Genomic DNA, 113,949 nt, shown 5'->3' on the forward strand with positions numbered 1-113,949 from the left:
CCAAATCGGTCGCGCATGAAAGCGACTTCGACACGAACATCGTTCGCACCGACCATATCCTCCAGTTCGCCGAGCGAATAGCGGATGGTCGTCACGTTGAACTGGTTGGTTTTGGCGAACAGTTGATGCAAACGCGGCAGATCACGAGGTTCCGCTTCCCGCACCTCAAGCTCGATTCCCAATCCTTCGAGATAGCTCATCCCTTGCGGCAGATCCGCAAGAGCCGCCTGTCGCGCCGCAGCCTGCGCATATTGGTCCGACTTGAGCGCATCCTCAGCCGTGAGCCTCGACTTTTCAAACCAGGGCAACCGATCGAGCAACCCCGCATAGGACGATGCGTCAGATGGCAACAACACGGCCTCGACCATGGGCAGCGCGGCGCGAACATGTGCGACTTCCGCCGGGTTGTCGTCGATGAAGACCAAAGAATCCAAGCCGATATTTAGATCGCGTGCGATGGTGATGAGGCCGTTGCTTTTATTCTGCCATCCTACCGCGAGCATCGAGAAATCGTGGCGCGAGAGCGGCATATCTGTGCGTGCTTCGAATAGCGCGTCCATCTCCGCAGGATTATTCTTGCTGCACAGCGCCAGTAAGATGCCTCGATCCTTCAGCGCCTTTACGCGGCGCTGGAAGGCGATGAACGCTTCGCCGGTGGAGTCGCCGCGATCTATGCCGATACCCCAAGGCCCCTCTTCACCCAGCACCCCGCCCCACAAGGTGTTGTCGGCATCAAGGACAAGACATTTGCGCGCGGCGCCGCTCATCGCGATGATATGCCGGGCGAAGACATTCCCCATTTCCGCCATCAGCTTTTCGGTCCAAGCAACCTTGGCGACGTGCATCATGCGAGCATCAAGCCCCTGGTCGCTGCCTATGCGCGCCAATGCGCCTGCAAGATCGAATATCTGGACGCGGGGGTGCTCCGCGGCGAAAGTCAGCAGGCTACAATTAAGGTCGTGATAGAATGCCTGCTCGCCATAGTCGTTGGCGGCATCCGCCACGCCCAGCGCTGGAAAAGGCGGCATCGGAAAATTACCGATCAGGAGCGTCGCCGTAGTCGCCGCCTCCGCAGAACCGATCCAGGCTCGTATCTCCTCGCTGATCTGCTCGCGCAACTGAAGTCTTTCGCCCGGAGAAAGGGCGGTTAGCGTACCAATTGCATCCGGCCGGAGTTGCTCAAGCGACAACAGCAGGACGATCATGTGCGGGTTGAAATGCTGGCAGACATCCGCCTGTAAATCCTGGAAATACTGCCCGAACCCGCCATAGCGGCATACCAGTTGAAAGCTTTCGCGCGCGCTGGCGAGTGACAGATACGGCTCCAGCAGTTCGCAGGTGACGTTGCCGAGAAGCGCGACGCGGATTGCCGCATCCTTATCCAATTCCCGTAACTGGCGATGAAAGGCGCGGTAATCTTTACCACGCAAAGCGCCCTCTTCTTCCCTTTGGCGGATTTCGCGACGTAACAGATCGAGGGATGATGCTGCGGAAAGCGAACTGTTCATTCTGCACCGGGCCTATGAACCAAGTTGAAGGACGATAGCGGACGCACCAGCTTTTTGAGAGCAGTGCGAAAGTCCTGTGGCGCAACCTTACCGGGCAAAGCACGTGGTTGCGCCATCTGGACACCCTCTCTTGCAACTGCGAAGAAACTATGCGGAAAAACCGCACGGCTGAGAAGTTAGGTACGAACACCTACGCAAGTCCGGCTACTGAATTTGCCGTCGACACCCGGTACGATGCCTACATGCGCAACAGCGATCGGGGCGATCTGCGGATGAAGATTTCGGTCATTATACCTACCCACAAGAGGCCCGAATTACTGAAGGACGCACTGCAAAGTGTAGCCAGGCAAAAGCTGCTTCCAGCGGAGGTTTGGGTGGTGGATGACGCCAGCGACCTGCGCACGCAGCAAGTAGTGAATATGTTTGCGGAGCAATTGCAGGTGCCGACGCAATATGTGAGGAACAACGTAGCGGTTGGCGCGTGCGGTTCGCGTAATCTTGGTGCATTTCTCAGCAGCGGCGATTGGCTCGCCTTCCTGGACGACGACGACCTGTGGCAGCCAGATTTTCTCTCAGAAACAGCCGCACGTGCGCAACGTAACGACGTCGACCTGGTGATGAGTGGATTGCAACGTCAGGAAAAAGGGCAGCCGGATACCGCACGTTTTACGCCTGACGACATGACGGGCGACACAGTGCTCCAATACCGGAGTTCCATGACCGGGAGCAACTTCCTGATCCGCGCCACTCGCTTTGCGGCCGTACGTGGGTTCGACCCTGCAATGACTGTCTTCAATGATTGGGACTTTCTCATCCGGCTCCTGCGTAACGGCACGCGCTATGCCGTTGTCCATGACCCGCTCGTCCTGTGGCGCGACCACGCAGGGGACCGGATCGCCACACCCACCGCCCGGCGCGCCGACGGCATCGACAAGTTCCTTGGCCGATATGGGCGCGAATTGCCTTCCTCCATGCGCCGGGAACTACGCACTACGGCTCTTGGCATACGCCGCAAATGCACCGCTCAACCTTATCGATATCTCGAACTCAGCGTTGCGCTCGCGTGGGCGCATGGGCCTGCCGCCGCACTTACGAAACTGATCGGGATGAAGCGGCCGCTTGCCCTGTCCTGAACCATCGCAGCCGGTCGAGGATCCCCGCAGATGAAAATAGCCTTCTTCGTCGCCGACTACCCCAACCCCTCGGAAACATTCGTTGCCCGCCAGATCGCCGGAATGCGCGCGCTCGGCCATGACGTTACTATCGTAGCAGGATGTCTGAAGGCGCCCATGGATGAGATCGAGCGCGAAGGCGTGAAGGTCCGACTGATTCGACAGGAGAGCACCGGAATCAGGGCGCTGACTCTCCGGCTACGTTGCGGGGTAATGGCTCTACTGAATTGGCGGCGCCTCGGCGCCATCATTCGAGGGCTGGCCATGCAGTCACTGATGCCCGCCGCAGACCTGCTCAGTTGCCCACTGCATCTCGGGTCGTATGACGCCATCGTCGCCCATTTCGGCCCGATGGGGGTACGCGCCGCGATCCTGCGACAGGCCGGTATGCTAGGCGGGCCGCTCGCCGTGATCTTTCATGGCAAGGATATGAGCGATCGCTGGACCTTGAAACGTTTCCTTCCTTCTTATCGCAACCTGTTCCGTTCCGCTGAATTGCTGCTCCCGATCAGCCGTCTCTGGCGCCAACGCCTTATTGATTGGGGTGCTCCCGTCGGCAAGATCAGAGTGCTGCGCATGGGTGTCGACCTCGGTCTGTTCGATCCCGTCCCGGACGACAAGCCGCTACAAAGACCACTGAGGGTGTTGAGCGTCGCGCGGCTCGTCGAGAAAAAAGGCCTGGCCTACGCTATCGAGGGCGTGAAACAGGCTGCGGCGGACATTGATTACCGGATAATCGGTTATGGCCCGCTGGAAGAGACCTTGACCGAACGATGCGCTGCGCCCGGCAACAATGTTCGGCTGTTGGGACGCAGATCCCATGCGGACGTGTTTGCAGAACTGCGTGCTACCGACATCTTCCTGTTGCCTTCAGTCACTGCTGAAGATGGCGACATGGAAGGCATTCCCGTAGCTCTGATGGAAGCCATGGCCATGGGCGTGCTCGTAGTCGCGACACGGCACAGCGGCATTCCCGAATTGATCGAGGACGAACTGGAAGGTCTGCTTGTCACCGAACGCGATGCCAACGCAATTGCCCATGCGCTCGACCGTATCGCTGATGGTGCCATCGACATAGCCGCCATGCGCCGGGCGGCGCGCGCCAAAGTCGAGCGGGAGTTTAACAATTCCCTGCTGGATCACGACCTGGAAGCGCTTCTCGCCACGCTGCAACCGGAAGCCGATCAGCCGCGTGCAGTAGCTGACTCCGCTGCTACACCCCGCTCGCTGCGGGCCTGAGCTATTCGGCCGGGATCAGCGGGCGGGGGCGATAACGGTCAAGTGCGTCATGCCCTATTCGATAGAATCGCGCTAGCATCGCGCGCCCATCTTCTGAAAACGCGTGGAAGGCCGTACTCAGGCCGTACGCCGTTACAATTCCCACGGCGAAGACGACGAGATCGTCTGCGCGATCCTGCGTGATCCAGATGATCCCCGCCGCAATGCCCCCCGCCGCCAGCGACGGCGCAAGCACGGCATAGAGATCGACAGGACGCACGCTCGTTCCGCGCGTACTCCAGCGGTAGAGGATCGGAATTCTCAGCCATTCGCTCGCGGCATAGGCTGCCGCGACGCCGGTAGCGCCCCACGGTAGTCCCGCAACCACGCTCCCAATGGTGAAGATCGCGCCCAGTACGCCCCAGTTCCGCATAGCGCGTGTATGCCCGGAGCTGATGAACAGCCAGCCTGTGGCGTTGGAAACCACCTGGATGCTTGCGGCGAGCGCCAACCAGAAGAATATCGGCGCTGCGCTCAACCACTGCTCGCCGAGCAGCAGCCCGATAATTTGTTGGCTACATGCCGCCGCGACGATTGCGCCCGGCACGGTGACGAACACCAGTGATCGGACGGCGGTAAGGAAAATTCTGCGATACCGCTCGGGTTCACCCAGAACCTTGGACAACGCCGGAAGGATCACGCGCGACAGGGGCTGATTGAGAGTCTGGAGCGGAAACATCATCAGTCGGTAGCTTCTGTCGTAAAGGCCGAGCTGCATCGCTCCCCACATCTTTGCGATCAGTACATTATCAAGATTGCGGCTAAGCTGATTGAGCAAGTTAAAGCCGGTGACATCGACTCCAAATCGAAGCAGGTCGCGCGAACTGCTCCACTGGATGTGCAGCGAAGGCCGCCACCCCGCCATGCGCCATGCGAGCACTGATCCTGCGATTGCTCCCACGAACGGCCCGAGCATCAACGCCCAATAGCTGCGCGTCGTCACCGCAAACACGATGGTGGCGATAAGTCCGGCCAAAGCCGTCACCATGTCCACGATGCTAAGCGCTCCGAACCGCATCTCCCGGTTGAGCAGCGCCACTTGCAGCAAGGTCACGCCCGTAGCCATGACCGTCAATCCGCTTGCCGCGATCACATAGCCGGGACGTACGTCGTCATAGAACCACGCGACCAGCGGACCCAGCGCGACGAAGAACATTGCTATCGCCGCAGAAGCGGCGACATTGAACCAGAAGACGGCATTGATCTGATCCTGAGAGAGGTTTGCGCGTTGGACGACCGCCTGCCCCAGTCCCAGCGACTGGAATATCAGGATAAAGCTCGCTACCGGCGCGACCATCGCGATCACACCATAATCGGTTGGCGTCAGGAGGCGCACGACCACCACGGTCGATGCCAGCATCGTCAGAATCTTAACGGCTTGCGACAGTCCCAGCAGTGTCGCGCCACGCGCTGCGGCATTGCCGAGGCTCGCGTGCTGCGTCCTACCCATTAGCCGGGTCCGGAAGCGGCTGCGTGATATTATTCTGCGCTCTTGCACGCGCATAGAAGTAGCCAAAACATGCCCACATTAGGGCCGTGGTCTTGATCGATAGCGATGCATTGCTGATCGGAAGGCACGCAACCAGGAAGATGGCCATGCCGTGCTTGAATCCCCGACCGCCACGATCCTCCCCGGTGTTCGTCAGTGTGACGATCACCCAAAGCGCCACCGCGATCGGCAACGACTGGTTTTGAATAAAATAAACTAGCCCAGCGTCTTCATTGCCAGTTCGGCTCGCGCCGATCGCGAAGAATCGCTCGATGCTGAGGCGTCCCAGGGCGTCTATGCCGTATCGAAGGCGTCCCGCGAAAGTGTCGCCCACTTCCCCTAACAACCCCAGCATTTTTGCCACTGCCAGCACTATCAGCGAGACGGGCAAATAGGTGACGCTGATCCAGCCTGGTAAACGGCGCGCCAACGGAACGATGGCAACCAACACCGCGCTGACGCCGAGCGCAAGTCGCCCGTCGCAGATGACGATCAGGATCAGGTTGGACGCGATCATCAGCGCACGCTGGCGGACACTCAACTGGTCCCACAATCCAATGAGAAACAGCGTAATCATGATCGTCCAGTTGCCCAGCGACACCGGTTCAAGGAACAACGATGATCCACGGTGCAGGCCGGAACCGGGAAACAGCAACCTGCCCTGCGGACGCTGCGCGCTGACAAACAAGTCGCCCCCCGCCCAGAAATCATCCGCCGAATATCCTCGCGAACTGATATAATATTTAGCAACTTTGAAGAACGATCCGAACCCCGCAGGGTCGACGCATTCCCAGATGCCGACCACCAGTACCGCTACCTGCAACCCTACGACTGTCCGGATGAACACCGTCTGCGAAAATTGCATACCCAGCATGATGAATGCGGGGATCAGCAGAACTTCGCCGAAACTCTTCGGATCGAATTGCTCCCGTATCGCCGCTGTTATGATCGCGGTCATGGCCAGCAACCAGATAACGATTATCCAGGGCGTGATGCCTCGGTCTGTGGAAGGCCTGCCCGCCGAATGGAACCCGATTCCGAGCGCAGCGACTGTCAGCGCGCCTTGCGCCAGGGCCGCCTTGCTGCCGTCGATGGGCATGATCGTCGCGTTCACCCACGCGAGAAACGGATTGAAGATCACTGTGCCGGCCAGCACCGCGGCGGCGGCGATCTGCAGATACTGATCGTTCGGCGCACGGCGCGGGACAGCAACACCGTCGAGCCGCTCAGGTCCGGCCCAGCGGAGCCGCTGCGCCGTCAGCATCTGCGCGTCAGGCACAGGCCGCCTCGATAAGATTTTTCGCCACCTGCGACCAGGAAGGGACATCCGAAGCCACGCGCGGCGCCAACGCTGCTCGCTCCAGTGCGCCCACGATCGTTTCGGGGCGTTCGGGGTCATAGCCGAAACGCAGACTGCCAGGCTCTACGGCAAATTGCGGACACACTGCGGGCAACCCGATCGCGCCGAATTGCAGCAGCTTGAGACTGGATTCGGCCAGATAGCCGGACGCCGCCTCCTTCTGATATGCGGCCAGACCGATATCGGCATGACGCAGATAGGGTAAAGTGCTGGCGAACGGCATTTCGGGATGTTGCACGACGTTATCGGGAAAGCTGTGCACGGGAACGCCGATCAAGTGAAAATGCCAGTCCGGCATATGTTCGGCCGCGATGCATACCGCATTCGGATCGAACAGCATCGAACCCGCCGAAACGATGTTGCGCGGTCGCTCATAAGGATTTTCGGTCGGGGCGCCGATCTGATCGCGATCTATTCCGTGCCTCAGCACGATCTTGGGCACATCGAAATTGTCGAAATGCGGAAGCATCGCCCGCGCGACGACCACCACGAGGTCGATCTCCTCCCGCGACTGTTCAAGCACTTGCTGCACGCGAGGATGGACCCCAGCGGTCGAGAGCAGATCGGCGGCCCGATAGACGAGCTTCGCATGGGGCGCCGCCGCCCTGACGCGCGGAATAAGCATCGGTGCGATACCGGACTCCACGATGATGACGTCCGACACCGAAGCCGCTTCGTCGAGCGCATCGCACCGGCTGCGCGCCCAAAGATCGAACAGATAGCCCGATTTGTCACCCAACAGCGGCACGCGCGTCGCATGCCAGTTGCCTCGCCATAGATAGGCGTAGACCCCATCGACGCTTTCCCAATGGTTGGCGCTCTGGTCGAGAAAAGTCCGGCTGTCGCCGCGCAGCCGCGAAAGCCAGCTATAGCCGACAGAGAAGAACCGGACCTCGTGCCCCTGCTCGGCCAGCGCCTTGGCTAGGAAGTGCGCGCTTGCCTTGCGTTTGGTGCGATAGTCATGCCGCGAGAGGATGAGCACGCGCGTTCCCGAGCGCGCTATGTCACCTTCCTGCCTTGAAACACCGGCTTCCGAGAACGACCCATTCTCTTCGTTGTCGACGGGATGAACGCGCGAATGTGCCGCTGCCGTCTTCATCAGGCGCGCAAGCCTTCATGTCGTGGCGGCGGGCTGCTCCTGCTGCTGCGCAGTCGAACGCCGCGCCGCGCATCATTGGCAACCTGCGCCAGGAAGGTGATGTTGCCGACGAGATAGCGGTGCGCCAATCGCCGCGGCTCCAGATACAGACGATAGGTCCACTCTAGCCGTGCCGCGCGCATCCACTCGGGCGCCCGAACGGCTGCCTCCGCAAGGAAATCGATCAGGCCGCCGACGCAGATGATCGGTATTCCAAGCGCCTTCACGTTGCGGTTCGCCCAAAGCTCCTGCTGCGGTTGCCCCATGCCGACGAGCACCAGATCGGGATCGGCCAGACGCACCCTCTCCTTCAGTAATTCCTCGTCCTGCGGGCCGAAGAAACCATGGTCCGCCCCCACGATCTGCAATTGCGGGTTGATCCGCTGCAACATCTGGCCAGCCCGCGCGGCGATGCCTGGCGCACTACCAATCAGGTAGACGCGCAACTTCGTGCGGAATTGCTGGAGGAAGAGCGGCACGAGATCCGTGCCATTGAGGTTCGCCGGAAACTTGCGACCGTAAAGCAGCTTGCTTGCAATATCGATCCCTGCCCCATCGTTGAGCACCAGCGCATCGTTCATCGCGCGGCTGAAGTCAGAATTTTTGCGCGCCACATTCACCGTATGCGCATTGCAGAACGCCACCACCTGAGGCGTGCCACGCTTCACGATATCGGCCATCTGCGTCAGCGCTACCGCAGCGTCCATGACCGGCACATCCACCCCGCCGAAGGAGCGTTGCCGTGTGCCCATGATCGTATCGTATAGCCCGTCAATCTGTTGCGACACGCCGCTCCAGCCGAACGACTGGAGCGTGGGCCGCAGCGCTTCGCCGTCGGGAGCCACCATCGCACCAGCCTTGTGCTGATCGAGAAAACGCTGCGGCGACGCCGGATCGTCGAATGTCTCCAGCATCCCGAAGCCCAGCCGCGCCCGTGTATACTGATGCGCGGCGATGTCGCTCAGTATCGGATATAATCCTGCCGACGCGGCCTCCACCGCCGCTATGCCGAAGCCCTCGTGAGACGCAGCGGACGCGTATACGCTGCTCTTAGAGATCAGGTTGGCGAGTTGGGCGTCGCTCGGTGAAGGCACGATCTCCACCGCACCATCCAGCCCTAGCTCCTGCGTGATCCGATGGAGCGCCTCGATATCCACACCCATCGGCTTGCCCGCGATCACCAGCCGCCATTCCGGATCAGCCTGATATACGCTGGCAAACCAGCGCAGCAGCTTCTCCGGCTCCTTGTTCGGCGCGATCCGTCCAAAGTTCAGGATATTCTTGGTGCCGCGCTGACCCAGTCCGGCAAATTTCTCGACATCGACGCCATTTTCGACCGTGACGAGCCGGTCGTCCGTGATCGTCGAAAACATCTGGTGATCGGATTGGCTGCACGCGATCACAGCCCGATACGCTTTCAGGCTGCGGCGCGTAACTTGATTGAAATAATGCCGCTTCAGCTTCGCCGCGTAGCTGGTGTGGAAAAAGCCGCCATGGGTGCTGAGCACGAGAGGCTTGCGATGAACCATAGTGGTGGCCGCCAGAAAGTCCGCGAAGAAGTCGACTCCATGCACATGCACGATATCGGCACCCTGAAGATGACGGAGAACTTGAGGGGCAAACGGGTAACGCTCGCTCCCTTTATAGGGGATGCGATCCACTTCGACTCCGTTCAGCACTTCATGCTTCGGCAGGCTTCGCTCCGGCTCGCCGAATATCTTGTCGAGCGTGAGGACACTCACCGAGTGCTGTGCGCTTTGCTCCCGTGCAAGGCAGCGGACATAATCCTCCATACCACCAACGCCAGGAAGATATTGTCGGGTGACGTGCAATATACGCATGAAATAATCTCGCAAATCTGCGTGATACCGACATTTACTTGAACATAAATGTCCCGAGCACTGCTGTCCCCGCCGTTCTTAGGCTATGTACTATTTCCTGAGTATCTGACACAGCGGTAAAGTCTCTACGTAATACTACCACAGCAGCATCCGCACCAAAGGTTGCGGCTGATGAACTCGCCGAATGACTTGCGTCCACAATGATGAGATCGAACTCGTCCACGAAATCGCGCAATGCCGAGTGCATCTGCATGGGCTCAAGTTTGGACCCTGACAGCTCCGTGGATGCAAGTGCCAGAGCCGCCATCGGCCCAGGCCGCACCAGGAGCGTCGGCTCCTCTCCGTTGCCCCCTCGCGCGGCACCGGCACCATGTGCGATGCCGAACAGGCGATGCTGAACGGGGTCGGTGGCATCACTATCGACCAGCAGCGTCCGCCATCCCGACTGCGCACTGGCGATCGCCACACTCGCGCTCAGCAAGGCCGTTTCCGGATCAGCGTCCGCACCGATCAGGACGACGATCTTCGGGCGATGTCCATCTTCCAGTCGTGCCGCCGCGATCATCGCCCGCAGGTTTCGGGCTGCCTGCCCCAGTGGATCGGTTGGTGACAGAGCAGCAACCAGATGCGGATCAAGTTCAGCCCATCGCTCCAGCTCACCGCCGCCTTGATAGGCACCCTGTGCGTCCCCGTCCGGATCATGCGGACGATCATCCAGATGTGGGTCGCGAGATATGTTGCGCAATGCGCTTTCGGACGATTTCAACCTCATGTCGTTGCTTCCCCCGTGGATTGCGGCCCGGTCATATGTGGCAGGGCGCGACGGATCTGGGCCGTTCCCAGCACTGGCGCTCCTGTGAGATGCACAAGGCTGGCAACGTTGCGGATGCGGGGCCGGCGCCACTCCAGCGCAACGGCGGTGGTGAGCGCCAGCATCAGGCCGAAAACGATTGCCAGCAACAATCGCAACACGACATTCGGGCTGTCCGGTAGAAGCGGCACCTCCGCCCGGTCGAGTTGCCGGATATTGGTCGCAGGCACGGTACTGCGCAGCCGCATCGAGGCGAGTTGCTGCGTCACCGAGTCATATTCGCGCCGCGCCGAGGCGGTGTCGCTTTCCAGCACCTCCAGCTTGCTACGGTCTGCGGCCTGCGCCAGCATCCGCCCGCGCTGGCTTGATAAAAGACCGCGGATTTGACCTTCGCGAGAGCTGGACGCCGCACTGGAAGCACTCAACATTCCTGTCGTCTTGGCGGTTTCGCTCGCCAGGCTCGCCTGCAACTGTGCGAGTTCCGCCTGTGCCGCTAGCATCTCGGGATGGGAACTACCCAGTTCGCCACGCATCTGCTGGACCGCCGCCGACTTTGCCGCGATCTGCGAGCGCAACCCTTGGATAACGCCCGACGTCTGAACCTCGGGCATTGCCGCTCCGCCGACGCTGGCGCGCGATCGGGCGTCTGCCGCTTGCGCCTCGGCATTGGACAGTTGTGAGGACAGTTCGCCAAGTCGCGTGCTTTCCGCGTCGATGGAGCCGGTGGAAATAATGCCCCGCGCCCGCTGGAAATCGGACAAGGCTTCCTGACTGGCGATCAATTTGGCGCGGACTTCGGCGATCCGTTTCTCGAACCAGTCGGCATAGGTCTTCGCGGGATCGGTGCTCATCCGCAGCCGTACATCGACATAGGCGTCGGCAAAGGCGTTGGCCATGGAAGCCGCCTTTTGCGGATCGGAGGATTTATATCCCAATGTAATGATGTTGTCCGCCGAATCTGCGCTGACGCCGAGGCCTGCCAACACCCGGCGAGCGACCCAGCCATTGAAGGTCTGCGCCCCCCCCGTGTCGCTCATCCAACGTTCTTTCATCGCCGGGTCTTTGTCGATCCCCAGCTTCTCAGCCACGCGGGCAGCAATCGCCTCGCTCTGAATGATCCTGGCCTCGGTCGCGATCACCGAACCTTCCCCTTTCGAGGTACCAGAGTCAGATGACACCGGATCGGGGGCACGGGAGTCGATCAACATGCTGGCGGTCGCGATATATGTGCGCGGGCTTGCGACGATCCAGATGATCGCCAGGGCAAGCACGCCCATGAATATTGCCGCTTCCAGTTTCCATCGGACGAGGACGGCGCGGATCAGGTCTGCAAGCTGCATCGCGTTCTACCTTCAGAGTGCCTGACCAAGACGCGATGTCTCGGGCAGAGGAATGACGTTGTCGTGGACCGTGTCGCGGCGGGCGGATTGCGTCAGAAGCAGCGCCAGGAAAAATTGCGGCGCGACGGTGTCGCGGAACGCATATTGATCGCTATCCCGCCCGATTAACGCCGGCCCGAACATCGTGATCGCCTGCTCCGCCTGACCGCTAGGCAGTTCGCGGCCCAGTTGCGTGGCGCTGACGGCGTCGAACATAGCCGCCGAACGCGCAACATGCGCAAGCGCGTGATGAAGCGCGACGTTCGAAGCGGAAAGCTGCCGGAAAAGCCGTGCGTCATCGTCGTTCAGCAGCGCCCAGTCATCGCTCGCCGCGATGACGCCGGACAGCGCCGCCGCCGATGTCACCTGATCCTGCCCGTTCCGCAGCGCGTGCAATCCTGCATGAGCACAGAATAGCCGCACATGATAAGGGGATCCGCAAGCCAAGCTGGCGATCAGTTCCTTGCTCGCGTCGTCGAAGGGCAAGCCAGCCTGCTCCGCCCCCACATCGATCATCTCCTCCACCGCAGCGGCACTGATGCGGCCGATTGGGATGGCAGTGAGATGGCGCCGTAAGGACGGATGATCGGTAATGAGATCGGCCAGATCGCCGCCGATGCCGACCAGCACCGCCTGCACCGGCATCCGCGCATCGGCCAACAGCTTGAGGAAACTAGCGAATTCCAGGCGGACCTCCCTACTTAGGATCCGGTCGAATTCGTCGAAGATGAAAATGAGCCGCCGCGTCGTGAATTCACCAAGGAATTCCACGCCCTCACGCGGCCCGAAGCCCGCGCCCAGGTCGCGCAGCTTCTCGCGGAACAGGATGTCGCGCCCCGCGGCAATGGCAGAACGCGGGATCGTCTCGAAGTACAGCTTCAGCAGTTCCGGAAAACTGTGATGCGGCTCGCAGGCCGTATAGAGCACGATCAATCCCTGTTGATCGGCATAGTCCGCGAACACCCGCACCAGCGACGTCTTGCCCGATCCCCGTGCACCGTAAATCAGTGCGTGCTGCTCGCGCAGAACAACAGAATTGAACAGCGCCTCAAGTTTATCGGCACGACCGTATAAATCTCTCCTATTTTCAACAGGTTGCGTACTATTGAAGTTTATAGTGACTCTACGACGGCGCGGGTCGGTAAGAGCATCGAAGCTGTTCCCGTGACGTATTCGCGGCGTGGCACGCGGCGGCGTCTGAACACGGGAAGATGCCTCTGGTTCACCCTCCACATGGGCAGCTTTCTGGATTGGAGCGGAAAGCGTCGGACGCGGCGCTGGCGCTGGCGCAAGCAGATGGGTCAGGCCACGCACAAGGCTTGACCAGAAGCCCCGCCGGCCTTTCTGAGCGGACACCACCATCAGAACAACTTCTCGTTGACATAATAGACGTCGCCAGCCTTGACCGGCGTATCCAGCGGCACCTTCTTCGTCGTCGTCGACCCCCGCGTAAGAGTCACGCGCTTCTGCGTCCCCGCCAGCGTTGGGCCGCCGGCGGAGGCAAGCGCTTGCCTCAACGTCATGCCGGACCGAAGCTCCACCTTGCCGGGCTTGTTGACCTGGCCGTAGACGAACAGCGGCTGTGCAGCAGGAACGAAAACGGAGTCGCCGGGTCGCAGTGCCTCGTCACTACCGTCCGCCATTTCATCGAGAACCACACGACGATCGGGCTGCCCCTTCCGCCGCAGGATCACATAGTCGGCGGCATCGCCCCGCGTACCGCCCGCTCTCGCCAGCAGCATCGCGACCGTCAACGGCCGGTCAATCGGATAGAGGCCAGGCTGCTGCAAGCTGCCGAACGCCGTGACCGAATTGCTGACGAAGCTCGTGATTTCGACGTTCACTATGGGATTGACGTAATAGCGCCCGCTCTTCAGCTTTTCGGCAATGACGCCTGCAAGCTGGTTTGCGGTATAGCCCTCCGCTTTCACATCGCCCAGCATCGGGAGCGTGATGCCGCCATCCTCTTTCACGCGCGTTTTCACGTCGATGGGATGTGCGCCGAAAACCGACACCTGCACTTCGTCATTTACACCCAGCATGTAGCTGGCAGGCGAAGCTTCCACGGCCGCAGCGACCGCCAGCGGAGACACGGAGGCGCCGAGCAGAAATGCTGCATATATTAGGCTCTTCATGATCGTTCTCCCATCACAAGCGCACGCCGATCTGTGCCGTGACCGACGCGGAGTCATATTCGTAGTAGGCGATGTTCGCGTTTCGCCGCTCGTATCGTGCCGATAGACCCGCCCGGATTTTCTCGTTCAATGCGCGTGTCACGCCCGCGTTGAAGGTCGAGGTGCGATCGAAGTCCCGGGGGAATGGCGTGTCCACCAACAACTCATCCCTGAAGTTGCGGCGATTCAGTTGTGCGCCGAGCTGAAATTCGGTTTCAGCACCTAATTGATACGCGGCGGTCAGTTGCCACCGGGTTTGGATCACGTAGGTCGATCCGGTATTCCCCTGGCTCGTTGCCGCCCGCGCCCCACGCAGATTGATGGACAGTGGAGGAGATGGCCGGAAGTTGATGCCCCCCTCGAATCCCACACCTGAGAAATCGTCCAGCCCGGCGGCACGCGGATCGACCCGGAAATAGTTTACGGCTGCACGGAAGCTCACGCGTGGCGCAACATTGCGCGTAAACAGCAGGCCATACCGCCATGTAGACGAGCGGTCGTCGATACCAAGGCGCGAGCGGAACTTCGGCCGGTCGAACCGTTCATATTCGACCATCGCGATTAGATCGCCGATGCTGGGGACGCGATAGCCTACGCCTGCACTGGCAAACTCATTGTGCAGGTTGAACAACTCGCGCGATTGGGCGGTGTTGATCGCGCGGCTGATACGGCCCGAGGCTGTGGGATATAGGCCCGCAGCCCTCCGACAGGCGACCGTCACTTCCAGATCGGTCTGACGCAAGGTGTTGCCAGCGACGAAGCCCTGATCCGATAGATTGGCCTGCGCCCAATTTACCGAAGCTCCCGGCCGAACCGTGCACGCGCCGGCGACTGCGACATTCACTTGTGCCGTCGCCTCGATCCGCTCCCGATTGAGGAACTTGTTCGTGCGATGCAGATCGTACCCCGCCATCCCCGTCAGCGTCAGTTGATGCTGTCCTGCGATCAAGCGCCGTACCGTGAAGTCGATCGTCGGCGTGAACCGCAGATCGTCACGGTCGTTAGGTGCACGGATCTTGCTGAGCTTCATGATATTGTCATCGTAGGTCGCCCGGACCGTAGGCCGGATCACGAGCAAGTCTGGCGGCTGATCCACTTCCTGCCCGATTGCGGGCGCGGATATTGCCGTCGCAAGCAACAGGACGGATGCCGTGACGCCATACCGACATGTCAGCGTCCTCCTGCCATGAAGCGTTCGAGTACGGCCATCTGCGGCTTGTGCTGTCCGCCCTCCGGCTGAATGTTCATTGGATATCGTTTCCACCACGGCCCCCCTGCCCAATATGCCCAGCCCATCCAGACATCCGATCCTTGCTCAACCTGCCGCAGCAGCGCATTGAGCGCCTCAAGGCAGTCGGCGTTCGAAGCTGCGCCGAACTCGCCCAGAAAACCGCGATATCTGTTCTTGCGCAGCCATTCGGTGGCGGGTCGGATGCGCGCGGCGGCGGTTGCTCCGTCCACGCACTGCTCCTTCGTTCCCATATTGTCGGAATCGAGATATTGATGGAGCTCGAACGCGAAGTTCTTGCCCGGATCGCGGAAGCCCGCGAACGCCGCTGCGTTCGAATTTGCGCCGCCCTTGGTCCAGCTATGCGCGCCAGTCCATGACGTGCCCGGCACCAGGATGAGATTGCGCGCGCCGGTATCGCGGATTGCCGCGACGGCACCATCCGCCATCTTGCGCCAAGTGGGCGCGGGAATGCCGTTCGGCTCGTTCATCAGGCCGAACGCGATCTTGCCTTGGCCCTTGTACCGTTCCGCCAACTGCCGCCAAAGCTCCGCGAAGCTGGCAGCACCATCAGGCATCTGGTCAAGTCGCTGGCCGTTGAATTTGCCATAGTTATGCACGTCCAGAACGATAGTTTGGAAGCCGCTCATCCCCGCCAGCGCCTTGTCCAGCCGCCGCATCTCGTCCGGCGCAAGCGGCTGCCCCATGACCGGCTGTACCCGCTCCCACAGGATCGGCACGCGGACGATCTTCATGCCGCTAGCTAGGAAGGGCGCGGCGACTTTCGCGTCGGGGTAGATGTAGTCCTTGCCGTACACGCCTGGCTTGCGTTTGGAATTGAACTCGCCGCTGGCGAGGTTCACGCCGCTCGCCGGACGCGCCTGTGCTGCGCCGGAGACCGCGCAGAGCAGCAGCGCGGCAAGAGGCGCATCGCGAAAAAGCAGACGGCCTGCGCTCATCGCAGCAATCCCTCCTGCCGGTACCAGTCCACCGTGCGCGCGAAACCTTCCGCAAGCCCAACCTTCGGCGCATAGCCAAGCAGCGACTGCGCGCGATCAATGGTGAAGGCGCGGTGGTGCTTGAAGAAAGTCAGCCGCCTGCGATGGAGCGGCGGCTCAATCTTCAACGGCGCGCACAACAGCTCGCACATATGCGCCGCTGCATTCACCGGCCCATAAGGCAGATGTCGTGTCGGCGCGGGCACGTTGAGCGTTTTGGCCGCCGTCGCCACATAATCGCGCAGGGGCAAGTGCTCGGCAGCGCCCACGATGAATGTCTGACCCGCAGCGCCGGGCTGCGTCATGGCGAGCATGAAGCCCTGCACCAGATCGTCAATGTAGACCGGGTGGAAGTGCGACTTGCCCGCGCCGACGTAGAAGAAAGTGCCCTTCTGCAACATGCTGAACATCTTCAGCATCCGCGTGTCGCCTGGGCCATAAATGCCGCACGGCCGCACGACGACGATCTCCATGCCCGGCTCGCGCATTGCTTCGCGGCACAGACGCTCCGCCTCCAGCTTGCTCTGCTGATAGGGGTCGCGCGGAGAGAAGGGTGCGCTTTCGTCCGCGACGCCGCTGCGCACATCGCCATGCACTCCGATGGACGAGCAATAGACGAACCGCCGCACGCCAGCCTCCCGCGCCGCCTTCAGCAGCAGCGCCGTACTGTCGCGGTTGACGCGCATAAATTCTTCGGGCGCGCCTTCGGTGCGATACATGGCGGCGATATGGAAGACGGTGTCTGCACCTTCTACCAGCGCCGAGATAGCTTCCGGATCGGTGAGCGCGCCGGTCAGCCATTCGCTCGCACGCTCCGCAACATCGTCCTCTGGCTCACGACGCGCGAGCGCTCGGACGGTGTAGCCGTCGGCTTTCAGGCGCTTGGCCAACGCGCCGCCGGTGAAGCCTGTAGCGCCGGTAATCGCGACGAGCGAGAGCGTCATGCCGCCACCCTGTCGAAGCGGGCGAGGACCGGATTGCCGAGCATCCGTGTGATCCCGACCGCGCGCATCGCGCTTTCCACAGGCGCGATCTTCGTGCCCGCCATGCGATGGAGGCCCATCGGAACGACGAATTGCTTGAACGTCCCCGCAGGACGAAAGCCATGGCGCGCAAACACGCGATTGATCTGCGACGGCCAGAAGCTGCGATAGGTGCGCGTATCCTTCTCAATCGCACGCTTCACCGGATAGGCGGGCAGCGCCAGCGCATTCAGACCCATCAACGTGGGATAATCGACGATGACATGGCGACGGGACACCCGACACAGTTCTGCGATCAGCACATGCCAGTGCGTCATATGCGCCAGCAGCCTGATGCTGGTCACAAGGTCGAAGCTGCGATCGTCGAACGGCGCGGCCAGCAACTCACCCTGCCGGAACTCAACCTGATTGCCCAACGGGCTGCGCGCGATCCGCTCTGCGCAGCAGTCATCGCTGCCCAGCACCGTCACTCGCCCGGCCGTGCGCAGCAGGCTCTCGACCAACTGACCATGCCCACCGCCGACATCGAGCGCCGACTGGATCGGATGCGTACCCGCTCGCAGCAGCGCCTCCAGCCCCTCATTCTGCACCTTCAGCAGATACGCGCCTGCATCCCCCGAGAACCGCCGGGCGTAGGCATCCGAGGATGTCTCGACATCCGGCCAGGTATAATCGAGCGCGATCATGCCGCATGCCTTTCGGAGCTCATCCACGGACACGGCGCAGTCGGCCGGTGCTCCCAGCGGAAGATGTGGAAATAGGGCACCGCCGGACGAACAGGCGATGTCCGCTGCTCGATCAGGTCGGCCACCTCGGCCGGAACGCCCTTGGCCGTGCGCCAGTGGGCGTCGTCGATCACGATCACACCGCTCGCACGGCAATTGATCACGCGGTCCATCCCCGCGGCGCTGCCCAGAACAGGCCGCCCGGTGCGCACGTCCCTTGTAAAGTCGCGCGTCGCGCCCAAGTCGCTGAGATGGCTGGGGTTGATCAGCATATCGTGCGGCCGGATGTGCACGATCGTGCGCAAGTCGTCGGACGCCACCAGGAAGTCGGCAGGGCCCACGGCGCGGCGCAGAGCGGCTTCCTGCTCGTCCCAGAGAGGATCGCTTGGATCGGACAGGTGCGCCAAGCTGCGCAGATCCGTCAAACCGTGCAGCAGTGCACTGGCCGTGTGGCGATAGCTGGAATTGACTAGCAGCGCCGTGACCCCGACGCCGAGGACGATTGCACCTGCACCGATGCCTGCCAGTTCGCTGGGCAATCCAAAGCCGCTTAGTACCCGCCTGCCTGCCGCCAGAGCCGCATCCGCCGGACGCGCTACGGCCAGCCCGAACAGGATCGCCACAAAAGGCATCGCATAATAAACGTAACGCCCCGCCTTCATCGCCGCGAAGGAATGCACGAGCAGCGCCACCGAAATCATGATGATCGACAGCAGCGCGAGGCTCCGGTCGCGTCGCAACGCCAATGCCGCAGCGACCGGCGTCAGGATCAGGATGAGCGGGATCTGGCGGTAAAATTCGCGCAGATAGAACAGGCGATCATATTGATGCTCCTGCGCCCATACGGATGCCGAGAGAAACTTCTGCATCATGGGCGGCAGGATCATGACGGCAAAGATGACGCATGAAACGGTTGTTATCAGAGCCAGCCAAGGCCGGCGCCGCACCATCGCCATGATCCATTGGAACCGCGCAGCGGCGAACCATAAAGCCAATGCAGCGGCCGCGATTGCGGTCGTCGGCTGGAGGTGAAGGCCCAGTAACAGCAGCGCCGCCGCGCCGGCGAGCCGCCATACCATCGCAGTGCCCGCTTGCGCCGCAGCGGCGTAAATCAGGATCGCCGCGCCAAGCACCAACAGGGCTTGCGGCGCATAGAAGCGGGTGAAATGGGCAACGTCGAGTGTGTAGCCAGACAGGGCGAGGGTCAGCGCGGCAATAATCGCCGCCGTGGTCCCCGCCCGGTTTTTCACCCACGCGAAAACCAGGGTGACGAGGCCTGCCGCCATAAGCGCAGTGGGAACCCTTGCGATCCATATGCTCGTGCTGCCGAACAGGTCGAACGCGGCCCCAATCAGCATCGTGAACAGGCGCGCCCGCGTATATTCGCCGTCCAGAATTGCGAAAGACCCGTTTTCGGCCCAGCTTCGGGCGGCGAACGTGGTGTAATATTCGTCCACGCGCACGGGCGTGGTGCCTATGGTGATCGTGTAGAGCGCAGCGGCGGCGAGAAAGAGCAAGGGCGTCTGGAGAGCGCCAACCGCCCACGTCGACGCTCTTCCCGGAACTGGAATTTGCATCTCCGTCGATACGGTCATTCCGACTTTCCCCAAAATTAGCCGAATCGCCATTGTGCGGCGCAGCATTATGCCGTCGTGAAGAAGATTGGCAGATCGTCGAAAGATAAGCACTAAGTAAGGTTACCTAAGTGCTTTACTTAGTATTAAATCTATCTCGACCCCGCTTCTATTTCAGCAATATTACGTAATAATTCTTGGGTCAGGGGGGCGATATGGGGGTAGATTTATCTATAGTTGTTCCCTCTTATAATGAGGAAGAGAATCTTCCACTTCTGGTCGCGCAGATTTCTAGTGCGCTACAATCCTATGTTGGCGAATATGAGGTTGTATTGGTCGACGATGGCAGCAGTGACTCGACTTTCACCGTTGCACAGCATCTTTCGAAAACCGATCGGCATCTGCGCGTCATCAGGTTTCGGCGGAACTATGGGCAGACCGCGGCGATGGCAGCGGGCATCCAGAATGCGCGTGGCGACATCATCGTCACTATGGACGGCGACTTGCAGAACGACCCTGCCGACGTCCTGCGACTCGTCGAACTAATCGACAGCGGCTATGACATAGCAACGGGATGGCGCCGTAAACGCAAGGACGGCGCGGCCCGCGTCTACATTTCCAAATGCGCCAACCGGATCATGGCGACGCTGATGGGCGTCGAAGTGCGCGACAGCGGTTGCTCGCTGAAAGCGTATCGTGCGCCGCTCATCAAGAACCTGCCGATGTACGGCGAGCTTCACAGGTTCATTCCCGCGATGTCCCGCCTTGCGGGCGCGCGCCTCGCGCAGATCGAAGTCAATCACCATCCGCGCCGCTTCGGCGTCTCGAAATATGGCTTCTCGCGCATCTACAAGGTGATGCTGGACATCATCTCGGTGCGGATGCTGCTCAGTTTCGTGCGCCGCCCCGCCGCATGGCACTCGCCAATGACTGGCATCGCCATGGCGCTCGGCTTTCTCGCGCTGGTCGCTGGCACTGCCGCCGAGCCACGGATTTCGCTGCCCTATCTGACGGTCGGCGTACTCTGGCTGTCGCTGGCGGCCATCCTCATCAGTTGGGGGGTCGTCGGGCAGCTTCTCGCTTCCTCGAATCCCCGTGTCTCAAACTATGCGACGCTCGGCGCCACTCTTTCGGCACGCGTCGCGCATCTACGGAGTGGCGAAGATGAACATGGCGACAGTAACCCAGCTTAAGCTTACGCCCCCGCTCGACCTATCCGTGATCATCCCGGTCACGGGCCGATATGATGCGCCCGAAACGCTCTATGCCAGCTATTCCAGGGCGTTGAAAAAGACTGGGCGCACCTATGAGATCATCTATGTTCTGGATGGTCCCTACCCGCTGATCTCGGCCATGGCCGAGCGGCTTGCCGAGGCAGGCGCGCCAGTCAAGGCAATCGGTTTTAATCGCGAGTTCGGCGAAGCGGCGTGCCTGCGTGAAGGGGCAAAGCGCGCAGTCGGCAACGCCGTCCTTTTCCTCCCCGCCTACTCGCAGATCGATCCGGATGCGATCCAGCAGGTCCTCGATCAACTCAGGACCGACGACATCGTCGTCGCCAGCCGCGATCGCAGGAACGACCGCCCCCTCAATCGCCTGCGCAGTTGGGGGTTCGAGATGGTCGCGCGTATCGCCGGATCGCGCTACGCCGATCCCGGCTGCGTCGTACGCGCTGTCCGCCGGCGCGTGCTGGACGAAGTGCCGATCCAGGACGAGCAACATCGATTCCTGCCGCTGATGGCTGAACTGCATGGCTTCCGCGTAGGCCAGGTGACCGTTCCGCAAGCGACCAGCGACGCCCGCCGTCCGCAGCATCGGCCCAGCATCTACCTGAACGTCGTATTGGACCTGTTCGCCGTCGCCTTCCTGTTGCGCTTCATCCAGAAGCCGTTCCGCTTCTTCGGCACGATTGGGGCGGTCTCCATCATCCTGAGCGTCCTGCTTGGTATCTATCTGCTGTATGAGCGGCAAGTGACCGGCGTGCCGATGTCGGATCGCCCGTTGCTGGTGCTCGACGCGCTGCTCGTCATCGTAGGCGTGCAGATCGCGGCCATCGGTTTGGTGGCGGAAATCGTGCTGTTCACGCGTAATGACGGGGGCAAGCACTATCACATCGACACCATAGTCGAGGAAGGCCAGCCCATTGCCTGACGTCGTCATCCTTGGCGGCGGCATACAGGGCATGAGCATGGCGCTGGCCGCCGTCGAGCATGGCATCCGCCCGATCATCGTCGAGCGGAAGACGCTTGGCTCCGGGGCGAGCGGAAACAGCTACGGCATCGTCCATGGCGGACTGCGCTATCTGCAGACGCTCAGCGTCGCGCGTTGGCACAAGTCGCGCCGCGCACAACGCTGGTTCACCGAACGCTTCCCCGATCAGGTGCGGCCGCTTCGCTGTGTGATGCCGCTGTATTCGGGGAAAGCACGCTCACCAATGGCCTTCGCGGCAGCGCGCGGCATGGAAAGCGCAATGGAAGCCATCCTCCACGCACCCGCCGCGCCCGCGCCCGCGGGCACCATGTCACGCGACCAGGTGCTGGACCTGTTCCGCGTTCCGGACAAGCACCTGATCGGCGGCGCCTATTGGCATGATCTGGAGCTATGCGACGCGGACGCAATATTGCAGCAGATGGCCACCCGTGCGCAGGCTGGCGGTGCGACGCTGCTGCTCAACCACGACGCTGAAGGGCTGCTTTGCGACTGCAAAGTGCGCGGGCTGATGCTGTACGATCATGCGGCGGACCGGAAGCGTAGTATGCACGCTGACATGGTTATCGACTGTCGCGGGGCGAATGCGGGTTATTGGTCGGGCAGCCTCAGTCGCGGCATTCCCGCGCCGACGAGCGCCACCCTCGCCTTCAACCTTCTGCTCGACATGCCGGGACCGCCGCCGGGCAATGCGATAGCGGTGTCCTGCGTCCCCGGTTCCGGTCGCAGCTATTTCCTACGGACGCAGCGCGGCCATGTCCTTGCAGGCACATTCTATCGCCCCTCCCCCGGTACGCGCGAGGCACGGCCGACGGAGAAGGATATCGAGCAGGCGCTGGAGGAACTCCGCGTATGCCTGCCGGACATCGCCTTCGCGCGCTCCATGGTGGTGGACGTGTCGGCGGGTCTATTGCCCGACAAGGACGGCACCGGGCAGCACATGGTTTCTTCGGACCGCCACCTCCAACCGCTTGGCCCCGGATATCACATCCTCCTCAGCAGTAAGCTGACCACCGCACCGCTGGCGAGCGAACACCTCGCGTCGAAGCTCTGGCCTGCGGGAGAAAAACACACACATATCGCAGGGGTTTTGCAAAGTGCCTGAGATCGCCATCGACGCGCATGTCCATCTGCACGATCCCGCCAACGCGATCACGCATGTCAAAGCTGCCTGCGCGCAATTATACGACACGCTTGGCCATATATCGACGGCCGTGCTGATGTTAGCGGAGCAGGCGGGGCACAACGTGTTCGGCGTGCTCCGCGACAGCCTGGAGCCCAGTGCGGAACCCGAAGCGCTGTGGCTCGGCAATCGCGCCGACCCCGCGCTGATCGTCGCGGGACGGCAGATCGTCAGCGCCGAGGGGCTGGAGATATTGGCGCTCGCCTGCATGGACAGTGTCGAGGACGGCCTGCCTGCCCGCGCGCTCGTTTCCCGCCTGCTGGCACAGGACGCCATTGTCGTCCTGCCATGGGGCGTCGGCAAATGGCTGGGCAAGAGAGGGCAGTTGGTCAGGGATCTTATCGCAACCTACCCCAAGGGCACGCTGTTCCTTGGCGACAATGGAGGCCGGCCTTCCTTCTGGCCGATGAGCGATGTCCCGCAGGCGCGCGTGCTTTCCGGGTCCGATCCGCTACCCCTGCCCGGCAGCGCCCGGCGTCTTGGCACTTTCGGAACGATGCTCTCCACCCGGTTGTCGCGCGATCATCCGCTCCGCGATCTGAAAGCCGCGCTGCGCAACCCTGCACAGCCCCTCGTCCCCTTCGGGCGCGCGGCCTCCCTCGCCCGCTTCAGCCGCGACCAGATTCGATTGAGACTGAAATGAAAATCCTCTTCATCGCTCCGCAACCTTTTTTCACGGAGCGGGGCACGCCGATCGCGGTCAAGCTGGCGGTGGAGGCCTTGAGCCGCTTCGGCCATGAAGTCGATCTGCTGACCTACCATGAGGGACTGGACGTCGATATTCCCCGCGTCCGCCATTATCGCATTTCCGCGCCGCCCGGCGTACGCAGCGTGCCCATCGGTTTCTCGCCCAAGAAACTGGTGTGCGACGCATGGCTGGCAGCCGCCGCACTAAAACGCGTGCGCTCCACGCGCTATGACGTTGTGCATGCCGTGGAGGAGGCAGTGTTCATCGCCCTGATGCTGCGGCCCTTCACGAAGGCCCGAATCATCTACGATGCGGACTCGATCATGAGTGACCAGATCGCGCAGAGATGGCCCAAGGCGCGCGCTATCAGCGCCATCGCCCGCGCGGCGGAAGGCTGGGCCTTTAAGCGCAGCGACATGGTGCTGGCCGTCTGCGCCGCCATCGCGCGCCACGCGCAGACGCATACGCCGCACGCAAACGTGCGGGTTCTGCCCGACGTCGCCTTTGCTCCGGTGGGCAGCGTCAACCCAGTCGAAGATCTGCGGCAATATATACCAGCCGGCCGACCGCTGGCGCTCTATGTCGGCAATCTGGAATCCTATCAGGGCTTCGACCTGCTGGTCGAGGCGCAGGCGCTTATCGCGCCAGAACAGCGGTGCGGGATCGTTGCCATCGGCGGCACCGAAGCCTCCATAGCATCCTATCGCGCCAAGGCGGCCGCCGCGGGAATAGAGCGGGACATCGTGTTCTTGGGACCCAGGCCGCTCGACAACCTCCACCAGTATCTGCAACAGGCCGATATATTGTGTTCGCCCCGGCGGGATGGCGTCAATACGCCGATGAAGGTCTACTCCTACATGGCGTCAGGCAAGGCGATCCTCGCCACCGACATCGAAAGCCACAGCCAGGTGCTGGACGTGGAAACTGCGCTGCTAGTAACACCGACCGCCGGAGCGATGGCCAAGGGGCTTGAGACGCTCCGCACACATGCGGTGCTGCGCTCTCTGCTTGGACAGGCTGCCGCGCGCCGTGCGAACACCGAATTCAGCCTTGCCGCCTTCGAAACGCGACTGAAGGATGCCTATCGCCTGCTCACGCCTCGCCCGCAGGAACCGCGCATCGGCCGGACGCTTCCCACTACCTAAAAAAATATCCGGCCGACGAGAGGTCTTTAATCCCGTGCCCTGCTAAGGCGATGATTTCCATTCAAATGCTGCAGGCTGTCACTCGCCAGACCCGCAGCAAAAGCGATCCGCAGTGCGTCGGATAGACTGCGCACGCCGAGCTTCGCCATCAGGTTGGCGCGGTGGATCTCCACCGTGCGTGGACTGATTTCCAGGTCATAGGCGATGAACTTGTTCGGCAATCCACGCGTAAGCGCATTCAGCACGTCGCGCTCCCGCTCGCTGAGCTTGGCGACCAGACGCCGTGCGTGCTGCTCGTCGGCTTCCTTGCCTTCGGTCACGTCTAGCCGCTTCAACGCGTCGCGCACTGCCTGCACCAAAGCATCGCGCTCCGGCGGCTTTTCCAGGAAGGTGACGGCTCCCGCACGCATCGCGGTGACGGCGCTGCCGACATCGCCATGCCCGGTGAACATGATGACCGGCATGTCCAGATCGAGTTCGCGGATGCGCTTCTGCACCTCAAGCCCGTCCATTTCGGGCATCCGCATGTCCAGCAGGACGCATCCGGCTTGGGCACGCGGCGCGGCGTTCACGAACGCCCGCCCGCTCTTCCAGCTTTTGACCGCGAAGCCATGGGATTCCAACAAGAAGGCGGTCGACGCTCTCACTTCTTCTTCATCATCGACAAGATGAACCAAATTATGCGGCATAGGATAATTCTCCAGCAAATCTGCAAAGGGTGAAGTTGAACCTCGTGCCGCCATGGCTGAGATCTTCCGCCCAAATTTTGCCGCCGTGCGCCTCGATTATCGTGCGACATATCGACAGGCCCAGACCGAGCCCGCCTTCTTTTCCGGCGCTTGTGAACGCCTGAAACAGCCTATCCCGTACTTCGGGCTTCAATCCGCCCGCATGGTCCTCGACGGAGATGCGAACGAATTCATCGTCCTGAAGCTGCGTCGATACGATGATCTCCCGACTGGCTCCCGCACCCGAACGCATCGCGTCGATCGCGTTGTTGATGAGGTTCACCAGCACCTGATGCACCTGCACCCGATCCACGAATACCGAACCGATGTCAGCCAAATCAAAAGCGACGCTCACGTCCGCCTGCTTCGCTGCCCCGGCGATAAGCGTACCTGCGCTCGTAACGATGCTGTTGCCGTCCTCGATCGCCAGCGTGGTCTCGCCGCGCGCGACGAACTCGCGGATATGGCCGATGATGCGCCCCGCGCGCACGGCCTCGGAAGAGGCGCGCTCCAATATCTTGTCCAGTTTCTGGATCTGCACGCCGTCCATGCTCTTCAACTGCGCACGGCAACCTTCGAGATAATTGGTCATCGCGGTCATCGGCTGATTGAGTTCATGCGCCAGCGTGGACGCCATGATGCCCATCGCGCCAAGTCGCGATCCATGTAGCACGTCCAGTTGCAGCGCCTCCATTTTGGAGCGCGTCTCCTCCTGCTCCGTCAGATCGCGCAGGAACGCCGCGTACCAGCGCCCGGCTTCCGTGTCGGCACTGCCCATCGTCGCTTCGACCGGGAAAAGTGATCCGTCGCGGCGCACGGCAATCAGACGCGCGGGCTTGCAGTCGGGGCTGCGGCTTCTCATGCGTAAATAGCGTTTTACACGGATATTCCATGGAAGCGCAAAAAGCAGATCGGGTGAGAGACCAACGACTTCCTGCTCGCTATAGCCGAACATCTGCTGGGCCTGCGCCGTGAACATTTGTATCCGGCCATTCTCATCGACCGCGACCATCGCCTCCGGCACAGCCGAGAGGATCGATCGGAACTGCATTTCCTGCGTGCGGACACGGCGGTATAATTCACGTTCCGAACTTACATCACGCAGGCTTATCCCAAAGCCGATAATGGCACCGCTCTCGTCCCCGATGCTGGTGATGCACATGTCCCCCGTGAACGACGACCCATCCGCCCTCGCACGCTTGCGCTCTTCGGCATGACGGCCCGTAAGCGCCGCCCATTTCAGATCCGTCGCTGGTTTGCCCGCCGCTTTGTCCTCAAGCGCGTAGAATATCCCTATATCTTGCTCCAGAGCGGCCGCTTCACTCCACCCGGTCAGCCTTTCGGCACCCTTGCTCCAGTGAACCACTGCACCATTGCGGTCGAGCATGCAGATCGCAAAGTCCGAGGCACTGTCGAGCAATCGCTCTAGGTCCTTAGTGGTGTGCGTCAGGCGCTGAACCTTCCATTCCGCCTGTCTGCGCAATGTCGAGGCGCGATAGGCAAGTCCAATGCAGATTGCGAGAAAGCCCATCAAGGAGGGGATCTGCAAATGCAGATCTTTGTCTCCTGCCAAAAAGGCTAGGTCGACAAGAAGAGAAAGCAGTCCGGCGATAAGAGCGGGCCGCAATCCACCATGAAGCAGGCTGACGATGATGGCAGCCGCATAGAAGACATGATGACCGCTTGGTCCCGACCAGGGAGTAAGGGCAACGCGAGTCATTGTGGCGAGCAATACTGCAGAGAACGGAACCACCATTCTCACCTTTCCCGGGCGGTTGGCGGCAGCATTTGTGTCGTCACCGGAAGCAAAGAAAAGAGCGATGAAGGCGTCGATCCATGCAGTTCTACCACCCGGTCGGTGCTGATCCGCTTTGGGTCGATTTCCTTTCAAGTAACGGGCATGACCGGCATTAAGGTACGATCCATGCAACTTGGGCATTTCGTCCATCAATCCCCCCACCTCGTCCGTGCCGCGCCTTCAAAATACCTATTTATTAAGCACTTAGAGATTGCCACGAAAAACTAGTATAAAAGGGCTAATGGAATTCCCTTATCGCTGCTATAACTTATGTATATTCGCGAAACGCAATTGTTGTTCAAGTTGGCAGCATGGTTTTGATTTTGCACGAAGATGCCGGAGCATGAAAATGCGGCCTTTGGTATTACTCCGTAGATTCCTTCTACCTCCCCTAATTGTCTCATGGGTTTGTCATCTTAAGTACAGTGCCAACGTCAGTCCAAAGGCGGAAGTAGAACTCAGTCCTTTACTCAAACTGGGCAGAGGCGTCGTGATCCTTCCTAGAGCCAAGATAAAGGCGAGCGAAGGTCCGATATCCATCGGCGCGAATACGATCGTCGGCGAAGGCGTCGTTATCGGAGGGCATGTGCATGGCGTGTTTATCGGTGAGCATTGCTCGATCGGAGAAAACGCGACGATCATGGGCGTAAACTATCGCTTCGACCGGCTCGACATTCCGATCCGCGAGCAGGGTCTTACGTCCAAAGGGCCGATCAGGATTGGGGACCGGGTCCATATCGGCGCCGGGGCAGTGGTGCTGGACGCTGCACAAATCGAGAGCGGGGCAACGGTAGCGCCACGTGCCGTGGTGTCGGGCCGAGTGCGGGCGCCGCAAGCCTCCGAAACCGAACGCGGCGCTTCCGATGACAAGCCTGCGCCGCTCAAACCGGAATCACGTGTCGAGCTTGGATCTGCCGAGTAGCTGCAACGTCGCGTTACGCCCCGCGCGCATGAACGGATAGAACAGACTCGCACGTGCGGGCGAGCGGAACAGCGTGGCGTTCAGCCGGTTCAGCCATCCCTTATTGCCGCTCAACATGCTCAGCATCTGTAGCGCATCTGCACCATGATAATACCGCCCACCGTAATGGAAGATCATGCCCTCATTGAGATCATATCCCAGCCGCTGCGCCGCTTGCACGGCTGCACCGCCCTGACGCGCATCTATCAGTTCCACCGCGCCGACACTTTCACGAAGACGCATGAACTTCACGTAAGTGCTGCAAAACGGGCATTCTCCGTCGTAGATGACGTAGGCCGCAGGTTCCGTATTCCTGTTCATGCAACGCTGGCTTTCGGCACTGTCACAGGCGCCACTTCTTTAGGTTGCAGCACGCCGAGATAGCGCAGCCCTGCCGTCCAGGGCACAAAGCAGAGATAGAGCGCTGTCCACTGCCAGAATGGCGCCGCGAACATGAAGTAGATGGACACATGCATGACCATCCCGATCGGCACATATATCCACTTCAGCCGCTGGATGAGGAGCGAGAGGAAGAACGTGCTCTGAAACGCCAATATCGCCCACTGTCCGAACAGCGCCAGCCAATAATGCTCGCTCATCGGCAAGCCGAGCGGCGCGCCCCAGCGCAGTCCGTCCATCGCCAGATAATATTGCAGCGTCAGTCCATTCGCCCAGTGATAGTCCCCGACTACAAGCTTCGCATAGCAGGCGGAGAGATACATGAGGCCGAAGAACCATTGCACCAGCAATATCGGCCATTTGGCTTCATGGCTGGTCGCGGCGAACTGCTCCTTCAGCGTCAACGGCCGCTTGCGCCTTTGCAACCAGGCATCGACCGAAAGCACCGCTCCCGCCGGTGACAGCGCCAGCAGGGCAAGCGCCACGATCATCACAGCCTCGGGGTGATGGATGTCGCCATGCGAGAGTGCCCATAGCTGGATCACGCCGGTGCCGATCGCAAACAGCGGCAGCGTCACGCGCGTTGCGAGTCCGACCAGCGCGGCAAAACCGAAGCCGATCGTCACAAGCTGAAGCATCTGCAACTCTGCGACGGAGAACTGGTGGCCGTACAGCAGGAACAGGATGACCTTGAAGAACGGCAGCGGCTGATACATTTCCGGCGGCAACTCGCCCAGCGTGGCAAGGCTCGACACGGTATAGCGCGGATCGAGCGTCATCAGCGCGACTTGCGTACCCACGGCAATGATCCGCAGGATGGCAAGGTCGGCCAATGGCGCTTCGGGGAACCAGTAACGACTCCAGCCCGACCCACGGCCCCGAGCTGAGAGCGATGCAGTATCGCCTGCGATAGCGCCGCTCACGGGCGCTGGCTTTCGAATTTGGTGCGCGGCAGCGTTGCCACTGTCCGCAGCGGAGCGTGCCTTGGCCCATCACGCGTGATGACCATCGGATAGTCGTCCACCTCCAGCGCGACCAGCGACGGATATTGCTTCGCTATGGTCGCCAGAAACCCCTGTATCTCGTGTGCGTGTCCCGCGCGCAGCGGGCGTGCGAAGCGACGCTCGAACCGCCAGAAATCGATATCGAGGTCCGCAGCCAGCACCGGATGCCGCACGCCGTCGGGCGTCACGGCATAGACCTTGTGCCCGACATCCAGCCGTTCGCCTTCATAATGCGCCTTCGCGTACATCGGATACCAGAGGAACGGGAAATAGCGGTCGGTATTGCCGAAGCTCGCGATCGCCTGCGCCACCAGCACGAGGGCGATCACCGCGGAATAGAAGATGTAGCGAAGCTGCCCCGACGAGACGTCCATACCTGTCCTCCCTCGCCAGATTGCTACTGCCTTCGCGGTCGTATTTCATCCGTAGGAGGGGCAAGGGAAATTACGTATGCAAAGGTGACTGGACGCCAGAGATTGCGCGAACGCTTCGGACGAAAATGAAACCTCGTGCAGGGCGGTGTGTTATCTGCTTCAGCAAGCGCGACGCTCTCGCAGCCAGGAAAACAGCCCACCGTGACCAGCCTTATTCCCTTCGATAACAGCTATGCCCGGCTGCCCGATCGCTTCTTCGTACATGTCGCGCCAGCGGTAGCGCCCGCGCCGACGTTAATACGCGTGAACCGCGCACTGGCGGATCAACTGGGACTTGATGCGGACTGGCTCGAAGGACCGGACGGATTGGATATGCTGTCCGGCAGGCAGGTCGTGCCGGGTTCCGATCCTCTCGCCATGGCCTATGCCGGGCACCAGTTCGGCAATTTCGTGCCGCAGCTTGGCGACGGGCGCGCGGTGTTGCTGGGTGAAGTGGTGGACCGTGACGGACGGCGCCGCGATATCCAGCTAAAGGGCGGCGGCCGCACACCCTTTTCCCGTGGCGGCGATGGACGGGCGGCGCTTGGCCCGGTGCTACGAGAATATGTCGTCAGCGAAGCGATGTTCGCGCTTGGCGTCCGCACTACTCGCGCTCTTGCGGCGGTTGCAACCGGTGAGCAGGTCTATCGCGAGACCGTGCTACCCGGCGCGGTTCTGACGCGCATCGCGGCCAGCCATATCCGCGTCGGCACCTTCCAGTATTTCGCGGCGCGGCAGGACATAGAAGCGCTGCAAACGCTTACCGATTACGTGATCGCGCGCCACTATCCGGAGGCGGCGCAGGCGGAGAACCCCGCGCGCGCCCTGTTGGACGCCGTCGTTGCCGCGCAGGCGGAACTCGTAGCAAGCTGGCTGCTCGTCGGCTTCATCCATGGAGTCATGAATACCGACAACTGCTCCATATCGGGCGAGACGATTGACTATGGCCCCTGCGCCTTCATGGACGCCTATGATCCCTCGACGGTGTTCAGTTCGATCGATCGGCAGGGCCGTTACGCTTATGGCAATCAGCCGCAGATCGCGCATTGGAACGTCACGCGCCTTGCCGAAACTCTTCTGCCGCTCCTCGCCGATGACGAGGATGCGGCGATCAAGATAGCCGAAGAGTCGCTCGGCAAATTCGCAGAGCAGTTTCAGAGCGCCTATCATTCGGGCCTGATGCGTAAGCTGGGCTTGGTCGCTTTCCGCGATGACGATCTCGATCTAGCCAACACACTACTGTCTGCGATGACGCAAAATAGCGTCGACTTCACCCTCTTCTTCCGCCGCCTCGCCGATGCGACCGAAGTCGGCAACGACGAACCCCTGCGCGGCCTGTTCGTCGATCCCACCGTCTGCGACCAGTGGCTAGCTCGATGGCGCGAACGATTGGCACAGGAGCCGGACAACCTCGACCGCCGCGACGCCATGCGCGCCGTCAATCCCGCCTATATACCCCGCAATCATCGTATCGAGGCGATGATAAGATCCGCTGTCGACGAAGGCGACTTCGCGCCGTTCGAGGAGCTTCTGGCTGTCCTTGCCCGCCCCTATGACGATCAGCCGGACATGACGCGTTACGCCGATCCGCCGCAGGCCCATGAGCGCGTGATGGCGACGTTCTGCGGCACCTGACAGATGGCCGTTACCGACATCGCCACGCGGACCTACGATCACAATTTCCGGCTCGACCCGATCGTCCGCAGCCTGCTCGATACCGATTTCTACAAGCTGCTGATGTTGCAGATGATCCGGCATCTGCACAGTGACGTCAGCGCAACCTTCTCCGTCATCAACCGCAGCAAGAGCGTGCGCCTCGCCGATATCATCGATGAGGGCGAACTGCGCGCGCAACTGGATCACGCCCGGAAGGTGCGGTTCGCGAAGAAGGAACTGATCTGGCTCGCAGGCAACAGCTTCTATGGCAAGACGCAGATGTTTTCGCCTGACTTCATTCGTTGGCTAGCCGACTTCCAGCTTCCTGAATACGACTTGCGCAAGAATGACGGTCAATATGAACTGCGTTTCGAAGGGCCGTGGACGCACACGACGATGTGGGAGATTCCCGCTCTTGCGATCATCAACGAACTAAAATCCCGCGCCGCGATGCGCGACAAGGGCCGGTTTGCGCTTGATGTCCTTTATGCACGCGCCAAGGCTCGATTATGGGAGAAGGTCGAGCGGCTGCGCGACTTGCCCAATCTTGCGCTCTCCGATTTTGGTACGCGGCGCAGGCACAGTTTCCTGTGGCAGCGCTGGTGCATCGAGGCGCTGAAGGAGGGCCTTGGCAGCCGCTTCATCGGCACCTCCAATGTCCTACTGGCGATGGATGCCGATCTGGAGGCAATCGGCACCAATGCGCACGAATTGCCAATGGTCGCCGCCGCCTTGTCTGATAGCGACGCCGAACTAGCCCAGGCGCCCTATCGCGTGCTGGAGGAATGGCAGCAGCACTATAATGGCAACCTGCTGATCGCACTGCCCGACGCCTACGGCACTACCGCATTCCTGAACGATGCGCCGGACTGGCTCGCCGACTGGACGGGCTTTCGTCCAGACAGTGCGCCACCCATTGAGGCGGGCGAGCAGATCATCCGCTGGTGGCGGGATCATGGCCGCGATCCGAAAAAGAAGCTCCTGATCTTCTCCGACGGCATGGACATTGATTCGATCGAGCATACTTATCGCTACTTCGATGGACGCGTACGAATGAGTTTTGGCTGGGGCACCAATCTCACCAATGATTTTCGCGCTTGCGACCCGGATGGCGACACAGGATTGGAGCCTATCTCCCTAGTCTGCAAGGTGACGCACGCAAACGGCCGTCCTGCGGTCAAGCTATCCGATAATCCCGCAAAAGCATCAGGGGATACGAAGGAAATCGAGCGCTATCTCCGCGTCTTCGGGTCGGCAGGCCGGACGGAAACAATCCTGCGCGTCTAAGAAACGACAGCCACGAAACCTCAAAAACATGACCCCGCCAGCATCGGGGGGAAGCTGACGGGGCCGTTTTTGCGCCGATGCCTGCGAGCGGGGGGGATGACAGTCGCATCAGCATTATGAGAACCAAGCGACCAACTTTTGGTTCCGAGAAAAACATCATATTTCAACGCGGCGTTGCGGCACCTTCGATATAGTCGATGCGGATGCGGACCCACGATCCGATCAGCGGCTTGCCCCCGATGCGCGGCGGCTTCACCAGGAATTGCCAGGCCGCCTGCCGCACCGCCCGCGCAAATCCGGACCCCATCGGTGACTCGCCAAGCTGCTGGCAATTCTCCACATGATAGTCATCGACGGTCTTGCACGCGACCAGCCCCCATCCGGTGCGCGGCGCGTTCGACGGCATATAGGTCGAGAGTTCGGCGTGAGTCGGACGGCGATACCAATCCGCATCGTAAAGCTGCTCACCCCCCGGCCCTTCGCCCGGTCCCGACACTGCGCCCCGATCCTTGCCCGTACCAATGTTCCCTGCGCCGCTCCCGCTATTCTCGCTCGTCCGCGTAGGCAACTTGCCGATGTCGGCGGCGGCAAGCTGGTCCTTGGTCAGCGTGATGAACGGGAAGTCTGGCGTCGGCGGCGTTTCGCTGGGCTTCACCTTGGGCGGCGTTACGGCTCGGGCGGCGGCGCCTTGGGGCGCCTTCCGCGCCTTTTCCGCTGTCTTCTCGCGCTGCTTCGTCGGAGCGGGCGGCCCCGGCGTCAGATCGAAAGTCACAGGCAGGCTGTCCTGTACCTTCTTTATGAACGGCGCAGGCGCGAGTTGCAGCAGCAGAAACAGGATGAGAAGATGGACGAGGATCGTCAGCAGCAACGGCACCGCATGCCGCAGCCGAGCGTTGTCCTGAGTATAACCGTAGCGGGAGAGCGAAGGGGGCATTGGCAGGCTGCCTAGACGCAGGCGAAAGGGACCGCAATCGGAGAGACGCGTTCGATATATCGTCGCGCTCCCCCTGAAGCGCGACGATCAGGACAGGCTAATGCTGCTTCATATCCATCGGCGCAGCGGCTCCGGCCTTCTGCACGATGGCGTCCACGATGATCCGGTCGCCATTGGAGAACAGGAACGTCAGCGGCACCTTGCCCTGTTGTACGGCCTCCGCATTGACGCCAAACAGCATCAGATGCTTGCCGCCCGGTGCGAACGCGACTTCGCCCTTCGCTGGAACAGGAACGGCGGAGATCGGCTGCATCGTCATCTTGCCATCCTTGGCGACGCTCTCGTGCATCTCCACGCGCAGCGCGCGGTCCGTCATCACGTCGCGCAATTCCACCGGCGTTTCGCCGCCATGCACGACGAAGTAACCAGCGGACGGCGTATCCTTGTTCGGGCTGATGCGTATCCACGCCTGATCGACATATAAGGGCGCGGGATCGGCGCAGGCGGCCAGCAGCATCGGCGCGCTTAGTACGGCCAGCACACTCACTAGCTTCGAAAATGGCGACATTAGCTGCTCGTTCCTTCCTGTCCCGTTTCCGGTCGCTACCGTAATCGCGCACTCTCTAATGCGCGTAGCTTCTTGTGCCAAGCGAAAGCCCCCCTATATCGCTTTTCGAGACGGTGCTTGTGCTGGCATGATGTGCAGGGCAAGGCCGCTAACCGCTGAACGTCTTGGGGTTAAAGAGGACATACATGGCTAAAGTTATCGGAATCGATCTGGGCACCACCAACAGCTGCGTAGCTGTGATGGAGGGCGGCAAGCCCAAGGTGATCGAAAATGCTGAAGGCGCGCGCACGACGCCGTCGATCGTCGCGTTCACGAAGGATGGCGAGCGGCTGATCGGCCAGCCTGCAAAGCGTCAGGCCGTTACCAATCCTGAAAACACCATCTTCGCCGTCAAGCGCCTGATAGGCCGTCGTTTCGACGATCCGCTGACCAAGAAGGATATGGAACTGGTTTCCTATGCCATCGCAAAGGGCAGCAATGGCGACGCGTGGGTGAAGGCCGGTGGCGAAGAATATTCGCCGTCGCAAATTTCCGCCTTCACGTTGCAGAAGATGAAGGAAACCGCCGAGAGCTATCTTGGCGAAACCGTGACGCAGGCGGTGATTACCGTTCCTGCATACTTCAACGATGCACAGCGTCAGGCGACCAAGGATGCAGGCCGCATCGCCGGTCTCGAAGTATTGCGCATCATAAACGAGCCGACTGCGGCGGCGCTGGCCTATGGCCTCGACAAGCAGGATGGCAAGACCATTGCGGTCTATGACCTTGGCGGCGGTACGTTCGACATCTCCGTGCTGGAAATCGGCGACGGCGTATTCGAGGTGAAGTCCACTAACGGCGACACCTTCCTTGGCGGCGAAGACTTCGACTCCAAGGTTGTGGAATTCCTGGCCGACGAGTTCAAGAAGCAGGAAGGTATCGACCTGCGCGGCGACAAGCTCGCCCTGCAGCGTTTGAAGGAAGCGGCCGAGAAGGCGAAGATCGAGCTGTCGTCGACCGCGACGACCGAAGTCAACCTGCCCTTCATCACCGCTGACCAGAACGGTCCGAAGCATCTTGTGAAGACGATCACGCGCGCCGATCTCGAAAAGCTGGTTGCGGATCTCATCAAGCGCACGTTGGAGCCTTGCAAGAAGGCACTTGCTGATGCTGGCGTTTCGGCCAGCGACATCAGCGAAGTCGTCCTTGTCGGTGGTATGACCCGCATGCCGCGGGTTCGCGAAGTCGTGAAGGACTTCTTCGGCAAGGAACCACACACCGGTGTGAACCCTGACGAAGTCGTGGCCATGGGCGCGGCCATTCAGGCTGGCGTGTTGCAGGGTGACGTCAAGGACGTGCTGCTGCTCGACGTGACGCCACTGTCGCTGGGCATCGAAACGCTGGGTGGCGTGTTCACCCGCATGATCGATCGCAACACGACGATCCCTGCCAAGAAGAGCCAGGTCTACTCGACGGCAGACGACAATCAGCAGGCAGTGACTATCCGCGTCTTCCAGGGCGAGCGTGAAATGGCGGCGGACAACAAGCTGCTGGGCCAGTTCGACCTCGTCGGCATCCCGCCCGCACCGCGGGGCGTGCCGCAGATCGAAGTCATCTTCGACATCGACGCTAATGGCCTCGTCAATGTGTCCGCCAAGGACAAGGGCACCGGCAAGGAGCAACAGATCAAGATCCAGGCTTCGGGTGGTCTGTCCGATGCCGACATCGATCAGATGGTCCGCGACGCCGAGCAGTTTGCCGAGGAAGACAAGAAGCGGCGCGAGGGTGCAGAGGCGAAGAACAACGCCGAAAGCCTGATCCACACGACCGAGCGTCAGCTAGAAGAGCATGGCGACAAGGTCGACGCGAGCCTGAAGTCGGAAATCGAAACGGCCGTTGCCGCCGCCAAGTCTGCGGTCGAAAGCAATGACATCGAAGCGATGAAGACCAAGGCGCAGGATCTGGCGACCATCGCCATGAAGCTGGGTCAGGCGATCTACGAGAAGGAGCAGGCGGCTGGGGCGTCGCCGGGTGCAGAGGCTGCATCGCAGGCGGACGACGGCGTCGTCGATGCCGAATTCTCCGAAGTAGACGAAGACAACAAGGCGTAAGCCGTGCACTTTACCCGACACTCCGGTATCGATCGGGGTGACGGGGAAGCGCATCCGGGGGCATTATGAGCACCGAAGTCGATTATTACGAGCTGCTGGAAGTCGAGCGTACTGCCGACGCTGCGACGCTCAAAAGCGCATATCGCAAGCTAGCGATGAAATATCACCCCGACAAAAACGCCGGCTGCACCGATAGCGAAGCCAAGTTCAAGGCAGTCAGCGAAGCCTATGGGGTGCTGAACGACCCACAGAAGCGCGCTGCTTACGATCGCTTTGGTCATGCCGCGTTCCAGAATGGCGGCCCGGGCGGTGGTTTCGGCGGGGGCGGCGGGGGCGGTTTCTCCGACCTTGGCGACATCTTCGAAACGATCTTCGGCCAGTCCGGATTCGGTGGCGGCGGGCGGCAAGCCAATCGGCGCGGCGCGGACCTGCGCTATGACCTCGAAATCGGCCTTGAAGACGCCTATCATGGCAAGGAAACCGAGATCGCGGTCGAAGTGTCCGCGCCTTGCGATACGTGCGATGGATCAGGCGCAAAACCCGGCACCGGGGCAAAAACCTGCGGAACCTGCAATGGGCACGGACAGGTCCGCGCGCAACAGGGATTCTTCGTTGTCGAACGTACCTGCCCGTCCTGCCACGGTGCAGGCAAGGTCATCGAAAGCCCGTGCGGCACCTGCCGGGGTGAAGGCCGTGTCGACAAGAAGAAGACGCTCTCCGTCAACATTCCGGCGGGAGTCGACGAAGGTACGCGTATCCGCCTGACCGGTGAGGGTGAGGCCGGACCACGCGGCGCGCCTCCGGGCGACCTGTACATCTTCCTGCACGTCAAACGCCACGCGATATTCGAGCGTGAAGGCACGACGCTGTTCTGCCGGGCGCCGGTCAGCTTCACGACGGCGGCCCTAGGCGGCACGATCGAAGTTCCTGGCCTCGACCGCGAGCGGCATGAAATCCGTATTCCGGCGGGCATCCAGTCTGGCAAGCAATTGCGTCAGCGCGGCGCGGGCATGCCGGTCCTGAACGGCAGGGGCCATGGCGATATTGTCGTTCAGATCGACGTCGAAACTCCCACGCGCCTCACGGCCAAGCAGAAGGACTTGCTCGAAGCCTTCCGCGAAACGGAAACTGGCGAGGAATGCCCGCAATCGACGGGATTTTTCAGCAAGCTGAAGGATATGCTGGGTTAATTGGGCGGCTGATTAGCGCATTGCGCTAGTCGCTTCCTGGCTACCCTTCCTATCCATTTGTTGGGAGATGCTGGGGAAACTTGGCGGCGTGCAGACCGGCGCGTTTAGTGAGGGCGCCCGCGCCTGACGTAATTCAAAGCTCGCACCCGCCTCACTCAACCCGATCCTCATAGGCCTGCAACGCCAGCGTCACGTCCGCATCCTTTTTATACCGCTTACGTAATGTCGCCAGCTTCGCGTCCGTTCCCGTACACAGGCTCCTGACATTCTCCGCGAGAAACGCCCGCCGCTCCGCGTCATAGGGTTCCTCGCCACGAAAGTGATCGCACCCGTCGCGCATCACCATGAAGTCAGTGACTTCATCGGGAAAAGGCATCGCCCCCTCCGCCTCGTTCGTCACGGCCTCATTCGCCGGCAGGTCGGGCACAGACGTCAGCGAAACCGCAGGCTCATCCACAACGGGCGCAGCAACATTCGCCACCGTCGCGTTTGGAACCGGCGCAGCGGCATTCACGGCCTCCGCCGTCGCAGGCGCTTCGGCACGGCGCTGTTCCGCAGGCGCGCGCGAGCATCCCGCTGTCAGCATCGCCAGCACCAAGCCCATGAGAGCCGCCCGCACCTTCACCCAATTTCCTTCCGCAGGCTCACGATCAAATCCGCAATGAGCGTCAGCCGTGGTGCTTCCTCGTCCAGTATCGCGTGGAATGCCGCTTTCCTGTAGCGGGCAACATCTTCTTCCGAAAGCGCGACCCCGACCGGCAGTGTAGAAAGTACGATGTCGATCAACCGCTCCGCCCCGTGCAGCCGTCCCCACAGATAATCATTCTCGCGATAGGCGCGGCTGAAGAACGCGCCGAAGTTGTTGAACTCCATGCCCCGCAGGGTCGCGGCGGCATCGGCGGGGCGGATCGCCGAGCAATCCTCGGGCGAAATCCGGTCGACCTTTACCGGATCATATTCGTCTAGCCCCTCACCCTGTAAAAGCGGCAAAGTCGCGATATCGTAAAATGGAAAACCGAGATAAGCGAGCAGCATCAGCCGCCGCTCCGCCTTGGGCAAGCTGGACAGTGCCTCCGACAGCATCGCCTCCGCAGCTTCATCGCACGCCCGCAAATCGCGCGCTTTGGATAATGCGGCCAGCACTTCGGCGGAGGAACCCAGAACATCGCCAGCCCGCTCGGCCATCACGCCCCGATAGAATTCCGCCGCTTCCCGCTCCTGATACAGCGCCAGCCCGCCATATATTGCGTCATGCATTGCCGTCAGCGCTTCGGGTGTGGCCTCGCTCTCCACCTCCAGCGTCCCTGCCAGCCGCCGGGCCAGAAATCGCAGCCGCCGCACGCGAAAGCTCAGGTCATGATCGCGGAAAAACGCGATCGCGCTGTCGCTGGCGCTTGCCCGTCCATCGCCGCCCAGTTGGTCGATACCCGCATCGTGCACATGGCCCCAGATCGCCATCCGCACCGCCTCGCGCAGCATCGGCGTCTCGTCCGGCCCCAGCGCCACCAACAGTTCCGTTATATCATCGACAATGCCCGACAGCTTCAGATGCCCATAAGCCGGGTAGGCAAACCCCGCACCGCTCGCTGCCCGCACCTGCGCCTTCGCCCGCCAGTTGGCGAGCCGCGCGGGCGTCGGCCGGTCGAGGAACAGGGTGCCGCCAAAGCTGCTCTCCACATCCTGCTCGATCTGCGGCCGCATCGCCTCCATGATCTGCCGCATCCGCCTGATCCGGCGCGATCGGTTCTCGATTGCTTCCAGATTGTCGCGGATAGGCTGCTCGCGCGGTATGTCGCTCATCGCGCCCAACACCGTCCGGAAGAATCCCGGCAGCGGCGGATGCTCCCCTTCGGACAGATGCTGCGGCTCGCCCCCGCGTGTCAGGCGGATGCTGCGGCTGTGCGGCTTGGGATCGATATAGACGAAGCGTCGGTCCACCTCCCGCCGAGAGGGCCGGTTACGCAGCGCCCCGATCGCCTGCGCGAACGGCGCGTTGGCCAGCACCGATCCGTCGATCAGCACTGCGTCCTCCGCTTTCCCCAGTGCGAACTGACGGGGCAAGGCGCGCTTCAGGAATGCGTCGCGTCCCGGCCATGCGCGATCGCGCTCCGCCAGCACATCGTCCAGTTCGCGCACCGTGAACGGCGGAAAAGCACCTGGAAAACTCGCCGTCGCCCGTGCCGCAAATGCCAGCTCCGCCGCATCGGCAAAATCCCGTTTCCCCCGTCCCCGTGCCGAAAAACCGATGGAAAGCCGATGTTCCGTCTCGATCACATGCGGCGGGCTATGCAGTGCGAGGCTCTGCGCATAGCCATCGAAATCTGTCACCGTCACGAACAGGTCCAGCGGATGTTCGGGCGGCAACAGTGGCGTTCCCGCAGGCGCACGCGCCATCGCTTCGAACGCGTCGAGCAGCATGTTGCTGAAGCCCGCACCCCCGAATGGTGGCTCGAACCAGCGCGAGCGGATGAAGCGGGACAGCTTCAGACGCACTTCCTCGCGGGTTTCCGGCGCCACGGTGCGCTCCACAGTATCACCCGGCCGACGCGCCGCCATCCATACCAGAGGCGAAGCCCAGAATTTCGAAAACCGCGCCGCGGGCCGCGCGTCGGGATCGAGCAGCCGGTCGATATCGGCATACTCCATCCACAGTTCGGTCAGCGGGTCGAGCGACTGTCCCGTCTCCACCGCCTGCGCCAGGAAGATGCCGTTGATCCCGCCTGCACTCGCCCCCGCGATGATGTCGGGCAGGATGCGCAGCCGTGTACCCGTCTCCGCTTCGATGGCCGCAATCAGCGAACGATAGACCGCCCGCGAGCTACCCAATGGATGGGCCTCTTCAACGCCGTCATGATAATCCCGACTTGCCCTCGCGAGGTGCCAGATTTCCTTAGTGATGCCATGCATGTAGATGGCGAGGCTGATCCCGCCATAGCAGACCAGCGCCAGCCGAAGTTCCTTCTCCCTCATCGCGCGAGCATTGCAAATGGCGGAGGCAATGTCACTTACGCCGTTTCTTTTCAGGCAAGCGCAAATTCCGCCCATATCGGCAAATGATCCGAAGCCTTTCGCGATGCCGCGCTCTCATGCACCCCGCAATCGCGCAGGGTCAGCCGCTCACAATACATGATCCGGTCAAGACTTGCGACCGGCCGCCGGGCATGAAAACTTCGCCCGCACGGCGCAAAGCTGTAATGCCGTCCGAAATCGGCAAGGCACCCCCGGTTCGCGCTCCATTCGTTAAGGTCACCCATCAACACCGTTGGCATCTTCGACCGTGCCCCCGCAGCATGGATCACCGCCGCCGCCTGCCGCCGCCGCCACAATCCCGACAGGTCGAGGTGCATGCCGAACAAACGCACCTGACTGGCCTTAGTCGCAACTTCCGCCATGATCGCCCCGCGCGGTTCCAGGCAGGGCAGATGCAGGACATCGTGGCACGGTACACTCACATCCTTGCGCACCAATATGGCATTGCCGTGCCAGCCCATGCTGTCCACATGCACGTCCAGCGGAACTGCCTTATAGGGGCTATGGCTTTCCAACAGGCGCGGGGGGATGGCGGCGAGGCGCGGCCCAAACCGCCGGTCCGCCTCCTGCAATGCAATCACATCGGCGTCGAGTTCCGCCAGCACTTCCAGGATACGCTCCGGGCTGCGGCGGCGGTCCGTCCCGATGGCTTTACGGATGTTGTAGCTGGCAACGCGAAATGAAGTTTGACCCATTGACCGCCAATGCCCCAGACGCCCCATTGTTTCCAGCATAGGTTATAAAGAAGCACTGGCGTTCCGCATATGTTCTGCTAAACGGAAGGAATAGTTGCACAGGAACCGGGATGGCCAAGGCAAAGCGCAAATTCGTCTGTCAGCAATGCGGCTCCATCTCGCCCCGTTGGCAGGGCCAATGCGATGATTGCGGCGAATGGAATAGCCTGTATGAGGAAGCCGGCGACACCGTTTTCGCGGCAAGGCATGACCTCCAGACCGGCGGCCGTGCTTTGCAGATGGTCGCGCTCGACAGTGCCATCGCGCTCCCCCCGCGCGCCAGTACCGGCATCACGGAATTCGACCGCGCATTGGGCGGTGGCCTTGTCACTGGATCGGCCACGCTAATCGGCGGCGATCCGGGCATCGGCAAGTCCACCCTGCTGTTGCAAGCCGCCGCTCGCATGGCGATGCGCGGCCTCGAGGTCGCGTACATCAGCGGCGAGGAAGCGGCTGATCAAGTCCGCCTGCGCGCCCAGCGCCTCGGCCTCGGCAGTGCGCCGGTGCAGCTCGCCAGCGCCACATCGGTGCGCGATATCCTGACGACGCTCGGCGACGGTCCGCCGCCCGCCCTGCTCGTCATCGACTCGATTCAAACCATGCACAGCGACCTTATCGAAGGTGCGCCCGGCACCGTCAGTCAGGTCCGCGCCTCCGCACAGGAACTCATCCGCTTCGCCAAGCAACGCGGCACCGCCGTCGTCCTTGTCGGTCACGTCACGAAGGACGGCAGCATCGCTGGCCCTCGCGTGCTCGAACATATGGTCGACACGGTGCTGAGCTTCGAGGGCGAGCGCAGCCATCAGTACCGCATCTTGCGCGCCATCAAGAATCGCTTTGGCGGCACGGACGAAATCGGTGTGTTCTCGATGGCCGAGGAGGGATTGGCGGAAGTCACCAACCCCTCCGCGCTGTTCCTCACGCATCGCGACGAATCCGTCACTGGCGCCACGGTCTTCCCGGCGCTGGAAGGCACGCGCCCCGTGTTGATCGAGATTCAAGCGCTCACCGTCCGCCTCGCCAGCGGCGCAACCCCGCGCCGCGCCGTGGTCGGCTGGGACAGCGGCCGCCTGGCGATGATCCTTGCCGTACTGGAGGCGCGCTGCGGCCTCAGTTTCTCGACCTGTGAAGTCTATCTCAACATCGCGGGCGGTTATCGCATATCCGATCCTGCCGCCGATCTCGCGGTCGCAGGCGCCCTCATCTCCGCCCTCGCCGAAAAGCCAGTACCTTCGGACGCCGTCCTGTTCGGCGAAGTCGCACTCTCCGGCGAAATTCGCCCCGTTTCTCACGCCCCAATGCGCCTGCGAGAAGCTGCGAAGCTGGGCTTCGAACGCGCGCTTGTGCCCGCGTCCGTGGCGGATGGCGCGAAGGGCATATCTGTCAGCGGCTACCGCACCCTCGCCCAATTCGTGGATCATATGCTCGGCCGGGGGTAGGAACCTTGCGGCAATGCGCGTAGCAGGCCGAAAACCAAGGGCCAACACCATGCCGTTCGCGCAATTCGACACCGACGCTTTCCTCCGCGATCACTGGCAGAAAAAGCCGCTGCTGATCCGGAACCCTTGGGGATCGTGGAGCAATCCGCTCGAACCCGATGAACTTGCCGGTCTCGCCTGCGAGGACGATGTCGAATCCCGGCTGATCCTGCAAAAGCGCACCGGCTGGAAACTCGAACATGGCCCCTTCGCTGAGTCCCGCTTCGCCAAATTGGGCAAGAAACCTTGGACGCTGTTGGTGCAGGCGGTCGATCATTACGCGCCAAACGTAGCCGCCCTCATCGACCCGTTCCGCTTCATACCGAACTGGCGCATCGATGACGTCATGGTGAGCTACGCCAGCGATGGCGGTGGCGTCGGCCCGCATTTCGATCAGTATGACGTGTTTCTGGTGCAGGGTTTGGGAAAACGCCGCTGGCAGATTGGCCCGCAATGCGACGCGACCACGCCACTACTGCCACATGACGATCTGCGGCTGCTCGCCAATTTCGAAGCGACCGACGAATGGATACTGGAACCCGGCGACATCCTCTACGTGCCCCCCGGCTTCGCGCATAATGGCGTCGCGGTCGGCAATGATTGCATGACCTACTCCATCGGATTCCGCGCCCCTTCGCGCAGCGAACTGATTGCGCAAGATTGCGACCATGTGCTTGAGAGCCTGGCCGAGGACGACCGATACGGCGATCCCGGCCTGCCCCTGCAGGACCATCCCGGCGAAATCTCCGAACCCGCCCTCGCACGCCTTCACGCGATGATTACCGCCACGCTGGCAGACCGCCACGCCTTCGCGCAATGGTTCGGTGAATACACCACCACGCCGAAATACCCCGAAAACAACGTCGACCAAAACCCTATGACCACGAGTGCACTACGCGCCCTACTCGCTGGAAATATCGAGATAATCCGTAACCCGGCCAGCCGCTTTTCGTTCATCCGGCGGGATGACGGCACCCTGACCCTCTTCGCCGACGGCCACTCCTTCATTTGCGACAAAGACACCGCTACGCTGGCCGAAACACTCTGCGCCCATGGCCCCATCCGCATCGATGCCTCGCTGACGCAGTCCGACGCAGCGATGACCTTGCTCGCCAGCCTGTTCACCCAAGGCAGCCTCGCCATTGAGGAGCCGGAATAGCCGCCTTACCCGACGGAAACCTCCCGCCATTCACCGGGCTTCAACGCATCGATCGTCCAGTCCCCGATCTGCCACCGCACCAGCCGCAACGTCGGCAGCTCCACTGCCGCTGTCATCCGTCGCACCTGCCGGTTGCGCCCCTCTCGGATCGTGAGGCGCAGCCAGCAATCGGGCACACTCTTGCGAAAGCGCACTGGCGGATCGCGCGGCCAAAGCTCCGGCGCGTCGATGCGCTCGACTTCCGCCGGCATGGTCATCCCGTCTTTCAAGCTCACGCCGCGCCGCAGCCGCTCCAGCGCCGCGTCCTGCGCATCGCCTTCCACCTGCACAAGATAGGTCTTCGGCATCTTGAACTTGGGCGACGCAATCCGCGTCTGCAACTTGCCATCGTCCGTCAGCAGCAACAGCCCCTCGCTATCGAGATCGAGCCGCCCCGCCGGATACACTTCAGGCACGTCGAGAATATCCGACAATGTGGGACGCGCCGTCTCCGTGCCGCGATCGGTGAATTGCGACAGCACGCCATAAGGCTTGTTCAATAGTATCAACCGCGCCATCGCCGCTTCCTAGTCTATCTGTCTTCACACTCGCTGCGACTCCCTCCGCCAAAAGCCACCGGAAGGGAAGCGACTTCGGCGCCCTTTGAACATAGGGATAAGAAAGTTGGACGCGCTCCTCTTCCCACGAGGGCGGCAACCTTCTAAGCCGTCGACAATGACCGCGCTCGATATCTTCGTATTCTTTCTGATCGGCGGCGGTGCAGTGTTCGGGCTGATTCGCGGCTTCGTCATGGAGACGCTTTCACTCATCGCCTGGGTGCTGGCGGTGTTCGCGATCCGCATGTTCCACGCGCCAGTTTCCGCGATCCTTACCGAATATGTCGGCACGCCCAGCGGCGCGGCGGCACTCGCGTTCGTGCTGGTATTCGGCGTCACCTTCACCATCGGTAAGCTGATCGCCCGCACCCTTGGCGAACGCACGCGCAAGTCGGTGCTCGGCCCGGTGGACCGCGTGCTCGGCGGGGGTTTCGGTGCGATCAAGGGGCTGATCGGCGCGACGCTGCTCTTCCTCGCCTTCACGCTGGTGTACGACACGATCTATGGTGGCGGCGCGCTTCGGCCGGACTGGCTGCGATCCTCCCGCACTTTCCCGCTTCTGGATGCCAGCGGTCGCGCGATCAGCGAGTTCCTGGAGGAACGCCGCGCCGCCGGAACCAAGGCAGAATGATGCCACGCACCTTCTATCGCGCAACCCGCGCCCCTACATTGGCGCCATGAGTGCCCCCCTTTATAACAACGACATCCTGCGGCTCGCCGTCAGCATTCCACACCACCAGCGCCTCGCTGACCCGGACGCCAGCGCCGAACGCCGCTCCGCCACCTGCGGTAGCCGTGTGACGGTGGATGTCAGGCTCGATCCGGAAGGCCGCGTCACCGATCTCGGCCTGGAAGTCCGCGCCTGCGCCTTGGGTCAGGCATCGGCATCACTGATGGCCGCGCACGCCATCGGGCAGGATGTGGAGACCCTCGCACAGGCCCGCGATAACCTTGCCGCTTATCTCACGGGTGCCAACGACAGCCTCGATTTCTGGCCGGGACTGCAAGTACTCGCTCCGGCCCGCGACTATCCGGCCCGACACGCCTCGATCCGCCTAAGCTTCGAAGCCATAGCCCAGGCTGCCGCCGACGCCGCAGCGGTATCGCACGCCTGATGGCCCCCGAAACCGTCAGCGCGACCGACATTCTCCTTACCGAAGGCGTGATCCTGCTGGGTGCGGGCGTCGCCTTCGTGATGCTGTTCCGCCGCTTCGGCCTGGGCGCAGTGCTGGGTTATCTCGTCGCCGGCGCGGTGGTCGGCCCGCAGGGGCTAAGGCTGGTGGGCGGTGGAGAATCGAAACTTGCCATCGCCGAGATCGGCATCGTCCTGCTGCTGTTCCTGGTCGGCCTCGAACTTAATCCGACGCGCCTCTGGCGCATGAAACGAGACATTTTCGGCCTTGGCCTGTTGCAGGTCATCGCCTGCGGCCTCGCGCTGACTTGCGTCATCCATGTTCTCGCGGGCTTTAGCTGGGGCGCGTCACTGGCGCTCGGCCTGCCTCTTGGCCTTTCATCTACGGCGCAGGTGCTGCCAAGCCTCAAGAGCAGCGGCCGCATAAACTCGCCTTTCGGGGAAAAAGCCTTCTCGATCCTGCTGTTTCAGGACCTCTCGATCGTTCCCCTCATCACTATCATTGCCGCCCTCTCCCGCAACCCCGCCGACGCAGGGGGGCCGCCGGGGTGGCAGATGGCGCTCGCAACCATAGCGGCTATCGCCGGACTGGTTCTGGCGGGGCGCTTCCTCCTGCGTCCACTGTTGCGCCTCGTCGGCAATTTGGGCGAGCGCGAATTGTTCGTCGCAGTCGGCCTTTTGACTGTCCTCGCCAGTGCCGCGTTGATGCACAGCCTGCACCTCTCGACGGCGCTCGGCGCGTTCGTGGCAGGTGTGATGCTCGCCGACTCGCCATACCGGCATGAAATCGAGGCCGATGTAGAGCCGTTCCGTACGATCCTGCTCGGCCTCTTCTTCCTTGCGGTCGGGATGGTGCTCGATCTTCACGCGGTCATCGCCAATCCGCTGTTCGTCATCGGCATCGCGGCGGCGCTGGTCGTCGTCAAGGCGACGATCATCACCGGTCTCGCCCGCGCGTTCGGCATCGACTGGCGGCAGGGGCTGGGCCTTGGCCTGTTGCTCAGCCAAGGCGGCGAATTCGGCTTCGTCCTGTTCGCGCAGGCGCAGAACTCGCTGCTGATCGCGCCCGAAGCAGCCAGCCTGTTCAGCGCCATCGTCACGCTGTCAATGGCGACCACTCCGTTCCTGATGCTGTTCGCCCGGCGCTTCGAAAACGCGAAGCTGAAAAGCGCCGACGGCCTTGCCGGCCCAGAAGACGCGCCGCAGGGTACGGCCATCGTCATCGGCTATGGACGTTTCGGTCAGACCGTAGCGCAAATCCTGATGGCGCGCGGTTGCGCCGTCACAATGATCGACAAAAAACCCTCGCAGATCGAAGTCAGCAGCCAGTTCGACATGAAAGTATATTATGGCGATGGCACCCGTATCGACTTGCTGCACCGTGCTGGAGCCGGACAGGCGCGCCTCCTCGCCTTTTGCATCGACGACCCCAATCTCGACGGAAAGGCGCTGGAGCCGATTCTCGAAGCTTTTCCCCAGGCAGCCGTGTTCGTCCGCGCCTTCGACCGACGGCAAGTGCTTCGCCTAAATGACCTCGATCTCGCAGGCGTTACGCGGGAAGTCTACGAATCGGCGATATGCATGGGCCTCAACGCCCTGGAATGCCTGGGTGTAAGTGAGGAGGAGCGCATGGAAATCGAGCGGCAGTATCGCGAGATCGACCAGCAGCGCATGGATCGGCAGGCGGCCGCTGGCAACCTGCTCGCTGGGCGAGGCATAATGTATAGCGCCGGGCATCGCGCGCACTTGATGCCCGGCCATGTCGCGGAAGATCCCGTCACATGATCGGACTGCTGGCGGCATTATCGGCGGCTTTGGCCATTGCGGCGGGGGCTTTCGGCGCACATGGCGCGTCGTCTCCACAGGCGGCGGAATGGCTGCGGACTGGCGGCATGTACCAACTCGTGCATGCCGTCGCGGCGCTGACCATCATGAGTTACGCACGCGGTCCTGCCGGGCTGTTGCTGGCAGGCGGCGCGATTTTTGGCGGCACCCTCTACATCATGGCGATTGGCGGTCCCAAGTGGCTCGGTGCGGTCACCCCAATCGGCGGAACGCTGCTGATCGCTGGTTGGCTATGGCTTGCTTGGACGCACTTCAGGGCCTGACCTCCGGCATTTATCGGAGCAATAGACGACGTTACCCCAGTCCCGCGCCCACTTCTTTCGCCAAGCGAAAGGACGATCGCATACAGGACATATCTTCGACGGCAAGTTCGCTTTGACAATGCCGTTCGGCATCAGCCGCGATCATCGTCCAGAAAGGCGGCCACATCGGTCAGATCGACATCCTTTGCCAGATACGTCTGGCCGATCCCACGCGCCAGAAGGAAGGGCAGCTTGCCCCCCGCCATCTTCTTGTCGTGCAACATGTGCCCGACAAGTTCCTCGCCCCCTGCCCGCACATGCGCCGTAGCAAGGTCATACGGAAGGCCAACCGCCTGCAAATGCGCCGCCACCCGATCGGCGTCGGCCCTATCGCACAAACCCTGCCGCGCAGAAAAACGGAATGCCAGCGCCATCCCTGCTGCAACGCCCTCGCCATGCAGCAGCGTGTCGGAAAATCCCGTGTCCGCTTCCAGCGCATGTCCGAAGGTATGGCCCAGGTTCAACAACGCCCGCCGCCCGGTCGTTTCCCGCTCGTCATCCGCAACGATTGCGGCCTTGGCGCGCACGCTCTTTTCGATTGCATAAGCCCGCGCAGCCCGGTCGCCAGCCAGCAGCGCCGCGCCGTTCGCTTCGCACCATGCGAAAAACACGGGATCATCGATCAGCCCGTATTTCACTACTTCGGCATATCCCGCCGCCACTTCACGCGCTGGCAAGCTGTCCAGCGTCGATGGATCGATCAGCACAAATGAAGGCTGATGAAACGCACCGATCAGGTTCTTGCCCGCCTTGCTGTTGATCGCGGTCTTGCCGCCGACCGAGCTGTCCACCTGCGCCAGCAGCGTCGTGGGCACCTGCACGAAGTTGCACCCCCGCTTCAGGATCGAGGCTGCGAACCCCACCAGATCGCCGATCACGCCGCCACCCAGTGCGACGATGTGATCCGTCCGCTCGACTTCCACCGACAGTAGCCGGTCAAGTAACTCCTCAAGGAATCGCCAGCTTTTCGTACCTTCACCGGAAGGCAGCACGATCGGCTCGACGGCGATTCCGGCGGCTACCAGACCGTCTTCAAGCCGAGTCAATTGCGCCGCCGCCACGTTGTCGTCCGTCACGACCACCAGCCGCCCGTTCCGTGCAAATCGCGCCAGATGAGTCCCGGCATCATCGAGCGCGCCTTCAGCGATCAGGATGTCATAGCTGCGTGATCCAAGCGCTACGGGGACGGTCGTCATATGTTCAATGCCTTCAAGATATTATCCACTGCAGCCTCGTGCGGCGCGGCGGCGCTGCGCACGTGAATCGGTGCGAGCGCGTACACGGGATTGCGGACGGCCGCGAGTTCGATAAGGACTTCGCGCGCATCGCGGCCCTTCAGCAGCGGCCTGCCTTCCCGCCGCGATACACGGTCGACGAGCACGTCGATCTCCGCGTCCAGCCACACGGCCGTGGCCGACGAGAGGATCAACGCGCGCGTATCCTCCTGCATGAAAGCACCGCCGCCTGTCGCAATGATCTTGGGCGCGCCGTCGATCAGGCGCGCGATCACACGGCGTTCGCCATCGCGAAAGTGCGCCTCGCCATAGCGCTCGAACATTTCGGTGATGGACATGCCTGCCGCTTCCTCGATGGCTTCGTCCGCATCGACGAACGGCAGCCCCAGGCGCGCCGCCAGCCTTCGTCCCACCGTCGATTTGCCGACACCCATCATGCCGACTAGGACGATGGGTTCCTGCCGTCGCCCTTTTGCTTGGCTCTGCTGGGCCGCATGAGTGGATTTGCTGTTTCGCTGCATTACGAGCGGGGCTATACAGCCACCCGTCCGGAAGGGCAAAAGCCCATTTCGAGGCGAAACGAACCCCGCCTTGCGCCATTTCTCTGGTCAAAGGGCATCCAGTCGCCCTAAGAAAGTGTCATGAAGATCAAACGCCAGAACAGCAGTTTCGAAAGCCGCACCCGGCGACGGAGCAGCCTGCCCATCGTGCCCATCATCCTCCTGATCGTCATCATCGGGCTGTTCTGGCTGATGTGGTCACGCGGCGGCGAGCAACCACAGGTGCGTGTGGAAAAAGCGATCCCCGCCGAGAAACTGGGTAAATAGGGCACGCCATTGTACCGTAAGGGTTTCCTGCTGATCGGCCTGCTCGCGGGCGGCGCGGCCTTGGCGCTGGCCGTACCCGTGCTTGATGCCGGATTTGCGCAGGAGACGCCCGAATCACTGCTGCCCCCCGGCTTTGGCGACACGCCACCTGCCGAACAGCCGCGCCCGGCCAGCCCTGGCGCACCACCGCCCTCGCCCTCTGCCCCGCCAGCCATGGTGCAGCCGCTCCCCACCGATCTGGCGATAGCGGACAACGCTTCCAACGCGACCGAGGATGTTGCTCTTTCCGAAGAGGAACTGGCGGCGCAGGCTGCAAAATACGACTTGCCTGATAATGCCCGGCGTTCCCTTGATCGCGTCGGGCCTTTGACCCCGGAGACACGGGGCTTTGCGCCTGACGCTTTTGGACGGGAGTCAGGACAGTTCCTCGCCACGTTGATGAAGCAGAGCCACGCACCCTTCGCGTCGCGCTGGGCTTCGATACTCCTGCGCCGCGCGCTGCTGTCCGCGACCAATACGCCGGCCGACATCAACGGCGCGGATTTCGTGGCTGAACGCGCCTGGCTGCTGCTGCGCATGGGCGAGGCGGACTCAGCGCGGCTGCTGGTGCAAAGCGTGGATCCGGACCGGTTTACGTCCCGCCTTTATGCCGTTGCGATGCAGACTTACCTCGCTACCGCTGATCCCGCAGGTTTGTGCCCATTATCAACAGGCGCGTTGCGCACGAGCGATGAGCCGGGCTGGCAGATGTCGAAAGCCATTTGCGCTTCTCTTGCGGGCGATCAGGGCACCGCGAGTGGCGTCCTCAATCAGGCGCAGCGCCAGGGCACCGCTAGCGGCGTCGATTATCGGCTGGCGGAAAAGGTCGTCGGAGCGGGCTTCAACGCGCGCCGTTCGGTAAAAATCGAATGGACGGGCGTCGACAGTCTCACCGCCTGGCGCTTCGGTTTGGCCACCGCCACTAACGTTCCGATCCCCGAAGAGTTATGGGGCACGGCAGGTCCGCACGTCCGCGCGTGGGAAGCCCGCGCACCTACGTTGTCGCCCGTTCGCCGCTGGGATGGTGCCAACGTTGCAGCGCGCCTTGGCGTGTTTTCGAACGCGGCGTTGGTGGATTTCTACGGCGATGTTGCGACCGATCCCGATGTGCCAGACGCGATACGTGACCGCACGGATGCATTGCGCACCGCTTATTCTGGCGCAAACGTTGGTAATCGCATCGACGCGATGCGGACGCTTTGGCGAACGGACGACAAGAACCTTCGCTATGTAGGCTTGATCGCCGTGGCCCGCGCTGCTGCAACCCTTCCTGTCACGTCCGCAACAAGCGAGGACACCGTCCATCTGATCGCCGCAATGCTAAGTGCCGGTTACGACCGCAGCGCCGCGCGTTGGGCAAGCGCGCTGGCGCAATCGGATGACGCAGCGGCGGAAGATGGCTGGGCGATGCTGGCACTCGGCGCGCCGACGCCGGTCGTTGAAATCACCCCCGACCGGGTTTCGAATTACATCGAAGCCGCAGGCTCGGCGAAGGGTCGGATGCTTCTCGCCGGACTTGCCGGCCTCAACAGGCTTTCCCAAGCAGATGCTAATACGCTTGGATCCAACACGGGCCTGGCCTTCACGCCGCGCAGCCGTTGGGCGCGCGCGATAGGAGCCGCGGCGCAGCGGGGCGAGTCCGCCACGGTCGCATTGTTGGCGGGTATTGGCATGCAAGTCCCCGACTGGAGCCGGGTGCCCCCCGCCCACCTCTATCACATCGTCGCTGCGCTCCATCGGGTCGGGCTGGACCCCGAAGCGAGGATGATCGCGGCTGAGGCGATCGCGCGGCTTTAAAGGTGTCGAGCGACGCCCCGCTAATTGATCGATTCCTCGAAATAATGGCCGCAGAGCGTGGCGCGTCCCGCAATACGCTGCTCGCTTACCGCACCGATCTCCTAGGTGCTTCGGAAGCGATAGGCGGACTAGAGCACGCCGATAGCACGAGGCTTGAAACGCTGGCCAGCCTATGGTCGCCGCTTTCCGGCTCCACCGTTGCACGCAAGGCCTCTGCGCTCCGGGGCTTCTACGCTTTCTTGCAGGAAGAGGGCTTTCGAGACGATAATCCATCGGCCGCCCTTCCCCGTCCTGCATTGCAACGCCCGCTTCCGAAAATATTGAGCACGGCAGACGTAGACCTGATTTTCGGTGTGATCGCCGAACGCCTCGCCGTCGCGCATCCATCGCCGCAGGATTGGCGCCTGTCCGCCATGATAGAGTTGCTTTACGGGTCGGGCCTGCGCGCGACCGAGCTGGTGTCGCTCCCCCGCCGCTCGCTGGCCAGCGACCGCCCCTTCCTGATCCTCCGCGGCAAGGGCGGGAGGGAACGCATGGTGCCGATCTCGGACCGCGCACGCGCAGCCGTCGCAGCATGGTCAGCACTCGTGCCGGAGGATAGCCCCTGGCTATTTCCTTCGGGCAAGAGCCATTTGAGCCGTATTCGTCTCTACCAGATGGTGAAGGATCTGGCGGCCGCCGCAGGAATACGGCCCGACCGAGTCAGCCCGCACGTCCTGCGTCACGCCTTCGCCACTCACCTGCTGGAGGGCGGTGCGGATTTGCGCGCGTTGCAGACGATGCTCGGCCATGCGGACATCGGCACCACGCAGATCTACACGCATGTCGAGAGTGCGCGGCTGGTGGCGTTGGTCAACAGCCGTCATCCGCTCGTTGACCTGAAGCCGCGCTCGTCCTAACGCCTGCGCCATGGTCAGTTTCCTCGATTTCGAAAAGCCTATCGCCGCGCTGGAAGCGCGCATTTCCGAACTGCGTGAGACGGCGCGAGAGGGCGATCTCTCCATCGACAGTGAGATCGACAAGTTGCAACAGCGTGCGGGCAAGATGCTTTCCGACACGTATGGGAAGCTGACGCCGTGGCAGAAGACGCAAGTAGCGCGCCATCCCGATCGGCCGCATTTCCGGCACTATGTCGCAGGCATCTTCGACGAATTTATCCCCCTCGCAGGCGACCGGGCATTTGGCGACGATCAGGCTATCCTGGGCGGATTTGCGCAGCTCGATGGCCGCCGCGTCATGGTAATCGGCCATGAGAAAGGCGAGGACACCGCCAGTCGTCTCAAGCATAATTTCGGTATGGGAAAGCCCGAAGGTTACCGCAAAGCTATCAGACTTATGCAATTGGCGGACCGCTTCGGCCTTCCGGTAATCACGCTGGTCGATACCTCTGGCGCATTCCCCGGCGTGCAGGCAGAGGAACGCGGTCAGGCCGAAGCTATCGCGCGTTCGACCGAGCAATGCCTGGCGCTTGGTGTGCCTATGATCGCGGCGGTCGTCGGCGAGGGCGGCTCTGGCGGCGCAGTGGCTTTGGCGGCCGCCAATCGCGTGCTGATGTTCGAACATGCCGTCTACGCCGTGATCTCGCCCGAAGGTTGCGCCTCGATCCTGTGGCGCACGGCCGAGAAGGCCAGCGACGCAGCGACCGCTATGCAAGTGACGGCGCAGCATTTGAAGTCATTGGGCGTGATAGACGCCATTGTGCCGGAACCTGTCGGCGGAGCGCATCGCGCTCCTGCTGAGGCCATAGCGGCTTTACGCGGCGCGTTGATCCAGCATCTCGATCAGCTATCGGGCCTTGCTCCCGGAGCCTTGCGCAATGATCGCGCGGACAAGTTCCTCGCGATGGGAACTTGACCCTTCACCGGCAATTCTCTTTTCCTGTTCCCGCCTTAAGGTGGCGATGAGAGGCTACAGGAGAAGTTGATGCGCAGAGGGATGAAGATAGCCGGTTGCGGGATCATCGCGGGGGGAATGCTGTTTGTGCTTCCTGCGGCGGTAGGGCAGCAGCGTGCGATCTCCACCGCATCCTCCATCAGCGCACAGGACAAAGCCGACGGCGCGAAGGCGCATCCGCAACTGTTGCAGGAGTTTGGCGGTGCCTATGCCGGACCGCAGGCGGCTTACGTCACGACGGTCGGGCGCCGAATTGCGGTGCAGTCGGGACTTTCCAATGCGCAGGGTGATTTTACCGTAACTCTGCTCAATTCGCCCGTAAACAACGCTTTCGCGATTCCCGGCGGCTATATCTATGTCACGCGCCAGTTAATGGCATTGATGAACGACGAAGCGGAACTTGCCGGCGTCTTGGGCCATGAAGTTGGTCACGTCGCTGCTCAACACAGCCAGCGTCGGCAGAAGGCGGCGTCTCGCAATGCGATAGGCGGCACATTGCTTCAGGTGCTGGCCGGCGCGGTGCTCGGCGACTCGGGTCTGGGCAACATTCTGCAACAGGGCATCGGCACAGCCAGTCAGGCGCTCACCCTGAAGTTCTCCCGAAGCCAGGAATATGAAGCCGACGACCTTGGCGTGCGCTATCTCGCCAGCGCTGGATATGATCCGAGAGCGCTCTCTTCGACGTTGGCGTCATTGGCAGCGCAGAACGCTCTGGACCAGCGCCAGAAGGGAGACAGCCGGTCGGTTCCCCAATGGGCGAGCACCCATCCCGATCCGGAGGCGCGAGTCTCGCGCGCCTTGCAGCGGGCGCAGGCAACCGGCGCCGCCAGCACTTTGCGTAATCGCGATGCCTTCCTGACGGCGCTGAACGGCACGCTTTATGGCGATGACCCGGAACAGGGCGTGATCGACGGCAACATGTTTCGCCATCCAGCCCTTAAGCTCTCCTTCTCCATTCCAAGCGGATACGCCATGGAGAACGGCTCCAGCGCAGTTAGCATAACCGGCGCGAACGGTCAGGCTCAGTTCTCCGGCGCAAGCTATAACGGCGACATGCGCGCCTATATTGGATCGGTGTTCCGCGGCATCGACAAGAACGCCGCGCTGGATGCCGACGCAATTCAGCGCACGACGATCAACGGCATTCCGGCAAGCTACGCGGTCATCAGCGCCAATGCTAAATCAGGTCCGGTGGACGTGACGGTCTTTGCCTATGAATTCGGTCCAAAAGCCGCTTATCACTTCGTTATGATAACGCCGTCGGGCGTTGGCGCAGAACCGTTCGAGCCTATGCTTTCGTCGGTGAAGCGCCTGAGCGCACAGGAAGCCGCTGCCATCAAGCCGCGCCGCGTTAGCATAGTGACAGTGAAAGCAGGCGACACCGTCGCTTCCCTGGCGGCCAAGATGGCTTACACCGACCATCGCGAGGATCGCTTCCGGGTCATAAACGCGATTGCCACGGGCGGCACGGTGCGACCCGGCCAAAAGGTCAAGATCGTCACCTACTGAGCGCAAACAAAAAAGGGCGGCAGGATCATCCCTGCCGCCCTTTTTCTTCAAATTACCAATCCGGCAATTAGAGCTTGTTACCAACGTTGTTGAAGGTGTTGGTCAGCTTCGAGCCCATGCTGGACATCGCGGTGATGGCGGCAACCGCGATCAAAGCAGCGATCAGGCCGTATTCGATAGCCGTCGCGCCTTTGTTGTTCTTGATCATCTTACGAAAATGCATCATGTCGTCTTCCCTTCATTATCTGGTAGATGGGTCAAATATCTACCACTTCCGAACAACTCAAAAGCTGTTGGGGTTTTTATGAACTGTCGTCCAACTCATCATCCGAACACGTTCAGCTAAGTGAACGGATAACGCCTCAACAATCTCGTTTTATGATGTCAGGGTTTCAAAAGTTTTAACGCGATGATCCTAATTGTCAGAAATCTATAGTTAATGCGCGCTAACTTCATTTGAGACATTGTTCCACATATTCATGGTTTTCGTTGCTACTCCTTGGAGTGCAACTATCATCCCGAGTACGATCATCGCGCAAATTAGCCCATATTCTACCGCAGTCGCGCCGCGCTCTGAAGCTGCGAGAGCCGAGCGAAAGAAATTCCGGACAATGCCGCGCACTATGATCCCGCCTGTTGCCGTGGCCAGCCTCACGTGTAAGGCATTGTGCGTTAATAGATTGTTATGATGATGCCCGAAAAACCCCTGCCCGCTTCTCTCCTGCACGTCGTCGCCGTCGCCCTGGTGGATGCTGACGGGCGTGTCCTGCTGCAAAAGCGGCCGCCCGGCGGCTCCCTAGCCGATCTCTGGGAATTTCCGGGCGGCAAGATCGAGCCTGGCGAGACGCCTGAAGCGGCGCTTGTGCGGGAGCTTGAGGAGGAACTGGGCATTTCCACTCACGCAAGTTGCCTCGCTCCCGCCGCCTTCGCCAGCGAGCCTCTAGGCGATCGCCACCTCGTCATGCTGGTCTACGTCTGCCGGAAGTGGTCGGGCATACCCGAACCGCGCCATGCGACAGCGTTGCAATGGCTCCGCCCGGCGCAAATGTATGATGTGCCGATGCCGAAAGCCGATCTGCCACTCATCGGACTGCTCGACGCCTTGCTCTGACGAAACGACGCGCTAGTCGCGTCGTTTCGGCTTCAACGCCTCCGCCAGCGAGACGGTAGCACTGCCTCGCCTTGCAGGCGCCGCTTGGCTGGGATCGGGCTTCCACCCCGATAGATAGGCAATCGCAAAACGCTCTGCCGTTTTCCCGTCAGCATCCGCCGCCTTTAGGAAAAGCGTAGCGGCATGGCTCAACACTGCCCGGCTCAGCATCGGCGGACGCGATAGAAGGACATTGGAAGCCCCCATGCCGCGCAGATCGTCAAGCAGTCCAAAGATGCTGCCATAGCGGACGGTAAGAGTATCTCCATCCGCAACGGGCATTGTAAAGCCTGCACGGCTCAAAAGGTCGCCCCCGGCACGCACGTCCACTTGCGGATGAATATGCTGCCCAGCGCGATCCCCTTCCGCCCCCAGAAGCACCGCCCGCAGAACGGGCAAAGATCCCGCTCCCGCAAACGCACCAAGCAGCAATCCATCGGGCCGCAGTATCCGCTGCATCAGCAAGAGTGCGCCCGGCAAGTCGTTCACGCTCTCCAACGTGCCGCACGCCACGATAAGATCGAAGCTGTTATCGGCGAACGGCAAGGCATCCTCGTCGGCCTGCACGCCTCCCACAGCGGCGGCATTCACATGACCCGAATCCGTGCAGACAACACGCTTGCCCAACGCCCGCAGTCGGGACGGGAGATAATCGTCCGGACAACCGACCACGAGAACATCAACCAAATCTCGCTTCACATCCGCCAGCCGGTCCAGCAACTCCTCGGCCATGTGCCGGTACAGGAAGTCGTGCGCCCCGAACTTATCGGCTGCACGATCCCGCCGGATCGCCCGGGTTCGCCGGTCGAAAATTTCGTGAGAGGGAGACTGCTGCGACACTGAAACTACCAATATGCTGAAGCGCACCTTGTGCTCCGCCATTCGCTCGTGGACAAGAGCGTGATGCAGCTAATTACGCGCCCCGTTCTCAGATTGCTGCGCCCGGTGATGGATTACGCTCTCCCCCCGCGATGCCCCGGCTGCGGCATCATAGTCGAAGACGACGATCGCTTTTGCCTTCCATGCTGGAGCAGCATGACGTTCTTGGGCGAGCCCTGTTGCGATCGCTGCGGCATACCGTTTCCCTACGATATGGGTGCGGATGCCCTGTGCGGCCCTTGCTTGGCCAATCCGCCGTCGATCGACCGGTCCCGCGCCGTACTCGCCTATGGCGATCTTGCCCGCACGGTAGCTTTGAAACTGAAATATGGGCGCCGCATAGGGCTGTCGCGACTCATCGCGCAGCAGATGGTGCGGCATGTTCCGCTGGATGCTGGCGAGAATGTGCTGATTGTCCCCGTCCCTCTCCATCGCTGGCGGTTGTGGTGGCGTGGATTCAATCAATCCGCCCTCATCGCTGGTCAGTTGGCCAGGGCCACAAGCATCTCGGTGAACAGCGAGCTGCTGGTCAGAACCAAGCGCACACCCCCGCTGCGAAACCTTAATCCGATGGCCCGTAAAAAGATCGTGCGAGGCGCGTTCGCGCTGAGCGCAAATGCCAAAGCGCAGTTAAAAGACAGGGACATTATCCTGATCGACGACGTTCACACTAGCGGAGCCACGGCGGAAGCCTGCGCTGCGGCACTGCGCAAAGGCGGAGCGCGTTCCGTCATGCTGATTTGCTGGGCGCGCGTCCTGCCGGATGCTCCTGACGATTGACAATCCCGGACTTGCCCCCAAATCTGCTGGCAAAGGAGTTAGTTTTGAATGGCGCATGTTGAAATCTACACGAAAGCCTTTTGCGGCTACTGCGCACGCGCCAAGTCGCTGCTGGGCAAAAAGGGCGTCGCTTTCGAGGAGTATGACATTACGATGGGCGGACCGAAGCGCAGCGAGATGCTGGAACGTGCCCAAGGAGGCGCGACTGTTCCCCAGATATTCATAGACGGCACGCATGTCGGCGGCAGCGACGATCTCGGACGATTGGATCGTGAGGGTAAACTGGACGCATTGCTGGGAATTTAGACCGGTGCGCGCAGCCTTATTCCAGATGACGAGCGGCATTGATCCCGCCGCCAACGCCGATGCGATCGTCGATGCTGTCAGTGAAGCCAAGGAAGGCGGGGCGGACGTGCTCTTCACGCCGGAAATGGCGGGCTATCTCGACCGCGACCGAACGCGTGCGGCGCAACTTGTCACGACAGAAGGTGACAACATCGTTCTCACGCGCGTACGAGAGGCGGCTGCGAAAGCCGGAATCTGGGTCCATCTCGGCTCCCTTGCATGTGCAAGCGATCGCGAAGATGGCCGCTGGAGCAACCGATCCTTCATGATCGAGGATAGCGGCACCATCCGCGCGCGCTATGACAAAATCCATTTGTTCGACGTCGATCTTGCCACCGGCGGATCGTGGCGGGAGTCGGCGGTCTATGCCCCCGGCGAGGACGTCGTAGCAGTCGATACGCCATGGGCGCGCATGGGACTTTCGGTATGCTACGACCTGCGATTCCCGGATTTGTATCGCGCGTTGAGCGACGCCGGAGCGACAGTGTTGCTCGTTCCCGCAGCGTTCACCGTTCCCACCGGAGACGCGCATTGGCATATATTGCTGCGCGCCCGCGCGATCGAAGCGGGCGCGTTCGTCATCGCGTGTGCGCAAACGGGCCAACACGCCGATGGGCGTATCACCTATGGTCACAGCCTTGTCATCGATCCCTGGGGAGACGTGATCTGCGACCTTGGCCAAACGTCGGGCCTGCAACTTGTTGACATCGATATGGATCGCGTCGCAGACGTCCGTTCGCGCGTACCGGCAATCGCCAATCGCCGCAGGATAGCGGAAACGGTGACGCTCGCATGATAGTGTTTGATTTGAAATGCACCCCTCACGATCATCCGTTTGAGGCTTGGTTCGGATCATCCTCGGATTATGAGGATCAGCGCAGCCGTGGCCTCCTGACCTGCCCCCTGTGCGGCAGCGCAGACATCGAAAAGGCGCTGATGGCCCCCGCGATTCCGGCAAAAAGCAACAGCCGCAAGAGCAAGCCCGACCAGCAGATCGTGATGACGCAAGGGCCGCAGGCCATTGAAGCCACCAAGGCGCGCGCCATCCTGGAGCAGCTCGCCAAGGCACAGAGTGAAGCGCTTAAAGACTCGCAATGGGTCGGCCGCAAGTTCGCCGATGTCGCCCGCGCGATGCATTATGGCGAGCAGGACCACAGCAGCGTCCATGGCGAGGTCGCGCCGGATGAAGCCAAGGCGCTGATCGAGGAAGGCGTGCCCGTCGCGCCGCTCCCCTTCCCTGTCGTCCCGCCAACGGAACAGAATTGAGCCAAGCCCAAGTTGACCAACCGCCAGCCGCGTCATAGATGCACCTATGGCGCACCCGTAGCTCAGCAGGATAGAGCATCAGATTCCTAATCTGGGGGCCATGGGTTCGAATCCCGTCGGGTGCACCATCCTTGCTTCTGTTCCTCGCTGATCGCGGCCGGCGGTGACTGACTTGTAATGCCTCGTCCGGTGATGCACACCTTTGCCGGATGAGCGACAGGACGAAGTCGGACGAACTTATCGCCGGCGTTGAACTCGGCGGCACCAAATGCATTGCGACGCTCGCGCGCGGTCGCACGATCCTGCGGCAGGAGCGCTGGCCGACAGGCACGCCCGCCACGCTCGACCTGATCTCCGCTACGCTCGCGAATTGGCATCGTGAAACGCCGTTCGCGGCAATCGGCGTTGCCAGTTTTGGCCCCATAAACCTTGACCCTGCCCGCCCCATTTCGGACGCATGGGCAGCACGCCCAAGCCTGGCTGGAGTGGAATCGACGTCTACCAACATTTTGCCAGCCGGTTCGACGTGCCGGTCGGTATCGACACCGATGTGGCGGGTGCGGCGCTGGCGGAGGAGGAATGGGGCGCATCGTCCGGCTGCACCGTCCATTGCTATGCGACGGTCGGCACCGGCGTGGGCCTCGGCATTGTAGTGGATGGCAAAGCCGTCCACGGAAGCCTCCATCCGGAAGCCGGACATATCCGCATCCGCCGCCAGCCGGGCGACGCGTTCCCCGGCGCCTGCCCGTTCCACAGCGACTGTCTTGAGGGACTTGTCGGCGGCCCTGCACTGGCCGCCCGTGCATCAGTGGCATTGGCCGACATAGCCGACGATCATCCGCTGTGGGATCAGGTTGCCGCCGATCTTGCGGAATGGACCGCTATGTTGGTCCTCACCCTGTCCCCGCAGCGAATGGTCTTCGGCGGCGGCGTGATCCAGTCCCGCCCCGCTATTATCCCGAAGATAAGAGCGCGCGTAGCGACAATATTGAATGGCTATCTGGAAGGCTGCTCGGCGGAAGAATTGAAAGACCGGATCATCCCCTCGCAACTCGGCAGCGACATCGGTCCGCTCGGTGCAGTAATTTTGGGAATACGCGTGATCGACAAAAGCGGCTGAAACAAAGAAGGGCGGCTCGCAACGAACCGCCCTTCTCTATTGATACATCGATCAGAATGTGAAGCGCGCGCCCGCCCGGAAGGAGCGCCCGTAGATGCCGGTGCCGCCCTGCACCGGATTATAATTGTTCGCGCCATAGGTCACCGGATCGATCGGCGGCAGATCGTCGAAGACGTTGAGGACGTTTACATAGAAGGTGAAATTGTCCGTCGCCTTGAAGCTGCTGGACAGATCGACTGTGATGTAGGCCGGCACATCGCACTTTACGAACTGCGCGGAGAGCAACCCGCAATCGCCAGATTGCGTGCCCTGATCCTCAGCCGACAGATTGTACCCGCCGAAATATTCCGCCGTGGCGCTGATCGTCCACTTCTTCCACTCCAGCGTGTTTTGCCAGTTGCCATGCCATTCGGGCGTGCCGGACCCGGCGGTCAGGTTGAAGTTGCCCGAGGTGCCTTCATAGGATTCCGTCGTACCATCGGGGAAAGAGGTGCTGAGATTGATGATGTAACTCGCTTCCACGGCGGATGTGAAGCGGATGTCCGGCCCCAGATCGAATTGCGCCCGTGCCGCGAAATCCAGTCCCTCCGACCGGATCGTGTTCGCGTTGATGAGTTGCGACTGCACGAAGGCGACGCGCGGCTGCGCCCCCGGAAAGTCCGGTGCGGCGGAGTCGGGAATGACGGTATAGCCCTCCGGTATCGCCAGTCCGGAGTAATAAGCCGCCAGTGCAGGACTGTTGCTGGGCGTGGTGATAGCCCCCGTCTTCTTGATGTTGAAATAGTCGACACTGAAGGTGAGATTGCGGATCGGCTCCACAACCACCCCTGCGGTATAGCTCGTCGACCGTTCCGGCCTCAGATTGGGGCTGGCTAGGGTGGTCTGGCCATAGCTCGCGCTGTTGATGTACGTCGGGCAACTGCTGAACGTCGCTATCGAGCAGCCATATTGCGAGAGGTAGGAATCGTTGTAGAGCGACTGCGCCGCCGTCACGAAGCCGGTCGTCGGGATGGCATTGGCTTCCGCAAAGCTCGGAATGCGGAAGCCGCGGGACCAGGTGCCACGGACCGACACTTGGCGGATGGGCGTGAATTTCGCCCCTACCTTCGGCGAGAATGCGTGCTGGCCACTGGAATAATCGTCGTATCGGCCAGACGCGTTGATCTCCAGTTGCTCAATGACCGGCGCATTCAGTTCCGCATAGGCCGACCGGACGGTACGATGCCCGCTGGTGCCGAAGGCGTTCAGGACGAAATAACGCTGCGTCGGACCGTTGGGGTCGGGGTTAGCACTCGGCGCGTCGATCGCTTCGTAACGGATCGCCAAGCCGCCACCGATCTGCAGCGGGCCGCCCGGCAAGTCGAATATGCGTCCGCTGATAGTAGCCTGTAGCCCGTAAAGTTCCGAGTTTGATTCTGTATTGTTATCCGGCGACAGATAATCGAGCACCGCCTGACTGTTCGCATAAGGGTTCACGAAATTATAGCTGCCGTCCGAAATCACGTTCAGCAGGTTCTGGATGTAGACATATCCATTCTGCGTCCGCCGCAGGTCGGTGCGCATCGCGACGCCGTTCACTGAGAAGTCCCAATCGTCGAAGATTGTCCCCGTCACTCCGGCGGCTGCGCGATAGGTGCGGCTGCGGGTTTCGTTGAACTCCTGAATATTGGGAATACGCCCCAAAATGCGCGCCACCTGTCCTGTAGCGGCGAAAGGATTGTTGGGATTGAGAGTGGCGTTCGGGTTACCCGCCGTGCAATTTGGATCGGGCAGATTGTTGATGAGAGGGCAGACGTAGACCGGCAACGCCAGCACCAGCGACCCCACTGCATTCGCACCTCCGGCCGGAGCGGCAGTGCTGAAGCGCGGGAAGTTGATGCCCGTCGGCCCATTGCGGCGGATACTGGCAGGCAAACCGCTATAGCTGACGTTGCTTTGCAGGAAATTCGCCTGGAAGAACGCCTCTATGTTGTCGTTGATGCGGCCAGTCGCGCGGAAGGACGCCCCCCAACGTTCGATATTTGGGGAAATGACGCCGTATTGCGTAATCAGATCGCCTTGGCACACCGTTCCCGGCGAACGAGGATCGTCGGCAAATTCGGCAGCAGTAAGCGTATAGGGGGTCTCGCCTGCTATGCAGCCCGCCGTCGGATTGAGGAACTGATAGCGCGCCGTCTCCGCAGCATTAGTCGGACCCGCAGGAGCGACGAAGAAAGTCGTGGCGAACAGACTGGCATCGGTCGTCGTGGAGAAACCCGAATAGCCCTGGCTCGCCGGATTGATCGATCCGCCGTTCGGCCCGATCTGCGGGCCGCAAACGCCATCGCGGCAAATGCCCGATTGGTTCTGCGAGTTATACGGATAGCGACGGTCACGATTGAACAAGGCTTCCTGATTGAAATAGAAGCCGCTGAGATAGGCATTGAACCCTTGATCGTTCAGATCGCCCCAACCGACGGTCAGACTGAGGCGCTGGTTCGCCGCGTCACCGCGCTCGCTAATGCCAGCCTCGACCCGGCCCGATATGCCGGTAATCTGCTTCTTGGTGATGACGTTGACCACGCCCGCGATCGCATCCGCGCCATAAGTGGAGGACGCTCCGTCGCGCAGCACTTCCACGCGATCCACGATATCGTCGGGAATAGTGTTGAGGTCGACGAAGTTGCGTGTCGCGTCGTCTGCCAGCGGATAATAGGCCGCCCGCTGACCATCAAACAGCACAAGCGTGGAATTGGTGCCAAGCCCGCGAAGCGACACGGCCGAAGCGCCCGCTGCGAATGCTCCGTTGGCGGAGAAGGCGTTAGTAAGAGCAGGGCCATTGTTCGATGCGAGCCGCTGGATTGCCTCCTGCGTCGTATTCACGCCCCGCTGCTCGATGGCTTCCGCCGTCACCACAGTGATCGGCGACTGCGTAGCGCTGGTGGTCTGCCGCAGGATCGAACCGGTGACGACGATCGCGTCCTCTTCGCTCGGCTGCGATGAATTCGTCACCGGCGCGGGTTGCTGATCGGCGGGTAACTGCGTGTCAGACTGCTGCGCCGCCGCGCTTTGCGCTGCTGCCGGTGGAGCAAAACCTGTTCCTATTAGCGCGAAAACGGAAAGGGCCGTGCTTCCACGGAGCCAACAGCGCGTAATGCCAAATTTATGTATCACATCATGTCCCCTTAAGCGTTTGGGTCACACCTCGCCTTGCTCGGCGAGATGATCGAAAAACGCAGGGACGCAGGGATGAGACGCTTATGGTCCCGGCAACCTAGCTTTGGTCGACCGTCGCTTTTTCCGGGTTCTGTGATGGAAACGCCACACTATTACGCTGCGTGGAGGCAATGTCGTTAGAGCTGGAAGCGTCAGAGCAGATACGATCCGAAGATCAACAGGTACGTCGCGCCCGCTTTAGAACAAATACCAGAATAGCGCGAAGGCCCCGGCATAGCCGATCAGCAATGCGACAGGTCCGGCAACACGCGACACCATATGTGTCGCGTCTTCTATTGGATCGGCTTTGGCCGGTAATTCCGCATATTTCCTGAATGGAGAAAAAACGTGCTTCATTAGATTTCCCGGCACCCCCATGCGAGACAAGACAACGCAGATGTGCCGAAAAATGTGCTTTAACGCAACATATTTTGCGTTTAAGGCACGTGCATTATAGTCATAATGCATGGTAAGCTAAAATCACCTTGCAGTATAAATACTTAGACGAATTTACCATCCATAATGGCGGTACTTTTCACAAATAGATCAGGTTTGAGGGACGCGTAAATTGCGATCCAACCTCAAGATAGACAGTGGAGGATGCGGATCAGTTGATGGCCCGCGTTTGAGATATGGCAGATATTGAACAGGAAAAAGCACGGCAACTCATTGGCCGGATTGTTAACGCAACGAGCCTCTCGGTGACAGAAATCGCGCGCAAGGCGGGTCTTTCACCGTCTACATTGACGCGGATCTATCCGGAATCGACGGTGAACTACACACTTTCGACCCGGACGTTGGCGAAAATCCGAACAGCCTTCCCCATTGCGGAAGATGGTGACGTAATGGGCCGCGTCGCCGATCAAAGGCAAGCGTTTGCACCCCAACCCGCGCCGAGCCTCTCCGTCTACGTCCTTGGACCGCTGGACGACCCTTCGGTGGGAGAGCAACTCTCCGTGCCCGCCGAATTCGAGCTTTACAGCGCCGATCTTGAGGACATCAAAATCAAGCAGACGACGCAGTTCGAGCTACGGGAAAAGGACCGCTTCGTCGCCGCCTATATGCCCGGAGACGCCATGGAGCCGCGGTTCCGGGCCGGGGAAATGGTCCTGATCGACAAAGTCCGGCCTGCATCCATCGGTGGCGACGTGTTCGTAGAACTGACGAGTGGTGAAGGCCCGGCGGTTGTAACCATAGCCAAGCTGACGGAGCGCGATCGCAACCAGATCACATTGCTTCAGCACCGCTACAAAGCCGAAATCAACATCCACCGCAGCCGCGTTGAGAATATCTACCCAATCGTCGCGCTATTTGAAGACCGCTTCTGACACGAAGAAGGAGCGGACCTGTACGATCCGCTCCTTCTTCGATTTCTGGTTTTATGCCTCTACTTCACCGTCGGCTTCCGCCACGGTTGATCGCGTTCATGCCTTCGGTGCAGGCTCCACCACGCGGATGCTGAGTTCGCGAAGCTGTTTCAGCGACACGTTGTTCGGCGCGCCCATCATCAGGTCTTCGGCCTTCTGGTTCATCGGGAACAGCACGACCTCGCGGATGTTCGGTTCGTCCGCCAACAGCATCACCATGCGATCTACACCCGGAGCGGAACCGCCATGCGGCGGCGCGCCGAATTTGAATGCGTTCAGCATGCCCGAGAAGTTCTTCTCCACGTCCTCGGCCGAGTAGCCTGCAATCTCGAACGCCTTGTACATGATGTCCGGGCGATGGTTCCGGATCGCACCGGACGACAGCTCCACGCCGTTGCAGACGATGTCATACTGCCACGCCAGGATGTCGAGCGGGTCCCTCGTCTCCAGTGCCTCCATCTCGCCCTGCGGCATGGAGAAGGGATTGTGGCTGAAATCGACCTTTTTGTTGTCCTCGTCATATTCGAACATCGGGAAGTCGACGATCCAGCAGAATTTGAACACGTCCTGCTCGATCAGGCCCAGCAATTCGCCGGTCCGCGTCCGCGCCGCACCGGCCAGCTTCGCCGCCTGCAATTCCTTGCCCGCCGCGAAGAACACGCCGTCGTTCGGCCCGAGGCCCAGCGCCGCGATCAGCTTTGCCGTGGCTTCCTCGCCATGGTTCTTGGCGATGGGGCCGCCGGGTACGCCATCCTTGATGTTGATGTAGCCAAGCCCTGCGTGGCCTTCGCCGCGCGCCCAGACGTTCATGTCGTCGAAGAACTTGCGGCTTCCTGCGCCAGCGCCCGGAGCTGGAATAGCGCGGATCACGCCGCCGCCTTCGACGATCCCCGCGAAAATGCCGAAGCCCGAGTCGACGAAATGCTCGGTCACATCGGTGATCTCGATGGGATTGCGAAGGTCGGGCTTGTCGCTGCCATATTTCAGCATGGACTCGCGATAGGCGATGCGCGGGAACGGGTAAGGCGTCACTGCCTTGCCGTCCGCGAATTCCTCGAAGACGCCATGCAGCACTGGCTCGATGGCATTGAACACATCGTCCTGCGTTACGAAGCTCATCTCGAAATCGAGCTGGTAGAACTCGCCCGGAGAGCGATCCGCGCGCGCGTCCTCATCGCGGAAACAGGGCGCAATCTGGAAATAGCGGTCGAACCCGGCGACCATCAGCAGTTGCTTGAACATCTGCGGCGCCTGCGGCAGTGCGTAGAACTTGCCCGGATGCACCCGGCTCGGCACCAGGAAGTCACGCGCGCCCTCTGGCGACGAAGCCGTCAGGATCGGCGTCTGGAACTCGGTGAAGCCCTGCCCGATCATCCGGCTGCGCAGCGACGCGATTACCGAAGAACGCAGCATGATATTCTTGTGCAGCCGCTCCCGCCGCAGATCGAGGAAGCGATAGCGCAGGCGGATGTCCTCTGGATATTCCTGTTCACCCGCGACCGGCATAGGCAATTCATGCGCAGAGGACTGCACCGTCACCTTGTCCGCAACCACCTCGATGGCGCCAGTCGCAAGGTTCGGATTGGTAGCCTCCGGCCCACGCGACACCACTTCGCCGTCGATCGTCACGACCGATTCGACACGCAGCCCCTCTAGCACCCGTAGCGCCTCGCTGTCCGCCTTCGCGACGATCTGCGTCAGCCCATAATGGTCGCGCAAGTCGACGAACAGCACGCCGCCATGGTCGCGCTTGCGGTGCACCCAGCCGGAGAGGCGGACATTCGCGCCGACATCGCTCTCACGGAGGGCGGCGCAGTTATGGGTGCGGTAAACGTGCATGGCTCTGTTTTCTTCCAACGCTTTACGGAAATGACAAACCCGTGGATCGGGGCTATGGCCGAATATGTCGAAACCGACGAGCCCGCCAGGGAGCGGGCCAGCCCATAATAAGATCGAAGACCATATGCAAATTCATCCGCTGATCAGCGACAGCAAAACCCTCGCCGAATTCTGCCAGCGCATTGCCAAATCCCCCTATATTGCCGTCGATACCGAGTTCATGCGGGAGAACAGCTATTGGCCCGACCTGTGCCTGTTGCAAGTCGCCGATGACAGGGAAGCGGCGGCGATAGATCCCAAGGCACCGGGGCTGGACATGAAGCCCCTCCTTGATCTCCTCGTCGAGGATCAGGATGTGCTTAAGGTTTTCCATGCCGGCGGGCAGGATCTCGAAATCATCCACAACATGACGGGAAAGACGCCCTACCCCATGTTCGATACGCAGATCGCCGCGATGGCGCTCGGTTTGGGCGAGCAGATCGGCTACGGCAATCTGGTCGATGCATGGCTAGGCATCACGCTCGACAAGGGCGCGCGTTTCACAGATTGGGCACGCCGCCCACTGGACAAGCGGCAGATCGACTATGCCATCGGCGACGTCACTTACCTCATCCAGATTTTTCCGATGATGCTCGCTGACCTCAAGAAGACGGGGCGCGGCGGCTGGCTGGATCAGGAGATGGAGCGGATCAGCGACCCCTCCAACTACGTGAACGAACCCGACGAGGCATGGAAGCGCGTCAGGATCGCCAGCCGCAAACCTGATGTACTCGGCCGCCTGAAGGCGCTTGCGGCATGGCGGGAGATCGAGGCGCAGGACAAGAATCTGCCGCGTGGCCGCATCGTCAAGGACGAAACGCTGGCCGACATCGCTTCCCACCCGCCGCGCACGCAGGACGATCTGGCGAAGGTCCGTGGACTCTCCGCAGGCTGGAAAAGCAACGACATCGGCACGCGCATGATACAGGCGCTAGCCAACGCCAAGCCGCTGGACCGCGACGAAATGCCGGAACGCGATCCTAAAAAGCCGGGTCTCGGCAAGGATGGCGCATTGGTTGCGGACTTGCTCAAGCTCCTGCTCAAAATTCGTGCCCGCGAAATCAACGTCGCCGCCCGGCTTTTGGCGCGCACCGACGATCTAGATGCGCTGGCAGCGGGCGAGCGCGACGGCTTGTCGATCCTGGAAGGCTGGCGTTACGAACAATTCGGGCGCGATGCCGTCGACTTGGTGGAAGGCCGGATGGCGTTCGCGGTGAAGAACGGCAGGTTGCGTATGACGCGGACTGTCGCGATCGCCGACGCCTCTGCGGAGGGCTGAGCCATGCTGAAAATCATCATGCCGCTAGCTTTGTTGGTGCCAATCACCGCTTGCGCGACCGCGCAAAGCGAGCCGCACGCGGCTGGAGATGCAGCCTGTAATGACGCCGCCCTGAGCAGCTTCATCGGCACCAAAGCGTCCGAAGCCTCGGCAGCGGATATGTTGAAAGTTTCGCGAGCACGGCATCTGCGCTGGGCAGGACCAGGGATGGCGCTGACAATGGACTATCGGGCGGACAGGCTGACGGTCAGCTACGATTCCACTATGGGGATTACGTCTGCCCGCTGCGGGTAACGCGCCGGAACGTTAAGCCGCGACCGCCATAGCATATCTCAGCCCAAGCGCCTGCGCCAAACTGCGCAGTCGGCGCTCAACTGCCTCTCCATAAAGATCTTCATGGCGAGCAGGCAGAACCAGCGTCAATGTACCGTCTTCTACATCGAGACGACCGCCGAGCAGCGGCCCCTCGACACCGCCCGATAATCGCTGCCCCAACCGTATCGCCATGCCCCACAGCGCGGCCCGCCGCAGCGCATCAGCCCCGGCAAGGCGTGTCAATTCAGCTGGCGTTTGCGTTCCGCCCCCAAAATTGCTGTGCAGTGCCTGCGCCAACATTGCGCGACCCTCCACATCTATGCCAACCCAGTTGCCGTGTAGCGCGATTTCGACGCCTCGCTCTGAACGAAAATCCGGATTGGCACGCCAGCCGACATCCGCCAGCAAGCAAGCCGCGCGCCGGATGCGCCGCCATTTCTCCCCGTCTTCCAAAAAGAGCGGCGCGATCCAGTTCTCGATAAGGTCGCCGTGGCCGGGGAACCTTCCCTGAGCCTCACCTTCCGCTTCCACGGCAGCCAGAAGCGGATCTTCCAGCCGTATGTCCTTCGGCAGCGCCTCGAACAGCAGGCCTTCCCGCAATCCGTAGGCCGAGACGATGAGCCGGCTGCTTTTCAACTGCCGGACCATGACCGACAGCAAGGCAGCTGCGCCCGGCAAAGTAGGAATACGGCTTCCCGTAAGTGCGGGCACATTCTTCAGGGTTTCGCGATGCATCTGACTGGTCACGCGGACGAGATGCGCTGCCCGTGCCGCTGTCATCTCATAGTGGTGGATAACCGGCAACGCGAAATGGTTGAGGTGCATGTCAAGGCGCGCCAGCGATCGCCACGATCCACCCACGAGGTAAAAGGGAAGCCCCTGCTCCACTGCATCCCAACCGGCCTTCTTCAGCAGTTTCTTGACGTGCCGTTCCAGCGCGCCATTCCCTTTCGCGCGCACTTCAGGGAGCCGCAGCACGCCTAAGGGAAGGGACGTGATCTCATGAACCTGACCGTCGCGAATGCGCACAAGTTCCAAGCTTCCACCGCCCAAATCACCGACAATCCCATTGGCGTGGGGAATAGCGGACAGAACGCCATAGCCGGATGCCGCGCCTTCCTGCGCGCCCGACAGCAGCTCCACATCAAGTCCGATTGCTTTCGCCCTGCGCAACAACTCCGTTCCATTGGTGGCGTCACGCACAGCCGCAGTGGCAACGCAGCGCAAGGAAGCGACGCCCATCTCTTCACAAAGATGTTTGTAACGGGCCAATGCCCCAAGGCTTCGCTTCATAGCGGCAGGCTCGATCATCCCGGTCTTGCCCAGCGACGCGCCCAAGCCCGCCATCACTTTCTCATTGAACAATATGAAGGGGATACGGCGGGGCCCGTCATAAACGACAAGGCGAACGCTGTTCGAACCGATGTCGATTATCGCCGAGCGCGTCTCGACCACGGACGCAGCTTCATCACGAGTTGTAGCGGTGCGCAGGAAAGTCCGGATGGAGGCCATGGATCAGCTACGGCGACGCAGGCTGAGGGTCGGCACCGCATCGCTGCTTTGGACTGATGCTCCACGCCCGGAAAGCGAGGGATTTGTCATGAAGTATCGATGTAAGTTGAATGGGCGATCGCCGGGTTCCAGCCGATGATAACGCCCGTCGCTGTCCAGCTCCCAGCTTTGCTCATTGTCTATGAGGTTGGCCACCATCACCTGATCCAGAACCTGATCGTGCACAGTCTCATTTTCGATCGGCAGCATATATTCCACGCGGCGGTCAAAGTTGCGCGGCATCCAGTCCGCGGAGCTTATGAACACGCGCGCGCCATTATTGGGCAACGGCTTGCCGTTACCGAAGACCGTGATGCGGCTATGTTCGAGGAAGCGGCCGACTACGGACTTCACCCGGATGTTTTCCGAAAGTCCAGGCACACCGGGCCGCAGGCAGCATATGCCCCGCACGACCAGTTCTACCTGAACCCCTGCATTGCTGGCCGTGTAAAGCTTTTCGATGATTGCAGGATCGACCAACGAATTCATCTTAGCCCATATGGTCCCCGGTCGCCCCTCCCGGACATGTCCGATTTCCGCCTCTATCAGGCCGCACAGGCTGTTGCGCAGATCGCGCGGCGACATGATGAGATGTTCAAGATGCTGCGGCTCGACATAGCCGGTAATATAGTTGAACAGCGACGCGGCATCACGGCCAAGACCCGGATCAGCGGTAAAGAAGCTGAGATCCGTGTAAATGCGCGCCGTCACTGGATGATAATTGCCGGTCCCGAAGTGGCAATATGTGCGGAAGTGCTCCCCTTCGCGGCGCACAACCATCGAAATCTTCGCGTGAGTCTTCCAATCTATGAAGCCATAGACCACTTGGACCCCCGCCCGCTCAAGCGCGCTCGCCCATAGCAGGTTCTGTTCTTCATCGAACCGCGCTTTCAGTTCGACGACGGCGGTAACAGACTTGCCCGCCTCCGCCGCATCGATGAGCGCGCGGATGACGGCGGACTGCTTGCCCGCGCGATACAGCGTCTGTTTGATAGCAACGACGTCGGGATCGCCCGCCGCCTGCTTCAGAAACGCGACGACGACATCGAAGCTTTCATAGGGATGATGGACCACGATGTCCTTCGCCCTGATCGCCGCGAAGCAATCGCCGCCATATTCGCGGATGCGTTCCGGGAAACGAGGCGCATAAGGTTCGAATTTCAGATCGGGTCGATCTTCGTCGACGATGCCCGAAAGATCGCCGATCCCCACGAACCCGTCGATCTCCGCGATGATCGATTCGTGGCCCTGGAGCATGTCCTGCAACATTTCCTCAACGGCCGCCGGAATACCCTGCTCCACCTCCAGCCGAATCACGCGCCCGCGCCGCCGCCGTTTGATGGCGCTGCGGAAGTAGCGGACCAGATCCTCCGCCTCTTCCTCGATCTCGATATCGCTGTCGCGGATGATGCGGAAAACGCCGCTGTCCTTGACCTTGTAACCCGGGAACAGCTTGTCGCAGAACCTTCGGATCACGGCCTCCAGTGCGATGTAACGCGCGGGTTCTCCCGGCACGCGGACGAACCGCGCAAGCGTGGCGGGGATCATCACCAACTCGCGAATCGACTGCTTGTCAGACAGGCGCACCAGATCGAAAACGATCGATAGTCCTTGATTGGGAATAAACGGGAACGGATGCGCCGGGTCCAGAGCCTGTGGTGTTAGGATGGGAAATATCTGGGTCAGGAAGTGATTTGCGAGCCAGTCGTCACACTTCTTACCCATGCTCACGTCGCTGCCGATCACTTCGATCCCCACCTCGGTGAGTTCGCCATGAAGCTTGTGCCAGACGCGTTGCTGGGCAGTCATCAGACGGTCCGTCTCCTGCGCGATGGCGATAAGCTGCTGCGCGGGCGTCAGGCCATCGGCGGAACGTAGATCAACATCCTGTAATTGTTGCCCTTTCAAACCCGCGACACGAACGGAAAAGAACTCGTCGAGGTTCGCACCCGATATTGACAGAAAGCGTAAGCGCTCCAGCAGCGGATGCGCGGGGTTCATCGCCTCCTCCAAGACGCGCTGATTGAAACTGAGCCAGCTCAGTTCGCGATTGAAATAGCGTTGCGGCGCGGGGGCCAAGCTTACGGACGGATCGGCTTCGGCCACAAAGGCTTCCTCATCAGGTTGCTGCAATTTGCAGGATCACGGTTCCGGGTCGGACCAGACTATAGGCAAAAATCCGGCTCCTTGCAGAGCCTCTTTTGCGAATGGCACCGAAATCTTTCGTCTCTGCGACAGTGATTGGGCGTTTAGATAACCCATCACTTCCGCAATAGCGGCGTAGCTCCGTTCGATTCGGCGATGGAGCCAATCCACGATATCCAGAGACCAAGGCGCCCCTCCGCTGGCAAGCCCACGTTCGATCAGTGCGCGGATCAGCGCATCGTCCGGCTCCTCGATCCGAAGATGGGGCATAGCCATCAGGCGCGACCGTAAATCGGGGAGAGCAACGGTCCAGTTCTGCGGCTGCGCCTGTGCGATCAACAGGAGCGGCTGCTTGTTCAATTGCGCGCGGTTCCAGGCATGGAAAAGGGTTTCGTCACCCGCCCTTTCGGCATCGTCTATCACCGTTCCGCCCGATAATCGCGCAAACTGACGACCTAGAATAGAGCGGCCAGATCGGGGGGGGCCGGAGAGGACGCTGGCAGCGACAGGCCACTCGCGCCAACGTTCCAGATGCCGCACAGCCAACTGGTTGGCGTCACTTATGAGAAACGAGTTCACCGCAGAAGCGTCGTGGCCGCTCCAGTCGAAAGGTAAGCTGATCTGACTCATTGCACGGGCGCCGCAGTCGCTCCCTTGCGGCTGATACGCAATGTGTTTCCCGATGTTGTAACGGTGTAGCCGCGCGACTGCAGGGCGCTGCGGAGCGCATCTACATTCCCGGCAAAAGTAACTGACATGACCGATGTCCCACCCAGCGCGAGGCTGCTGGTGCTCGCCGACTGGACGCCGGGAATACCCCGAAGAGCACTTTCGCTCTGGCTCACCGATGTCACATTGGGCGTGTCGTACTGAATAACGAAGGCGTTCACACCCGGTACGGGTGCATCGATGATATCGACCGGCACATCTGTCGAATTCTCAATCGCGAGCGCATCGACATCGACCGGCTCCTCAATGATGAGCGAAGGATCGGGCCGTAGCGTTCCATCCAGCAATGCCTGTGTGTATAGTCCATCGATCCGTTGAATCGCCTGATCGATCATCTCGGCAACCGCAGCTTCATTGGAAGCGCGCAGCGAAAAGCTTCCGATCAGCGCGTCGTCGGGACCATAGCGCGCCGTGAACCGGCCGAGTACCGGACCGCCGGGAAATTGTCGCTCCAGCCGCGCGATTGGAATGATGACATCGGCAGCGCCATATTGATCGAGCAGCACCCGCCACCAGTTGCGGCTGCGACGCCCGGCCTGCGCCGCGTTCAGCAACAGCGGGTCGGCCGCATTTCCCGTGACACGCACATAGTCGATGGCGCTATCGCCCGTGCGGAATCGCGCCCAGCCTTTCTGCCACTCGTTGATCGTCTCATAAGAAGTAGCGGTCCCGCCCTGCCACAAGATAGGGATGACCAGAAGAGGCGGCGAGCGCATCGTCCGTCCCTGCACGCCCAAAATCTGGCCAGCTCTCGCGCGGTCGAACAGCACGCCCAGCGTTGCGACATAGCGCGTGGGTCCCGCCTGCTCGGACTGGATTTCGATGCCCGAGACGATCGCCTCCAGTTGCGAATCAGAGAGCGCCGGAACGCCCGCGCCGCCGTTGGTCCGCGTCCATAGCATCTTCCAAGCGAGGCGCTGCGCCTGCCGCCAGCCCGCATATCGTGCCGCGTCCGCGTTAGCAGCGGCGACATCGACCTTGACGTTGCTAACTTGGAAATCTCCGCCGCTAGCGATCGGCGGCACGCCCCGTTCGCCCTCGATCTGCGCCACGAGGATCGCTGCCGCCAAGCCGAGCAGCAGCACGATCACAATATGAAACGGGCGAATTTGGGGTAAGGAGAGGGTCACGGCGTCCTTTTGGCGGCATTTGCCTGCGAAGCCAAGAGCCAAGTCCCTTGATAAAATCGGTGAGATGACTAGGCGCTGATCCCCATGAGCGACGAGACATCCTACAGCTATGCCCAGGCGGGCGTTGATATTGCCAAGGGCAATGCCTTGGTACGCGCGATTGCGCCATTGGCGAAAGCCACGCGTCGCCCCGGTGCGGACGCGGAACTGGGCGGCTTTGGCGGTTTCTTTGATCTGAAAGCGGCGGGCTATAGTGATCCGCTGCTTGTGGCTGCGAATGATGGCGTCGGCACGAAGTTGAAGCTCGCAATCGATCATGATCGTCATGACGGCGTTGGCATCGACCTTGTTGCGATGTGCGCCAACGACCTGATCGTACAGGGTGCCGAGCCGCTGTTCTTTCTCGATTACTATGCCACCGGGAAGCTGGAGAGCGGCATTGCAGAGCGCGTCATCGCAGGCATTGCCGAAGGCTGCCGCTTAGCAGGCTGCGCGCTGATCGGCGGCGAGACCGCCGAGATGCCCGGAATGTACGCGCCTGGCGATTATGACCTTGCGGGCTTCTGCGTCGGTGCGGTCGAGCGGTCGCAGGCATTGACAGGAACGCGGGTCGCGCCGGGTGATGTTCTTCTGGGCCTTGCGTCGTCCGGTGTCCATTCCAATGGCTTTTCGCTTGTGCGTCGCCTAGCGGCCGACAAAGGCTGGAAGCTTGAACGCCCCGCGTTATTCGATAACGAAGTCATTCTGATCGACGCGCTGATGGCGCCGACGCGGATTTACGTGAAGTCGTTGTTACCTTTGGTGCGTGGCGGCAAGATCAATGCCCTTGCCCATATTACTGGCGGGGGATTGCTGGAGAATATCCCCCGCGTTCTGCCCGAGGGGAGTCATGCGGTAGTCGACGCGGACTCATGGGAGCAATTGCGGTTGATGGCCTTCCTGCAGGCGCAGGGGAATATAGAGCCGGAGGAAATGGCGCGGACCTTCAACTGCGGGATCGGCATGGTGCTGGCGGTGGATGAGGACCAGGTAAACACTGTCACCAGAGCGCTCGAAGTTGACGGTGAAACTGTATACAAAATCGGCGTTGTGGAAGCGGGCGAAAAGGGGTGCACGGTGCGCGGCTCCATCGAAACGTGGAGCGCGAAAGCGGACTGGACCGCGACACATAGAGGCTGAAGTTGAGGGTCATGACCAAAGCCAAGGTCGCCATTCTGATCTCCGGGCGCGGATCGAACATGATGGCGCTGCTCTATGCCTCGCGATTGCCCGATTCCCCCTACGAAGTCGTTCTGGTTGCATCCAACGATCCGGAAGCGCCGGGACTCCCTTTAGCCGCTGCCGAGGGTGTTCCCACATTTGCCCATAGCCACAAAGGGCTGGACCGAGTCAGCTTCGACGCGATCATGGATGCGCAATTACGTGCCGTTGGTGCCGATTATGTCGCCTTGGCCGGATATATGCGCATCCTCTCGACCGAGTTCGTGGCGAGTTGGGAGGGCCGGATGCTCAACATCCATCCCTCGCTGCTGCCGAAGTACAAGGGGCTGGATACGCACGGCCGCTCCATTGTCGCCGGGGACAGCCATGCGGGCTGTTCAGTGCATCTAGTGACGGCGGAGTTGGATGATGGGCCGGTTCTCGGCCAGGTCCCAGTGAAGATCGTGCCCGGCGAAACGCCGGACAGCCTGGCGAGCCGCGTTGTCTTTGCGGAGCATCAACTTTACCCAAAGGTTCTGGCGGATTTCGTTCGGCGGGACACCCACCCTGAGTGGCTGCTGTCGAAGGTTCGGGAGTTTGCGCTGGCTCTGCCCGAGACGGAGGAAAAGGCATCCCATGGCAGCCCCGGCTTCTTCGTGAGCGGCGGCAAATTCTTCGCCTATTTCAGTTACAATCATCACCACGATGGCGTCACCGGCTTGCTGGTGAAGACAAGTGGCGTGGAGGAGCAGGCGATGCTGATCGATCGCGATCCCGACCTCTATTACCGTCCCGCCTATCTTGGGCCTTCGGGCTGGATAGGCATCCGCCTGGACCGAGGCGGCAACGATTGGGAGCATATCGCCGATTGGTTGCAAAAGAGTTGGCGGCTTTCCGCGCCGAAACGGCTTACCAAGATGATGAATATCGCCGACGCGTTCTAAAGCGTGCGGGCCATGACCTTGTCGTAGAAAAGCTGCTGCCCTACCACGAATTCACGCTCACCGATCATCTCGAAACCGGCTTTGCGATAAAAGGCAATCGCCCGATGGTTTTCGCTATAAACTCCCAGCAGCAGCCTGCGCTTGCCCATCGACCGCGCCGCGTCGATCGCAATATCCACCAGGCGATGCGCCAGCCCGCCGCCATGATAACGCGAGAAGATATAGATGCGCTTCAATTCGATATCGTCCGGCAGCGCCTGCGTCAGGTCGGAGGTTGTAAGAACCTGATAGCCTATGGGCGCTGCAGTGACGGGTAATTCCGCAAGCCAGCACCGCGTATTAGCCGTGTCAGCCAACAGCGTGTTATAATAAGCGACACCGTGCGGTCCCTGCGCGTGGGCGAGGAGATTGGCCGCATCGATGCTATCGCCGAACGTTTCCAGAAACGTGGCGCCGCCGATCAGCGAAAGCATCGCTGCGTCGGCGGCGTTACAAGCCCTTATGCGGGGCGCAGTGTCGGCAACGTTCAGCAAGATCAGCCGACGATTTCTTCCGGCTTGAAGAAATAGGCGATTTCGGTCGCCGCGTTTTCTTCACTATCCGAACCATGGACCGAGTTCGCTTCGATCGATTCGGCCAGCTCCTTGCGGATCGTACCGGCATCAGCATTCTCAGGGTTGGTCGCACCCATGACGTCGCGATTGCGCTTCACGGCGTCTTCGCCTTCCAGAACCTGAACGACGACGGGGCCGGAAATCATGAACGATACCAGATCATTGAAGAAGGGGCGTTCGCGGTGCACGCCGTAAAAGCCCTCGGCTTGATCCTTGGTCATCTGGATGCGCTTGGAAGCCACAACGCGCAGGCCGGCTTCTTCCAGCATCTTGGTAACAGCGCCGGTCAGGTTGCGGCGCGTCGCGTCCGGCTTGATGATCGAAAAGGTGCGGGTCGCGGCCATGGCGATGAAACTCCAAGAATGCAGGAAGGATAAGGTCGGCGCCCTTTAGCCGCGCTGCGCGCACCCTGCAAGTTTGTTGAAGCGGATAGGGAACGTCACGGACCCTGCATCCATTTGCCGCCCTCTTGTCGCCAGAAACGCGGTTCCACATTGGGTCTATCGCGCAAGGCCCGCCAGCTTTGGCGTGCGCCATCGATGGTCAGCGAATCGAAAAAGTAGAAGGCGCGGTCGAACGACAGCGCATCCTCTCGCCATTCGCCGTCAGCCAAGGCGATGAAGCGCGCGTCGTTGACAGGCTCGCATGCTTCCGACAGCAGGATCGGCTGGACAGCCTCGTTCCTTTCTCCCTTAAAACCATGCGCGAGAAAGCTTGCAGGGTCCGTACACCACAAGCCCTCGGAGATAGCGTCGCGCTGGTCCTTTTCCGCAGCCACGACCAGCAGGCGGCCGCCGTTGGCAAGCACGCGCGCCGCGATCGCGGGGAGCACTTTGCTCACCGGATCACGGCTTAGCTGGTAGAAATCGACTTGCATCAGATCTCGAACTTATCCGCAACGAGGCGGTCGAGCAGACGCACGCCATAGCCGGTCGCGCCCTTATCCCACACCGCACCGGGCTTGTCCGCCCATACCATGCCGGCGATATCGAGATGCGCCCACTTCACGCCCTCATTGACGAAGCGCTTTATGAACTGCGCCGCCGTGATCGATCCGGCAAAGCGCGGGCCAATGTTCTTCATGTCGGCAATCGGGCTGTCGATCAACTTGTTGTAGGCGTCTGACATGGGGAAGCGCCATAGCGTTTCGCCGACCGCAGTGCCGGCTTCGGCCAAGTCCTGCGCCAAGCCGTCGTCGTTGGCGAACAGTCCGCCATGCTGATCGCCCAACGCAACCATCATCGCACCCGTCAACGTGGCGAGATCGACGATGATCTCGGGCGCAAACTGCTTCTGCGTCCAGGTGATGACATCGCAAAGAACAAGGCGGCCTTCGGCATCGGTGTTAAGCACTTCGATGGTCTGACCCGACATCGATGTTACGATATCGCCGGGACGTTGCGCGTTACCGTCGGGCATGTTCTCGACGAGGCCGCAGATACCGACGATGTGCGCCTTCGCCTTGCGGCCAGCGAGCGCCTTCATTGCGCCCGCGACGGCGCCCGCGCCGCCCATGTCCCACTTCATGTCTTCCATGCCCGCGCCGGGCTTCAGCGAGATACCGCCAGTGTCAAAGGTGACGCCCTTGCCAACGAATGCGACCGGCTTCGTCTGTGCACCATTGGTGCCGTCCCAGCGCATCGCGAGGATGCGGGGCTTGCGCGGCGATCCCTGCGCCACGCCGAGCAATGCGCCCATGCCGAACTCCGCCATCTGGTTTTCGTCCAATATGGTGATCTCGATGCCCAGATCGGTCAGATGCTGGCAACGTTCGACGAAGCTTTCAGGATAGATGATATTGGCAGGCTCGGACACGAGTTCACGAGTCAGCGCCACACCATCGGCAACGGCGGACAGCGCAGCCCATTCGGCGCTGCCTTCGCCGCTTACGATGGTGACCGACTTCAGCGTCGGCTTCGCCTTTTCCGGCTGACGCGTGCGGTAGGTGTCGATGCGCCAGCCGCGGAGGCGTGCACCGAATGCCAGTCGCGCAGCCGACTTACCGGTGGCGCCGAGTGGGAACTCAACGGCCACGTTCGCTGCGCCAGATGTAGCAAGACGCGCCGTCAATGCGCCGCCCGCCTTCTCCATATCCAGATCGCCGCCATCGCCGGTCCCAAGAAGGACGACACGCAACGTCGTGCCGTTCTCATCGACAAAACTCTCGAACGTAGCGCCAGCGTCGCCCGTGAAGCGCGCCGCGTTTGCGCCCTCCACCAGAATGCGCGACGCCGTAATAGGTGCGTTTGTCGACCCATCCTTTGGAATGGCAAACACCAGCGTGTCGAAAGTATTCGGGCGAGAAGGGCTAAACGCAATATCCATCAGGGTCATTCTTTCCAAAGCAAACGAGGCGCCGGGTTCCGGCAGAAGGCTGATCCCGTCGGGATTACTTGCTCAGATAGTGCGCCTGACGCGCCGTGGCAAAGTGCTTCGACGCAATTCCGCGTCATCTGCACGGCGAAGGCGATTGCGGCGGGCGCGCAGCAATGCAATAGGCTCCTGTGCAGCGCCTACGGAAAGTACGTCATACTCCTCATGAAAAGTCGTAATCGCCTGTTCGGTCCGCTCTTCGCGACGCAAGGCCTTGTGTGGGCACTGGCAGTCACGCAGGCTCAGGGGCAGACGCTGAATACCCCAACCGCGCCGTTGCAGCAGGCTGACACTCCCGCGCCTGCTAGCGAAGAGGAGATCGCATTTGCGGCCGATCAACTCGATTACAACTCCAATACGGATGTGGTGACGGCGACAGGCAACGTGCAGATGGTGCGTCAGGGCAATCGCCTGCGCGCCGATGGCGTGACATGGGAACGCAAGACCGGCAAGGTCCTGGCGACCGGCAATGTCTCCGTCACTGATCCCGAAGGCAACATCGCCTATGGCGACAAGGTCGATGTCACCGATACGTTGAAAGACGGCGTGGTCGAGAACATGCTGCTGGTGCTGGAAAGTGGCGGCCGTCTGGCGGCGGCGAAAGCAACTCGGGTTGATGGCGTGTATACGCTGGACCACGCAGCTTACTCCGGATGCTCCGTGGAAGACGCGGACGGCTGTCCGAAAGAACCAACCTGGCAGATCAAAGCGGTGAAGGTCGTCTATGATCCGAATCGTCAGCGGGTCAGCTACAAGAACGCCAAAATCGAGCTGTTCGGCCTTCCGCTCATCCCATTGCCCGGATTATCGCATCCTGTAGGAGAAGGCGGAGGCAACGGACTTCTCGTGCCCGACATGCGCTATGATCGGGTAAATGGGCTGGAAGTGGCACTGCCATATTACATAACGATTGCTCCTAATCGCGATCTGACGATTACACCTCGCTTTTTTTCGGACGCGCTTCCGATGGTTGCGGCCAATTACCGGGCGTTGCTCGACAGGGGCGCGTATCAAATCACCGGTTATGCGACCTATGGTTCGCGACTGCCTGCGTCCAACGTTGCTCCATCAGTCAATTCAGAAAAGGATTTCCGGGGATATTTCGATGCCAGCGGCCGCTTCCAGCTTGATCCGGAGTGGAGTTTGAGCGGATCGATACGTGTGGCGACCGACCGTACGTTTCTGCGCCGCTATGACATCAGTCGCGACGACCGGCTGCGCTCAACGGTTCAGGCTGAGCGCATTGGCGAACGCAGCTATTTCTCTCTGTCCGGCTGGGCCACGCAGACATTGCGAGCCAACGATATTCAGGGGCAGGTGCCGATCGCGCTGCCCATCGTCGACTACCGTCTGCGCATGTCGGACCCTATCTTGGGCGGCGTCATCCAGTTGCAGGCGAACAGCCTCGCCATCACCCGGACACAGGGGCAAGACACGCAGCGAGCATTCGTCGGCGCGCAATGGAACCTGCGCAAGCTTACGGGCCTTGGGCAGGAGGTCACATTTACCGGCTATCTGCGTGGGGACGTCTACCACAGCGACCAGAACAACCTGACGCAGACAGTGAGTTATCGCAGCAACAGCGGTTGGGAAACGCGTGGGATTGCCGCCGCCGCTGTCGATGTGCGGTGGCCGTTCATTGGTGAAGCATTTGGTGGCACGCAAAGGATTACGCCGCGCGTGCAGGTGGTTGCCGCCCCCCGTTTGGCAAATCTTTCCGTTCCGAACGAGGACGCCCGCGCCGTCGATCTGGAAGACAGCAATCTCTTCGCGCTCAATCGCTTTCCCGGATATGACCGATTCGAAGACTCAACCCGTGTTACTTATGGTCTCGAGTATCGGCTCGATCGCGATAATGTGTCTCTCAGCACCATAGTGGGGCAGAGTTATCGTCTGGATGCGCGCCCAGGCATCCTGCCGGATGGCACAGGGTTGTCGGAAAGGTTCTCCGATATTGTGGGGCGCACCAACGTCAAGTTCACTGACTTCGTCAGCCTCACGCATCGCTTCCGGCTCGACAAGGATAGCCTCGCGGTGAGACGGAACGAAGTCGATGCAACGGTGGGGACGCGCAAGACTTACGCAACGGTCGGTTATCTCCGGCTCAATCGCAATGCCTCCACCGCCCTGGAGGATCTACAGGACCGCGAGGAAATCAGGCTCGGCGGCAGGGTGCAGGTGACGCAATTCTGGTCGGTCTTCGGCTCTACGGTGATCGACCTAACCGATGCGAGCGAAGATCCGATATCGTTTGCTGACGGTTATCAGCCGGTCCGCCATCGTCTTGGCCTGTCCTATCAGGACGACTGCCTGGAATTCGGCCTGACCTGGAAGCGGGACTATCGCGCCACCGGAGATGCACGTGCCGGCAACACATTCCTGCTGCGGCTGGCTTTTCGCAATTTGGGCATATAAGGGTGATACGGATTTTGCCCGAGAGGGTGTTCCGGTGTATCGGCCTCAGCCGCTCAGACCGGGTTAATATGCCGTATGCCATGGAGTTTCGCACCGGCATCTGCGGGTGAGAATTGGAGAGTATGTTTCGCTGATGATAGGTTCTGTGTCTGCCGCTCGCCGGTCTCGCTCCTCCGCACTGCGGAATTCCGTTCTCGCCGTGGCTCTGTTGTCGATCGGAGCGTCCTCCTTTGCGCAGTCCGTACCGGACGAAGACCGCGCACCTTCCGCCACGCTCGATATTCCGAAGGACGTGACCATCTTCGGCAAGAGCGACCCCAACGTCCGCAAGGCGACGGCCGTTATCAACGGCGCGATCATCACCGGAACCGATATCGACCAGCGGCTCGCGCTCATCATCACAGCCAATGGCGGCAAGGTTGCCGAGGACGAGAAGGAACGGTTGCGCGTGCAGGTGCTGCGTAACCTGATCGACGAGACGCTGCAAATCCAGGAAGCGGCGGCCAACGACATCAAGATCGACCGTGCCGAAGTCCAGCAGAGCTATGAACGTGTCGCAGCGAACTTCAAGCGAAGCCCGCAGGAATTCGACGCCTATCTCCGGGAGCAGGGCAGCTCGTCCAACAGCATCAAGCGCCAGATCGAAGGCGAGTTGGCGTGGAACCGGCTGCTTCGTCGGAACGTCCAGCCTTTCGTCAACGTCGGCGAGGATGAAGTAAAGTCGGTCATCGACCGGTTGAATGCGGCAAAGGGCACCGATGAATTCCGCATCGGCGAAATCTACCTGTCGGCGACCCCGGAAAATGCAGCGCAGATTACCGAGAACGCCCGGAACATCATCGAGCAGATCCGCAAGGGGGGATCGTTCGCAGCCTATGCGCGCCAGTTCTCCGAAGCTTCCACGGCGGCTGTCGGCGGCGATCTTGGTTGGGTGCGCCCGGCGCAGTTGCCTGATGAATTGGCCACTGCGGCAGCAGAAATGCAGGTCGGGCAGATTGCTGGTCCGATCGCCGTCCCCGGTGGAATGTCGTTGTTGTACGTCATGGACAAGCGCAAGGTTCTGACCGCTGATCCGCGCGATGCGCTGCTCAGCCTCAAGCAATTGTCGATCGCGTTTCCGAAGGGCATTACCAAGGAGCAGGCATCTGCCAAGGCTGCTGAATTCGCACAGGCGACGAAGGCTGTGCAGGGATGCGGTGCGGCCAATACCGTGGGCGCGAAGTTGGGTGCAGATGTCGTCGACAACGACAACGTCAAGGTGCGCGACTTGCCGCCACAGTTGCAGGAGATGCTGCTGGGGCTTCAAATAGGTCAGTCGACGCCGCCATTTGGTTCGGTCGACGAGGGCGTGCGAGTACTCGTGCTGTGCGGTCGAGACGATGCTGCAGGCGAAGGCGCGCCATCCTACGACCAGATCATGGCGCAGATGGAAGAGGAACGCGTCAACAAGCGCGCGCGCATCTACCTTCGCGATCTTCGCCGCGATGCGGTGATCGATTATAACTGATGAGCAGTGGTCAGGCGACGTCGGTTTCATCGTCCGCGCCCGATCCATGCTTTGCCATATCGTTGGGTGATCCTGCTGGCGTAGGTCCGGAGATCGTCGCGAAGGCATGGGTCATGCGGGAGGCGCGTGCTCTTCCGTGCTTCTTTGCCGTGGGTGATCCCGCCTCCATCAGCGCGGTGTGGAACGGACCTTTGCGCGAGATCGGTTCGCCGGAAGAGGTCGCGGGTGTATTCCCCGAAGCCCTGCCTTATTTGCGCGTCGCTGATGCGGGGCCGGTCACACCTGGGCAGCCGAGCGTCGATGGCGCGCGGGCAGCGTTGGAGGCGCTGGAGGCATCCGTGGGGCTTGCGCGGTCGGGTTCCGCCGCCGGGATTGTCACGGCGCCGGTGGGGAAGACACAGCTTTATGGCGTCGGCTTTAATCATCCGGGGCAGACCGAATTCATAGCCGAACGCTGCGGCGTGTCCCATGACAACGCGGTGATGATGCTGGCGGGACCGTCGCTGCGCGTGGTGCCGATCACCATCCATTTGGCTATCGCGGACGTACCGCAGGCGCTGACCATCGACCTTATTCGCGCGCGAACCATTGCAACGGCCAAGGGATTGCAGCGCAACTTCGGCATTGCCAAGCCGCGCCTGGTGATGACGGGCCTTAACCCCCATGCCGGAGAGCAGGGCGCGTTGGGCCGCGAAGAGATCGACGTGATTGCGCCCGCCATCGAGTCGCTGAGAGCCGAGGGCATCGACGTGACGGGGCCGCATTCCGCCGACGGTCTGTTCCATGCGCGGGCGCGCAAGACCTATGATGTGTGCCTGTGCATGTACCACGATCAGGCGCTGATTCCGGTCAAGACGCTTCATTTCGATGATGGCGTCAACATGACGCTGGGCCTGCCGATCATCCGGACGTCCCCAGACCATGGCACGGCGTTCGGGATCGCGGGCACCAATTCGGCCAATCCGGGTGCGATGATCGCGGCGATCCGGATGGCCGGGGAAGCCGCGCAGCACCGCCGCGCCGCTGACGCCTGAAAGCCACGCCGATGCCGAACCCCCAATTGCCGCCTTTGCGCGAAGTGATCGCCGCGCATGGGCTTCAGGCGAGCAAGGCGCTGGGGCAGAACTTCCTGCTGGACGAGCAGTTGCTGGACCGGATCGCTGCGATACCGGGCAAGCTGGACGACACGGCCACGGCCTATGAAGTCGGCCCCGGACCGGGCGGGCTGACGCGGGCGTTGCTGCGCACCGGCGCGAAGGTCGTGGCGGTCGAGCGGGACCGGCGGTGCCTGCCTGCGCTGGCGGAGCTGGATGCGGCGTTTCCGGGCCAGCTTAGCGTGGTCGAGGGCGATGCAATGGCGCTGGATGCGCGCGAGTTGGCGGGGGATGGCGCGCATATCGTGTCGAACCTGCCGTATAATGTCGGGACGGCCTTGCTGGTCGGCTGGCTCTCGGCCGAGTGGACGCCGTGGTGGGCTTCGTTGACGTTGATGTTCCAGCATGAGGTCGCGGAGCGGATCGTCGCGCAGCCCAATACCGATCATTATGGACGGCTCGCTGTGTTGAGCCAGTGGCGATCGACCCCGCGAATCGCCATGAAAGTGCATCGCAGCGCCTTCACTCCGCCGCCCAAGGTAATGTCGGCGGTGGTCCATATAGAGCCTGCCGCGCAGCCCGAAGGCGTGGACATCAAGGCATTGGAGCGGCTGACGGCGGCAGCGTTCGGACAGCGGCGCAAGATGCTGCGGCAGAGCCTGAAAGGATTGCCGGGTGGGTTGGCGGCGCTTGAGGCGGTAGGGATCGACTCGCAACGGCGGGCGGAGACTTTGAGCATCGCGGAGTTCGTGGACGTGGCGCGGGTGCTGAGCGGCTGACCGAAAATCCCGCGGATTTGGCGCGGAAGGTCACGAAGGTCACGCTACGTCACCCCCCAGTCGGGCATCTTTGGCAGTGCAGCCAAGCCACCGTGCTTCCGATGAACCGTGTTCCCGCGAACGCAGGAGTCCAATGTCATGGAGCGCCATAGCCAAGCCTGTCGCTCCGGCTTCCTGCTCTTGCAGGAGATCGAAGAAGTGAGTGGCGTCATCATCCTTGCTCCTTTCAAGACGCAAAGGTCGCATGGGTCCGAGGCCAGCCATGATTTCCCCGCCTCGGGATGCGTGTGCAGCCTTGGGGCGCTGCGGCCCATCATGCCTTGTGTTGGCGCCGGTGCATCATGAAAGTCGCGGAGCGTTCGGCTGTCCGACCCTATTTGCCGCTTGGTGCGGTCAAGGTGGCGGGGAATGCGACCGGGGCTTTTTGCAGGGCGTCAGGAAATGGGCATAGAGAGGCGTGTACGCCAATGAGGACGTGTAGGACAGCGGAGAGTGGGACACCAATCTGCGCCTAAGCGGCAGAGCCACCAAGGGTGAATCCTTCTACCCTTGAAGGAGAAGCTATTATGGCTGCTCCGTCGGTACAACGGTTGGCGTGGGAGTGACTTCCTTGGCAGTCAGGATCGTTGGCGGAACACCCTTGGCGATGGCGGCGGAAAGCTGCACTGCGGCAGGGCAGTCGCTCCTGCAGAGGGTCTTCACTTGCGCGAGATTTTCACGAGCCTTGGCAAGAGCACCCTTCTCGGCCATCGCCTGCCCCTGCCCCGACAAGGCCGCGACATCAGTAGGATCGAGGAGCAACGCCTCGCGGTAATAGCGGATGGCTTTGCCTTGCAGGCCCTGCGCGCGGGCAACCTTGCCAAGCGACAGATAGGCGCCCCGATTGCGCGGATCGATGGCCAGAGCCGTTTCCAGCGCATCGGTCGCACCATTCAGGTCGCCTGCCTGCTGCGCTGCCTCGCCCTTCTTCTGCCATTCGAGCGACAGCGGCTCGATCTGCGCATCGGGGCGCTGGCTCACGCCCACGCTGGACACGGTGGCGAACAGGGCAGCCAAGGCAATAGTCGCGGGCGTAAAACGCATTACAGTCTCCAGTGTCGAATGCTTAGAAGTTTCCCTGTTTTCTATGTATTTGTCCATCAACCTTTTTCCAGCACCGCCAGGAAAAAGCCATCAGTGCCATCATGGTGCGGCGTCAGCAACCGCCCATGCCCCCAGGTGCGTCCTGCCGCCGTATCGACCGGGGCCACTTTCCAGCCGGGATGCCGCGCCAGAAACTCATCGACCTGATCGCGTCCCTCCCGGTCAGTCAATGCACACACCGCATAGATTAGCCGTCCCCCGTTTTTAACGAGCGGGGCGGCGATATCCACTATGCGGGCTTGCTCGGCGACCAGCCGGGTCAGCCGATCGGGCGTCAGCCGCCAGCGCGCTTCCGGATTGCGCCGCCATGTACCGGTGCCGGAACAGGGGGCGTCGACCAGCACGACATCGGCCCTTCCTTCATAGCTGCCAAGGGTTGTGGCTTCGCGGCCCTGATCGAGGAGGACGGTCTGGATGAAATTGGCCCCTGCCCTTTCGGCGCGCGGCGTGAGGCGTTGCAGGCGCGAGCGGACGGTATCGGCGGCGATCAGCGTTCCTTGCGCGTCCATCGCGGCGGCGAGCGCGAGGGTTTTCCCGCCTGCGCCGGCGCAAAGGTCGATGACGGTCATGCCGGGCTGGGCTTTGCAGGCGACGGCGATGATCTGGCTGCCTGCGTCCTGGACTTCGACGAGTCCCTGTTCCCAGGCTTCGGATTTTTCGAGGGGGTAGCCTTCGGGGAGGCGTAGGGCGTTGGGGAGATGGGGGATTGGGGTGATTTCGCTTCCACTCGCCGCCTGCTGGTTGGCTCCCATATTCGCGCTGTCCCCTTCCCCGTTCGGGCTGAGCTTATCGAAGCCTTCTCCTGAACGAAGTGAAGGGGCTTCGACAGGCTCAGCCGGGCCCTTCGACAAGCTCAGGGCGAACGGGGAGAGAGTGTGCGAGTTGGTCGGGTTTGATCTTGGGGTTAGGATAGGCTCCGACCCAGACAAATCCAGCGTCGCCTTCAGCGTGTTCACGCGCACGTCCAGCGGCGCGCGTTCCAGCAACGCCGTGCGTTCGCGCGCGTCGATCAAGTCAGCGAGCAGCGGCGTTATCCCGCGGGGCACAGCACGCGCGGGCGTTGCAGCTTCGCCTTCACCTATCGCGGCTGGGCCGTGAGGCGATCCGTCAAAGAAGGCCGCGATCTCCGGCTGGTCCTGCACCAGACCGAGCATAGCCGCGCGGCCGCTTTCCGGGCGCTCACCTGCGCGGCGGATGGCGTCGTACACCAGATCGCGGACGGCACGGCGGTCTTTCGACCCGGCGTAGCGCCGCGTTTTGAAATAGCGGGCGATCAGCGTGTCGGCAGCGGGGCCGCCGTCGCGCGCGGAAAGCACGACTTCGTCAAGCAAGTCGATTGCGGCCTGTACCCGCGCGGCGGGTGTCATTTACCGGGTCGGATAATTAGGGGCTTCGCGAGTGATCGTGACATCGTGGACATGGCTTTCGGAGAGGCCCGCATTGGTGATCTGCACGAAGCGGGCACGCTCGCGAAGGTCCGGAATCGTCCGGCTGCCGGTGTAGCCCATCGCGGCGCGCACGCCGCCGACGAGTTGATGGATGACGTCCTTGGCCGGGCCTTTGAAGGGCACTTGACCCTCGATGCCTTCGGGCACCAGCTTCATCTGGTCCTTGATGTCCTGCTGGAAATAGCGATCGGCGCTGCCGCGCGCCATCGCGCCGACGCTGCCCATGCCGCGATAGCTTTTGTAGGCGCGACCCTGATACAGGAAGGTTTCGCCCGGTGCTTCCTCGGTTCCGGCGAGGAGCGATCCGACCATGACGCAGCTTGCGCCTGCCGCGAGTGCCTTGGCCACGTCGCCGCTGGTGCGGACGCCGCCGTCGGCAATGACGGGAACGCCGGATTTGAAGGCTTCTTCCGCTGCGTCCATGACGGCGGTCAACTGCGGCACGCCGACGCCCGCGACGACGCGCGTGGTGCAGATCGATCCGGGGCCGATGCCAACCTTCACGCAATCCGCGCCGGCGTCGATCAGCGCGCGTGTGGCTTCGGCGGTGGCGACGTTGCCCGCGACGACCTGCACGGAGTTGGAGAGGCGCTTGATGCGCTCGACGGCGGCGGACACTTGCTTGCTGTGGCCGTGCGCCGTGTCGAGGACGATGAGATCGCATTCGGCGTCGATCAGCGCTTCCGTGCGCTCATAGCCGGTGTCGCCGACCGTGGTGGCGGCGGCGACGCGCAGGCGGCCCGTGCCGTCCTTGGTCGCCTGCGGATAATTGACGGCCTTTTCCATGTCCTTGACGGTGATGAGGCCGACGCAATGATAGGCTTCATCGACGACCAGCAGCTTTTCGATGCGGCGCTGATGCAGCAGGCGGCGGGCATCGTCCTGTGTCACGCCAGCCGGGACGACCGCGAGGTTGTCCTTGGTCATCAATTCGCTGACGGGCTGCTTGGGGTTCTCGGCAAAGCGAGTGTCGCGGTGGGTAAGGATGCCGACCAGCTTGCCGGACGCCTCGACCACCGGAATGCCGGAGATGCGGTTGCGCGCCATCAGCATCTGCGCGTCGGCCAGCGTCGCGTCGGGCGTAATGGTGATCGGGTTGACGACCATGCCGCTTTCGAAGCGTTTCACCGCGCGCACCGCTGCCGCTTGCTGCTCTACGGTCAGGTTGCGATGCAGAACGCCGATGCCGCCAAGTTGCGCCATCACGATCGCCATGTCGGCCTCGGTGACAGTGTCCATGGCCGACGACAGGATGGGAATGTTGAGCTTTATGCTCTTGGTAATGTGGGTGCTGGTGTCCGTCTGGCTCGGCATGACGTCCGATTCCCCCGGTTGCAGGAGAACGTCATCGAATGTCAGGCCGAGGCGGATATCCATGGATTAAGCCACTTTCTGTGTGGGCGTTCCGGAGGGCGGGGCCGGATGCCGAGGGGATCATGTGGCGGTCCATGTAACCATTAAGGCCGCAGGGGGCTAGTGCGAGGCGAGAATTTGTTAATCCGCCGCACGGAGCGCCTGTGGCATTGCCGCAACAGGTGAAGAACCACGTAATAATCTGTCATGATTCAGACATAATCGGAGCCTAGCGGGCAGCCATCGCGTGGCGGGCTCATCCTCGCCTCTTCAACCAAGGATCATATCGTGACGCAACCCCTTCTCCGCTCGGCGCTTCTGCTGACCGCCGCTTTCGGCGCGATTTCCTTCGCCGATGTCGCACAGGCGCAGGATCCCGCCCCCGCCGCCGACGATTCGCAACTGACCGAAATCGTCGTCACGGCAGAGCGTCGTTCGGAGAATCTCCAGAACGTACCGCTTTCGGTAGGCGTCGTCGCGGGCGATCAGTTGCGCGCGTTCCAGACGGGTGGCGACGATATCCTCGCGCTGTCCGGTCGGGTGCCGGGCCTCTATGCCGAAACGACGACGGGCCGCATCTTCCCGCGCTTCTACATTCGTGGTCTTGGCAACATCGACTTCTATCTTGGCGCGTCGCAGCCGGTGTCGATCATCCAGGACGAAGTCGTTCTGGAGCATGTCGTGCTGAAGTCCAATCCCGTGTTCGACATGGGTCAGGTGGAAGTGCTGCGCGGGCCGCAGGGTTCGCTGTTCGGCCGCAACACGACCGCGGGCATCATCAAGTTCGACAGCATCAAGCCGAACCTTACGACCTATGAGGGCCGCGCGCAGGCAAGCTATGGCAGCTACAACACCGTCACGTTCGATGGGGGCGTTGGTGGCCCGCTGATTGCCGACAAGCTCGCCTTCCGTATTTCCGCGCTATACCAGCATCGCGACGATTGGGTCGACAACACCTATACCGGCCCAAGCGCGGACGGCACGGTGTCGCCTAAGAAGGACGCGATGGGCGGCTTCAACGAGAAGGACGTGCGCGTTCAGTTGCTCGCGACGCCGAACGAAGAAACGACCCTGCTTCTCTCTGGCCATGCGCGTGATTATGATGGGACGTCGACCATCTTCCATCGCGCCGCGCTGAAGAAGGGATCGAATGATGCCAGCAACGAGCCGCGTACGAAGATCGCTCTGGACGAGGCGCAGAACAACCCGCAGGCTTACAAGACCTATGGCGGATCGCTGAAGGCAACCTACGATTTCGGTCCGGTGACGCTGACATCGATCACGGCCTATGAGACCACGTCGGGCTACAGCCGTGGCGATACCGATGGCGGCGCGGCGGCGAACTTCCCAGTCGGTGGCGTTGCGAATGGCTTTGGTCAGAGCCAGGGTAACCTGCGCGATCTCGACCAGTGGACGCAGGAAGTGCGGCTGTCGAGCAACGGCGACACCGGCCTGAAGTATCAGATCGGCGGCATCTATTTCGACTCGCGCGACACGACGGACTTCTACCAGCGCGCGTTTTTTCTGACGACAGCGGCGCGGAACCCCAACAACTGGGTGCGTCTGCACAACATCAACACGAGTTGGGCGCTGTTCGGTCAGCTGAGCTACGAAATCGTGCCCGACCTGACGCTGACTGCTGGCGGGCGCTACACCGAAGACACCAAGAGCACGCGTCTGCTGAAGACAGCGGATAACGCAGCGGGTGTAAGCAGCTATCGCGGTCGTCGCTTCGTGCGCCTCTCCGATTCCAAGCCAAGCTGGGATGTGAGCGCGCTGTATCAGGTGAACCCGGATCTCAGCCTTTACGCCCGCGTGGCGAAGGGCTTCCGTGGTCCGACGATCCAGGGTCGTTCGGCCGTGTTCAACTCCGACTTCACGACGGCGGATTCGGAGACGATCCTGTCGTGGGAAGCCGGTTTCAAGAGCCAGATCAGCAACGCGCTCCGTTTCAACGCCAGCGCCTTTACCTATACGGTCAAGGACATCCAGTTGAACGGCAACGACGTCAACGGCAACGGTGTCCTCTTCAACGCGAACAAGGCGAAAGCCTATGGCATGGAAGCGGAACTGGACTGGGCGCCTATCGAGAACCTGTCGCTTTCGGCTGGCCTCAGCCTGCTGCATAGCGAGATCAAGGACAAGAACGTCTATGCACAGGTCTGTGCGCTGAACGGCGTGGTGGTCTGCACTGTCGGCAACCCGACGATTACGGTGCCGGTCTTCGGCCAACCCGCCGTGTTCGCGCAGATCAACGGCGAGCCGCTGCCCAACGCGCCTGAGTACAACCTCAACCTAACCGCGCGCTACGACATCCCGCTGGGCAATGGCGGCAAGGTTTTCGCTGCGACCGACTGGAACGTGCAGGGCAAGACCAATTTCGTGCTGTACGACACGAAGGAGTTCAATTCGAACGGCAGCTTCGAAGGCGGTCTGAAGATCGGCTATGCCGCACCGGATAACGCGTATGAACTGGCCGTGTTCGCGCGCAACATCACGAACGAAAAGAACCTGAAGGGCGTCATCGAAAACTATATGGCGGCGGTATTCAACGATCCGCGTATCATCGGTGTGTCGTTGAGCGGGAAGTTCTAAGTCTTCCGACCGTTTGAGAAAGGGCCGCGTTCCATCAAGGAATGCGGCCCTTTTCTGTTATCGCTTTAGCATCTCTGCGCGAGCGATGAGGGCGCGCGCCGCATCGACGTGCATGGCTTCGATCATGCTGTCTTCGAAGCGTTCCGCGCCGCCCGTTGCGGCTTCTATCAGGCGTTGGGCGTCGGCGACCGCTGCTTCGTCGGGGCCGAAGATCGCGTTGGTTGTTGCGATCTGGCCGGGGTGGATCAGGGTCTTGCCGTCGAAGCCGTAGCTGCGGCCCTCGCGGCATTCCGCTTCCAGACCTGCGGCATCGTCAAGGCGGTTATAGACGCCGTCGAACACGGCCTTCCTCGAAGCGCGGGCCGCGAACACGACGGTCTGGAGCGCGAGCATCAGTCCTGCGCGTCCAGCGTCGGCGGGGATGCCGAGATCCTTGCGCAAGTCGTTGACGCCGATGAACAGCGCCGCCGTGCCGGCCTGCGCGGCGATCGCTGGAGCGGCGGACAGGCCGAGGGCGGTTTCGATCATCGCGATGACGGGTTTTTCGCAGACCTGATGGACATCGTGAACCTGCAAGGGATGCTCCACCTTGGGCAGGATGATATAGTCGGCCCCGCTGGCTTTTGCTGCGATCATGTCGGCGCCGTGCCATGGCGTCTCGGCGGTATTGATGCGGATGCCAGTCAGCTTGTCGGCATAGCCCGCCTGCGTGGCGGCGACGGCGGCGTCGCGTGCCGCGTCTTTCTGCGCGTCGGGCACCGCGTCCTCCAGATCGAGGATCACCATGTCGCAGGCAAGCCCCCTCGCCTTTTCCACCGCGCGCGGATTGGATGCGGGCAGGAAGAGGAGCGACCGGGCAAAGGCTAGCTGCATCGTTGTTCCTTCAAATGACTTCCCCGGTTAACGCTTTGGCGGCATAACAATGTGTATCGGGCCGGTGGGGAGAACGAAGATCATGATTACGACATTCGCACTGGCAGCCGCGCTGCTCGTCTTCATCTATCTGGCCGCAAGTATCAAGATCGTCCGGCAGGGCTATCAATATACGATCGAACGCTTTGGCCGTTTTACAGAAGTCGCACGTCCCGGCCTCAATTTCTACCCCGCGTTTTTCTACAATGTCGGCCGCAAGATCAACATGATGGAGCAGGTTGTCGATATTCCGGGGCAGGAGATCATCACCAAGGACAACGCCATGGTGTCCGTCGATGGCGTAGTATTTTTTCAGGTGCTGGACGCAGCGAAGGCGGCGTATGAGGTTTCGGAGCTGTACGTCGCGATCATGCAGTTGGCGACGACCAACCTGCGCACCGTGATGGGATCGATGGACTTGGACGAGACCTTGTCCAAGCGCGACGAGATTAACGCGCGGCTGCTATCTGTGGTCGATCATGCAACGGGTAGTTGGGGCGTGAAGATCACGCGTGTTGAGTTGAAGGACATTCGCCCGCCCGCCGACATCGTCAATGCGATGGGTCGCCAGATGAAGGCGGAGCGTGAAAAGCGCGCCAATATCCTTGATGCCGAGGGCGCTCGCGCGTCTGAAATCCTGCGGGCGGAGGGCGAAAAGGCCGGGCAGATATTGCAGGCGGAAGGGCGGCGGGAGGCTGCGTTCCGCGACGCCGAAGCGCGCGAACGTGAGGCTGAAGCAGAGGCCAAGGCGACGCAGATGGTGTCCGAAGCCATCTCCGCAGGCAATCCGCAGGCATTGAATTACTTCATCGCGCAGAAATATGTGGAGGCGGTTTCCGGGTTCGCGACGTCGCCCAATGCCAAGACGATCCTGTTCCCTGTCGAGGCGACGCAGCTTATCGGGACGCTGGGCGGGATCGGCGAACTGGCGCGGGAGACGTTCGGTAACGCGCCGACTGTCAACGATCCAACGCCGACGCCACGCCGTCGCGGACCGTTCGAGCCGACAGCATGAGCGATTTGCAGGGGATGGAGCCGTACTGGGTCTGGCTGATCCTCGCCGTACTGTTCGGCATTGGCGAGATCGTACTGCCCGGCGTGTTCCTGCTCTGGATCGCGATTGCGGCAGCGCTGACCGGCGGGATCACTGTTCTCGTCGGGATAAGTGTGCCGGTGCAGGTGATCGTCTTTGCGGTGCTGTGCCTCGTCGCGACCTATGCCGGGCGGCGCTGGTACACGAACAATCCAGTGGAATCGCAGGATCCGCTGCTGAATGATCGCGCGGCTCGGCTGATCGGTGAGACCGTCATGATCGTAGAAGCGATCGAAGGCGGAGAGGGACGCGTCAAGGTGGGCGACGGCGTGTGGACGGCGCACGGACCTGACGCGGAAGTGGGCCAGCGGATGCGTGTCATCGGCGTAGACGGCACGGTGCTGCGCGTCGATTCCCTCTGATGCGTTAGAATTGCAGCGGATCGGCGACGGGCGTTCCTGCGTCAATGTCTTTGCCGAACAGGCGCGCTTCGGCCTGAGCGGTGTCGAAAAATTCCCAGGTTTCGCGGATCAGGCCATCCTCCACGCGGAAGATCTGGCAATAGGTTTGCTCGTACCGCGCCCCGTCATTGGTGTCTGCGTCCCCCTCCATCATGCCGACGACAACCGACCCGTCGACGGCCATGATCCGGTGCCGCCTTGCAAGATTGACCGTGCCGGGCACGAGGTTGGCCATCACGAGCGGGAATATCTCTTCGAAAAGTTGCCGCTTGCCGTACGTGCGTCCTGACACGGCAGTCCGACCAGCGACGTTGTTGATGTAGTCGTCATGCAGCGTCGCTGCGAACGCATCGATATCCATCGCCGCCAGCGCGCTGTACCACTGCTCGACGACTGCGCGCGGTTCGATCGTCATGGCACCTCTTCTCCCCTGCTCCGCATGAGGATGCGTGCGGGGGCAGAATGGCGTCATCTTCACCGTCATGCCTACTGACGAAAACAGCAGGCATGGCGCGACGAAAGGATCAGCCGAATAAGCCCTTCGCCAGACCACTTAGTTCGTTCAGCGGATTACCGTCGCCATCGCGATCGAGAAAACCCGTCATGTTGCCGAGAATTCCCGCAGGACCACCGAGACCCGCGAGCGCCTCCTGCAGCGTGTCGGCTGAGACGCCATGCGCGGCGGCAGTTTCTGCCAATGCCGTAACGCCGGGCTTACCCGATCCAATATCGGCGGCGAGTTGCTCCAGCAATCCGGGGATCGAGTCGGCAGAGATACCGAGCTTGGCCGCAAGTTCGTCGAGGCTGCCTAGATTACTCAAAATGCCGTCGAACATAGCCATGATCTGATACTCCCATGATCGAGCATCAATAGCAGCTTTATCGTCCAGCGTAACGAAAAAGGCGGGCCAGCATGTCCTGCCGACCCGCCTTTCAGGCAATTTACGTCAATGTTCAGGCGGCAGTGAGAGCAGCCTGACGCACGGAGGCATCCACATGATCCTCGAACTGCGCGAAGTTGTCGACGAACTGCTTGACCAGCTTGGCAGCGGTATCATCATATTCCGCGCCATTCGCCCAGGTCTGTCGGGGATCGAGTATCTTGGCATCCACACCCGCGACTGCGACCGGCACTTCGAAGCCGAAGTTCGGATCAGTGCGGAAGGCGACATCGTTCAGGCTGCCGTCCAGCGCTGCGTTCAGCAATGCACGTGTGACGCGGATCGGCATACGGCTGCCGCTGCCGTACTTGCCGCCGGTCCAACCGGTGTTGACCAGCCAGCAGGTAACGCCGCCTTTGGCGATGCGATCCTTCAGCAGATTGCCGTACACCGAAGGATGACGCGGCATGAAGGGGGCACCAAAGCAGGTCGAGAAGGTCGCAGTCGGCTCGATCACCCCGATTTCGGTGCCCGCGACCCGTGCGGTGTAGCCCGAGAGGAAGTGATACATAGCCTGTTCCGGCGTTAAACGCGAAATAGGAGGAAGTACGCCATAAGCGTCGGCCGTCAGGAAGATGATCGTCTTGGGAACCGGGCCAAGATTGTCCTTCGACGCATTGGGGATGAAATCAATGGGATAAGAACCGCGGCTGTTTTCCGCGAGGCTGTTGTCGTTGAAATCGAGTTCGCGTGTATCCTTGTCGATCACAACATTCTCAAGGACCGTTCCGAAGCGTTTCGTCGTCGCGAAAATTTCCGGCTCCGCCTCGGGCGAGAGGTTTATCATCTTGGCGTAGCAGCCGCCCTCGAAATTGAAGACGGCGGTGTCCGACCAGCCATGCTCGTCGTCGCCGATCAGCGTACGGCTGGCGTCGGCCGAAAGCGTTGTCTTGCCTGTACCTGACAGACCGAAGAACACAGCCGTGTCGCCGTTCGGGCCGATATTGGCCGAACAATGCATTGGCATGACGCCCTTCACGGGTAGCAGGTAGTTGAGGATGCCGAACACCGACTTCTTCATTTCACCGGCATAAGCCGTGCCGCCGATGAGGATCAGCTTTTCGCTGAAGTTGACGGCGACGACCGTTTCGGACCGACTGCCATGGCGCGCAGGATCGGCGCGGAAGCTCGGCAAATCGATGATGGTATATTCGGGCGTGAAAGTCGCCAGCTCATCTGCGGTCGGACGCACCAGCAACGTGCGGATGAAAAGGTTGTGCCAGGCGAACTCATTGATGACGCGCACATTGACGCGATGCTCGGGCTGCGATCCGCCGAAAAGATCCGCGACGTACAGCGTGTCCTTCTCACCCAGCGCTGCGAAGAAATCGGCCTTCAATGCCGCGAAGTGCTCCGGCGTCATGGGCACATTGGTGTTGCCCCACCATACTGTGCTGTCCGTCTCTGCGTCGCGGACGATGAACTTGTCTTTAGCGGAACGGCCGGTGTGCTTGCCGGTTTCGACAACCAATGGGCCGTCCTTGGCCAATATGCCTTCGCCATTGGCGAGCGCTGCTTCGACAAGGGGCGCCGTGCCGAGATTCCAGAACTGGGAGGCACGAGTTTGAATGCCCTGTTTTTCCAGGGTGAACGAGGATGTCGCCTGCACGCGCTTGCTCCTAAATGTTATGTTGAGCCTTAAAGGCTATGGCTGCGAGGCCCACAGGTCTTCGATACGCCCGCGTTATATCCTCAGCCGACCGAATCCGCATAAGCGTTAGACAGTTGGCCGTCAAATCCATGGCCAAAACCTTGATCCATGTTGATACATTGGATGAGCATGTCCGATCAGGGCTGCTTTCCGTCTTCCTTGCCCCGCCATGCGCCATCGTCTAGTCCGTCCCGGTGATACAGCAGCCGGAACGCAGTGAATGAGCGCGACCCAAGTCCCCACGATCGCCCTCGTAGACGATGATCGAAACATTTTAACGTCTGTTTCCATCGCCTTGCAGTCCGAAGGCTTCGTAACGCGAATCTATTCCGATTCCGAAGTTGCACTGAAAGCACTGATCGAGAATCCCGCCGATCTTGCCGTGTTCGACATCAAGATGCCCAAGATGGACGGAATAGAATTGCTGCGCCGCCTGCGCGAAAAAAACGCGATGCCCGTGATCTTCCTAACCAGCAAGAGCGACGAACTGGACGAGGCGCTGGGCCTGGCGATGGGGGCGGACGATTATATCTCAAAGCCTTTCTCGCAACGGCTGTTGATCGCGCGCATCCGTTCGATCCTGCGGCGGGCGGAGCTTGCCCGGCCCGCGACCGAGCATAGCGAACCGGCAGCCGAGCCGATCGTGCGCGGGCGGCTGGAGATGGACCCGGCGCGGCATCGCGTGAAGTGGAAGGGGCAGGACGTGACGCTGACCGTCACCGAATTCCTGATCCTGGAGGCGCTGGCGGCGCGGCCCGGTGTCGTCAAGAACCGCAACCAGTTGATGGACACCGCTTATCAGGACGACGTCTATGTCGATGATCGCACCATCGACAGCCACATCAAGCGCCTGCGTCGTAAATTCCGCGAGGCAGACCCCGACTTCAATGCGATCGATACGCTCTATGGCGCCGGATACCGATTCTCGGAAGAGTGAGGAAGGCGATATGGCGCTCCGCTGGTCGGGGCGACTGTCGCTTACCCGCCGGATTCTGGCGGTCAATATTTTTGCGCTCGCGCTGCTGGCGGGCGGGTTCTTCTATCTCGACAGCTACCGCGCGCGGGTGGTGGATGCGCGGCTGGAACGGTCGCTGCGCGAACTTCAGTTGCTGGGGATCGCGCTGGAAAGCACGCCGGACGCTCAGCATAATGCGCTGATCGCCGCTTTTGCGCGCAAGAGCAATGCGCGCATCCGGCAATATCGGCCTGATGGACGGCTGCTGACGGACAGCTTCACGCTTGGGCCACCTACCTATGAATTGCGCGATCCGGCCAGCGAGGAATGGCAGCGGCATGTCGCGCGCTTCATGGACCGGGTGGTGGATCGCATCGTGTCGGCCGACCCGACGCCCGCCTTTGCCGAACCGCGCGTGGATCGCGCACAGGCGTGGCCCGAAATCGTGTCGGCGAAACGGACGGGCCAAGGCCAGGTCATGAACCGCTATGCACCGGACCGAACGCCGGTCGTGTCTTCGGCGATCGCGATGCGCAATGGCGAGACGATGCTGGCGACGGAGAATGCGCGCGATATCACGCGCACCGTTCGGGCGGAGCGGCTGCGGCTGGGTTTCGTGCTGGCGGCCGCGTTGATTGGATCGACGCTGCTCTCGCTGTTCCTTGCGCGCACCATCGTGTTGCCGCTGCGGCGGCTTGCAGGTGCGGCTGTGCGGGTGCGCTTGGGGCGGGCACGCGAAGTGATCGTGCCGCGCCTGCCCGACCGCCGCGATGAGATCGGGATGCTGGCGCGCGCTGTGTCGGACATGAGCCAGGCGCTTCGGCAGCGGATCGACGCGACCGATGCATTCGCGGCGGATGTCAGCCATGAATTGAAGAACCCGATCGCGTCGCTGCGTTCCGCCCTCGACGGCTTGGGAACGGTCGATAAGCCGGAGTTTCGCGAACAATTGCTGGCCATCGCCAAGGACGATGTGCGGCGGCTGGACCGGCTCGTGACCGATATTGCCGAAGCGTCCCGTGTGGATGCGCAATTGTCTCGCACGCGGTTCGAGCCGATCGACTTGGGCAAGCTGATCGAAGATCTGGTCGTGGCGCGGGAGACGCGCGGGATCGAGCGGGATGTGCACATCGCCTTTGCCCGCCCGCGCAAGGATGTGGCGGTGGTGCTGGGCGAAAAGCAGCGGCTGGCGCTGGTGCTGGAAAACCTGCTCGACAATGCGATCTCCTTCTCGCCCAATGGCGGGCTGGTGCAGATCGTCGCGACCGTGGCGGACAGCGAAGTCCTTGTCGCCGTCGAGGATGAAGGCCCCGGCGTGCCGCTGGCCGAGCGCGAGACCGTGTTCCGCCGCTTCCACAGCGTCCGTCCCGAAGGCGAACAGTTCGGCAAGCATAGCGGCCTGGGCCTCGCCATCGCCCGCAGCATATTGGAAGGCCATCAGGGCCGCATCAGCATCGGCGATCGCGATGATGCGCAGCAAGGGGCAAGCTTCATCGTGCGACTGCCGATGGCGCAGTCCGCCGATCCGGGCATGACATCGGAGTGACCGGCGAGAGCCAAACTCTTCATGCTACGTCCGTGGCGATCGAAGGGCGCGCAGTGTTGCTGATGGGGCTCAGCGGGAGCGGCAAGTCCGATTTGGCATTGCGGCTGATCGATCGGGGCGGCAAGTTGGTCAGCGATGACTATACGGTGCTGACGCGCCTTGGCGAGACGCTGATGGCGAGTGCGCCGGATCGGATCGCGGGCAAGATCGAAGTGCGCGGAGTCGGCATCGTCGAAATGGAGCTGGTTGCAGCGGCTCCGGTGGCGGTGATACTTAATTTAGGCGCGGAGGTGGAACGCTACCCCGGCGTCATGCAAGTGACTGAAATCGCAGGCATTGCCATCCCCACCCTGCCCCTCTCGCCATGGGAAGCAAGTGCGCCGATCAAAGTCGCGCTTGCCTTGAGGGCGTTCGGACTGGCAACAGACGGGGATGGCGTCGCCGCAGCATCCTAAACATATTCTGCTCGTGTCCGGTCTTTCGGGCGCGGGGAAGACGACAGCGCTCAAGACGCTGGAGGACATGGGCTGGGAGGTGGTGGACAACCTGCCGCTGCTGCTTCTCGATCGCCTGCTTCAGACGCCCCTCCCCGCGGGCCATGCGGAAGAAGATCGCCCGCTTGCCATCGGCATCGATGCGCGCACGCGCGGGTTCGACGCCAACGGCATCGTCCAGCGGATCAAGGCGCTGCGCGAGAAATACAACCACGATATCGAGACGCTGTTTCTCGATTGTAGCGGCGCGGAGCTGGAGCGGCGTTTTTCCGAAACGCGGCGGCGGCATCCGCTGGCGCAGGACCGGGTGGCGGCGGACGGCATCGCGCGCGAGCGGGAACTGCTGGAGCCGTTGCGACGCTGGTCGACCAATGTGCTCGACACGACGAGCTTCAACAGCAACAGCCTGCAACAGGAAATCCGCAACCGCTATAGCCGAGAAAAGCTGTCCGATCCGGTCCTGACGATCCTGTCCTTCGGGTTTTCGCGTGGATTGCCGCGCAATGCCGACCTGGTGTTCGACATGCGCTTCCTGCGCAACCCGCATTGGGATGAGAAGTTGCGCCCGCGCACTGGGCAAGACCCGGAAGTCGCGGCCTATATCGCCGAAGATTGCACCTATGAGACGGCGGTGTCGCAGATCGAGACGCTGTTGATAACGCTGCTCCCTCGTTACGCGGAGGAGGGAAAAGCTTATGTTACAGTGGCTTTTGGATGTACCGGAGGGAGACACCGCTCGGTTCATGTCGCCGAACGTGTCGCCACAGCCTTGCGTCAGGCAGGATTTTCGCCCACGGTCTCGCACCGCAACATGGAATCGGCACCCCAGGACGCTCTGGAGAAGCGCCGGGCCGGAGGGCCGGACCCAAGCAATGACGCAAATAGGCTGCATTAACTTATGATCGGACTGGTTCTGGTAACGCATGGTCGGCTGGCGGCGGAATTCGTCGTGGCCATGGAGCATGTGGTGGGTCCACAGCAGGCGATCGAGACGATCTGCATCGGCCCTGAAGACGATATGGAGTTGCGCCGCGCGGATATCTCTGCGGCGGTGGAGCGCGTGAACGACGGCAGCGGCGTGATCCTGCTGACTGATCTGTTCGGCGGTACACCATCGAACCTTGCGATCTCGCTGCTGAAGGCGGGGGAGATCGAAGTGATTGCGGGCATCAACCTGCCGATGCTTATTCGCCTCGAAAGCGCACGCAAGGCGATGGACGTGCGCAAGGCCGTCGCGGCGGCGCGCGAGGCCGGACAGAAATATATCAGCGTCGCCTCCGAATTGCTGGGCAGCGCCTCATGAGCGACATTCGGCAGGAAGTGAAGATCACCAACCGGCGCGGGCTTCACGCGCGGGCGAGCGCCAAGTTCGTCACCGTCGCCAGCGGACTGCCTGCGCAGATCACCGTCGCGAAGGACGGCTCCGAAGTCACCGGAACGTCGATCATGGGCCTGATGATGCTCGGCGCGGCGATGGGCGACAGCATCGTCATCAGCGCAGCGGGCGACGATGCCGAAGCATCGCTGGACAAGCTCGTCAGCCTCGTCGAGGACAAGTTCGGCGAAGAGTGACCTTGCGTGGCGCGTGAAATCACAGGATTTTCCAATCCGCTGGTGAAGCGGGTGCGGTCGCTGCGGGAGAAGAAGTTCCGCAAGGCCGAGGGGCTGTTTCTGGCCGAAGGCTTGCGCATACTGACCGAGGCGCGGGAGGCGGGGGTTTTGCCCGAGATGCTGTTCCATGCCGGGTCCGAGCATCCGCTCGCGCGGGACTTGATCGCGGCGATGGAAGATGCCGGCAGTGACGTGATTGAGACTTCGCCCGATATTCTTTCGAAGATCAGCGGGAAGGACAATCCGCAGGCCGTCGTCGGCGTATATCAGGATCGACTGACCCCGCTTGCGCAGATCGACCGGCGCAGCGCGGACATATGGATCGTGGCGCAATCGCTGCGCGATCCGGGCAATCTGGGTACGATTTTGCGGACGGGGGATGCCGTGGGCGCGGGCGGGCTGATCCTTGTCGATGATTGCGTCGATCCCTTTTCCGTAGAGGCCGTGCGCGCGAGCATGGGCGCGCTGTTCACGCAGAAGATCGCGACCGCGCGGTGGGACGAGTTTCTCGACTGGCTGCGGCAGGGCGATGGTCAGTTGGTGGGCACCAGCCTCAATACGGCCAACGATTATCAGGACGTTGCCTATGACGCGCCGGTGTTCCTGCTGGTGGGAAACGAGGCGCAGGGCTTGCCGGATACCTATGAGGCGGCGTGCGACCTGCTGGTAAAAATCCCGATGCTGGGGAAGGCGGACAGTTTGAACGTGGCCGTGGCGACGGCGGTGATGGCGTATGAAGTGCTGAACCAGAAGCGGGCGCGCGCGTGAGCGGCGGTGGGTCAGACGGCATTGGCGCGATGCTGCGCCATAAGCGAGTGCTCGGCGCGAGCCTGATCGGCACGGCGGTCGAGTTCTACGACTTCTATATCTACGCGACGGCGGCGAGCCTGGTGTTCGGGCCGCTCTTCTTTCCGGCGACGTCGCCGTCCGCGCAGTTGCTGGCGGCGTACGCAAGCTTCGCCCTGGCGTTCATCGCGCGGCCGATGGGCGCGGCGGTGTTCGGCCATTATGGCGACCGCATCGGGCGCAAGTCGACGCTGGTCTATTCGCTGATGTTGATGGGCGGATCGACGCTGCTGATCGCGTTCCTGCCGACCTACCAGTCGATTGGCTGGGTCGCGCCGTTGCTGCTGTGCATCCTGCGTTTCGGGCAGGGCTTCGGCCTTGGCGGGGAATGGGGCGGGGCGGCGTTGCTGGCGGTGGAGAATGCGCCGCCGGGATGGCGCGCTCGCTTCGGCATGTTCCCGCAACTGGGCGCGCCGGTCGGCTTCATCGCGGCGAACGGGCTGTTCCTGTTGCTCGGCGCGTTCTTGAGCGATGCGCAGTTCCTGGCGTGGGGATGGCGATTGCCGTTTCTTGCGAGTTCGATCCTCGTGATCCTGGGCCTTTGGGTAAGGCTGAAGTTGACGGAGACGCCGGAGTTTTCCGCCGCGATGGAGGAAGCGCCGCCCCCTGCCCTGCCGCTTGCCGACTTGCTGCGCGGGCATTTGCGCGCCGCGCTGGCGGGGACGTTCGCGGTGGTGGCGTGCTTCGCGATCTTCTACATCGCGACGGCCTTTGCTCTGGGATACGGCACCGCAACGCTGAAGATCGGGCGCGAGACGTTCCTCGGGCTGCAACTCGGCGCGATCCTGTTCATGGCAGTCGGTATCATCCTTGCCGGATGGTGGGCGGACAAGAGCAGCCCGCGCCGCGTGCTGGTGATCGGATGCCTTGGCACCATCCCGATGGGCCTGATCTTCGGCACGGCGATGGGCAGCGGATCGTTGCTTGCGATCTTCCTGATCCTGGCGCTGGCTCTGTTCCTTATGGGGTTCGTCTATGGGCCGCTGGGCGCGTTTCTTCCCGCGCTGTTCCCGACGCAGTTACGCTACACCGGCGCGTCGTTCGGCTTCAATCTGGGCGGGATCATCGGGGGAGCGTTGGCTCCGATCGTCGCGCAATATCTGGTGGCGGCGCGCGGGATCGAGCTAGTCGGACTGTATATGTCGGCGGCGGCGGCGCTTAGCCTGATCGGACTGTGGCGGCCGCGTTCGGCCTAGGCCTTCGATGCCGCGCCGCTTACGTCCATCATCTTGCCGTCGGTGATGATAACCTTGTCGCCCAGCTTCGCCTGTCCGAACAGCAGCTTGGCGAAGGCGGTCGGCACACCGATGCAACCATGCGTGGCATTGCCATATTGCACGTTGCTGCCGTGAATCGCGACGCCATCGGCGGTCAGGCGCAGCATGTAGGGCATCGGCGCGTCATAAGTGCTGGAATAGTGGTCGGCGTCCTTCTGCGTGATCGGGAAGGTGCCAAGGGGCGACTGCTTGTCGGTCGCGCCATAGATGATGACCGCCGCGCCGATCTCATAGCCGTCGCGAAAAACGGAGAGCGTCTGCGCCTTCAGGTCGACGGTGATGACGACGGGTCCGGCGGGAACGCCCGCGTCGTCCCACACATAGTCGCCATGGCGGAAGGGTCCGTCGATCTGAAGCACGCGCTTGACGGCGAAGGGACTGTCCACGGCTTTGGCAACGGGCATGGTTTTGGGGGCCGTCGCGGGCGTCGCTGCTTTGCCGATTACAGGCTCCGGCTCACGGGCGAAGCGGCTCGGCATGCTGGTTACCTGAATGGCGGTCGCCACCAGGCCCATGCCGAGGCCAGCGCGGATGAGGTCGCGCGCCGTCAAAGCCTTGATCTTGTCGAATATTTTCATGCGCAACCGTTCTCCAGAGCGTTTGCTTAGCCAATCCTGCCGGGAAGACCAGACGGCGATTCCGGCTGTACCGCAGCGGGACGGTGACCGGGGGGAGCATTAACGGGTGCACAAAAGCGATGCGTCACCGCGATGCCCCTTGACCCGAGCGGCGCAGTAACAAAAGGAGGCGGGGAGAAGGTCGGTGCCGGCCGACACAGCTTCGCCACAAGGACCATCGATGCGCCGCACTGCCCTGATTGCCATTGTCACTTTCCTGCCTGCGCCGGTCCTGGCCCAGGACGAAGCGCCGCCGCCTATCATCGTGACCGGTCGGGGATTGCCATTGCCGCCAGGGACGCCCGCTTATGGTTCCGTCATCATTCCGCGGGAGCGGCTGACGTCCGTCGCTTCGGGGCGGCTGGAGAGCGTGCTTGCCGATGTGGCGGGGTTCCAGCAGTTCCGGCGGTCCGACAGTCGATCGGCCAACCCCTCGGCACAGGGTGCGACACTGCGCGCGCTCGGCGGCAATGCATCGAGCCGAACGCTGGTGCTGCTCGACGGGGTTCCGATGGCAGACCCGTTCTTCGGCTATATTCCTTTCAGCGCCATCGTACCCGAACGGCTGGCGGGCGTCCGAGTGACGCGCGGCGGCGGCCTGGGCGCGTTCGGCGCTGGTGCCGTGGCGGGCACGATCGAGCTGGAAAGCGCGCTGCGGGCCGACCTGCCTACAGTGAGCGCCAATGCCGCCTATGGCAGTCGCGATTCGACCGAGCTATCGGGGACGGTGACGCCGGATCTGGGGCAAGGTTATGTGTCGATTTCGGGGCGTTGGGACCGCGGCGACGGCTTCTACACCAGCCCCAAAAGCCAGCGCACGATCGCCGATGTTCCGGCGCGCTATGATGGCTGGTCCACCAACATCCGCGCTGTTGCGCCGGTTAGTGATACCGTCGAGATTCAAGCGCGGGCGTTGATCTTCAATGACGATCGCACGCTGCGCTTCCGGGGTGCCGACAGCCATAGCGAAGGGCAGGATGCGAGCATCCGCCTGATCGCGCGCGGCGAATGGCAAGTCGATGCACTGGCCTATGTGCAGGCCCGCAATTTCAGCAATATCGTGATCAGCTCGACAAGTTTCAAAAAGACGCTCGACCAACGCAACACGCCCTCGACCGGGATCGGCGGGAAGATCGAAGTGCGGCCGCCGCTTGGCGCGGATCATGTCATGCGGCTCGGCGTCGACACCCGGATTGCGAGCGGCGACATGTTCGAGGACGCGTATAATGCGACCAGCGGCGCGGTGACCGCGCGGCGGCACGCCTTCGGGCGGCAGAGCACGACCGGGCTGTTCCTGGAGGATGACTGGACGCCCGCAGCGCTGGCGAGCAAGCTGGTGCTGACCGGCGGCGTGCGGGCGGACCGCTGGACGATCACGGATGGGCAGTTCGAAATCCGCAATGCGGGTGGCGCACTGACATCGGATACGCTTTACCCTGATCGTGATGGGTGGAAGTTCAGCGGGCGCGCGGGTGCGCTGTTCCGGGCGAGCGATGCGATCGCTCTGCGTGCCGCGGGATATACCGGGTTTCGCCTGCCGACATTGAATGAACTTTACCGTCCGTTTGCAGTGTTCCCTGTGACGACACAGGCCAACGCGGCGCTCGGGCTGGAGAAGCTGAAGGGTGTCGAGATCGGCGCGGACCTGACGCCGCTCGCCGGTGTAACGCTGGGGGCGACGGCCTTTTACAACCGGCTAGGCAACGCGGTCGCCAATGTCACCTTGGGAACCAACCTGCGTCAGCGGCAGAATGTCGATGCGATTGTAGCCAAGGGGATCGAGCTAACTGCCAGCGTGCGGAGCGGCCGATGGTCTCTGCTCGGCTCCTATGCCTATAGCCATGCGACCGTGAAGGCGCCCGGCAAAGCCTTTGACGGCCTGGTGCCTGCGCAAAGTCCCCGTCATGCGGCGAGTGCGAAGGTGGCGTGGGAACCTGTCGAACGGGCTTCCCTTTCCACGACTGTCCGCTACGTGTCGCGCCAGTATGAGGACGATCTGCAGACAGATGTGCTGCCGGGCGCGATCACGGTGGACGCATTCGCGCAATTGCCTATCGGGGCGCATGCCGCCATCGTAGGCCGTGCGGAAAATATCTTCGACAAGGCGGTCGTCACGCGTAATGTGGGCGGATCGATCGACCTCGGCACACCCCGGACCCTCTGGATCGGCGTGCGCTTCGAAGGATAAACTAAAAGAGGGATGAGCCTGAATGACTGAAGACCTGTTTCCGGTGCCTTCTGAGTGGGCGCAGCACGCCCTGCGCAATGCGGACAGCCGTGCCGCCGAGCATGCGCAGTCGCTGGCGGACCCGGAGGGCTATTGGCTGGAACAGGCGAAGCGGCTGGAATGGATCACCCCGCCGACGATCGCGGACGAGAGCAGCTTTGCAGAAGGCGATTTCGGCGTGCGCTGGTTTGGCGACGGGGTTCTGAACCTCTCGGTCAATTGCATCGACCGGCATCTGGCGGAGCGCGGCGACCAGACGGCGATCCTGTGGGAGTCCGACGATCCCGCCGAGGAACCGCGCCGCTACAGCTATCGCGAATTGCATAGCGAGGTGTGCCGCTTCGCCAATGTGCTGAAAGGCGCGGGCGCAAAGAAGGGCGACCGGATCACGGTCTATATGCCAATGATCCCGGAGGCGGCGTTCGCGCTGCTCGCCTGTGCGCGGATCGGGGCGATCCATAGCGTCGTGTTCGGCGGATTCTCGCCAGAGGCACTCGCGGGGCGCATTGCGGATTGCGATTCCAACATCGTCATCACTGCCGACGAAGGACGGCGCGGTGGCAAAGCGATTGCGCTGAAAGCCAATGTCGACAAGGCGCTGGAGATCGCGCCATCCGTGGACAAGGTGATCGTCGTCAGGGCGACTGGCGGTGACATCGCCATGCAGTCCGGGCGAGACATCTGGTATCACGAAGCCGCCGCCGGTGCTTCGGCCGACTGCGCGCCGGAGCCGATGAGCGCGGAAGATCCTCTGTTCATCCTCTACACCTCTGGATCGACTGGCAAGCCCAAGGGCGTGCTGCACACGACCGGCGGCTATCTGCTGTGGGTCAGCCTGACGCACGAGCTGTGTTTCGATTATCGACCCGGCGACATCTACTGGTGCGCCGCCGACATCGGCTGGGTCACGGGGCATAGCTATATCGTCTACGGGCCGCTCGCCAATGGTGCGACTACGCTGATGTACGAAGGGCTGCCGAACTGGCCGACCCCCAGCCGCATTTGGGAAGTGATCGACCGGCATAAGGTGCAGACCGTATTCACCGCGCCGACCGTGCTACGCGCGCTCATGAAGGAAGGCGACGGGTTCGTCACCGCGACCAGCCGCCAATCGCTCCGACTGCTCGGCACCGTGGGCGAACCGATCAACCCGGAGGCCTGGCGCTGGTATCACAGCGTCGTCGGCGAAGGGCGCTGCCCGATCATCGACACCTGGTGGCAGACCGAGACGGGCGGCGCGATGATTGCGCCGATGCCCGGCGCCACCGACCTGAAACCAGGGTCGGCCACCCTCCCCCTGCCTGGCGTCGAACCGCAGATCGTCAACGCGGACGGCAAGGTTCTGGAGGGCGCGGCGGAGGGCAACCTGCTGATCGCGCGATCATGGCCGGGGCAGATGCGCACGGTGTGGGGCGATCACGAGCGGTTCTTCCAGACGTACTTCACCACCTATCCCGGCAAATATACGACCGGTGACGGCGCGCGACGCGACGAAGACGGCTATTACTGGATCACGGGACGCGTGGACGACGTCATCAACGTCTCCGGCCATCGGATGGGCACCGCTGAAGTGGAAAGCGCGCTGGTGCTGCATCCCAAGGTTGCCGAAGCGGCGGTCGTGGGGATGCCGCATGACGTCAAGGGTCAGGGCATCTACGCCTATGTGACGCTGAACGCGGGCGAGGAACCGTCCGACGATCTGCGCAAAGATCTGGTGAAGTGGGTCCGCACCGAAATCGGCCCCATCGCCACGCCGGACGCCATCCAGTTTGCGCCGGGCCTGCCCAAGACGCGGTCGGGCAAGATCATGCGCCGCATCCTGCGCAAGATCGCGGAAGGCGAAGTATCGGCGCAGGCATTGGGCGACACGTCGACGCTGGCCGAGCCTGCTGTGGTAGAGAACCTCGTCGAGAATCGGGTGACGCTGCAATAAGAGCGAAATAGTCCGATTATTGGCCCGAGTAGAATCCGTTTGGTCCGCGCGGGTTGCGGTGGGGTGCCTCATTCGGTAGGGCACCTGCGCGCGGCCATGAGAACGCTGCTTTTCTACGCAGACCAGGAAATTCAGATCGATGAGTGACGGCACCGAAATGCTCCCCCGTTTGGAACCCACGTCCAGCCTTACCGTGGAAACGGTGCTGAGCGTGCGGCACTGGAATGAGCATCTGTTCAGCTTCACTTGCACACGGCCGCCAAGCTTCCGCTTCCGGTCCGGCGAGTTCGTGATGCTTGGTTTGCCCGGCGAGAAGAAGCCATTGCTGCGCGCCTATTCGGTCGCAAGTCCCTCTTATGCCGAGGAACTGGAGTTCCTATCGATCAAGGTGCAGGACGGCCCGCTGACGTCGGAGCTGCAGAAGATCCAACCGGGCGACCAGATGTATCTGGGCCGCAAGCCTACCGGCACGCTGGTTGCCGACGCACTGATCCCGGGGAGCCGCCTGTTCCTGCTGTCCACCGGCACTGGTCTTGCGCCGTTCCTCAGCATCATTCGCGACCCGGAAATCTATGATCGGTTCGAACAGATCGTGGTGGTGCACAGCGTCCGCCGGGTCAGCGACTTGGCATTTCACGAAGAGCTGGAATCGAAGTTGGCGGGCGATCCGTTGGTGGAAGAGGAAGCCAAGGCGCAGCTGCATTACCTGCCGACCGTCACGCGCGAACCGTTCCACACCAGCGGTCGCATTGATGCGCTGATCGCCAACGGCAAGCTGTTCGAAGGCGTAGGCGGGCCGCACAAGTTCGTGCCCGAAACCGACCGCATCATGATGTGCGGCAGCATGGACATGATCCGTGACCTCGCCGCGCTGTTCGAGCGCGAAGGGTTCACCGAAGGGTCGAATGCGCAGCCCGGCCAGTATGTGATCGAGCGCGCCTTCGTCGGCTAACGAGAACGTTCAGGGCGCGGCCATTTCCTCGCCCGGCTGATGAAGAGACGTGGCGAGTGGTAGCGGCGCATGGGCGCGCTGCCGCCGCGACCATATGTCTCGCGTCACCTGCTCCGTCCAATCGATCAAAGCGTGCAGGAGCAGTCCCGCCGCCACGGACAAAGGCACTGTCAGCAGCAATGCGCCGATCAATCGGGCCGGTATCCCTAACATCTCCCCCCGGCCGAACAGCGTCAGGAGTGGCATGAACACCGCAGGGTGGACAAGATAGATATACAAGCTGGAATGCGCGATCCGCGCGGTCAACCAAGCGGCCATCCGGCTCCCGAACTCCACCCGTCTGATCCACAGCAGCAGCATCGCGACACCCGTCGTCACGATCATTCCGGACTGAAATCGATGCGCGGGTTGAAGCACCAGCACCGTCAGCGCCACGATCGACAGCAACAACTTGCGCTGACGGGTGGTGCCGAAGTTCAGTATCCACCCCAGCGCAAAGACGTAATACAGATAAAAGGATGATCGCAGTTCGGCCGCCCGAACATGTCCCGTCGGTGCTACGAGCAGATGCAGGGCAAGTGCGACAACGAGCACGATCAACGGCAGCATGATATTGCGCTCCCGCTCCAGCCGCGCGACGAAGGGCACCGCGACCAACAGGCAACTGAAAAGGATCAGCCAGATATAGGTCTCGATGAACCAGTACAGCCCGATGACCGTCGCGCCATCGTCATAGCCACGCGTAAAGGTCGAGTAGAGGAAGATGTTGGGCCAGAACACGTCCCGCTTGGCGATAAAGTACAGCACCATGATACCGATATAGAGCGGCACGATACGGCGCAGCGACCGGCACGCTGGAACGAGGGGCCCGAGTGTCATGACGGCCGGCGCTTGCAGGCGACCGAAATTGAACCCAGCGATCATTAGCAAGCCGATGGCCGCGCCTTCCAGCGCGATATCGGCCCCATGGTGCAGCACGACCAGCAGAATGCACACGGCGCGCGCCAGGATATCCGATGGGACGCCGGGGCGAGGGACGGGAATGCTTTTCCCCGTTGCAGAGACCAGTTTGTCCAACTCAGCCATACTCATGCGTTCCCAGCCGGGGGGCGCCTGACCCAGCCGATCCTCGATCAATATCGAAGCCGAGACGATATTGAGTGAATCTCCGCCAGCCTCGATGAAACTCCTGTTCGGACCGATCGCGGGAATACGGAGCAATTCGGCGAGCGCCACCGCCAGGGGCTTTCCCGTTTCGAAGGGCAAGATTTCGGCAGTTCGTAATTGCAGGATGCGCGGATAGTCGACCTTGCCCGATGCAAGACGGGGCAGTTCGGCCATGCCGACCACGGCTATCTTGTCTTGAGGAATCACTAATTTGGCGGCGAGATCGTTTCCCAGTGTCGCGTCGGGCGCCCCTATGGTTGCCAGTACGATCCCGCGGTCATCCCCTGCCACGGCCGAGCCCGGGGAGCGCGCCCCGCACCATTGCTCTACATCGTCCAGGTCGATGCGTAGCCCGAAGAGTTTGACGAAGCGGCTGAGCCGCCCGACAATCGTGAAAAAGCCGTCCTTATCGACGGTCGCGAGGTCGCCAGTGCGCAGGCTCTCAACATCCTTACCCCGCGAGAGATCATCCCGGCCATGGGCATAGCCCATCATCACGTTGGGACCGCGATAGACGAGTTCGCCTGGTACTCCGGGCGCGGTGATGCGCCGACCATCCTCGTCCTCCAACGCCAATTCGCCGCCCGGAATGGCTCTGCCAATTGAATAGGGATGAGTTATCGCCGCTTCGGGAGGCAGATAGGCGATGCGGGGCGACGCTTCAGTCTGGCCGTACATGACGAAGAAGCGGATATTGCGGTCGGCAAGCGCACACGCGAATTTAGCAACCTTGTCGGGAGCCAGCTTTCCGCCCGCGGCAGTGACATACCGCAGCCCCGCAGGTGGATTGGCAAGAAAGTTGGTTCGTTCCAGTAGTTCGAAGCTGTGCGGAACACCTGCAAAACTGGTGCCGCCCTGCCCCTCGAAACGAGTCCAAAGGTCCGGGTCGATTACGGACCTGTCATCCAGCAAAAGGCTCGCCCCTGTCATCAGGTGCGAATGCACCACAGACATGCCGTAGGAATAGAAAAATGGCAGCGTGGTCAGCGCGCGATCGCTGGGGGTGATCTCCAGATACTCAGCGATGGCATGAGCGTTCGAAATCAGATTTTCGTGTGACAGCCGGATCAGCTTCGGCGTGCCCGACGAGCCTGACGACGACAGCAGGACTGCAAGGTCCGAGTTTATTTCATTGGGCAGGCCGTCAGAGAGGTGCTCCCATATATGGCCACCCTGCCGCACAATATAGTTCGGACGGAAGGTCGAATGGATGCGCTCGTCCTGCGCATTGCCGCCCTTCAGCAGCAGAACGGCATGGTTCGCCCGCAGGGCTCCGACATACGCTATGAGCGCATTCGCCGTATTGCTTGCCTCGATCGCGACCAGTTGTTTGCTGCTTCCTAGCGGCAACGCCAACTCGTCCGCTCGTTGCGCCAATTCGGCATAGCTGATCCGGTCGCCAAGTTCATCGACGATCGCGACCGAAGCGCCAAAGCGCTCAATCCCGGCGAACATCCGCCCCTTCGCGTACCGCATAACCAGCCCCCTTTTCACCGAGCATCCTGCGGAGGGGGAAAATCGCTATCTACAACATGCGCTAAGACGTGCAGCGATTGCTATGAACGCATTCTGGAAATGGGCGAGCCATCAGGCTCAAGCACGATATCAAGGATTTCGATACCAATTCACTCCCACCGCATCGCGTGAAACGGGGTCAAGGTCGCGGGGCGCTCCAACGTTCCCTTCCGGGTAGAAAAGGCCATTTGCCGCCCGATTGAGCACTTCGGACTTCACCGCGATGGTCTCTGGCGGTCGATCGGAAAGGCCAGTAGGCGGCACCTCCGCCACATTGGCCAAAAATGCGATACCGCTGGCGTCTGAGACCACGGCGAAGGGGCTTGCCCCGCCCGTCCCCGTAACCAGATTTCGTTCGAACCGCGTTCGCACCGGGGCGGCTGCTAGTTTCGATCCTGCACCGGTGCCGATTGACACTTCGGCTGCCTCGATCACACTGTTGCCCTCAATCAGGGTGTCCGTCACCTGCGCATATCCGTTCAGTGGGCCGCTGACGGAGCCGTTCATGATCGACAGCGCGGCATAGTGGCCGGTGCCCGTCACGCCCTCTATATAGTTGTTTCGCACCGTCTGACGGGCATTGATGATCCTGATCCCGCCGGTTCCCGGTTTGCCTTTTCCCAGAATGACGTTGCGCTCGACCAGATTGCCATCGCCATGGCGCAACACGATCGAGCCCTGCGACGCGATTACCAGATTGCCCCTGACGATGTTGCCGCCGGATTTGATCGAGATGATCTCAGCCTCGCCATCGCATTCCTCGAAGTAGTTATCTTCGATGATCGTCCCGGAGATGCCCTTGGAAAGATCGCTAGTACCAACGCGGATGGTCTCTCCCCCATTCTTGCCCAACGGCGGCCGGGGACCGAAATAATTATGATCGATCCGATGGCGATCCGCCTGCGGTTGCGGATCATCGCGAATGACGGCGACGGTTACGCCCCGGCTGCGTTTGCCCAAAATGTGTGAATGGTCCAGCCGATTGTCATGCCCATAAAAAGCAATCCAGTTCTCCCCCTCTTCCGGATTCGGCTGGCTAAAATTATCGATAACGATCTCAGTGAGGCGGGAGTTGGACGCGAACACGCCCTGCTTCTCGCGGAAGGAGATCAGGTCCGCATCAGCACTATACCCATTGCGAAAGACGAGGCCGGAAACAACCAGATACTCTCCGGCGAGGCGCAAATTGGATCGCCCCGTAATCACGACGGCTCCCTTCGTCTGCGCCTGCAACGTCACCGGCTTCTCTCGCGTCCCCCGCGCCTCGAACATGATCTCGAAATTTTTCCACTCGCCGTTCGCCAGCGTCACGACATCTCCAGGGGCAAGCGTGGTAGCGACACGCCGGTACTCCGCAATGTCGTGCACCAGATACTCGCGCGAGGCACCAGGACTGGCGCAAGCAGCCAGGCTTATTAGTGCGAGCAACATCTTCGGGGCCCCCGGTTTCGTCTGCTGGACCGAGTAAATGATTTGCGCAAATTTGCTTTTTCTCATCATGACGCGATAACAGGAAGAATTCGAATCTACCAGAGTTCAAACCACCCGTTCCAATACGACTATCAGCGTTCTGCTGCTTTAGCTCCCGTCTGCGCCATCGGCAAAATGGTGCAGGGCACGCAGACCCAGAGTGGCAGCTAAAAATGCTTGGGTTCAGACCACCTCCATCAGGATGCCTGCTCCCGTGAGCCTCCTGTGCCGAGAGAGAAGAATGCTCTTTACACTCCTATCTTA

At 61.5% G+C, this 113,949-nt stretch carries 104 protein-coding genes and 1 tRNA gene (1 of these 105 running past the window's edge); 53 read left to right on the forward strand and 52 right to left on the reverse strand.

Annotated features, from left to right (window positions below):
- On the reverse strand, positions 1 to 1,508 hold the 5' portion of the coding sequence (locus tag C1T17_RS12640; protein WP_104953740.1) for an HAD-IIIC family phosphatase. The gene continues 343 nt to the left of window position 1, outside the view; 1,508 of the gene's 1,851 nt are visible here — the first part of the coding sequence; its start codon is at positions 1,506 to 1,508; the stop codon falls past the left edge of the window.
- Between the two features lie 149 nt (positions 1,509 to 1,657).
- Here C1T17_RS12640 and C1T17_RS12645 point away from each other — a divergent pair, with 149 nt between their 5' ends.
- Positions 1,658 to 2,641, forward strand: coding sequence for a glycosyltransferase family 2 protein (locus tag C1T17_RS12645; RefSeq protein ID WP_104953741.1), 984 nt, complete (start codon positions 1,658 to 1,660; stop codon positions 2,639 to 2,641).
- A gap of 30 nt (positions 2,642 to 2,671) precedes the next feature.
- Positions 2,672 to 3,919, forward strand: a complete 1,248-nt coding sequence (locus C1T17_RS12650; RefSeq protein WP_104953742.1) for a glycosyltransferase — start codon at positions 2,672 to 2,674, stop codon at positions 3,917 to 3,919.
- A 1-nt stretch (position 3,920) separates the two neighbouring features.
- Here C1T17_RS12650 and C1T17_RS12655 read toward each other — a convergent pair whose 3' ends face one another.
- The 13 genes from C1T17_RS12655 to C1T17_RS12715 are packed head-to-tail and all read right to left on the reverse strand — an operon-like array spanning position 3,921 to position 19,679.
- Positions 3,921 to 5,408 carry a lipopolysaccharide biosynthesis protein gene (locus tag C1T17_RS12655; protein WP_189338342.1) on the reverse strand — a complete coding sequence of 496 codons (1,488 nt, stop codon included), beginning with the start codon at positions 5,406 to 5,408 and terminating at the stop codon, positions 3,921 to 3,923.
- Positions 5,401 to 6,726, reverse strand: coding sequence for a polysaccharide biosynthesis protein GumE (locus C1T17_RS12660; protein WP_104953744.1), 1,326 nt, complete (start codon positions 6,724 to 6,726; stop codon positions 5,401 to 5,403). Before C1T17_RS12660 ends, C1T17_RS12655 begins: the two co-directional genes overlap by 8 nt.
- Positions 6,719 to 7,906, reverse strand: coding sequence for a polysaccharide biosynthesis protein GumK (locus tag C1T17_RS12665; RefSeq protein WP_104953745.1), 1,188 nt, complete (start codon positions 7,904 to 7,906; stop codon positions 6,719 to 6,721). The genes C1T17_RS12660 and C1T17_RS12665 overlap by 8 nt, the downstream gene beginning before the upstream one ends.
- The gene (locus tag C1T17_RS12670; protein WP_104953746.1) at positions 7,906 to 9,786 is read right to left on the reverse strand and encodes a WecB/TagA/CpsF family glycosyltransferase; all 1,881 of its coding nucleotides are present in this window, start codon (positions 9,784 to 9,786) and stop codon (positions 7,906 to 7,908) included. Before C1T17_RS12670 ends, C1T17_RS12665 begins: the two co-directional genes overlap by 1 nt.
- A 34-nt stretch (positions 9,787 to 9,820) precedes the next feature.
- The gene (locus C1T17_RS12675; protein WP_104953747.1) at positions 9,821 to 10,558 is read right to left on the reverse strand and encodes a hypothetical protein; all 738 of its coding nucleotides are present in this window, start codon (positions 10,556 to 10,558) and stop codon (positions 9,821 to 9,823) included.
- Complete coding sequence (locus tag C1T17_RS12680; RefSeq protein ID WP_104953748.1) at positions 10,555 to 11,937, reverse strand: exopolysaccharide biosynthesis protein; 1,383 nt, start codon at positions 11,935 to 11,937, stop codon at positions 10,555 to 10,557. The genes C1T17_RS12675 and C1T17_RS12680 overlap by 4 nt, the downstream gene beginning before the upstream one ends.
- Positions 11,938 to 11,949: 12 nt before the next feature.
- On the reverse strand, positions 11,950 to 13,338 hold the full coding sequence (locus C1T17_RS12685; protein ID WP_104953749.1) for an AAA family ATPase: 1,389 nt from the start codon (positions 13,336 to 13,338) through the stop codon (positions 11,950 to 11,952).
- Positions 13,338 to 14,111, reverse strand: coding sequence for a polysaccharide biosynthesis/export family protein (locus C1T17_RS12690; RefSeq protein WP_104953750.1), 774 nt, complete (start codon positions 14,109 to 14,111; stop codon positions 13,338 to 13,340). Before C1T17_RS12690 ends, C1T17_RS12685 begins: the two co-directional genes overlap by 1 nt.
- Before the next feature lie 13 nt (positions 14,112 to 14,124).
- Positions 14,125 to 15,288 carry an outer membrane beta-barrel protein gene (locus C1T17_RS12695; protein WP_104953751.1) on the reverse strand — a complete coding sequence of 388 codons (1,164 nt, stop codon included), beginning with the start codon at positions 15,286 to 15,288 and terminating at the stop codon, positions 14,125 to 14,127.
- Positions 15,289 to 15,320: 32 nt separating this feature from the next.
- Positions 15,321 to 16,337 carry a glycoside hydrolase family 5 protein gene (locus C1T17_RS12700; protein WP_104953752.1) on the reverse strand — a complete coding sequence of 339 codons (1,017 nt, stop codon included), beginning with the start codon at positions 16,335 to 16,337 and terminating at the stop codon, positions 15,321 to 15,323.
- Positions 16,334 to 17,320 carry an NAD-dependent epimerase/dehydratase family protein gene (locus tag C1T17_RS12705; protein WP_104953753.1) on the reverse strand — a complete coding sequence of 329 codons (987 nt, stop codon included), beginning with the start codon at positions 17,318 to 17,320 and terminating at the stop codon, positions 16,334 to 16,336. The genes C1T17_RS12700 and C1T17_RS12705 overlap by 4 nt, the downstream gene beginning before the upstream one ends.
- Positions 17,317 to 18,045, reverse strand: coding sequence for a class I SAM-dependent methyltransferase (locus tag C1T17_RS12710; protein ID WP_104953754.1), 729 nt, complete (start codon positions 18,043 to 18,045; stop codon positions 17,317 to 17,319). The genes C1T17_RS12705 and C1T17_RS12710 overlap by 4 nt, the downstream gene beginning before the upstream one ends.
- The gene (locus C1T17_RS12715; RefSeq protein WP_104953755.1) at positions 18,042 to 19,679 is read right to left on the reverse strand and encodes a hypothetical protein; all 1,638 of its coding nucleotides are present in this window, start codon (positions 19,677 to 19,679) and stop codon (positions 18,042 to 18,044) included. Before C1T17_RS12715 ends, C1T17_RS12710 begins: the two co-directional genes overlap by 4 nt.
- A gap of 194 nt (positions 19,680 to 19,873) precedes the next feature.
- Here C1T17_RS12715 and C1T17_RS12720 point away from each other — a divergent pair, with 194 nt between their 5' ends.
- The 5 genes from C1T17_RS12720 to C1T17_RS12740 are packed head-to-tail and all read left to right on the forward strand — an operon-like array spanning position 19,874 to position 24,879.
- Complete coding sequence (locus C1T17_RS12720; RefSeq protein WP_104953756.1) at positions 19,874 to 20,851, forward strand: glycosyltransferase family 2 protein; 978 nt, start codon at positions 19,874 to 19,876, stop codon at positions 20,849 to 20,851.
- Positions 20,823 to 21,806, forward strand: coding sequence for a glycosyltransferase (locus tag C1T17_RS12725; protein WP_223262589.1), 984 nt, complete (start codon positions 20,823 to 20,825; stop codon positions 21,804 to 21,806). The genes C1T17_RS12720 and C1T17_RS12725 overlap by 29 nt, the downstream gene beginning before the upstream one ends.
- Positions 21,799 to 22,968 (forward strand): FAD-dependent oxidoreductase, encoded by a 1,170-nt coding sequence (locus tag C1T17_RS12730; RefSeq protein ID WP_104953758.1) that lies wholly within the window; start codon positions 21,799 to 21,801, stop codon positions 22,966 to 22,968. Before C1T17_RS12725 ends, C1T17_RS12730 begins: the two co-directional genes overlap by 8 nt.
- Positions 22,961 to 23,689 carry a hypothetical protein gene (locus C1T17_RS12735; protein WP_104953759.1) on the forward strand — a complete coding sequence of 243 codons (729 nt, stop codon included), beginning with the start codon at positions 22,961 to 22,963 and terminating at the stop codon, positions 23,687 to 23,689. Before C1T17_RS12730 ends, C1T17_RS12735 begins: the two co-directional genes overlap by 8 nt.
- Positions 23,686 to 24,879 (forward strand): glycosyltransferase family 4 protein, encoded by a 1,194-nt coding sequence (locus tag C1T17_RS12740; RefSeq protein WP_104953760.1) that lies wholly within the window; start codon positions 23,686 to 23,688, stop codon positions 24,877 to 24,879. The genes C1T17_RS12735 and C1T17_RS12740 overlap by 4 nt, the downstream gene beginning before the upstream one ends.
- A 26-nt stretch (positions 24,880 to 24,905) precedes the next feature.
- Here the strand turns inward: C1T17_RS12740 and C1T17_RS12745 are convergent, their stop codons facing one another.
- Both C1T17_RS12745 and C1T17_RS12750 read right to left on the reverse strand, forming a co-directional pair.
- The gene (locus C1T17_RS12745) at positions 24,906 to 25,568 is read right to left on the reverse strand and encodes a response regulator transcription factor (protein ID WP_104953761.1); all 663 of its coding nucleotides are present in this window, start codon (positions 25,566 to 25,568) and stop codon (positions 24,906 to 24,908) included.
- On the reverse strand, positions 25,558 to 27,327 hold the full coding sequence (locus tag C1T17_RS12750; RefSeq protein ID WP_189338343.1) for a PAS domain S-box protein: 1,770 nt from the start codon (positions 27,325 to 27,327) through the stop codon (positions 25,558 to 25,560). The genes C1T17_RS12745 and C1T17_RS12750 overlap by 11 nt, the downstream gene beginning before the upstream one ends.
- 568 nt (positions 27,328 to 27,895) lie before the next feature.
- Here C1T17_RS12750 and C1T17_RS12755 point away from each other — a divergent pair.
- Complete coding sequence (locus tag C1T17_RS12755) at positions 27,896 to 28,327, forward strand: acyltransferase (protein WP_223262590.1); 432 nt, start codon at positions 27,896 to 27,898, stop codon at positions 28,325 to 28,327.
- Here the strand turns inward: C1T17_RS12755 and C1T17_RS12760 are convergent.
- Genes C1T17_RS12760 through C1T17_RS12770 form a run of 3 tightly spaced genes read right to left on the reverse strand, consistent with a single transcriptional unit; the run spans position 28,298 to position 30,143 of the window.
- Positions 28,298 to 28,687, reverse strand: a complete 390-nt coding sequence (locus C1T17_RS12760) for a thiol-disulfide oxidoreductase DCC family protein (protein ID WP_104953764.1) — start codon at positions 28,685 to 28,687, stop codon at positions 28,298 to 28,300. The two genes, C1T17_RS12755 and C1T17_RS12760, sit on opposite strands and share 30 nt — an antisense overlap.
- On the reverse strand, positions 28,684 to 29,688 hold the full coding sequence (locus C1T17_RS12765; protein WP_104953765.1) for a hypothetical protein: 1,005 nt from the start codon (positions 29,686 to 29,688) through the stop codon (positions 28,684 to 28,686). The genes C1T17_RS12760 and C1T17_RS12765 overlap by 4 nt, the downstream gene beginning before the upstream one ends.
- A complete protein-coding gene (locus tag C1T17_RS12770; protein WP_104953766.1) occupies positions 29,685 to 30,143 on the reverse strand; it encodes a hypothetical protein in 459 nt (152 codons plus the stop codon). The genes C1T17_RS12765 and C1T17_RS12770 overlap by 4 nt, the downstream gene beginning before the upstream one ends.
- A 201-nt stretch (positions 30,144 to 30,344) precedes the next feature.
- On the opposite strand from C1T17_RS12770, the gene C1T17_RS12775 reads away from it, so the two are divergent.
- Positions 30,345 to 31,817 carry a protein adenylyltransferase SelO gene (locus tag C1T17_RS12775; protein WP_104953767.1) on the forward strand — a complete coding sequence of 491 codons (1,473 nt, stop codon included), beginning with the start codon at positions 30,345 to 30,347 and terminating at the stop codon, positions 31,815 to 31,817.
- Between the two features lie 3 nt (positions 31,818 to 31,820).
- Positions 31,821 to 33,125 carry a nicotinate phosphoribosyltransferase gene (gene pncB / locus C1T17_RS12780; protein ID WP_104953768.1) on the forward strand — a complete coding sequence of 435 codons (1,305 nt, stop codon included), beginning with the start codon at positions 31,821 to 31,823 and terminating at the stop codon, positions 33,123 to 33,125.
- A 163-nt stretch (positions 33,126 to 33,288) separates the two neighbouring features.
- Here pncB and C1T17_RS12785 read toward each other — a convergent pair whose 3' ends face one another.
- Both C1T17_RS12785 and C1T17_RS12790 read right to left on the reverse strand, forming a co-directional pair.
- On the reverse strand, positions 33,289 to 34,059 hold the full coding sequence (locus C1T17_RS12785; protein WP_223262591.1) for a hypothetical protein: 771 nt from the start codon (positions 34,057 to 34,059) through the stop codon (positions 33,289 to 33,291).
- Positions 34,060 to 34,156: 97 nt separating this feature from the next.
- On the reverse strand, positions 34,157 to 34,627 hold the full coding sequence (locus C1T17_RS12790) for a copper chaperone PCu(A)C (protein ID WP_104953769.1): 471 nt from the start codon (positions 34,625 to 34,627) through the stop codon (positions 34,157 to 34,159).
- A 185-nt stretch (positions 34,628 to 34,812) separates the two neighbouring features.
- On the opposite strand from C1T17_RS12790, the gene dnaK reads away from it, so the two are divergent.
- Positions 34,813 to 36,717, forward strand: a complete 1,905-nt coding sequence (dnaK, locus tag C1T17_RS12795; RefSeq protein ID WP_104953770.1) for a molecular chaperone DnaK — start codon at positions 34,813 to 34,815, stop codon at positions 36,715 to 36,717.
- A gap of 65 nt (positions 36,718 to 36,782) precedes the next feature.
- Complete coding sequence (gene dnaJ / locus C1T17_RS12800) at positions 36,783 to 37,907, forward strand: molecular chaperone DnaJ (protein WP_104953771.1); 1,125 nt, start codon at positions 36,783 to 36,785, stop codon at positions 37,905 to 37,907.
- Positions 37,908 to 38,058: 151 nt separating this feature from the next.
- Here the strand turns inward: dnaJ and C1T17_RS12805 are convergent, their stop codons facing one another.
- Genes C1T17_RS12805 through C1T17_RS12815 form a run of 3 tightly spaced genes read right to left on the reverse strand, consistent with a single transcriptional unit; the run spans position 38,059 to position 41,632 of the window.
- Complete coding sequence (locus C1T17_RS12805) at positions 38,059 to 38,532, reverse strand: hypothetical protein (RefSeq protein ID WP_223262592.1); 474 nt, start codon at positions 38,530 to 38,532, stop codon at positions 38,059 to 38,061.
- The gene (locus tag C1T17_RS12810) at positions 38,529 to 40,877 is read right to left on the reverse strand and encodes a patatin-like protein (protein WP_104953772.1); all 2,349 of its coding nucleotides are present in this window, start codon (positions 40,875 to 40,877) and stop codon (positions 38,529 to 38,531) included. The genes C1T17_RS12805 and C1T17_RS12810 overlap by 4 nt, the downstream gene beginning before the upstream one ends.
- Before the next feature lie 50 nt (positions 40,878 to 40,927).
- On the reverse strand, positions 40,928 to 41,632 hold the full coding sequence (locus C1T17_RS12815) for an endonuclease/exonuclease/phosphatase family protein (protein WP_189338344.1): 705 nt from the start codon (positions 41,630 to 41,632) through the stop codon (positions 40,928 to 40,930).
- A 110-nt stretch (positions 41,633 to 41,742) separates the two neighbouring features.
- Here C1T17_RS12815 and radA point away from each other — a divergent pair, with 110 nt between their 5' ends.
- Both radA and C1T17_RS12825 read left to right on the forward strand, forming a co-directional pair.
- Positions 41,743 to 43,110 carry a DNA repair protein RadA gene (radA, locus tag C1T17_RS12820; protein WP_104953774.1) on the forward strand — a complete coding sequence of 456 codons (1,368 nt, stop codon included), beginning with the start codon at positions 41,743 to 41,745 and terminating at the stop codon, positions 43,108 to 43,110.
- Positions 43,111 to 43,159: 49 nt separating this feature from the next.
- The gene (locus C1T17_RS12825; RefSeq protein WP_104953775.1) at positions 43,160 to 44,308 is read left to right on the forward strand and encodes a cupin domain-containing protein; all 1,149 of its coding nucleotides are present in this window, start codon (positions 43,160 to 43,162) and stop codon (positions 44,306 to 44,308) included.
- A 5-nt stretch (positions 44,309 to 44,313) separates the two neighbouring features.
- Here C1T17_RS12825 and C1T17_RS12830 read toward each other — a convergent pair whose 3' ends face one another.
- Entirely contained in the window at positions 44,314 to 44,865 is a 552-nt protein-coding gene (locus C1T17_RS12830) for a pseudouridine synthase (RefSeq protein ID WP_104953776.1), read from the reverse strand.
- A 157-nt stretch (positions 44,866 to 45,022) separates the two neighbouring features.
- Between C1T17_RS12830 and C1T17_RS12835 the strand changes: the two genes are divergently transcribed.
- The 4 genes from C1T17_RS12835 to C1T17_RS12850 are packed head-to-tail and all read left to right on the forward strand — an operon-like array spanning position 45,023 to position 48,144.
- Entirely contained in the window at positions 45,023 to 45,535 is a 513-nt protein-coding gene (locus tag C1T17_RS12835) for a CvpA family protein (RefSeq protein ID WP_104953777.1), read from the forward strand.
- A gap of 46 nt (positions 45,536 to 45,581) precedes the next feature.
- Complete coding sequence (locus C1T17_RS12840; RefSeq protein WP_104953778.1) at positions 45,582 to 46,019, forward strand: iron-sulfur cluster assembly scaffold protein; 438 nt, start codon at positions 45,582 to 45,584, stop codon at positions 46,017 to 46,019.
- On the forward strand, positions 46,019 to 47,821 hold the full coding sequence (locus tag C1T17_RS12845) for a cation:proton antiporter (protein ID WP_104953779.1): 1,803 nt from the start codon (positions 46,019 to 46,021) through the stop codon (positions 47,819 to 47,821). The genes C1T17_RS12840 and C1T17_RS12845 overlap by 1 nt, the downstream gene beginning before the upstream one ends.
- Positions 47,818 to 48,144 carry a DUF423 domain-containing protein gene (locus tag C1T17_RS12850; RefSeq protein WP_104953780.1) on the forward strand — a complete coding sequence of 109 codons (327 nt, stop codon included), beginning with the start codon at positions 47,818 to 47,820 and terminating at the stop codon, positions 48,142 to 48,144. Before C1T17_RS12845 ends, C1T17_RS12850 begins: the two co-directional genes overlap by 4 nt.
- Here C1T17_RS12850 and C1T17_RS12855 read toward each other — a convergent pair.
- Genes C1T17_RS12855 through C1T17_RS12865 form a run of 3 tightly spaced genes read right to left on the reverse strand, consistent with a single transcriptional unit; the run spans position 48,112 to position 49,939 of the window.
- Positions 48,112 to 48,276, reverse strand: a complete 165-nt coding sequence (locus tag C1T17_RS12855; protein WP_104953781.1) for a DUF2256 domain-containing protein — start codon at positions 48,274 to 48,276, stop codon at positions 48,112 to 48,114. The two genes, C1T17_RS12850 and C1T17_RS12855, sit on opposite strands and share 33 nt — an antisense overlap.
- Complete coding sequence (gene aroB, locus C1T17_RS12860; protein WP_104953782.1) at positions 48,276 to 49,379, reverse strand: 3-dehydroquinate synthase; 1,104 nt, start codon at positions 49,377 to 49,379, stop codon at positions 48,276 to 48,278. Before aroB ends, C1T17_RS12855 begins: the two co-directional genes overlap by 1 nt.
- Positions 49,376 to 49,939, reverse strand: coding sequence for a shikimate kinase (locus tag C1T17_RS12865; RefSeq protein ID WP_104953783.1), 564 nt, complete (start codon positions 49,937 to 49,939; stop codon positions 49,376 to 49,378). Before C1T17_RS12865 ends, aroB begins: the two co-directional genes overlap by 4 nt.
- 120 nt (positions 49,940 to 50,059) lie before the next feature.
- Here C1T17_RS12865 and C1T17_RS12870 point away from each other — a divergent pair, with 120 nt between their 5' ends.
- From C1T17_RS12870 to C1T17_RS12890, 5 genes are all read left to right on the forward strand, one after another.
- A complete protein-coding gene (locus C1T17_RS12870; protein ID WP_104953784.1) occupies positions 50,060 to 50,245 on the forward strand; it encodes a hypothetical protein in 186 nt (61 codons plus the stop codon).
- Between the two features lie 9 nt (positions 50,246 to 50,254).
- Positions 50,255 to 52,081, forward strand: a complete 1,827-nt coding sequence (locus C1T17_RS12875; RefSeq protein WP_223262593.1) for a hypothetical protein — start codon at positions 50,255 to 50,257, stop codon at positions 52,079 to 52,081.
- A gap of 2 nt (positions 52,082 to 52,083) precedes the next feature.
- Positions 52,084 to 52,980 carry a tyrosine-type recombinase/integrase gene (locus C1T17_RS12880; protein WP_104953785.1) on the forward strand — a complete coding sequence of 299 codons (897 nt, stop codon included), beginning with the start codon at positions 52,084 to 52,086 and terminating at the stop codon, positions 52,978 to 52,980.
- A 10-nt stretch (positions 52,981 to 52,990) separates the two neighbouring features.
- The gene (locus C1T17_RS12885) at positions 52,991 to 53,935 is read left to right on the forward strand and encodes an acetyl-CoA carboxylase carboxyltransferase subunit alpha (RefSeq protein ID WP_104953786.1); all 945 of its coding nucleotides are present in this window, start codon (positions 52,991 to 52,993) and stop codon (positions 53,933 to 53,935) included.
- Between the two features lie 69 nt (positions 53,936 to 54,004).
- On the forward strand, positions 54,005 to 55,483 hold the full coding sequence (locus C1T17_RS12890) for a M48 family metalloprotease (RefSeq protein ID WP_104953787.1): 1,479 nt from the start codon (positions 54,005 to 54,007) through the stop codon (positions 55,481 to 55,483).
- Positions 55,484 to 55,550: 67 nt separating this feature from the next.
- Here C1T17_RS12890 and C1T17_RS12895 read toward each other — a convergent pair whose 3' ends face one another.
- The gene (locus C1T17_RS12895) at positions 55,551 to 55,709 is read right to left on the reverse strand and encodes a Flp family type IVb pilin (protein WP_104953788.1); all 159 of its coding nucleotides are present in this window, start codon (positions 55,707 to 55,709) and stop codon (positions 55,551 to 55,553) included.
- 210 nt (positions 55,710 to 55,919) lie between these two features.
- A complete protein-coding gene (locus tag C1T17_RS12900) occupies positions 55,920 to 56,105 on the reverse strand; it encodes a Flp family type IVb pilin (RefSeq protein WP_104953789.1) in 186 nt (61 codons plus the stop codon).
- Between the two features lie 63 nt (positions 56,106 to 56,168).
- On the opposite strand from C1T17_RS12900, the gene C1T17_RS12905 reads away from it, so the two are divergent.
- Complete coding sequence (locus tag C1T17_RS12905) at positions 56,169 to 56,594, forward strand: (deoxy)nucleoside triphosphate pyrophosphohydrolase (protein WP_189338345.1); 426 nt, start codon at positions 56,169 to 56,171, stop codon at positions 56,592 to 56,594.
- A 12-nt stretch (positions 56,595 to 56,606) separates the two neighbouring features.
- On the opposite strand, the gene C1T17_RS12910 is transcribed toward C1T17_RS12905, so the two are convergent.
- The gene (locus C1T17_RS12910; protein WP_104953790.1) at positions 56,607 to 57,515 is read right to left on the reverse strand and encodes a class I SAM-dependent methyltransferase; all 909 of its coding nucleotides are present in this window, start codon (positions 57,513 to 57,515) and stop codon (positions 56,607 to 56,609) included.
- Positions 57,516 to 57,536: 21 nt separating this feature from the next.
- Here C1T17_RS12910 and C1T17_RS12915 point away from each other — a divergent pair, with 21 nt between their 5' ends.
- The 6 genes from C1T17_RS12915 to C1T17_RS12940 all read left to right on the forward strand — a co-directional run bounded on the left by C1T17_RS12915 (position 57,537) and on the right by C1T17_RS12940 (position 61,023).
- Positions 57,537 to 58,292 (forward strand): ComF family protein, encoded by a 756-nt coding sequence (locus C1T17_RS12915; protein WP_104955209.1) that lies wholly within the window; start codon positions 57,537 to 57,539, stop codon positions 58,290 to 58,292.
- 48 nt (positions 58,293 to 58,340) lie between these two features.
- Positions 58,341 to 58,598 (forward strand): glutaredoxin 3, encoded by a 258-nt coding sequence (gene grxC, locus C1T17_RS12920; protein ID WP_104953791.1) that lies wholly within the window; start codon positions 58,341 to 58,343, stop codon positions 58,596 to 58,598.
- A gap of 4 nt (positions 58,599 to 58,602) precedes the next feature.
- A complete protein-coding gene (locus C1T17_RS12925; protein ID WP_104953792.1) occupies positions 58,603 to 59,433 on the forward strand; it encodes a carbon-nitrogen hydrolase family protein in 831 nt (276 codons plus the stop codon).
- A complete protein-coding gene (locus C1T17_RS12930) occupies positions 59,430 to 59,903 on the forward strand; it encodes a DUF1178 family protein (RefSeq protein WP_104953793.1) in 474 nt (157 codons plus the stop codon). Before C1T17_RS12925 ends, C1T17_RS12930 begins: the two co-directional genes overlap by 4 nt.
- Before the next feature lie 51 nt (positions 59,904 to 59,954).
- Positions 59,955 to 60,031 (forward strand) — tRNA-Arg (locus tag C1T17_RS12935).
- A gap of 329 nt (positions 60,032 to 60,360) precedes the next feature.
- A complete protein-coding gene (locus C1T17_RS12940) occupies positions 60,361 to 61,023 on the forward strand; it encodes an ROK family protein (protein ID WP_317617047.1) in 663 nt (220 codons plus the stop codon).
- Positions 61,024 to 61,074: 51 nt separating this feature from the next.
- Here C1T17_RS12940 and C1T17_RS12945 read toward each other — a convergent pair whose 3' ends face one another.
- Together C1T17_RS12945 and C1T17_RS21345 are read right to left on the reverse strand one after the other, a co-directional pair.
- Complete coding sequence (locus tag C1T17_RS12945; protein WP_411269192.1) at positions 61,075 to 64,176, reverse strand: TonB-dependent receptor domain-containing protein; 3,102 nt, start codon at positions 64,174 to 64,176, stop codon at positions 61,075 to 61,077.
- A 240-nt stretch (positions 64,177 to 64,416) separates the two neighbouring features.
- The gene (locus C1T17_RS21345) at positions 64,417 to 64,575 is read right to left on the reverse strand and encodes a hypothetical protein (protein WP_189338346.1); all 159 of its coding nucleotides are present in this window, start codon (positions 64,573 to 64,575) and stop codon (positions 64,417 to 64,419) included.
- A 275-nt stretch (positions 64,576 to 64,850) separates the two neighbouring features.
- Here C1T17_RS21345 and C1T17_RS12950 point away from each other — a divergent pair, with 275 nt between their 5' ends.
- Positions 64,851 to 65,546, forward strand: coding sequence for a helix-turn-helix transcriptional regulator (locus C1T17_RS12950; RefSeq protein ID WP_104953794.1), 696 nt, complete (start codon positions 64,851 to 64,853; stop codon positions 65,544 to 65,546).
- A 96-nt stretch (positions 65,547 to 65,642) separates the two neighbouring features.
- Here C1T17_RS12950 and aspS read toward each other — a convergent pair whose 3' ends face one another.
- Positions 65,643 to 67,424, reverse strand: coding sequence for an aspartate--tRNA ligase (gene aspS, locus C1T17_RS12955; RefSeq protein WP_104953795.1), 1,782 nt, complete (start codon positions 67,422 to 67,424; stop codon positions 65,643 to 65,645).
- A 124-nt stretch (positions 67,425 to 67,548) separates the two neighbouring features.
- Here aspS and rnd point away from each other — a divergent pair, with 124 nt between their 5' ends.
- On the forward strand, positions 67,549 to 68,742 hold the full coding sequence (gene rnd / locus C1T17_RS12960) for a ribonuclease D (RefSeq protein ID WP_104953796.1): 1,194 nt from the start codon (positions 67,549 to 67,551) through the stop codon (positions 68,740 to 68,742).
- A 3-nt stretch (positions 68,743 to 68,745) separates the two neighbouring features.
- Positions 68,746 to 69,036: an I78 family peptidase inhibitor gene (locus tag C1T17_RS12965; RefSeq protein WP_104953797.1), complete on the forward strand. Its 291-nt coding sequence runs from the start codon at positions 68,746 to 68,748 to the stop codon at positions 69,034 to 69,036.
- Between the two features lie 12 nt (positions 69,037 to 69,048).
- Here the strand turns inward: C1T17_RS12965 and C1T17_RS12970 are convergent, their stop codons facing one another.
- Genes C1T17_RS12970 through C1T17_RS12985 form a run of 4 tightly spaced genes read right to left on the reverse strand, consistent with a single transcriptional unit; the run spans position 69,049 to position 74,612 of the window.
- Positions 69,049 to 70,569 (reverse strand): Ppx/GppA family phosphatase, encoded by a 1,521-nt coding sequence (locus C1T17_RS12970; RefSeq protein WP_104953798.1) that lies wholly within the window; start codon positions 70,567 to 70,569, stop codon positions 69,049 to 69,051.
- Between the two features lie 3 nt (positions 70,570 to 70,572).
- Positions 70,573 to 72,714, reverse strand: a complete 2,142-nt coding sequence (locus tag C1T17_RS12975; RefSeq protein ID WP_104955211.1) for an RNA degradosome polyphosphate kinase — start codon at positions 72,712 to 72,714, stop codon at positions 70,573 to 70,575.
- Between the two features lie 36 nt (positions 72,715 to 72,750).
- Positions 72,751 to 73,383, reverse strand: coding sequence for an HdaA/DnaA family protein (locus C1T17_RS12980; RefSeq protein ID WP_104953799.1), 633 nt, complete (start codon positions 73,381 to 73,383; stop codon positions 72,751 to 72,753).
- On the reverse strand, positions 73,380 to 74,612 hold the full coding sequence (locus C1T17_RS12985) for a heavy-metal-associated domain-containing protein (RefSeq protein WP_223262595.1): 1,233 nt from the start codon (positions 74,610 to 74,612) through the stop codon (positions 73,380 to 73,382). The genes C1T17_RS12980 and C1T17_RS12985 overlap by 4 nt, the downstream gene beginning before the upstream one ends.
- A gap of 84 nt (positions 74,613 to 74,696) precedes the next feature.
- Here C1T17_RS12985 and purM point away from each other — a divergent pair, with 84 nt between their 5' ends.
- Positions 74,697 to 75,791 carry a phosphoribosylformylglycinamidine cyclo-ligase gene (gene purM / locus C1T17_RS12990; RefSeq protein WP_104953801.1) on the forward strand — a complete coding sequence of 365 codons (1,095 nt, stop codon included), beginning with the start codon at positions 74,697 to 74,699 and terminating at the stop codon, positions 75,789 to 75,791.
- A gap of 11 nt (positions 75,792 to 75,802) precedes the next feature.
- Positions 75,803 to 76,756, forward strand: coding sequence for a phosphoribosylglycinamide formyltransferase (purN, locus tag C1T17_RS12995; RefSeq protein ID WP_104953802.1), 954 nt, complete (start codon positions 75,803 to 75,805; stop codon positions 76,754 to 76,756).
- Here purN and C1T17_RS13000 read toward each other — a convergent pair.
- From C1T17_RS13000 to C1T17_RS13015, 4 genes are all read right to left on the reverse strand, one after another.
- Positions 76,753 to 77,229 carry a GNAT family N-acetyltransferase gene (locus C1T17_RS13000; RefSeq protein WP_104955212.1) on the reverse strand — a complete coding sequence of 159 codons (477 nt, stop codon included), beginning with the start codon at positions 77,227 to 77,229 and terminating at the stop codon, positions 76,753 to 76,755. The genes purN and C1T17_RS13000 overlap by 4 nt on opposite strands.
- A 62-nt stretch (positions 77,230 to 77,291) precedes the next feature.
- Positions 77,292 to 77,714 carry a nucleoside-diphosphate kinase gene (gene ndk / locus C1T17_RS13005; protein WP_104953803.1) on the reverse strand — a complete coding sequence of 141 codons (423 nt, stop codon included), beginning with the start codon at positions 77,712 to 77,714 and terminating at the stop codon, positions 77,292 to 77,294.
- A gap of 95 nt (positions 77,715 to 77,809) precedes the next feature.
- Positions 77,810 to 78,247, reverse strand: coding sequence for a DNA polymerase III subunit chi (locus C1T17_RS13010; RefSeq protein ID WP_104953804.1), 438 nt, complete (start codon positions 78,245 to 78,247; stop codon positions 77,810 to 77,812).
- Entirely contained in the window at positions 78,247 to 79,695 is a 1,449-nt protein-coding gene (locus C1T17_RS13015; RefSeq protein WP_104955213.1) for a leucyl aminopeptidase, read from the reverse strand. Before C1T17_RS13015 ends, C1T17_RS13010 begins: the two co-directional genes overlap by 1 nt.
- Before the next feature lie 213 nt (positions 79,696 to 79,908).
- Here C1T17_RS13015 and C1T17_RS13020 point away from each other — a divergent pair, with 213 nt between their 5' ends.
- From C1T17_RS13020 to rsmA, 4 genes are all read left to right on the forward strand, one after another.
- Complete coding sequence (locus tag C1T17_RS13020; protein ID WP_104953805.1) at positions 79,909 to 82,158, forward strand: LPS-assembly protein LptD; 2,250 nt, start codon at positions 79,909 to 79,911, stop codon at positions 82,156 to 82,158.
- A gap of 133 nt (positions 82,159 to 82,291) precedes the next feature.
- Positions 82,292 to 83,665 (forward strand): peptidylprolyl isomerase, encoded by a 1,374-nt coding sequence (locus tag C1T17_RS13025; RefSeq protein WP_104953806.1) that lies wholly within the window; start codon positions 82,292 to 82,294, stop codon positions 83,663 to 83,665.
- A complete protein-coding gene (gene pdxA / locus C1T17_RS13030; RefSeq protein ID WP_104953807.1) occupies positions 83,665 to 84,699 on the forward strand; it encodes a 4-hydroxythreonine-4-phosphate dehydrogenase PdxA in 1,035 nt (344 codons plus the stop codon). The genes C1T17_RS13025 and pdxA overlap by 1 nt, the downstream gene beginning before the upstream one ends.
- A gap of 11 nt (positions 84,700 to 84,710) precedes the next feature.
- Positions 84,711 to 85,538 (forward strand): 16S rRNA (adenine(1518)-N(6)/adenine(1519)-N(6))-dimethyltransferase RsmA, encoded by an 828-nt coding sequence (rsmA, locus tag C1T17_RS13035; protein ID WP_104953808.1) that lies wholly within the window; start codon positions 84,711 to 84,713, stop codon positions 85,536 to 85,538.
- Between the two features lie 564 nt (positions 85,539 to 86,102).
- Here the strand turns inward: rsmA and C1T17_RS13045 are convergent.
- The 3 genes from C1T17_RS13045 to guaB are packed head-to-tail and all read right to left on the reverse strand — an operon-like array spanning position 86,103 to position 89,506.
- Entirely contained in the window at positions 86,103 to 86,621 is a 519-nt protein-coding gene (locus C1T17_RS13045; protein ID WP_104955215.1) for a tetratricopeptide repeat protein, read from the reverse strand.
- A 56-nt stretch (positions 86,622 to 86,677) separates the two neighbouring features.
- Positions 86,678 to 88,048, reverse strand: a complete 1,371-nt coding sequence (locus tag C1T17_RS21730) for an RsmB/NOP family class I SAM-dependent RNA methyltransferase (RefSeq protein WP_223262596.1) — start codon at positions 88,046 to 88,048, stop codon at positions 86,678 to 86,680.
- A complete protein-coding gene (gene guaB, locus C1T17_RS13060; RefSeq protein ID WP_104953810.1) occupies positions 88,049 to 89,506 on the reverse strand; it encodes an IMP dehydrogenase in 1,458 nt (485 codons plus the stop codon).
- Positions 89,507 to 89,767: 261 nt separating this feature from the next.
- On the opposite strand from guaB, the gene C1T17_RS13065 reads away from it, so the two are divergent.
- Positions 89,768 to 92,077, forward strand: a complete 2,310-nt coding sequence (locus C1T17_RS13065; RefSeq protein ID WP_104953811.1) for a TonB-dependent receptor — start codon at positions 89,768 to 89,770, stop codon at positions 92,075 to 92,077.
- A 57-nt stretch (positions 92,078 to 92,134) separates the two neighbouring features.
- On the opposite strand, the gene C1T17_RS13070 is transcribed toward C1T17_RS13065, so the two are convergent.
- Positions 92,135 to 92,950, reverse strand: coding sequence for an HpcH/HpaI aldolase/citrate lyase family protein (locus C1T17_RS13070; protein WP_104953812.1), 816 nt, complete (start codon positions 92,948 to 92,950; stop codon positions 92,135 to 92,137).
- 82 nt (positions 92,951 to 93,032) lie between these two features.
- Here C1T17_RS13070 and C1T17_RS13075 point away from each other — a divergent pair, with 82 nt between their 5' ends.
- The gene (locus C1T17_RS13075) at positions 93,033 to 94,004 is read left to right on the forward strand and encodes an SPFH domain-containing protein (RefSeq protein ID WP_104953813.1); all 972 of its coding nucleotides are present in this window, start codon (positions 93,033 to 93,035) and stop codon (positions 94,002 to 94,004) included.
- Positions 94,001 to 94,444 carry an NfeD family protein gene (locus C1T17_RS13080; RefSeq protein ID WP_104953814.1) on the forward strand — a complete coding sequence of 148 codons (444 nt, stop codon included), beginning with the start codon at positions 94,001 to 94,003 and terminating at the stop codon, positions 94,442 to 94,444. Before C1T17_RS13075 ends, C1T17_RS13080 begins: the two co-directional genes overlap by 4 nt.
- A 4-nt stretch (positions 94,445 to 94,448) precedes the next feature.
- On the opposite strand, the gene C1T17_RS13085 is transcribed toward C1T17_RS13080, so the two are convergent.
- From C1T17_RS13085 to C1T17_RS13095, 3 genes are all read right to left on the reverse strand, one after another.
- Entirely contained in the window at positions 94,449 to 94,898 is a 450-nt protein-coding gene (locus tag C1T17_RS13085; RefSeq protein ID WP_189338347.1) for a nuclear transport factor 2 family protein, read from the reverse strand.
- Between the two features lie 109 nt (positions 94,899 to 95,007).
- On the reverse strand, positions 95,008 to 95,325 hold the full coding sequence (locus C1T17_RS13090) for a hypothetical protein (RefSeq protein ID WP_104953816.1): 318 nt from the start codon (positions 95,323 to 95,325) through the stop codon (positions 95,008 to 95,010).
- A 112-nt stretch (positions 95,326 to 95,437) separates the two neighbouring features.
- The gene (locus C1T17_RS13095; protein WP_104953817.1) at positions 95,438 to 97,033 is read right to left on the reverse strand and encodes a phosphoenolpyruvate carboxykinase; all 1,596 of its coding nucleotides are present in this window, start codon (positions 97,031 to 97,033) and stop codon (positions 95,438 to 95,440) included.
- 262 nt (positions 97,034 to 97,295) lie between these two features.
- On the opposite strand from C1T17_RS13095, the gene C1T17_RS13100 reads away from it, so the two are divergent.
- The 8 genes from C1T17_RS13100 to C1T17_RS13135 are packed head-to-tail and all read left to right on the forward strand — an operon-like array spanning position 97,296 to position 103,723.
- Positions 97,296 to 98,012, forward strand: coding sequence for a response regulator transcription factor (locus C1T17_RS13100; protein ID WP_104953818.1), 717 nt, complete (start codon positions 97,296 to 97,298; stop codon positions 98,010 to 98,012).
- Positions 97,981 to 99,576, forward strand: coding sequence for an ATP-binding protein (locus C1T17_RS13105; RefSeq protein ID WP_104953819.1), 1,596 nt, complete (start codon positions 97,981 to 97,983; stop codon positions 99,574 to 99,576). Before C1T17_RS13100 ends, C1T17_RS13105 begins: the two co-directional genes overlap by 32 nt.
- A complete protein-coding gene (locus C1T17_RS13110; protein WP_104953820.1) occupies positions 99,567 to 100,031 on the forward strand; it encodes an HPr kinase/phosphorylase in 465 nt (154 codons plus the stop codon). The genes C1T17_RS13105 and C1T17_RS13110 overlap by 10 nt, the downstream gene beginning before the upstream one ends.
- Positions 100,009 to 100,965, forward strand: coding sequence for an RNase adapter RapZ (gene rapZ, locus C1T17_RS13115; RefSeq protein WP_104953821.1), 957 nt, complete (start codon positions 100,009 to 100,011; stop codon positions 100,963 to 100,965). Before C1T17_RS13110 ends, rapZ begins: the two co-directional genes overlap by 23 nt.
- 3 nt (positions 100,966 to 100,968) lie before the next feature.
- Positions 100,969 to 101,373, forward strand: coding sequence for a PTS sugar transporter subunit IIA (locus C1T17_RS13120; RefSeq protein WP_104953822.1), 405 nt, complete (start codon positions 100,969 to 100,971; stop codon positions 101,371 to 101,373).
- Complete coding sequence (locus C1T17_RS13125) at positions 101,370 to 101,642, forward strand: HPr family phosphocarrier protein (protein ID WP_104953823.1); 273 nt, start codon at positions 101,370 to 101,372, stop codon at positions 101,640 to 101,642. Before C1T17_RS13120 ends, C1T17_RS13125 begins: the two co-directional genes overlap by 4 nt.
- Positions 101,643 to 101,648: 6 nt before the next feature.
- Positions 101,649 to 102,449, forward strand: a complete 801-nt coding sequence (locus C1T17_RS13130) for a TrmH family RNA methyltransferase (protein WP_104953824.1) — start codon at positions 101,649 to 101,651, stop codon at positions 102,447 to 102,449.
- 29 nt (positions 102,450 to 102,478) lie between these two features.
- Positions 102,479 to 103,723: an MFS transporter gene (locus C1T17_RS13135; RefSeq protein ID WP_104955216.1), complete on the forward strand. Its 1,245-nt coding sequence runs from the start codon at positions 102,479 to 102,481 to the stop codon at positions 103,721 to 103,723.
- Here C1T17_RS13135 and C1T17_RS13140 read toward each other — a convergent pair.
- Positions 103,720 to 104,382, reverse strand: a complete 663-nt coding sequence (locus tag C1T17_RS13140) for a L,D-transpeptidase family protein (RefSeq protein WP_104953825.1) — start codon at positions 104,380 to 104,382, stop codon at positions 103,720 to 103,722. The genes C1T17_RS13135 and C1T17_RS13140 overlap by 4 nt on opposite strands.
- Before the next feature lie 220 nt (positions 104,383 to 104,602).
- Between C1T17_RS13140 and C1T17_RS13145 the strand changes: the two genes are divergently transcribed.
- The 3 genes from C1T17_RS13145 (at position 104,603) to C1T17_RS13155 (ending at position 109,533) form a co-directional block, all read left to right on the forward strand.
- Positions 104,603 to 106,609 carry a TonB-dependent receptor gene (locus C1T17_RS13145; RefSeq protein WP_104955217.1) on the forward strand — a complete coding sequence of 669 codons (2,007 nt, stop codon included), beginning with the start codon at positions 104,603 to 104,605 and terminating at the stop codon, positions 106,607 to 106,609.
- Positions 106,610 to 106,631: 22 nt separating this feature from the next.
- Positions 106,632 to 108,581, forward strand: a complete 1,950-nt coding sequence (gene acs / locus C1T17_RS13150) for an acetate--CoA ligase (protein ID WP_104953826.1) — start codon at positions 106,632 to 106,634, stop codon at positions 108,579 to 108,581.
- Positions 108,582 to 108,720: 139 nt separating this feature from the next.
- Positions 108,721 to 109,533: a ferredoxin--NADP reductase gene (locus C1T17_RS13155; protein ID WP_104953827.1), complete on the forward strand. Its 813-nt coding sequence runs from the start codon at positions 108,721 to 108,723 to the stop codon at positions 109,531 to 109,533.
- A gap of 9 nt (positions 109,534 to 109,542) precedes the next feature.
- Here the strand turns inward: C1T17_RS13155 and C1T17_RS13160 are convergent, their stop codons facing one another.
- A complete protein-coding gene (locus C1T17_RS13160) occupies positions 109,543 to 112,176 on the reverse strand; it encodes an AMP-binding protein (protein WP_104953828.1) in 2,634 nt (877 codons plus the stop codon).
- Between the two features lie 129 nt (positions 112,177 to 112,305).
- Positions 112,306 to 113,646, reverse strand: a complete 1,341-nt coding sequence (locus C1T17_RS13165) for a polysaccharide lyase 6 family protein (protein WP_189338348.1) — start codon at positions 113,644 to 113,646, stop codon at positions 112,306 to 112,308.
- Between the last annotated feature and the right edge of the window lie 303 nt (positions 113,647 to 113,949).

The organism is Sphingobium sp. SCG-1 (assembly GCF_002953135.1).
In the GTDB taxonomy this organism is placed as follows: Bacteria; Pseudomonadota; Alphaproteobacteria; order Sphingomonadales; family Sphingomonadaceae; genus Sphingobium.

What these genes read in the sequence shown, in the direction of transcription:
- C1T17_RS12715 (WP_104953755.1), bottom strand. Translation starts at nt 19,679, where the DNA reads ATGACCGTATCGACGGAGATGCAAATTCCAGTTCCGGGAAGAGCGTCG.
- C1T17_RS12890 (WP_104953787.1), top strand. Translation starts at nt 54,005, where the DNA reads ATGCGCAGAGGGATGAAGATAGCCGGTTGCGGGATCATCGCGGGGGGA.
- C1T17_RS12675 (WP_104953747.1), bottom strand. Translation starts at nt 10,558, where the DNA reads ATGAGGTTGAAATCGTCCGAAAGCGCATTGCGCAACATATCTCGCGAC.
- C1T17_RS13155 (WP_104953827.1), top strand. Translation starts at nt 108,721, where the DNA reads ATGAGTGACGGCACCGAAATGCTCCCCCGTTTGGAACCCACGTCCAGC.
- C1T17_RS13100 (WP_104953818.1), top strand. Translation starts at nt 97,296, where the DNA reads ATGAGCGCGACCCAAGTCCCCACGATCGCCCTCGTAGACGATGATCGA.
- C1T17_RS12705 (WP_104953753.1), bottom strand. Translation starts at nt 17,320, where the DNA reads ATGACGCTCTCGCTCGTCGCGATTACCGGCGCTACAGGCTTCACCGGC.
- C1T17_RS12710 (WP_104953754.1), bottom strand. Translation starts at nt 18,045, where the DNA reads ATGATCGCGCTCGATTATACCTGGCCGGATGTCGAGACATCCTCGGAT.
- C1T17_RS13080 (WP_104953814.1), top strand. Translation starts at nt 94,001, where the DNA reads ATGAGCGATTTGCAGGGGATGGAGCCGTACTGGGTCTGGCTGATCCTC.
- C1T17_RS12840 (WP_104953778.1), top strand. Translation starts at nt 45,582, where the DNA reads ATGAGTGCCCCCCTTTATAACAACGACATCCTGCGGCTCGCCGTCAGC.
- C1T17_RS13140 (WP_104953825.1), bottom strand. Translation starts at nt 104,382, where the DNA reads ATGAAAATATTCGACAAGATCAAGGCTTTGACGGCGCGCGACCTCATC.
- C1T17_RS13085 (WP_189338347.1), bottom strand. Translation starts at nt 94,898, where the DNA reads ATGACGATCGAACCGCGCGCAGTCGTCGAGCAGTGGTACAGCGCGCTG.
- aroB (WP_104953782.1), bottom strand. Translation starts at nt 49,379, where the DNA reads ATGACGACCGTCCCCGTAGCGCTTGGATCACGCAGCTATGACATCCTG.
- C1T17_RS12750 (WP_189338343.1), bottom strand. Translation starts at nt 27,327, where the DNA reads ATGACTCGCGTTGCCCTTACTCCCTGGTCGGGACCAAGCGGTCATCAT.
- C1T17_RS12835 (WP_104953777.1), top strand. Translation starts at nt 45,023, where the DNA reads ATGACCGCGCTCGATATCTTCGTATTCTTTCTGATCGGCGGCGGTGCA.
- C1T17_RS12770 (WP_104953766.1), bottom strand. Translation starts at nt 30,143, where the DNA reads ATGGACGTCTCGTCGGGGCAGCTTCGCTACATCTTCTATTCCGCGGTG.
- C1T17_RS13010 (WP_104953804.1), bottom strand. Translation starts at nt 78,247, where the DNA reads ATGCAAGTCGATTTCTACCAGCTAAGCCGTGATCCGGTGAGCAAAGTG.
- C1T17_RS13165 (WP_189338348.1), bottom strand. Translation starts at nt 113,646, where the DNA reads ATGTTGCTCGCACTAATAAGCCTGGCTGCTTGCGCCAGTCCTGGTGCC.
- radA (WP_104953774.1), top strand. Translation starts at nt 41,743, where the DNA reads ATGGCCAAGGCAAAGCGCAAATTCGTCTGTCAGCAATGCGGCTCCATC.
- C1T17_RS12790 (WP_104953769.1), bottom strand. Translation starts at nt 34,627, where the DNA reads ATGTCGCCATTTTCGAAGCTAGTGAGTGTGCTGGCCGTACTAAGCGCG.
- aspS (WP_104953795.1), bottom strand. Translation starts at nt 67,424, where the DNA reads ATGCACGTTTACCGCACCCATAACTGCGCCGCCCTCCGTGAGAGCGAT.
- pncB (WP_104953768.1), top strand. Translation starts at nt 31,821, where the DNA reads ATGGCCGTTACCGACATCGCCACGCGGACCTACGATCACAATTTCCGG.
- C1T17_RS12870 (WP_104953784.1), top strand. Translation starts at nt 50,060, where the DNA reads ATGAAGATCAAACGCCAGAACAGCAGTTTCGAAAGCCGCACCCGGCGA.
- C1T17_RS12785 (WP_223262591.1), bottom strand. Translation starts at nt 34,059, where the DNA reads ATGCCCCCTTCGCTCTCCCGCTACGGTTATACTCAGGACAACGCTCGG.
- C1T17_RS12970 (WP_104953798.1), bottom strand. Translation starts at nt 70,569, where the DNA reads ATGGCCTCCATCCGGACTTTCCTGCGCACCGCTACAACTCGTGATGAA.
- C1T17_RS12690 (WP_104953750.1), bottom strand. Translation starts at nt 14,111, where the DNA reads ATGAAGAGCCTAATATATGCAGCATTTCTGCTCGGCGCCTCCGTGTCT.
- dnaK (WP_104953770.1), top strand. Translation starts at nt 34,813, where the DNA reads ATGGCTAAAGTTATCGGAATCGATCTGGGCACCACCAACAGCTGCGTA.
- dnaJ (WP_104953771.1), top strand. Translation starts at nt 36,783, where the DNA reads ATGAGCACCGAAGTCGATTATTACGAGCTGCTGGAAGTCGAGCGTACT.
- C1T17_RS12680 (WP_104953748.1), bottom strand. Translation starts at nt 11,937, where the DNA reads ATGCAGCTTGCAGACCTGATCCGCGCCGTCCTCGTCCGATGGAAACTG.
- C1T17_RS12950 (WP_104953794.1), top strand. Translation starts at nt 64,851, where the DNA reads ATGGCAGATATTGAACAGGAAAAAGCACGGCAACTCATTGGCCGGATT.
- C1T17_RS12965 (WP_104953797.1), top strand. Translation starts at nt 68,746, where the DNA reads ATGCTGAAAATCATCATGCCGCTAGCTTTGTTGGTGCCAATCACCGCT.
- C1T17_RS12830 (WP_104953776.1), bottom strand. Translation starts at nt 44,865, where the DNA reads ATGGCGCGGTTGATACTATTGAACAAGCCTTATGGCGTGCTGTCGCAA.
- C1T17_RS12850 (WP_104953780.1), top strand. Translation starts at nt 47,818, where the DNA reads ATGATCGGACTGCTGGCGGCATTATCGGCGGCTTTGGCCATTGCGGCG.
- C1T17_RS12685 (WP_104953749.1), bottom strand. Translation starts at nt 13,338, where the DNA reads ATGGTGGTGTCCGCTCAGAAAGGCCGGCGGGGCTTCTGGTCAAGCCTT.
- C1T17_RS12815 (WP_189338344.1), bottom strand. Translation starts at nt 41,632, where the DNA reads ATGGGTCAAACTTCATTTCGCGTTGCCAGCTACAACATCCGTAAAGCC.
- C1T17_RS13090 (WP_104953816.1), bottom strand. Translation starts at nt 95,325, where the DNA reads ATGGCTATGTTCGACGGCATTTTGAGTAATCTAGGCAGCCTCGACGAA.
- C1T17_RS12845 (WP_104953779.1), top strand. Translation starts at nt 46,019, where the DNA reads ATGGCCCCCGAAACCGTCAGCGCGACCGACATTCTCCTTACCGAAGGC.
- C1T17_RS12885 (WP_104953786.1), top strand. Translation starts at nt 52,991, where the DNA reads ATGGTCAGTTTCCTCGATTTCGAAAAGCCTATCGCCGCGCTGGAAGCG.
- rnd (WP_104953796.1), top strand. Translation starts at nt 67,549, where the DNA reads ATGCAAATTCATCCGCTGATCAGCGACAGCAAAACCCTCGCCGAATTC.
- C1T17_RS12665 (WP_104953745.1), bottom strand. Translation starts at nt 7,906, where the DNA reads ATGAAGACGGCAGCGGCACATTCGCGCGTTCATCCCGTCGACAACGAA.
- C1T17_RS12855 (WP_104953781.1), bottom strand. Translation starts at nt 48,276, where the DNA reads ATGCCGAACGGCATTGTCAAAGCGAACTTGCCGTCGAAGATATGTCCT.
- C1T17_RS12650 (WP_104953742.1), top strand. Translation starts at nt 2,672, where the DNA reads ATGAAAATAGCCTTCTTCGTCGCCGACTACCCCAACCCCTCGGAAACA.
- C1T17_RS13105 (WP_104953819.1), top strand. Translation starts at nt 97,981, where the DNA reads ATGGCGCCGGATACCGATTCTCGGAAGAGTGAGGAAGGCGATATGGCG.
- rapZ (WP_104953821.1), top strand. Translation starts at nt 100,009, where the DNA reads ATGGCGTCGCCGCAGCATCCTAAACATATTCTGCTCGTGTCCGGTCTT.
- C1T17_RS12760 (WP_104953764.1), bottom strand. Translation starts at nt 28,687, where the DNA reads ATGAACAGGAATACGGAACCTGCGGCCTACGTCATCTACGACGGAGAA.
- C1T17_RS12895 (WP_104953788.1), bottom strand. Translation starts at nt 55,709, where the DNA reads ATGATGCATTTTCGTAAGATGATCAAGAACAACAAAGGCGCGACGGCT.
- C1T17_RS12865 (WP_104953783.1), bottom strand. Translation starts at nt 49,939, where the DNA reads ATGCAGCGAAACAGCAAATCCACTCATGCGGCCCAGCAGAGCCAAGCA.
- C1T17_RS13120 (WP_104953822.1), top strand. Translation starts at nt 100,969, where the DNA reads ATGATCGGACTGGTTCTGGTAACGCATGGTCGGCTGGCGGCGGAATTC.
- C1T17_RS13025 (WP_104953806.1), top strand. Translation starts at nt 82,292, where the DNA reads ATGATAGGTTCTGTGTCTGCCGCTCGCCGGTCTCGCTCCTCCGCACTG.
- C1T17_RS12645 (WP_104953741.1), top strand. Translation starts at nt 1,658, where the DNA reads ATGCGGAAAAACCGCACGGCTGAGAAGTTAGGTACGAACACCTACGCA.
- C1T17_RS12905 (WP_189338345.1), top strand. Translation starts at nt 56,169, where the DNA reads ATGATGATGCCCGAAAAACCCCTGCCCGCTTCTCTCCTGCACGTCGTC.
- C1T17_RS12910 (WP_104953790.1), bottom strand. Translation starts at nt 57,515, where the DNA reads ATGGCGGAGCACAAGGTGCGCTTCAGCATATTGGTAGTTTCAGTGTCG.
- C1T17_RS13000 (WP_104955212.1), bottom strand. Translation starts at nt 77,229, where the DNA reads ATGCTTTCGCTGATCGGCGGCGCCACGTTTCTGGAAACGTTCGGCGAT.
- guaB (WP_104953810.1), bottom strand. Translation starts at nt 89,506, where the DNA reads ATGGATATCCGCCTCGGCCTGACATTCGATGACGTTCTCCTGCAACCG.
- C1T17_RS12670 (WP_104953746.1), bottom strand. Translation starts at nt 9,786, where the DNA reads ATGCGTATATTGCACGTCACCCGACAATATCTTCCTGGCGTTGGTGGT.
- purM (WP_104953801.1), top strand. Translation starts at nt 74,697, where the DNA reads ATGAGCGACGAGACATCCTACAGCTATGCCCAGGCGGGCGTTGATATT.
- C1T17_RS12915 (WP_104955209.1), top strand. Translation starts at nt 57,537, where the DNA reads ATGCAGCTAATTACGCGCCCCGTTCTCAGATTGCTGCGCCCGGTGATG.
- C1T17_RS13145 (WP_104955217.1), top strand. Translation starts at nt 104,603, where the DNA reads ATGCGCCGCACTGCCCTGATTGCCATTGTCACTTTCCTGCCTGCGCCG.
- C1T17_RS12655 (WP_189338342.1), bottom strand. Translation starts at nt 5,408, where the DNA reads ATGGGTAGGACGCAGCACGCGAGCCTCGGCAATGCCGCAGCGCGTGGC.
- grxC (WP_104953791.1), top strand. Translation starts at nt 58,341, where the DNA reads ATGGCGCATGTTGAAATCTACACGAAAGCCTTTTGCGGCTACTGCGCA.
- C1T17_RS13075 (WP_104953813.1), top strand. Translation starts at nt 93,033, where the DNA reads ATGATTACGACATTCGCACTGGCAGCCGCGCTGCTCGTCTTCATCTAT.
- C1T17_RS12810 (WP_104953772.1), bottom strand. Translation starts at nt 40,877, where the DNA reads ATGAGGGAGAAGGAACTTCGGCTGGCGCTGGTCTGCTATGGCGGGATC.
- C1T17_RS12745 (WP_104953761.1), bottom strand. Translation starts at nt 25,568, where the DNA reads ATGCCGCATAATTTGGTTCATCTTGTCGATGATGAAGAAGAAGTGAGA.
- C1T17_RS12720 (WP_104953756.1), top strand. Translation starts at nt 19,874, where the DNA reads ATGGGGGTAGATTTATCTATAGTTGTTCCCTCTTATAATGAGGAAGAG.
- C1T17_RS12740 (WP_104953760.1), top strand. Translation starts at nt 23,686, where the DNA reads ATGAAAATCCTCTTCATCGCTCCGCAACCTTTTTTCACGGAGCGGGGC.
- C1T17_RS13160 (WP_104953828.1), bottom strand. Translation starts at nt 112,176, where the DNA reads ATGCGGTACGCGAAGGGGCGGATGTTCGCCGGGATTGAGCGCTTTGGC.
- rsmA (WP_104953808.1), top strand. Translation starts at nt 84,711, where the DNA reads ATGCCGAACCCCCAATTGCCGCCTTTGCGCGAAGTGATCGCCGCGCAT.
- ndk (WP_104953803.1), bottom strand. Translation starts at nt 77,714, where the DNA reads ATGGCCGCGACCCGCACCTTTTCGATCATCAAGCCGGACGCGACGCGC.
- C1T17_RS13045 (WP_104955215.1), bottom strand. Translation starts at nt 86,621, where the DNA reads ATGCGTTTTACGCCCGCGACTATTGCCTTGGCTGCCCTGTTCGCCACC.
- C1T17_RS12700 (WP_104953752.1), bottom strand. Translation starts at nt 16,337, where the DNA reads ATGAGCGCAGGCCGTCTGCTTTTTCGCGATGCGCCTCTTGCCGCGCTG.
- C1T17_RS12930 (WP_104953793.1), top strand. Translation starts at nt 59,430, where the DNA reads ATGATAGTGTTTGATTTGAAATGCACCCCTCACGATCATCCGTTTGAG.
- C1T17_RS12980 (WP_104953799.1), bottom strand. Translation starts at nt 73,383, where the DNA reads ATGAGTCAGATCAGCTTACCTTTCGACTGGAGCGGCCACGACGCTTCT.
- acs (WP_104953826.1), top strand. Translation starts at nt 106,632, where the DNA reads ATGACTGAAGACCTGTTTCCGGTGCCTTCTGAGTGGGCGCAGCACGCC.
- purN (WP_104953802.1), top strand. Translation starts at nt 75,803, where the DNA reads ATGACCAAAGCCAAGGTCGCCATTCTGATCTCCGGGCGCGGATCGAAC.
- C1T17_RS13125 (WP_104953823.1), top strand. Translation starts at nt 101,370, where the DNA reads ATGAGCGACATTCGGCAGGAAGTGAAGATCACCAACCGGCGCGGGCTT.
- C1T17_RS12825 (WP_104953775.1), top strand. Translation starts at nt 43,160, where the DNA reads ATGCCGTTCGCGCAATTCGACACCGACGCTTTCCTCCGCGATCACTGG.
- C1T17_RS21345 (WP_189338346.1), bottom strand. Translation starts at nt 64,575, where the DNA reads ATGAAGCACGTTTTTTCTCCATTCAGGAAATATGCGGAATTACCGGCC.
- C1T17_RS13015 (WP_104955213.1), bottom strand. Translation starts at nt 79,695, where the DNA reads ATGGATATTGCGTTTAGCCCTTCTCGCCCGAATACTTTCGACACGCTG.
- C1T17_RS13020 (WP_104953805.1), top strand. Translation starts at nt 79,909, where the DNA reads ATGAAAAGTCGTAATCGCCTGTTCGGTCCGCTCTTCGCGACGCAAGGC.
- C1T17_RS13135 (WP_104955216.1), top strand. Translation starts at nt 102,479, where the DNA reads ATGCTGCGCCATAAGCGAGTGCTCGGCGCGAGCCTGATCGGCACGGCG.
- C1T17_RS21730 (WP_223262596.1), bottom strand. Translation starts at nt 88,048, where the DNA reads ATGACACCCGCCGCGCGGGTACAGGCCGCAATCGACTTGCTTGACGAA.
- C1T17_RS12940 (WP_317617047.1), top strand. Translation starts at nt 60,361, where the DNA reads ATGGGCAGCACGCCCAAGCCTGGCTGGAGTGGAATCGACGTCTACCAA.
- pdxA (WP_104953807.1), top strand. Translation starts at nt 83,665, where the DNA reads ATGAGCAGTGGTCAGGCGACGTCGGTTTCATCGTCCGCGCCCGATCCA.
- C1T17_RS12725 (WP_223262589.1), top strand. Translation starts at nt 20,823, where the DNA reads ATGAACATGGCGACAGTAACCCAGCTTAAGCTTACGCCCCCGCTCGAC.
- C1T17_RS13070 (WP_104953812.1), bottom strand. Translation starts at nt 92,950, where the DNA reads ATGCAGCTAGCCTTTGCCCGGTCGCTCCTCTTCCTGCCCGCATCCAAT.